At 41.3% G+C, this 112,322-nt stretch carries 112 protein-coding genes, 1 rRNA gene, 4 pseudogenes and 1 riboswitch; of the genes and pseudogenes, 30 read left to right on the plus strand and 87 right to left on the minus strand.

The window, feature by feature from the left end; translation table 11 throughout:
- Nucleotides 1-119: 119 nt before the first annotated feature.
- From LQE94_RS12815 to LQE94_RS12880, 14 genes and pseudogenes are all read right to left on the minus strand, one after another.
- A pseudogene (locus LQE94_RS12815) lies at nucleotides 120-1,475 on the minus strand (VirB4-like conjugal transfer ATPase, CD1110 family); the annotation flags it as partial.
- A complete protein-coding gene (locus tag LQE94_RS12820; protein ID WP_117547081.1) occupies nucleotides 1,453-1,827 on the minus strand; it encodes a PrgI family protein in 375 nt (124 codons plus the stop codon). The pseudogene LQE94_RS12815 and the gene LQE94_RS12820, both read right to left, overlap by 23 nt.
- Nucleotides 1,828-1,844: 17 nt before the next feature.
- Nucleotides 1,845-2,714 carry a VirB6/TrbL-like conjugal transfer protein, CD1112 family gene (locus LQE94_RS12825; protein WP_117944178.1) on the minus strand — a complete coding sequence of 290 codons (870 nt, stop codon included), beginning with the start codon at nucleotides 2,712-2,714 and terminating at the stop codon, nucleotides 1,845-1,847.
- A 23-nt stretch (nucleotides 2,715-2,737) separates the two neighbouring features.
- A pseudogene (locus tag LQE94_RS12830) lies at nucleotides 2,738-2,821 on the minus strand (Maff2 family mobile element protein); the annotation flags it as partial.
- Between the two features lie 90 nt (nucleotides 2,822-2,911).
- Nucleotides 2,912-4,582 carry a recombinase family protein gene (locus LQE94_RS12835; RefSeq protein ID WP_240577895.1) on the minus strand — a complete coding sequence of 557 codons (1,671 nt, stop codon included), beginning with the start codon at nucleotides 4,580-4,582 and terminating at the stop codon, nucleotides 2,912-2,914.
- A complete protein-coding gene (locus LQE94_RS12840; RefSeq protein WP_003020324.1) occupies nucleotides 4,583-4,780 on the minus strand; it encodes a hypothetical protein in 198 nt (65 codons plus the stop codon). It lies immediately after the preceding gene.
- 241 nt (nucleotides 4,781-5,021) lie between these two features.
- Nucleotides 5,022-6,359, minus strand: a complete 1,338-nt coding sequence (locus LQE94_RS12845; RefSeq protein WP_240577917.1) for a virulence-associated E family protein — start codon at nucleotides 6,357-6,359, stop codon at nucleotides 5,022-5,024.
- Entirely contained in the window at nucleotides 6,328-6,972 is a 645-nt protein-coding gene (locus LQE94_RS12850) for a CHC2 zinc finger domain-containing protein (RefSeq protein ID WP_117461919.1), read from the minus strand. Before LQE94_RS12850 ends, LQE94_RS12845 begins: the two co-directional genes overlap by 32 nt.
- A 64-nt stretch (nucleotides 6,973-7,036) precedes the next feature.
- Nucleotides 7,037-8,617, minus strand: a complete 1,581-nt coding sequence (gene mobQ / locus LQE94_RS12855; protein WP_240577896.1) for a MobQ family relaxase — start codon at nucleotides 8,615-8,617, stop codon at nucleotides 7,037-7,039.
- A gap of 139 nt (nucleotides 8,618-8,756) precedes the next feature.
- Nucleotides 8,757-9,173, minus strand: coding sequence for a hypothetical protein (locus tag LQE94_RS12860; protein ID WP_117594166.1), 417 nt, complete (start codon nucleotides 9,171-9,173; stop codon nucleotides 8,757-8,759).
- Nucleotides 9,174-9,175: 2 nt separating this feature from the next.
- Nucleotides 9,176-9,373: a helix-turn-helix transcriptional regulator gene (locus tag LQE94_RS12865; RefSeq protein WP_117888473.1), complete on the minus strand. Its 198-nt coding sequence runs from the start codon at nucleotides 9,371-9,373 to the stop codon at nucleotides 9,176-9,178.
- Nucleotides 9,374-9,691: 318 nt separating this feature from the next.
- Complete coding sequence (locus LQE94_RS12870) at nucleotides 9,692-9,988, minus strand: DUF3847 domain-containing protein (RefSeq protein WP_009296086.1); 297 nt, start codon at nucleotides 9,986-9,988, stop codon at nucleotides 9,692-9,694.
- Nucleotides 9,981-10,322, minus strand: a complete 342-nt coding sequence (locus LQE94_RS12875) for a DeoR family transcriptional regulator (RefSeq protein WP_054328106.1) — start codon at nucleotides 10,320-10,322, stop codon at nucleotides 9,981-9,983. Before LQE94_RS12875 ends, LQE94_RS12870 begins: the two co-directional genes overlap by 8 nt.
- On the minus strand, nucleotides 10,319-10,507 hold the full coding sequence (locus LQE94_RS12880; RefSeq protein WP_054328105.1) for a hypothetical protein: 189 nt from the start codon (nucleotides 10,505-10,507) through the stop codon (nucleotides 10,319-10,321). Before LQE94_RS12880 ends, LQE94_RS12875 begins: the two co-directional genes overlap by 4 nt.
- 483 nt (nucleotides 10,508-10,990) lie before the next feature.
- Between LQE94_RS12880 and LQE94_RS12885 the strand changes: the two genes are divergently transcribed.
- Entirely contained in the window at nucleotides 10,991-11,797 is an 807-nt protein-coding gene (locus tag LQE94_RS12885; RefSeq protein ID WP_117471349.1) for a helix-turn-helix domain-containing protein, read from the plus strand.
- A 61-nt stretch (nucleotides 11,798-11,858) separates the two neighbouring features.
- Here LQE94_RS12885 and LQE94_RS12890 read toward each other — a convergent pair whose 3' ends face one another.
- The 5 genes and pseudogenes from LQE94_RS12890 to LQE94_RS12910 form a co-directional block, all read right to left on the minus strand.
- The gene (locus LQE94_RS12890) at nucleotides 11,859-12,821 is read right to left on the minus strand and encodes a DUF3658 domain-containing protein (RefSeq protein ID WP_014078537.1); all 963 of its coding nucleotides are present in this window, start codon (nucleotides 12,819-12,821) and stop codon (nucleotides 11,859-11,861) included.
- 16 nt (nucleotides 12,822-12,837) lie between these two features.
- Nucleotides 12,838-13,227: a TnpV protein gene (locus tag LQE94_RS12895; RefSeq protein WP_009296082.1), complete on the minus strand. Its 390-nt coding sequence runs from the start codon at nucleotides 13,225-13,227 to the stop codon at nucleotides 12,838-12,840.
- A complete protein-coding gene (locus tag LQE94_RS12900) occupies nucleotides 13,187-13,459 on the minus strand; it encodes a helix-turn-helix domain-containing protein (protein WP_002593556.1) in 273 nt (90 codons plus the stop codon). The genes LQE94_RS12895 and LQE94_RS12900 overlap by 41 nt, the downstream gene beginning before the upstream one ends.
- A 154-nt stretch (nucleotides 13,460-13,613) precedes the next feature.
- Nucleotides 13,614-13,772, minus strand: coding sequence for a Maff2 family mobile element protein (locus LQE94_RS12905; protein ID WP_240577897.1), 159 nt, complete (start codon nucleotides 13,770-13,772; stop codon nucleotides 13,614-13,616).
- A 135-nt stretch (nucleotides 13,773-13,907) separates the two neighbouring features.
- Nucleotides 13,908-14,216 (minus strand): annotated as a pseudogene (locus LQE94_RS12910) (VirD4-like conjugal transfer protein, CD1115 family); the annotation flags it as partial.
- Between the two features lie 143 nt (nucleotides 14,217-14,359).
- On the opposite strand from LQE94_RS12910, the gene LQE94_RS12915 reads away from it, so the two are divergent.
- The 5 genes from LQE94_RS12915 to LQE94_RS12935 all read left to right on the plus strand — a co-directional run bounded on the left by LQE94_RS12915 (nucleotide 14,360) and on the right by LQE94_RS12935 (nucleotide 19,397).
- Nucleotides 14,360-14,548 carry a helix-turn-helix domain-containing protein gene (locus tag LQE94_RS12915; protein ID WP_013976939.1) on the plus strand — a complete coding sequence of 63 codons (189 nt, stop codon included), beginning with the start codon at nucleotides 14,360-14,362 and terminating at the stop codon, nucleotides 14,546-14,548.
- Entirely contained in the window at nucleotides 14,541-15,227 is a 687-nt protein-coding gene (locus tag LQE94_RS12920; RefSeq protein WP_013976938.1) for a response regulator transcription factor, read from the plus strand. The genes LQE94_RS12915 and LQE94_RS12920 overlap by 8 nt, the downstream gene beginning before the upstream one ends.
- A gap of 8 nt (nucleotides 15,228-15,235) precedes the next feature.
- The gene (locus LQE94_RS12925) at nucleotides 15,236-16,273 is read left to right on the plus strand and encodes a sensor histidine kinase (protein WP_041727635.1); all 1,038 of its coding nucleotides are present in this window, start codon (nucleotides 15,236-15,238) and stop codon (nucleotides 16,271-16,273) included.
- 110 nt (nucleotides 16,274-16,383) lie between these two features.
- Nucleotides 16,384-17,067: an ABC transporter ATP-binding protein gene (locus tag LQE94_RS12930; protein WP_013976936.1), complete on the plus strand. Its 684-nt coding sequence runs from the start codon at nucleotides 16,384-16,386 to the stop codon at nucleotides 17,065-17,067.
- Nucleotides 17,064-19,397, plus strand: a complete 2,334-nt coding sequence (locus LQE94_RS12935; RefSeq protein ID WP_117477254.1) for an ABC transporter permease — start codon at nucleotides 17,064-17,066, stop codon at nucleotides 19,395-19,397. Before LQE94_RS12930 ends, LQE94_RS12935 begins: the two co-directional genes overlap by 4 nt.
- 96 nt (nucleotides 19,398-19,493) lie before the next feature.
- Here the strand turns inward: LQE94_RS12935 and LQE94_RS12940 are convergent, their stop codons facing one another.
- From LQE94_RS12940 to LQE94_RS12970, 7 genes are all read right to left on the minus strand, one after another.
- Entirely contained in the window at nucleotides 19,494-21,146 is a 1,653-nt protein-coding gene (locus LQE94_RS12940) for a recombinase family protein (protein WP_013976934.1), read from the minus strand.
- A 71-nt stretch (nucleotides 21,147-21,217) separates the two neighbouring features.
- Complete coding sequence (locus tag LQE94_RS12945) at nucleotides 21,218-21,385, minus strand: hypothetical protein (protein WP_013976933.1); 168 nt, start codon at nucleotides 21,383-21,385, stop codon at nucleotides 21,218-21,220.
- Between the two features lie 267 nt (nucleotides 21,386-21,652).
- Complete coding sequence (locus LQE94_RS12950) at nucleotides 21,653-23,011, minus strand: virulence-associated E family protein (protein WP_117477255.1); 1,359 nt, start codon at nucleotides 23,009-23,011, stop codon at nucleotides 21,653-21,655.
- Entirely contained in the window at nucleotides 22,938-23,639 is a 702-nt protein-coding gene (locus tag LQE94_RS12955; RefSeq protein ID WP_276312753.1) for a CHC2 zinc finger domain-containing protein, read from the minus strand. The genes LQE94_RS12950 and LQE94_RS12955 overlap by 74 nt, the downstream gene beginning before the upstream one ends.
- Before the next feature lie 33 nt (nucleotides 23,640-23,672).
- Entirely contained in the window at nucleotides 23,673-24,917 is a 1,245-nt protein-coding gene (locus LQE94_RS12960) for a hypothetical protein (protein WP_013976930.1), read from the minus strand.
- Nucleotides 24,918-25,388: 471 nt separating this feature from the next.
- Nucleotides 25,389-25,694 (minus strand): hypothetical protein, encoded by a 306-nt coding sequence (locus LQE94_RS12965; protein ID WP_013976929.1) that lies wholly within the window; start codon nucleotides 25,692-25,694, stop codon nucleotides 25,389-25,391.
- Complete coding sequence (locus tag LQE94_RS12970; RefSeq protein WP_117477256.1) at nucleotides 25,678-25,971, minus strand: hypothetical protein; 294 nt, start codon at nucleotides 25,969-25,971, stop codon at nucleotides 25,678-25,680. The genes LQE94_RS12965 and LQE94_RS12970 overlap by 17 nt, the downstream gene beginning before the upstream one ends.
- A gap of 387 nt (nucleotides 25,972-26,358) precedes the next feature.
- Between LQE94_RS12970 and LQE94_RS12975 the strand changes: the two genes are divergently transcribed.
- Nucleotides 26,359-27,210, plus strand: coding sequence for a helix-turn-helix domain-containing protein (locus LQE94_RS12975; protein WP_117477257.1), 852 nt, complete (start codon nucleotides 26,359-26,361; stop codon nucleotides 27,208-27,210).
- A gap of 152 nt (nucleotides 27,211-27,362) precedes the next feature.
- Here LQE94_RS12975 and LQE94_RS12980 read toward each other — a convergent pair.
- From LQE94_RS12980 to LQE94_RS13050, 15 genes and pseudogenes are all read right to left on the minus strand, one after another.
- A pseudogene (locus LQE94_RS12980) lies at nucleotides 27,363-28,961 on the minus strand (VirD4-like conjugal transfer protein, CD1115 family); the annotation flags it as partial.
- Nucleotides 28,958-29,473, minus strand: a complete 516-nt coding sequence (locus LQE94_RS12985; protein WP_240577899.1) for a PcfB family protein — start codon at nucleotides 29,471-29,473, stop codon at nucleotides 28,958-28,960. The pseudogene LQE94_RS12980 and the gene LQE94_RS12985, both read right to left, overlap by 4 nt.
- 39 nt (nucleotides 29,474-29,512) lie before the next feature.
- The gene (locus tag LQE94_RS12990) at nucleotides 29,513-29,665 is read right to left on the minus strand and encodes a hypothetical protein (protein ID WP_004612794.1); all 153 of its coding nucleotides are present in this window, start codon (nucleotides 29,663-29,665) and stop codon (nucleotides 29,513-29,515) included.
- Nucleotides 29,666-29,765: 100 nt separating this feature from the next.
- On the minus strand, nucleotides 29,766-35,744 hold the full coding sequence (locus tag LQE94_RS12995; RefSeq protein WP_240577900.1) for a SpaA isopeptide-forming pilin-related protein: 5,979 nt from the start codon (nucleotides 35,742-35,744) through the stop codon (nucleotides 29,766-29,768).
- A 407-nt stretch (nucleotides 35,745-36,151) separates the two neighbouring features.
- Complete coding sequence (locus LQE94_RS13000) at nucleotides 36,152-36,574, minus strand: RNA polymerase sigma factor (RefSeq protein WP_015540938.1); 423 nt, start codon at nucleotides 36,572-36,574, stop codon at nucleotides 36,152-36,154.
- A gap of 3 nt (nucleotides 36,575-36,577) precedes the next feature.
- A complete protein-coding gene (locus tag LQE94_RS13005) occupies nucleotides 36,578-37,213 on the minus strand; it encodes a sigma-70 family RNA polymerase sigma factor (protein ID WP_004612797.1) in 636 nt (211 codons plus the stop codon).
- 169 nt (nucleotides 37,214-37,382) lie between these two features.
- Nucleotides 37,383-37,532, minus strand: a complete 150-nt coding sequence (locus tag LQE94_RS13010) for a hypothetical protein (RefSeq protein ID WP_004612798.1) — start codon at nucleotides 37,530-37,532, stop codon at nucleotides 37,383-37,385.
- A 126-nt stretch (nucleotides 37,533-37,658) separates the two neighbouring features.
- Nucleotides 37,659-38,015, minus strand: coding sequence for a helix-turn-helix domain-containing protein (locus LQE94_RS13015; protein WP_083864366.1), 357 nt, complete (start codon nucleotides 38,013-38,015; stop codon nucleotides 37,659-37,661).
- Between the two features lie 110 nt (nucleotides 38,016-38,125).
- Nucleotides 38,126-38,464, minus strand: coding sequence for a DUF6050 family protein (locus LQE94_RS13020; RefSeq protein WP_118040676.1), 339 nt, complete (start codon nucleotides 38,462-38,464; stop codon nucleotides 38,126-38,128).
- Nucleotides 38,465-38,470: 6 nt separating this feature from the next.
- Complete coding sequence (locus LQE94_RS13025) at nucleotides 38,471-39,607, minus strand: DUF6017 domain-containing protein (RefSeq protein WP_240577901.1); 1,137 nt, start codon at nucleotides 39,605-39,607, stop codon at nucleotides 38,471-38,473.
- A complete protein-coding gene (locus LQE94_RS13030) occupies nucleotides 39,588-40,493 on the minus strand; it encodes a ParB/RepB/Spo0J family partition protein (RefSeq protein WP_128867644.1) in 906 nt (301 codons plus the stop codon). The genes LQE94_RS13025 and LQE94_RS13030 overlap by 20 nt, the downstream gene beginning before the upstream one ends.
- Nucleotides 40,486-41,262 carry a ParA family protein gene (locus LQE94_RS13035; RefSeq protein WP_128867643.1) on the minus strand — a complete coding sequence of 259 codons (777 nt, stop codon included), beginning with the start codon at nucleotides 41,260-41,262 and terminating at the stop codon, nucleotides 40,486-40,488. The genes LQE94_RS13030 and LQE94_RS13035 overlap by 8 nt, the downstream gene beginning before the upstream one ends.
- A gap of 15 nt (nucleotides 41,263-41,277) precedes the next feature.
- Nucleotides 41,278-41,442 carry a hypothetical protein gene (locus LQE94_RS13040; RefSeq protein ID WP_182465586.1) on the minus strand — a complete coding sequence of 55 codons (165 nt, stop codon included), beginning with the start codon at nucleotides 41,440-41,442 and terminating at the stop codon, nucleotides 41,278-41,280.
- Nucleotides 41,429-41,896, minus strand: coding sequence for a DUF6075 family protein (locus LQE94_RS13045; RefSeq protein ID WP_002594293.1), 468 nt, complete (start codon nucleotides 41,894-41,896; stop codon nucleotides 41,429-41,431). The genes LQE94_RS13040 and LQE94_RS13045 overlap by 14 nt, the downstream gene beginning before the upstream one ends.
- Nucleotides 41,897-42,171: 275 nt before the next feature.
- A complete protein-coding gene (locus LQE94_RS13050; protein WP_240577902.1) occupies nucleotides 42,172-43,857 on the minus strand; it encodes a recombinase family protein in 1,686 nt (561 codons plus the stop codon).
- 294 nt (nucleotides 43,858-44,151) lie between these two features.
- Here LQE94_RS13050 and LQE94_RS13055 point away from each other — a divergent pair, with 294 nt between their 5' ends.
- Nucleotides 44,152-44,337, plus strand: a complete 186-nt coding sequence (locus tag LQE94_RS13055) for a hypothetical protein (protein WP_117636859.1) — start codon at nucleotides 44,152-44,154, stop codon at nucleotides 44,335-44,337.
- Entirely contained in the window at nucleotides 44,330-44,938 is a 609-nt protein-coding gene (locus LQE94_RS13060; protein ID WP_117636858.1) for a GNAT family acetyltransferase, read from the plus strand. Before LQE94_RS13055 ends, LQE94_RS13060 begins: the two co-directional genes overlap by 8 nt.
- 40 nt (nucleotides 44,939-44,978) lie before the next feature.
- Here the strand turns inward: LQE94_RS13060 and LQE94_RS16260 are convergent, their stop codons facing one another.
- Nucleotides 44,979-45,113, minus strand: a complete 135-nt coding sequence (locus LQE94_RS16260) for a hypothetical protein (RefSeq protein ID WP_255646893.1) — start codon at nucleotides 45,111-45,113, stop codon at nucleotides 44,979-44,981.
- Nucleotides 45,114-45,381: 268 nt separating this feature from the next.
- Here LQE94_RS16260 and LQE94_RS13065 point away from each other — a divergent pair, with 268 nt between their 5' ends.
- The gene (locus LQE94_RS13065; protein WP_117996915.1) at nucleotides 45,382-47,625 is read left to right on the plus strand and encodes a tetratricopeptide repeat protein; all 2,244 of its coding nucleotides are present in this window, start codon (nucleotides 45,382-45,384) and stop codon (nucleotides 47,623-47,625) included.
- Between the two features lie 336 nt (nucleotides 47,626-47,961).
- Here LQE94_RS13065 and LQE94_RS13070 read toward each other — a convergent pair whose 3' ends face one another.
- The 6 genes from LQE94_RS13070 to LQE94_RS13095 all read right to left on the minus strand — a co-directional run bounded on the left by LQE94_RS13070 (nucleotide 47,962) and on the right by LQE94_RS13095 (nucleotide 53,305).
- Nucleotides 47,962-48,921: an ATP-binding cassette domain-containing protein gene (locus LQE94_RS13070; RefSeq protein WP_226817998.1), complete on the minus strand. Its 960-nt coding sequence runs from the start codon at nucleotides 48,919-48,921 to the stop codon at nucleotides 47,962-47,964.
- A complete protein-coding gene (locus LQE94_RS13075; protein ID WP_240577903.1) occupies nucleotides 48,915-49,115 on the minus strand; it encodes a hypothetical protein in 201 nt (66 codons plus the stop codon). The genes LQE94_RS13070 and LQE94_RS13075 overlap by 7 nt, the downstream gene beginning before the upstream one ends.
- 300 nt (nucleotides 49,116-49,415) lie before the next feature.
- On the minus strand, nucleotides 49,416-50,936 hold the full coding sequence (locus LQE94_RS13080) for a DUF6034 family protein (protein ID WP_117636856.1): 1,521 nt from the start codon (nucleotides 50,934-50,936) through the stop codon (nucleotides 49,416-49,418).
- 73 nt (nucleotides 50,937-51,009) lie between these two features.
- Nucleotides 51,010-51,651, minus strand: a complete 642-nt coding sequence (locus tag LQE94_RS13085; protein WP_009245407.1) for an ABC transporter ATP-binding protein — start codon at nucleotides 51,649-51,651, stop codon at nucleotides 51,010-51,012.
- Between the two features lie 12 nt (nucleotides 51,652-51,663).
- Nucleotides 51,664-52,557 carry a hypothetical protein gene (locus tag LQE94_RS13090; RefSeq protein ID WP_005428264.1) on the minus strand — a complete coding sequence of 298 codons (894 nt, stop codon included), beginning with the start codon at nucleotides 52,555-52,557 and terminating at the stop codon, nucleotides 51,664-51,666.
- A complete protein-coding gene (locus tag LQE94_RS13095; RefSeq protein WP_005428267.1) occupies nucleotides 52,550-53,305 on the minus strand; it encodes a hypothetical protein in 756 nt (251 codons plus the stop codon). The genes LQE94_RS13090 and LQE94_RS13095 overlap by 8 nt, the downstream gene beginning before the upstream one ends.
- Nucleotides 53,306-53,842: 537 nt before the next feature.
- Between LQE94_RS13095 and LQE94_RS13100 the strand changes: the two genes are divergently transcribed.
- The 6 genes from LQE94_RS13100 to mobQ (LQE94_RS13125) all read left to right on the plus strand — a co-directional run bounded on the left by LQE94_RS13100 (nucleotide 53,843) and on the right by mobQ (LQE94_RS13125) (nucleotide 58,978).
- Complete coding sequence (locus tag LQE94_RS13100; protein ID WP_009245410.1) at nucleotides 53,843-54,760, plus strand: ParM/StbA family protein; 918 nt, start codon at nucleotides 53,843-53,845, stop codon at nucleotides 54,758-54,760.
- Between the two features lie 3 nt (nucleotides 54,761-54,763).
- Nucleotides 54,764-55,147 carry a hypothetical protein gene (locus LQE94_RS13105; protein ID WP_005428271.1) on the plus strand — a complete coding sequence of 128 codons (384 nt, stop codon included), beginning with the start codon at nucleotides 54,764-54,766 and terminating at the stop codon, nucleotides 55,145-55,147.
- A gap of 24 nt (nucleotides 55,148-55,171) precedes the next feature.
- Nucleotides 55,172-55,888: a replication initiator protein A gene (locus tag LQE94_RS13110; RefSeq protein WP_005428274.1), complete on the plus strand. Its 717-nt coding sequence runs from the start codon at nucleotides 55,172-55,174 to the stop codon at nucleotides 55,886-55,888.
- Complete coding sequence (locus LQE94_RS13115; protein WP_005428275.1) at nucleotides 55,885-56,742, plus strand: ATP-binding protein; 858 nt, start codon at nucleotides 55,885-55,887, stop codon at nucleotides 56,740-56,742. The genes LQE94_RS13110 and LQE94_RS13115 overlap by 4 nt, the downstream gene beginning before the upstream one ends.
- Nucleotides 56,743-56,911: 169 nt before the next feature.
- Nucleotides 56,912-57,133 (plus strand): hypothetical protein, encoded by a 222-nt coding sequence (locus LQE94_RS13120; RefSeq protein WP_005428277.1) that lies wholly within the window; start codon nucleotides 56,912-56,914, stop codon nucleotides 57,131-57,133.
- A 135-nt stretch (nucleotides 57,134-57,268) separates the two neighbouring features.
- Nucleotides 57,269-58,978 carry a MobQ family relaxase gene (mobQ, locus tag LQE94_RS13125; RefSeq protein WP_117996605.1) on the plus strand — a complete coding sequence of 570 codons (1,710 nt, stop codon included), beginning with the start codon at nucleotides 57,269-57,271 and terminating at the stop codon, nucleotides 58,976-58,978.
- Between the two features lie 79 nt (nucleotides 58,979-59,057).
- Here the strand turns inward: mobQ (LQE94_RS13125) and LQE94_RS13130 are convergent, their stop codons facing one another.
- Genes LQE94_RS13130 through LQE94_RS13145 form a run of 4 tightly spaced genes read right to left on the minus strand, consistent with a single transcriptional unit; the run spans nucleotide 59,058 to nucleotide 63,422 of the window.
- Nucleotides 59,058-59,429: a TnpV protein gene (locus LQE94_RS13130; RefSeq protein ID WP_117636582.1), complete on the minus strand. Its 372-nt coding sequence runs from the start codon at nucleotides 59,427-59,429 to the stop codon at nucleotides 59,058-59,060.
- 31 nt (nucleotides 59,430-59,460) lie between these two features.
- Nucleotides 59,461-61,125: a 23S rRNA (uracil(1939)-C(5))-methyltransferase RlmD gene (rlmD, locus tag LQE94_RS13135; RefSeq protein WP_240577918.1), complete on the minus strand. Its 1,665-nt coding sequence runs from the start codon at nucleotides 61,123-61,125 to the stop codon at nucleotides 59,461-59,463.
- Nucleotides 61,125-62,084 carry a 3'-5' exoribonuclease YhaM family protein gene (locus LQE94_RS13140; protein ID WP_022074932.1) on the minus strand — a complete coding sequence of 320 codons (960 nt, stop codon included), beginning with the start codon at nucleotides 62,082-62,084 and terminating at the stop codon, nucleotides 61,125-61,127. The genes rlmD and LQE94_RS13140 overlap by 1 nt, the downstream gene beginning before the upstream one ends.
- A gap of 21 nt (nucleotides 62,085-62,105) precedes the next feature.
- Nucleotides 62,106-63,422, minus strand: a complete 1,317-nt coding sequence (locus LQE94_RS13145; RefSeq protein WP_240577904.1) for a S1C family serine protease — start codon at nucleotides 63,420-63,422, stop codon at nucleotides 62,106-62,108.
- Nucleotides 63,423-63,565: 143 nt separating this feature from the next.
- Between LQE94_RS13145 and LQE94_RS13150 the strand changes: the two genes are divergently transcribed.
- The 3 genes from LQE94_RS13150 (at nucleotide 63,566) to LQE94_RS13160 (ending at nucleotide 68,136) form a co-directional block, all read left to right on the plus strand.
- Entirely contained in the window at nucleotides 63,566-65,941 is a 2,376-nt protein-coding gene (locus tag LQE94_RS13150) for an endonuclease MutS2 (RefSeq protein WP_240577905.1), read from the plus strand.
- Nucleotides 65,942-65,954: 13 nt separating this feature from the next.
- Complete coding sequence (locus tag LQE94_RS13155; protein ID WP_022074935.1) at nucleotides 65,955-66,656, plus strand: response regulator transcription factor; 702 nt, start codon at nucleotides 65,955-65,957, stop codon at nucleotides 66,654-66,656.
- A 76-nt stretch (nucleotides 66,657-66,732) separates the two neighbouring features.
- The gene (locus tag LQE94_RS13160) at nucleotides 66,733-68,136 is read left to right on the plus strand and encodes a sensor histidine kinase (protein WP_022074936.1); all 1,404 of its coding nucleotides are present in this window, start codon (nucleotides 66,733-66,735) and stop codon (nucleotides 68,134-68,136) included.
- A 112-nt stretch (nucleotides 68,137-68,248) separates the two neighbouring features.
- Here the strand turns inward: LQE94_RS13160 and LQE94_RS13165 are convergent, their stop codons facing one another.
- Nucleotides 68,249-69,415, minus strand: coding sequence for a substrate-binding domain-containing protein (locus LQE94_RS13165; RefSeq protein ID WP_240577906.1), 1,167 nt, complete (start codon nucleotides 69,413-69,415; stop codon nucleotides 68,249-68,251).
- A 218-nt stretch (nucleotides 69,416-69,633) separates the two neighbouring features.
- Here LQE94_RS13165 and LQE94_RS13170 point away from each other — a divergent pair, with 218 nt between their 5' ends.
- The gene (locus LQE94_RS13170; RefSeq protein WP_022074555.1) at nucleotides 69,634-69,804 is read left to right on the plus strand and encodes a DUF362 domain-containing protein; all 171 of its coding nucleotides are present in this window, start codon (nucleotides 69,634-69,636) and stop codon (nucleotides 69,802-69,804) included.
- Nucleotides 69,805-70,102: 298 nt separating this feature from the next.
- On the plus strand, nucleotides 70,103-70,702 hold the full coding sequence (locus tag LQE94_RS13175; RefSeq protein ID WP_118724924.1) for a helix-turn-helix domain-containing protein: 600 nt from the start codon (nucleotides 70,103-70,105) through the stop codon (nucleotides 70,700-70,702).
- A 95-nt stretch (nucleotides 70,703-70,797) separates the two neighbouring features.
- On the opposite strand, the gene dnaB is transcribed toward LQE94_RS13175, so the two are convergent.
- The 17 genes from dnaB to dcm form a co-directional block, all read right to left on the minus strand.
- A complete protein-coding gene (gene dnaB, locus LQE94_RS13180; protein ID WP_117992051.1) occupies nucleotides 70,798-72,144 on the minus strand; it encodes a replicative DNA helicase in 1,347 nt (448 codons plus the stop codon).
- Nucleotides 72,145-72,165: 21 nt separating this feature from the next.
- Complete coding sequence (gene rplI / locus LQE94_RS13185) at nucleotides 72,166-72,615, minus strand: 50S ribosomal protein L9 (RefSeq protein WP_022074685.1); 450 nt, start codon at nucleotides 72,613-72,615, stop codon at nucleotides 72,166-72,168.
- A 1-nt stretch (nucleotide 72,616) separates the two neighbouring features.
- Entirely contained in the window at nucleotides 72,617-74,662 is a 2,046-nt protein-coding gene (locus LQE94_RS13190; RefSeq protein WP_240577907.1) for a DHH family phosphoesterase, read from the minus strand.
- A gap of 225 nt (nucleotides 74,663-74,887) precedes the next feature.
- On the minus strand, nucleotides 74,888-75,154 hold the full coding sequence (gene rpsR / locus LQE94_RS13195; protein ID WP_022074687.1) for a 30S ribosomal protein S18: 267 nt from the start codon (nucleotides 75,152-75,154) through the stop codon (nucleotides 74,888-74,890).
- A gap of 39 nt (nucleotides 75,155-75,193) precedes the next feature.
- Nucleotides 75,194-75,646, minus strand: coding sequence for a single-stranded DNA-binding protein (locus LQE94_RS13200; RefSeq protein ID WP_022074688.1), 453 nt, complete (start codon nucleotides 75,644-75,646; stop codon nucleotides 75,194-75,196).
- Between the two features lie 15 nt (nucleotides 75,647-75,661).
- Nucleotides 75,662-75,949 carry a 30S ribosomal protein S6 gene (gene rpsF, locus LQE94_RS13205; RefSeq protein WP_022074689.1) on the minus strand — a complete coding sequence of 96 codons (288 nt, stop codon included), beginning with the start codon at nucleotides 75,947-75,949 and terminating at the stop codon, nucleotides 75,662-75,664.
- Between the two features lie 121 nt (nucleotides 75,950-76,070).
- Complete coding sequence (locus LQE94_RS13210; RefSeq protein ID WP_022074690.1) at nucleotides 76,071-76,259, minus strand: DUF951 domain-containing protein; 189 nt, start codon at nucleotides 76,257-76,259, stop codon at nucleotides 76,071-76,073.
- 10 nt (nucleotides 76,260-76,269) lie between these two features.
- Entirely contained in the window at nucleotides 76,270-77,088 is an 819-nt protein-coding gene (gene srtB / locus LQE94_RS13215) for a class B sortase (protein WP_118737977.1), read from the minus strand.
- Between the two features lie 231 nt (nucleotides 77,089-77,319).
- The gene (locus tag LQE94_RS13220) at nucleotides 77,320-78,333 is read right to left on the minus strand and encodes a DUF7309 domain-containing protein (protein ID WP_118737957.1); all 1,014 of its coding nucleotides are present in this window, start codon (nucleotides 78,331-78,333) and stop codon (nucleotides 77,320-77,322) included.
- An 8-nt stretch (nucleotides 78,334-78,341) separates the two neighbouring features.
- The gene (locus LQE94_RS13225; RefSeq protein ID WP_118737958.1) at nucleotides 78,342-78,848 is read right to left on the minus strand and encodes a YkgJ family cysteine cluster protein; all 507 of its coding nucleotides are present in this window, start codon (nucleotides 78,846-78,848) and stop codon (nucleotides 78,342-78,344) included.
- 10 nt (nucleotides 78,849-78,858) lie between these two features.
- A complete protein-coding gene (locus LQE94_RS13230; RefSeq protein ID WP_240577908.1) occupies nucleotides 78,859-79,011 on the minus strand; it encodes a hypothetical protein in 153 nt (50 codons plus the stop codon).
- A 5-nt stretch (nucleotides 79,012-79,016) separates the two neighbouring features.
- The gene (locus LQE94_RS13235; protein ID WP_240577909.1) at nucleotides 79,017-79,553 is read right to left on the minus strand and encodes an AlbA family DNA-binding domain-containing protein; all 537 of its coding nucleotides are present in this window, start codon (nucleotides 79,551-79,553) and stop codon (nucleotides 79,017-79,019) included.
- 43 nt (nucleotides 79,554-79,596) lie between these two features.
- Nucleotides 79,597-79,848, minus strand: a complete 252-nt coding sequence (locus LQE94_RS13240) for a hypothetical protein (RefSeq protein ID WP_118737959.1) — start codon at nucleotides 79,846-79,848, stop codon at nucleotides 79,597-79,599.
- A 252-nt stretch (nucleotides 79,849-80,100) separates the two neighbouring features.
- Nucleotides 80,101-81,435 (minus strand): hypothetical protein, encoded by a 1,335-nt coding sequence (locus LQE94_RS13245; RefSeq protein WP_240577910.1) that lies wholly within the window; start codon nucleotides 81,433-81,435, stop codon nucleotides 80,101-80,103.
- On the minus strand, nucleotides 81,380-84,547 hold the full coding sequence (locus tag LQE94_RS13250; RefSeq protein WP_118737960.1) for an AAA domain-containing protein: 3,168 nt from the start codon (nucleotides 84,545-84,547) through the stop codon (nucleotides 81,380-81,382). Before LQE94_RS13250 ends, LQE94_RS13245 begins: the two co-directional genes overlap by 56 nt.
- 22 nt (nucleotides 84,548-84,569) lie before the next feature.
- Entirely contained in the window at nucleotides 84,570-85,451 is an 882-nt protein-coding gene (locus LQE94_RS13255; protein WP_118737961.1) for an Eco47II family restriction endonuclease, read from the minus strand.
- Nucleotides 85,452-86,684 carry a DNA (cytosine-5-)-methyltransferase gene (gene dcm, locus LQE94_RS13260; protein WP_240577911.1) on the minus strand — a complete coding sequence of 411 codons (1,233 nt, stop codon included), beginning with the start codon at nucleotides 86,682-86,684 and terminating at the stop codon, nucleotides 85,452-85,454. It lies immediately after the preceding gene.
- A gap of 181 nt (nucleotides 86,685-86,865) precedes the next feature.
- Between dcm and LQE94_RS13265 the strand changes: the two genes are divergently transcribed.
- Nucleotides 86,866-87,324, plus strand: coding sequence for a very short patch repair endonuclease (locus tag LQE94_RS13265; protein ID WP_118737962.1), 459 nt, complete (start codon nucleotides 86,866-86,868; stop codon nucleotides 87,322-87,324).
- A 94-nt stretch (nucleotides 87,325-87,418) separates the two neighbouring features.
- Here LQE94_RS13265 and LQE94_RS13270 read toward each other — a convergent pair whose 3' ends face one another.
- The 4 genes from LQE94_RS13270 to LQE94_RS13285 form a co-directional block, all read right to left on the minus strand.
- A complete protein-coding gene (locus tag LQE94_RS13270) occupies nucleotides 87,419-88,054 on the minus strand; it encodes a lactate utilization protein (protein ID WP_118737963.1) in 636 nt (211 codons plus the stop codon).
- 16 nt (nucleotides 88,055-88,070) lie between these two features.
- Nucleotides 88,071-89,594 carry an ATP-binding protein gene (locus LQE94_RS13275; protein WP_118737964.1) on the minus strand — a complete coding sequence of 508 codons (1,524 nt, stop codon included), beginning with the start codon at nucleotides 89,592-89,594 and terminating at the stop codon, nucleotides 88,071-88,073.
- A 76-nt stretch (nucleotides 89,595-89,670) separates the two neighbouring features.
- Nucleotides 89,671-90,999, minus strand: a complete 1,329-nt coding sequence (locus tag LQE94_RS13280; RefSeq protein WP_330638954.1) for a vWA domain-containing protein — start codon at nucleotides 90,997-90,999, stop codon at nucleotides 89,671-89,673.
- Between the two features lie 17 nt (nucleotides 91,000-91,016).
- The gene (locus LQE94_RS13285) at nucleotides 91,017-91,979 is read right to left on the minus strand and encodes a leucine-rich repeat domain-containing protein (RefSeq protein ID WP_118737978.1); all 963 of its coding nucleotides are present in this window, start codon (nucleotides 91,977-91,979) and stop codon (nucleotides 91,017-91,019) included.
- A gap of 235 nt (nucleotides 91,980-92,214) precedes the next feature.
- On the opposite strand from LQE94_RS13285, the gene LQE94_RS13290 reads away from it, so the two are divergent.
- Nucleotides 92,215-93,060, plus strand: a complete 846-nt coding sequence (locus LQE94_RS13290) for a YitT family protein (protein ID WP_118737966.1) — start codon at nucleotides 92,215-92,217, stop codon at nucleotides 93,058-93,060.
- Here LQE94_RS13290 and LQE94_RS16550 read toward each other — a convergent pair.
- Complete coding sequence (locus LQE94_RS16550) at nucleotides 92,995-93,273, minus strand: MerR family transcriptional regulator (RefSeq protein WP_442920073.1); 279 nt, start codon at nucleotides 93,271-93,273, stop codon at nucleotides 92,995-92,997. The genes LQE94_RS13290 and LQE94_RS16550 overlap by 66 nt on opposite strands.
- Nucleotides 93,274-93,326: 53 nt before the next feature.
- On the minus strand, nucleotides 93,327-94,226 hold the full coding sequence (locus LQE94_RS13300; RefSeq protein ID WP_118737967.1) for a hypothetical protein: 900 nt from the start codon (nucleotides 94,224-94,226) through the stop codon (nucleotides 93,327-93,329).
- 177 nt (nucleotides 94,227-94,403) lie between these two features.
- A riboswitch (TPP riboswitch) is annotated at nucleotides 94,404-94,516 on the plus strand.
- A gap of 141 nt (nucleotides 94,517-94,657) precedes the next feature.
- On the opposite strand from LQE94_RS13300, the gene thiW reads away from it, so the two are divergent.
- The 3 genes from thiW (at nucleotide 94,658) to LQE94_RS13315 (ending at nucleotide 97,419) form a co-directional block, all read left to right on the plus strand.
- Nucleotides 94,658-95,164, plus strand: a complete 507-nt coding sequence (gene thiW / locus LQE94_RS13305; RefSeq protein ID WP_118724943.1) for an energy coupling factor transporter S component ThiW — start codon at nucleotides 94,658-94,660, stop codon at nucleotides 95,162-95,164.
- A 304-nt stretch (nucleotides 95,165-95,468) separates the two neighbouring features.
- Nucleotides 95,469-96,779, plus strand: coding sequence for a phosphomethylpyrimidine synthase ThiC (gene thiC / locus LQE94_RS13310; RefSeq protein WP_118737968.1), 1,311 nt, complete (start codon nucleotides 95,469-95,471; stop codon nucleotides 96,777-96,779).
- Between the two features lie 259 nt (nucleotides 96,780-97,038).
- Nucleotides 97,039-97,419, plus strand: coding sequence for a hypothetical protein (locus LQE94_RS13315; RefSeq protein WP_118737969.1), 381 nt, complete (start codon nucleotides 97,039-97,041; stop codon nucleotides 97,417-97,419).
- A 119-nt stretch (nucleotides 97,420-97,538) separates the two neighbouring features.
- Here the strand turns inward: LQE94_RS13315 and LQE94_RS13320 are convergent, their stop codons facing one another.
- Together LQE94_RS13320 and kduI are read right to left on the minus strand one after the other, a co-directional pair.
- Nucleotides 97,539-98,333 (minus strand): gluconate 5-dehydrogenase, encoded by a 795-nt coding sequence (locus LQE94_RS13320; protein ID WP_022074702.1) that lies wholly within the window; start codon nucleotides 98,331-98,333, stop codon nucleotides 97,539-97,541.
- 98 nt (nucleotides 98,334-98,431) lie between these two features.
- Nucleotides 98,432-99,295: a 5-dehydro-4-deoxy-D-glucuronate isomerase gene (gene kduI, locus LQE94_RS13325; protein ID WP_240577912.1), complete on the minus strand. Its 864-nt coding sequence runs from the start codon at nucleotides 99,293-99,295 to the stop codon at nucleotides 98,432-98,434.
- 274 nt (nucleotides 99,296-99,569) lie between these two features.
- Between kduI and LQE94_RS13330 the strand changes: the two genes are divergently transcribed.
- On the plus strand, nucleotides 99,570-100,439 hold the full coding sequence (locus tag LQE94_RS13330; RefSeq protein ID WP_022074704.1) for a helix-turn-helix transcriptional regulator: 870 nt from the start codon (nucleotides 99,570-99,572) through the stop codon (nucleotides 100,437-100,439).
- A gap of 34 nt (nucleotides 100,440-100,473) precedes the next feature.
- Here LQE94_RS13330 and LQE94_RS13335 read toward each other — a convergent pair whose 3' ends face one another.
- The 6 genes from LQE94_RS13335 to dctP form a co-directional block, all read right to left on the minus strand.
- Nucleotides 100,474-101,115: an L-rhamnose mutarotase gene (locus LQE94_RS13335; RefSeq protein ID WP_118737970.1), complete on the minus strand. Its 642-nt coding sequence runs from the start codon at nucleotides 101,113-101,115 to the stop codon at nucleotides 100,474-100,476.
- Between the two features lie 56 nt (nucleotides 101,116-101,171).
- Complete coding sequence (locus tag LQE94_RS13340) at nucleotides 101,172-102,041, minus strand: polysaccharide deacetylase family protein (protein WP_240577913.1); 870 nt, start codon at nucleotides 102,039-102,041, stop codon at nucleotides 101,172-101,174.
- 90 nt (nucleotides 102,042-102,131) lie between these two features.
- On the minus strand, nucleotides 102,132-103,250 hold the full coding sequence (locus tag LQE94_RS13345) for a glycoside hydrolase family 88/105 protein (RefSeq protein ID WP_022074707.1): 1,119 nt from the start codon (nucleotides 103,248-103,250) through the stop codon (nucleotides 102,132-102,134).
- A gap of 16 nt (nucleotides 103,251-103,266) precedes the next feature.
- Nucleotides 103,267-104,571 (minus strand): TRAP transporter large permease, encoded by a 1,305-nt coding sequence (locus LQE94_RS13350; protein ID WP_118737972.1) that lies wholly within the window; start codon nucleotides 104,569-104,571, stop codon nucleotides 103,267-103,269.
- Nucleotides 104,572-105,048 carry a TRAP transporter small permease gene (locus LQE94_RS13355; protein ID WP_118737973.1) on the minus strand — a complete coding sequence of 159 codons (477 nt, stop codon included), beginning with the start codon at nucleotides 105,046-105,048 and terminating at the stop codon, nucleotides 104,572-104,574.
- An 11-nt stretch (nucleotides 105,049-105,059) separates the two neighbouring features.
- Entirely contained in the window at nucleotides 105,060-106,082 is a 1,023-nt protein-coding gene (gene dctP, locus LQE94_RS13360; protein ID WP_022074710.1) for a TRAP transporter substrate-binding protein DctP, read from the minus strand.
- Between the two features lie 317 nt (nucleotides 106,083-106,399).
- On the opposite strand from dctP, the gene LQE94_RS13365 reads away from it, so the two are divergent.
- A complete protein-coding gene (locus LQE94_RS13365) occupies nucleotides 106,400-107,287 on the plus strand; it encodes an AraC family transcriptional regulator (protein ID WP_118737974.1) in 888 nt (295 codons plus the stop codon).
- Between the two features lie 30 nt (nucleotides 107,288-107,317).
- Here LQE94_RS13365 and LQE94_RS13370 read toward each other — a convergent pair whose 3' ends face one another.
- Entirely contained in the window at nucleotides 107,318-108,130 is an 813-nt protein-coding gene (locus LQE94_RS13370) for a sugar phosphate isomerase/epimerase family protein (protein WP_240577914.1), read from the minus strand.
- 226 nt (nucleotides 108,131-108,356) lie between these two features.
- Here LQE94_RS13370 and LQE94_RS13375 point away from each other — a divergent pair, with 226 nt between their 5' ends.
- Together LQE94_RS13375 and LQE94_RS13380 are read left to right on the plus strand one after the other, a co-directional pair.
- Entirely contained in the window at nucleotides 108,357-108,995 is a 639-nt protein-coding gene (locus tag LQE94_RS13375) for a bifunctional 4-hydroxy-2-oxoglutarate aldolase/2-dehydro-3-deoxy-phosphogluconate aldolase (RefSeq protein WP_240577915.1), read from the plus strand.
- A 41-nt stretch (nucleotides 108,996-109,036) separates the two neighbouring features.
- A complete protein-coding gene (locus LQE94_RS13380; protein WP_022074714.1) occupies nucleotides 109,037-110,059 on the plus strand; it encodes a sugar kinase in 1,023 nt (340 codons plus the stop codon).
- 276 nt (nucleotides 110,060-110,335) lie between these two features.
- On the opposite strand, the gene mgtE is transcribed toward LQE94_RS13380, so the two are convergent.
- Nucleotides 110,336-111,730: a magnesium transporter gene (gene mgtE, locus LQE94_RS13385; RefSeq protein WP_240577916.1), complete on the minus strand. Its 1,395-nt coding sequence runs from the start codon at nucleotides 111,728-111,730 to the stop codon at nucleotides 110,336-110,338.
- 487 nt (nucleotides 111,731-112,217) lie between these two features.
- Nucleotides 112,218-112,322 (minus strand): 23S ribosomal RNA (locus LQE94_RS13390); the annotation flags it as partial.

The following is a 112,322-nucleotide window of genomic DNA, read 5'->3' on the forward strand; positions in this document are numbered from 1 at the left end:
ACCCCATCATTCCACCTCTTGGATTGTTAGTTCTCCTAACATCTGAAATTTTCGTTCTTTTGTTAGTGCCTGATTTTGTCCTTCAACCACGAAGGCTTTGTTCAGGAACGAGTCGCACTAATGTCCATGTCATAGCCTGCCCGGACTGCTTTTTTCTGTTCCTCGATCTTCATACGGTTAATATCCGTCACCTTGCTTTTTACCAGTTTGATCGCCTTCATCTGGTCGATGGACTGGATATGGAAATTCACCATCAGGTTGCTGTCCATCTCCAGAAACTCTGCCAGCATCTTGTCGGTAAGTTCCGGTGCAAGGATCTGTAAATAGGAAACAGCTCCCATCGTGCCGCCCATCTCAAAATCTTTTCCATTCTTAAATACAAAACTGGTCGGTGCGACATAATCCTTGGTACTAAGCCCTGTCCGAAGTACATCGTCATAAGAGAAATGGAACGGAACTTTGCTGTCCTGGTTAAAGGTTTCATACATGATCTGTAACCGTTCCTCTCCGTTCAGCGGATAGGCAGATACCCCAAGGATCTTAAAGTTATTCAGAATATCCGACTCGATACGTTCCAGTTTTGGCCGTGCTTCCCGGATATTCTCCGCTTCAATCCCAAATGTGATATATTTGGTACGCATCAGCCCGTTATTTCCTTTTGCCAGCTGGTTATTGAGCATCTGGGCAAACTCCATACGTAGGTCATCAAATTCATCCTCCTGCGGATTGATATGGATGACCTTCTCATACTCTGCCATGTTGCTGTGCTGGTTGATAAAAGACAGCTGAAAATGAATTGTGCTGTCAAAGTAATTCAGGAAATCACACCAGTTTTCAAAGATGGCGTTCTTATCTTCATTCTGTGCCAGCTGATAGTTGATGTCATAAAAACGGATCGTCTTGGAATAAAACTTGTCCTGCACCCGGCAGATACCGTCCCTTCCCATCTCATGGTATGGAATCGACTGCTGTGCAGTGATCCTCTTATCTCTGGCACTATCCGGTGTTTTCTTTCCTGTCCCACTGCCTTTCGTTCCGGAAACCACTTTTCCTGCCGGACGCTGCCCCGACGGTGCTGCGACAGATCTGCTCTTTTTCTTTTTTGCGTTTTTCTTTGCGTCACGCACTGCCTGCTTTTCTGCTCTGGCTGCCAGCTTTGCTTCCCTTTTTGCATTTTTCTTATCCGCTTTTTCATGTTCCTTATGCAGTTTTTCTTCATATTTCTGTGCCCTTTTGAGGGCTTTCTTTTCCCTGCGTGTCAGTTTCCGGTTCGGTCTGCGGACACCTCTTCGCCGTTCCAGTGCTTCATACCCTGTCACCATAGGCTCATCATGCAATCTGCCGCTTACTGGTTTTCTTTTCATTGCGGGGTCTGGAAGTTCTTCTTCTCCATCCTCCTCATCCAGCCAGTAATCATCCGGATATAATTCGTCTAAGCTCTGTGGCGGCTGTCTATCGTTTTTTCTTTTTAACACCCTTCGTTCCCCCTTTCTTCTTTTTGACCACGGTATACTTTTTCTCGTACATATTTTCCATCTGGTACTTGCGTACCGGAGGACGGATAAATTTTACGGTGATCATATTTTTTAAGACCTTTTCTAACGGGAGTCCATCCTTCTCATACATGGCAAACAAAAATGCCGGAAGCATCAGAAGGCACATCCCGGTCGCTGCGTTACTGGAACCAATGATTCCCCTGCTTAAGAAATAAAACGGAAGCCCTACCGCCGCCGCAATCCCAAAGCAGATCAGCTGCCGTTTCGTCAGGTTGAAAATGATCTTATTCTTGACCTTGGTTAAGTCTTTAGGCACAGATACAAATGCCATTGCCAGTTCCTCCTTTCTTAATGGGCGTTAAAGATACTGCGGGCGAAGTTTCCTGTTTTCATCAGACTGAAACACAGGATCACCGTGTATGCCATCACGCCGAACAATGCAGAATGTATGTTATCTGACATCTGGATGTTTGCGACCAGGACCGCATAGATTCCCACACAGACCATCATAAAAAATCCCTGGAATGCCAGTGCAAACAATCCACGAAGATAGTTGTTCCCGATCTGCCCCCATTCCCGGTTGGACATGGTTGCGAACGGGATCGCTCCAACGGACGAATAGAGATAAATCTCAATCATACGTCCATACAAAATCACTGTAATAAAGACTGAGATAATCTTCATACACAGGCTTACAAGCATCGTTTCCAGTGCCAGTATGACAAGTTCACCGATCTCCATAGATTCCATCGCCGTCTCCATCGTGGAGATCATCGTATCTATATTGATCGTTGTATCAGAACTGATAACCCCAGCTGCCCGGCTGACTACGGACTGCCCGACATCAAATACCGCCATCGTGATCGTAAAGGTATGGCTGACGATCCAGACTGCCACCCACATCTTGAAAAAGTATTTAAAGAACATCCAGGTGTCGATGTCGTGCATGTTGTTCTTTTCCGTCAACATGGAGATCAGCTCATAACAAAGTACAAATGTGATAATCATACCGGCAATCGGTACAATGACCGACTCGGAAAGATTCTGTATCATGCTGTAAATGCTGCCATTCCAGCCCTGCGGTGTCTGCCCAACCTGAGCAGCAATCTGACCGGTCTTTTCATTGACATCGGTATACATTGTTGTCAGGTTGGAACTTACCATGCCTGTCAGAAGATTCCTCATCCATTCTTCAATCGCTTCAAATATCCGATCCATGAGTCATCTCCCTCCTGCTTCTCTCAGCTGAACAATCCGGACAGTAACGGTACCAGCTGGGTGCCGATCAGAACGACACCGCCTCCTGCCATCAGCTGTTTTATCCCCAATTAGGTGTAAAACTCTGCTCGATGGCGGGCGGCGGCGTACAAAAAATCTATATGGTGTTTTTAAGAGAATCGTCCCGGCGGGACAGGTCAGGCAGTGACCTGTTCCACCTCCGGGATGGGTTTGAGATTAAAATGAATTTCGATAGAAATGTGTCTTGTTTTATCTTCGTCAATGCGCTCATGCACGACGATTTCTTTGATTAAGCGGTTAAGGGTGGCTGCGTCCAGCTCTGTGATGTTGGCATATTCCTGAATGGCTTCCACCCATTGTTTTGCGTCATTGGCAAGCTGGGCTTCATCGGACAGCCGCTTCCTGCCCTCGGACACTTTTGCTTTAAGCTCCGTCTGCTCGGTCTGTGTCTTTTCCAGCATGGTGTTGAAATTCTGCTCACTGATACGCCCTGCAATCATATCCTCATAAAGCCGCATGACCATTTTATCCAGAACCTCAATCCGTTCCTCGTCCCTTGTAAGGGAGCGTTCCATTGCTTCCCGCTGTTCCCGCTGCTCGGCTTCACAGGTATTAGTCAGGCGGTCGGCAACCGCTTTCCCGTCCATCAGGGCAGCTCTGGCACATTCCCGGATTTTCCGCAGCACATGGCTGTAAAGGGTGTCATAGTCAATCCGGTGCTGGGTGCAGTGGTTCTTTCCAAAGGCATTGTAGGTCTTGCAGGAATAAATCTGCTGGGGATGTTTTGCGTTTGTGTAGCGTATCGTCAGCGACTTCCCACACTCGCCGCATTTTATCAGTCCGGCAAACAGGCTGATTTCATTGGTCTGCCCCGGACGCTGGCGGGATTTCAGCTTGTTCTGCACAATGTCAAAGCTCATGCGGTCAATCAGCGGTTCATGCTGTTCCTCCACTACAATCCAGTCCTCCGGCTTCTTTTCCCCAATCGTGCCGATTTTGAAACGGTAGTCCTTTTTCTGGGAAGCAATCGCCCCGGTGTAGACGAGATTCATCAAAAGGTCTTTGATAACTGAGAAGTCCCACATATACCGCCCGTTTTCCGGGTCTTTCTTTTCCCATTTGGTGCGGGTATTGCGAAGCCCCCGTTCCCGGTTCCACCATGTGGGGCAGGGGATTTTTTCTTCCTCCAGCCGTCTGCGGATATAGTTCGGACCATGACCGTTTAGGGCATATCCGAAAATCAGCCGCACAATCGGGGCGGTTTCCTCGTCAATGAGCAGATGGTTTTTGTCCTCCGGGTCTTTCCGATACCCAAACGGGGCAAGACACCCGGTAAACTGTCCTTTCTGCGCTTTCAGAAGATAAGAGGAATGGACTTTCTTGGAAATATCCTTGCTGTACATCTCGTTCAGGATATTCTTGAACGGGGCAATATCGTTGTTATCCCGCAGGGTGTCGATACCGTCATTCATGGCGATATAGCGGACACCGTTTCTTGGGAAAAAGTCCTCAATCAAATGCCCGGTTTGCAGATAGTTACGCCCCAGACGGCTGAGGTCTTTCGTGATGACAAGGTTGATCTGCCTGCGCTCAATGGCTCTCAACATTCTCTGTAAATCAGGACGCTCCATATTAAGACCTGTGAAACCATCGTCCTGATAGACTGCCACAACCTCCCATCCCTGCTTTTCGCAGTATTTTTCCAGCATATCACGCTGGTTTGCGATACTGGCACTTTCGCCTTGCAGGTCATCGTCCTTTGACAGCCTGCAATAGACCGCTGCACGATACCCTCCGGCAAGTGCCGAACCGATTGTTCTGTATTCCATTTCGTTCATCATAGCCATTTACCCACACAATCCAGACGGTATCTGGCTCTTTTGAACCTCATCTTCATTATAGCTCATATCTTTCCTTTTAGCAAGATATTCTTTCGTATTTGTCTTACCGTATTTCTGGGAAATCAGGCTGACGAACACATCGGTTGCGTCCAGTTCCCCGTCAAATACCGTTGTAACATGAATCTCTGTTTTGTTTTTTGCCATAGGCAGTTATCCTCCATACATGAAAATAGCCAGACAGAGGGTGTCGGCAACGAAGTTCGGCAATGGGCTTCAAAAGACCTTGCAAACAATCTCAATCTGGCGATGGTTACTATTTATACTTTTCTTTTATTTTTCTGTTGTTTTGGTTGTCATAGGGGAGAAAAGCCGATAGTTTCGGGATTTTCCCCGGCAACCGGCTCGGCAACGGGATAGCAACAGGGGGTGCAACGGGCTGCCATTTTCAGAACGGAAGCTCCATCTGTTCTGTGACCTCCACAAAACCGTCCATCGTTTTTTCAGACGGGTTGCCGGAGTCCGTTGCCGGGTTTTCACGCTCCCAGCCCTTTTGTCTGCCATATTCGGAAAACATTCTTGGGTTTGGGAAGTACCGCCAGCCGGAAATGCACTGGTTCATAATCTCGTTGATTTCCCGGATTTCCCATTGCTTCGGCTCGTCAAAGACATGGTTCAAGGCTTCCTTGTAGAGCTGCTTGGAGCAGACCATGCTCCCGGTGTACTTATCAAGATACGCCTGTATCATCCCGGCTTTGGTGTCCTCCGGCATAAAATCCCTCTGGTGTTCTTTGAGATACCGCTGCATGGCGGGGCTGAAAGCCAGCTTGAACCTGCCGCTTCGGTAAATCTCCATCGCTTCCGCCCACATCTGCTCGATATAGGCTCTGGAAGCAGCTTCGTCCTCTAAAATGTGAACCTCGGCTTGCTCCGGGTACACCATGACGGGGATAAAGCGGCGGTTGCCGGAACGGTCAAGGGGCAGGAAGTCAAGGGCATTGGAAGTGCCGCCAAACACGCACTGACGGGGGCGGTCTGCCGGGTGGGTTTCATAGGGTATCTTGTAAACCTCTTTCTGCCGGCTTAAAAATGACTTGATTTCCTCAATGCTCTTGGCGTTTGCGGTTGCCATCATTTCCGACATTTCGATAATCCAGTGACCTTGCAGCTTACGGTACACATTGTCATCGTCCAGCTTCCGCAAATCATCGGAGAACCACTCGTCCCGGACTGCCAGCAGACGGAAGAAGGTGGACTTTCCAGCCCCCTGACCGCCTACCAGACAGAGCATGATTTCAAACTTGCACCCCGGCTGAAAGGCTCGTGAGATTGCACCCAGCAGGAACAGCTTCAACGCTTCATAGGTGTAATCGTCTGCGTCAGCCCCCAGAAAGTGCCGCAGACAGAAACGGATTCGTTCTGTCCCGTCCCACACAAGGGCACTTAGGTAGTCCCGGATGGGATGGTACTTGTTTTCATTCGCCACAATCCCGATGGCATTATCAATCTTTTTCTCATTGGTAAGCCCATAGGTTTCTTCCAGATAGAGAAGCAGATACTTCATATCCGTATCGTTCAGGGCTGTGCTTTCTCTGTGAAAACCGATGGGCTTTATGATGTCCTTGCGGTCGGTCAGGATGTTGTATGCGATAGCCCCGGAAAGCAGAGGGTCACGCTGGAATACGGTCAGGCAGTTCCGTATGCTCTGGCGGACACCGCCTTTCTCGGTGGTTTCCAGCCCCGCCTTGATTTCCTCAATGCTCTGGGGCGGCTGCATGGCGTTCATGGTGTTTTTTAGTTCTTGCTGCGTCTGCGGCTGCAAGCTCTGCCATTCGCTGTTCAAGCTGTATCACATCCTTTCCGTAGTCCGCAATCAAAGCCGCTTTTTCCTCTGTCTCCCCGAACAGCAGCACATCCAGCAGATATTCCACATGGGCTTGCTTTTGTAAGGCTTCCACAAACCGGGGATGAAAGGCTTCCTCTGGGGAGTGCGGGGCATATTCCGTTCTCCATGCCCGAAGCAGGTGGAGATAATCGGCAAGGATACGGAAGCAGCGGTTCTTTGCTTCCTGAAACTGTTCCTCCGGGGATTTCTGCCGGGGCTTGGGCTTTTTTGCCTTTCCCGGCGGTTTCCAGTCCTCATAGGAAAGCCCAAAGTCATTTGCCAGTTGTACGGCGGCTTCTTTCTTTGCCAGCCCATACAGGGCGGCGGCAAAATCAATCACATCCCCATCCGCACCGCAGCCGAAGCAGTGGTAACGCCGATCCAGCTTCATGCTTGGGGTTTTATCATTATGGAACGGGCAGCAAGCCATCCCGTTCCGACCTACATGGATTCCATAATGCTCCGCAGCCTGTCTTGTTGTGACGGACTGCTTCACAGCTTCAAATACATTCAAATCTATCCCTCCTTGAAAAAAGAAAAGCACCTGACATTCTCTGATTGAAAATGGCAAGTGCCTGTTAAAGTTCCATATCCTGTTGTCTGTGTTTCGTCTGTTCCTGGGCAGTTCTTTGTGCTTTTTTCTCGTCTGCCTTATCCTGCAAGACTTCCTTGATGGGCTGCTTCTTGGGCGGCTCTTTGCTTTCCTCTGTGCCGGGGGTGGCTTTCTGTACCCAGTAGCGGATATCCCGCAGCTTCTTCAAATCCTCCTGCACCTCTGTCAGCGGTACTTTCAGCTCTGCGATTTCGCTGAGAAGTTTTTCCTGCTCCTGTTGCAGTTCCTTTTGGGTGCTGTCCTTATCGTCCGGGTGCTTGGCAAGGTAGGCGGCGGCTTTCGCATACCGGGCGACCTCCGGGTGTTCCTGTTTGAATTTCTCCTTTGTTTTCTTGAAAAATATCTTCTGGTACTTCTCATAGACAGGCTTACATTCCTTGCAGTCTGTCCGGCTGGCAAGAATCCCGTCAATCACTTTGCTGCGGGCTTCCTTTGGCTTCATCTGACTGCGGTAATCTGCGGCTGATTTCCCGGAAGATTCCAGAAATACTTCTAAGTCCTCCACAGTAGAAAGCCCCTTTTGACGGAGATAGGACAGGGCTTCGCTGACTGCCTTTAAGTCCTGTGAAGTCCCCCGGTTCTGTCCAGCCCTTGTCCAGTCCTTCCGTTCTTCCTTTCGTATCTCCATATACTTCATCAGCAGATTGGGAAGAAGTGTCGCTTCCTCCGCCGCCTTTTGTGCAAGCAGTTCTTTCCGTTTTTCTCCCAGCTCGGTAATCCAGCCTTTGAGGTTTTGGATGAGCTGCCGGATGGACTTCATCAGGCGGTTGGCGGCTCTGATGTCCCGGTTCAGGTTGCCGATGTTCGTCTGGATACCCCGCTTTTCCATCTGCCGGACAGCAGCTCCCTCATGGACAGTAGGGATAATATCAAGCCCCTGTCTGGCATAAGAACGCAAGTCCACACGCTCTGGGCGGTCATTGGCTTCCAGATAGCGGTTCTGGATGACCTCCCATTCATGCCGCCAGATTTCGCAATACTTCTGGTCGTTCCAATCCACCGTATCCTCCTTGTGGCTTTTCCATCTGCCGGACGGAAGTTTTATCCGTTCCCCGTTTTCGTCAAGGTCATAAACCTTGCGGCTCTTGGGAAGCCATTTTCCATGTTCGTCCATTGCCCTCATAGTGAGCATGACATGGGCGTGGGGATTGTGTCCCGGCGGATGGGGGTCATGGATTGCAAAATCAGCAATCATGCCTTTGGAAACAAACTGCTGCTCACAAAACTCCCGGACAAGGACAGCATACTGGTCGGGTGGTATCTCTCTTGGGATGGTAAGCACCCACCTCCTTGCAAGCTGGGAGTTCCATTGTTTTTCCACAGCTTCGGCGGCGTTCCATAAGGTATTACGGTCTGCATACTCCGGCGGGGCATTTGCTGGGAGCAGAATCTCATTGTGGACGATACCACGCTTTTCCGGGTAGTGCTTCACTTGCTGGTCGTATTCACAGAACAGCTTTTCGCCACTCTGGTAAGCAGCGGCGGCAACCGCAGACTGCCGCTGGCTGCGCTGAACAATCGTGATTTCGTTGTGTGGACAGGGCATTTCGTGTCCCTCCTTTCGGTAATTGGTGGACGGGGTGGCGTTTTACCACCTCATTTTGGGCAGAAAAAAAGCAGGAGAACTTTTTCAGATTTCCTGCTCGGTGTGCCGCTGTGTGGGCGGCGGGTATTTAGTAATACATTTACATAGTTTTGTGCAAGTACCAAAGTCGAACAATAAATACAACTTGTCCAATAGCATACGCCCCAATAATAGTGAAACATGGGACTACTGTCATATATCCAGTGAAAATCAAAACAAAAATAGAAACGGAAATCGTAACATTCATTACCTTGAAGCCACTTGCCATAGCAGCATTACTAAGCGAAATATTTCTCTCATCATTTTCCTCTATTTCCATTTCCTTGGTTTTCTTAACGAACAAATCGCACGCACCAGATGCAATCAGTAAAATTCCAATGAGAGATGTACCTACTACTATTAAGTCGGGGCGTGGAACAGGTATTATTTCATGTATTCCCAAACCGTACGTTAGCAATCCTCCCAGTAGAATAATCATTCCTGTAACTATCATTAAAATCAACAACCTTTTTTTCATAATCAATCCTCCTCGTAAATAAAAATTTCTTCGATACTCATGTCAAAATATCTGGCAATCTTAAACGCCAACTGAATAGATGGGTTGTAGCGTCCGTTTTCCAAAGAGCCGATGGTCTGTCGTGATACTTCCAATGCATTAGCTAAATCTTCTTGTTTTAATCCCCGTTGCTTTCGTAATTCTTCCAGCCGATTTTTCATGTCATCCTCCTTTCCAATGGAAAGTTTGCTTTCCGTGCTTTCATTATATCAAATAGCCTGTATATGTCAAGTGTACTTTCCATTTCTTTTTGAAATTTTATATACTTGTCGGCTGGGAACAGCTTGCAACGCAAGGTGTCCCCAGATGGCAAGTCCACAAAAGGGTAGCTGGCGGCAGCCAGCGCAGGGGAAGCGTAGCGTCCCCTGTTTGATTTGGCGAAGACCATGACTGCGGAAAATCACAGCCCTCCGGCGAGGAGCCTTCGGAGAACGCAATGCACCAACCTCTGGGTGGTGTATAATTGCGCCCTTAGTAAACTAAGGGGTTTCCGGCTTCTCCCGTTCCAGCATTTTTTTCAATAGTTCCTGCGTGTCCTGCCTGTGAAAAATGAGTTTCAACAACAGCATGACATCATCATCTGTTAGGCGTTCCGGCTCTTGCAGAAAACTTTCCAGCATACCGCCACGAGTGCAGAGCCGGTGCGTCCGTTCCTTTCGGGTAAGCTGCTTTAACTGGTGCTGCAATGCCTTTTCATCATTGATGGCTTTCCGCAGTTTCTTTTCGCTTTTCTCCAGCTCCCGGTTGAGCTTTTCCAGCTTCGAGGTATCAGGCAAGGGCAGCGTCCTCCTTTCCCGGTATCAGCACATAAATCCTATTCGGTTCTCCCACGCCCTGACGCACCCGCATGATAAGTCCGGCGTTTTCCAGTTCATTCAGAGAACGCTTGACCGTCATGGGACTGCGGGACAGGACTGCGGCAATGGCTGTGACAGGGAAGCAGACAAACAGGATTCCGTTCTCGTCCTCCTGCTCTTTGGATAGCATAGCGTCCAGCATCCGGCAGTACATGACCTTTGCGGTGCTGCTGACTGGAAATCCTGTCAACGCTCTGGGAAATGGCATACAGGGCGGCAATGGTGTGTCTATCGTCATAAATTCAAAATTCATTCGGTGTGTTCCTCCTTTTTCTTTGATCGTTTGGATAAATAACGGGGGCAGTCAATCACAACCGCCCGGAAGCTCTGCTTGCACCCATGCTGGCATTTCCGGCATAATTCGTTGTAAGTGACACGCCCCCGGTCATTGAGGTAAAAGGAAAGCTCATGCTTCCTCTTTTTGCTCATTCTCGGCATATTGTATTTCCTCCCGTTTTAGTGTATGGTTTCGGGGCGATTTTCGGCAAAATTACGGTCATAGAGCCGATTAAAATCTCCCGAAGTATCAGCGATAGGGTAGACTATCCCCCTATCAGATTGTCGTGTTTCGGTATCATTTCGGTGTCAGTTCGCCAGTTCTCCCCGGTGTCGTTCCTCCCCTGAATCTCACAGCGGCGTATCGCTCCCTTTGGTACGCTCGTTTCGGTCAGGGTTCCTCCACATCCCTGCCAAAAGTCATGGCGCTACATCGCCGGGGAAGCATATCCCACACAGGCTGGTCATTCGATTGGAATAATCCATCGATGAACTACCTGTATCATAGAACATTTTTGTGCCCTGTGCCGTATGTCCACAAAGTAGGAATTAGGGGTAAAAATCAGAAATTTCCACGATTGCGGAAAGTGTGATATAATCCAGATAAGCGGCAGCAATGAAACCATTGGAAAGGAGCGTGCGCCCATGAAAGGAGCAACAAGCATACAGGAACGCCTTTGGGAACTCCGCAAGGACAAAGGCTTAAATCTGGAAGAACTATCAAAGCTGACAGGCATTTCCAAATCAGCTCTTGGAAGTTATGAAAAAGAGGATTTTAAGGAAATCAATCATGGCAACCTTATCACGCTGGCAGACTTCTATGGGGTCTCTGTTGATTATCTACTGTGCCGGATAGAGAACAGGGAGCAGATCAACACACCATTGACGGAGTTGCATTTGAATGATGAGATGGTGGCACTGCTGAAAAGCGGTCGGATTAACAACCGTCTGCTCTGTGAGCTTGCTACACATAAAGATTTTATCAAGTTTCTTGCAGACATTGAGATTTATGTGGACGGGATTGCTACCATGCAGATTCAAAACCTCAATGCACTTGTCGATACCGTCCGGCATGAAATCATTGAGCGGTATCGCCCAGGCGAAGATGACCAGCATTTGAAAGTGCTGCAAGCCGCCCATATCAGTGATGATGAGTATTTCAGTCACATGGTTCTGGATGACCTCAACCTGATTATCCGGGATATTCGGGAAGCCCACAAAAAGGACAGTGAGAGTGCGCCCCAGACCACCGTTGCCGATGAATTGAAAGAAAATCTCGAAGCAGTCGAAAATTTCAAGGGCAGCCGGGATGAAAAGCTGGTTGTCCTTTACTGCAAGCAGCTCGGTATCAACTATAAAAATCTGTCAGACGAAGAATTTCGCTGGCTGATTCGGATTCTCAAAAAATCAAAGAAAATGGGAACGCCTATCAGCCAGAGGAAAAAACGGTAAAAAAAACCGCTGTTGCATGGTTGGGGTGCCTTCCATGTAGCAGCGGTTCTTGCTGTGGTTATTATTTCATTCGTTTTCTTAATATCCGGCGATAATTTGTTTCTCCCTTTGGTGCGTCCTGTATAATTTCCAACACACCATCTTCAAGCATTTTATCAATGCGATTAGAAATCCATACATCACTAATTCCAAGTTGATATTTTCCTAAAACATTACCTATAACAATAGCCATTTTGAATTGCTCTGGCTGTTCTGCAATTTCACGAAGAATGAAACTATCATATATATCTTCTGAAACACTTTGCAATTTACCATTTAGCATTGCACGCAAAGGTGCATTTTCATTTTGAAGTTGATTCCATTTCATAGCACAAGCTGAAAGAAATACAGGCTTAGCTTTTTCTTGTAGAGTTATATATTTTCCCCATTCGCCAGGAGAAACCTCACCCCATGCTATTTTGGATGTCATAGTATTTTCTTTTCCATATTCCCAGGCAGGTAACTTAACCAAATAAATTGTTGTCTGACAGTTTAATGGTCGAAGTTGTTTCATAAGCCAGTACATACCGCAAAGTTCATCCGGATTATAGCTATACCAAATACGAACTTCTTCCCCAGCTACATATCGTTCAATAACCGAAGACAATGTAGTTTTAATTTTCTGTATTTTTTCTTCAACCTGATAGTCTAAATCCTCTACAAACCAGACAGACAGCATTTTCTTGAGAACATTTTTCCGCTGTTCGCCAATTCCATTATCAGAAATATCTCCCACACTAAGAGCCATATCAAAACAATAAACATCACTGCTCTTGCCTCCCAATGGAATAGCATTCTCCCAAGCAATATGTTCTTGTTCCTGTGCTTGAATTTGTGCTTCTTTCATTTCATCTGAAGATGGAACACTCCCATCTTCGTGCCTCATAAAGACCGAAACTGCACTTCCTCTATACTTTCCCTTACCGTAAGTTTGGGCAATTTTCAAACTTCCACAGGCACTTTCACCAAATACAATTTCAATCATCTTATATACCTCCGATTTAATTACTCCCGTATGAATAAATTATATCATGCAAAACAATTTCTTCTGCCCGGTTGTGAATGTTATTACAACGCTGCACCCATTCCATTTGTTGAGTTCGCTTCAATTCCTCTGTCACGCCCTCGGTGGCTTTCATCTGCTCCATGATAGTGTCTAACCGTTCCTGTGCCTGTTCGTTCAGGTCTGCAAGATATGTCCACAATTCTCCGGTCAGTATCAATGTATTCAATCTGGCTGGGTGGACTTCCCTTAAATATTCCCGGTGCATCCGTCCGTACTTTCCGATAGGGCGGTGTTCCTCCGGCAGTTTCAAGTCCGGGATGTAGTAATCTCCGACAAGGATATAATCAATTCCGTTTTCCGTTATTCTTGGTTTCAATTCTCTCATGTTCCTTACCTCCTGTGGAAGCAGGCTCGTCTGGTACTAACTCAATCACATCGGTAATCTCACAATTCAGCGTTTCGCAGATACGGGCTAATGTGTCCATGCTGATGTGCTTTCCCTCTTTACTCATGTTGGCAATCATATTCGTTGTCATACCAGCGGCAAGCCTTAAATCTTCTTTTCGCATATCACGCTCTAACAGTGTGTGCCAGAGTGGTTTATAGCTGATGTGCATATTGTTTTCCTGCCTTTCTACCCATACCACCGGGGCGGCTGCCCCGGCAGGAGCTTTTCTCTTATTATAACACCAATCTTGTGAAATCACAATTTATTCTTGTAGCCTGCCGCTGATACCGTCTGGATTGGTTTTTCCTTTCTTTTTGTTCCCTTTAATTAGCCATGAACTGCTTGATTCCCTGGGACTTTGCACCTGGGTTGTCGTTTCCATATCCTTCTAACAGGTTAATAACACCCCATACTGCAAGTCCGGCTCCAATCGCCACCACAAGTGTCTGCAAAATATTGACTGCCTGATTAAAAAACGCCATATTCGTTGTCTCCTTTCAAATCTCTGTATTTCTCTGGTTTCTATCTTTAAGAAGTCTTTTCCGGCTCTGCCCTTACGGGTGGCCTTTCATGATCTCTCAAATCCATCACCTCCCAAAAGAGCAAAGAAAAAAGAGCTATGTGTCCGAATCTTTCACATGCTCTGCTTCCTTGTTTTCTGTATTTAATTCTCCTGCCAGACTCTCTTCCGAAAACTCATACAGGTCAAATTCCTGTGTCCTCGTCAGTTTCACTTCCATCCGATGCCGCATATACGCTTCCACATCAAACTCATTTTTCTTATCGTAGTCTGACAGCTCCTTATACCGTTTGTGTTTGGTAATATCGAACTTGTCACTGAAAAATGGTCTTACACCTCGAAGCTGCAAGATACATTTGCTGCCATCCATGACCGCAAGTTCGTCCCGGCTCATCAATTCTTTGCCACAATGTCAAGTGGTAAATTCAAAAAAGGACAAGCACTATCAAAGAAAGCAGTCTTTCATAGTGCTTGTCCTTTTCTTATTCATGTTTTCTGCCTTGCATTGTTCGAAACGCAGAACTATAATATACTCGATGGAGGTGCGAAATGGATTATATGACATTGAAAGAGGCCGCTGAGAAATGGAGCGTGTCACCTCGTAGGGTAAATTATTATTGCGCTGGTGGTCGTATCCCCAGCGCTGTAAAGATGGCCGGTGTTTGGCTGATTCCCAAAACTGCGGAAAAGCCGATTGATGGCCGGACGAAACAGGGAAAGGAACAGAAGCATGAGTAAGATATTACTTTTGGAAGATGATTTGAGCCTGATCAACGGGCTTTCCTTTGCGTTCAAGAAGCAGGGATTTGAATTGAATATTGCCAGAACGTTGAAAGAAGCGGATGCGCTGTGGGCGGATGGCAGGTATGATTTGTTGGTACTGGATGTATCCCTGCCGGACGGCACCGGCTTTGAATTTTGCAAACGGGTGCGGCAGGTTTCCAAGGTGCCGATCATCTTTCTGACCGCTTCGGACGAAGAAACGAGTATCATTATGGGGCTGGATATGGGCGGCGACGACTATATCACCAAGCCCTTCAAGCTTGGAGTCCTGGTTTCACGGGTCAATGCCCTGCTTCGCCGTGCAAAGGATTTCAGCGCAACGGACACAGAACTGCAATCGAACGGAATCAAGGTTCTTTTGCTGCAGGGTCAGGCTTTCAAAAATGGGGAGCTGTTGGATTTGACCGCTGCTGAATACAAGCTGCTGTGCCTGTTTATGCGAAACCCCAATACGGTGCTTACCAAGGAGCAGATATTAGATAAACTGTGGGACTGCGACGGAAATTATATCGACAGCAGCACCCTCACCGTGTATATGCGGCGGCTTCGCATGAAGATTGAGGATAACCCCAGTGACCCGCAGATGCTCCTGACCGTCCGTCGCATGGGCTATAAATGGAATGTAGTAGGGTGAGGCAGCCTATGAAAATACTTGCAAATAAGGATATCAGAAATCTGTTTCTTGCGGTATCGGTTATCTGGGCAGCATCCCTCCTGCTGGCACAGGGCTTTTTATGGCTGCGCTATCAAAGGCTTTCTTTGTGCCTGCTGTTTATTTTTTTGTTGGCAGCGGCGGCTATATGGGTGGTTTGCTGCTCCTATTTCAAAAAGCAGAATAAGATCATGGAACAGGCGGTATCCCAGATCAATGTGTATCTTGACGGGGATAGCAACGCACGTATTGAATGCGACAGTGAGGGGGAGCTATATCGGCTGTTCCATTCCGTCAATTCCCTGGCGGCGGTTTTGAACGCCCACGCAGATAACGAGCTTCGGGAAAAGGAATTTTTGAAAAATACGATCTCCGATATTTCCCACCAGCTGAAAACACCGCTGGCGGCACTGAATATTTATAATGGCCTGCTTCATGAGGAAGATATAGAAGCGTCCTCCGTGAAAGAATTTGCTGACCTGTCTGAGCAGGAGCTTGACCGCATGGAAACGCTGGTGCAGAGCCTGCTGAAGATCACAAGGCTGGACGCCGGTTCCGTCACGCTGGAAAAGGGGGCCGAGAATGTGGCGGATATGCTGCGGGATGTTGAGCTGCATTTCGCATACCGGGCCAAACAGGAGCATAAAGAACTTGTCCTGTCCGGCCCGGAGGAGGTCCTTCTTTTCTGCGACCGCGACTGGCTGACCGAGGCCATTGACAACATCGTGAAAAACGCCCTCGACCATACGGAGAGCGGCGACGCGGTTCATATTACATGGAAAGCTCTGCCCAATGCCGTTCAGATCGCCGTAAAGGACAACGGCTGCGGCATCCATCCGGAGGACCTGCACCATATTTTCAAGCGGTTCTACCGCAGCCGCTTTTCCCAGGACAAGCAGGGCATCGGGCTGGGCCTGCCGCTGGCAAAGACCATCGTGGAAGCCCATAGCGGCACGATTGAGGTGGACAGTGAACTTGGAAAAGGCACGACCTTCACCATGAATTTTTTAATTCCTACAAAATTGTAGGCTGAGTGTAGGGTTACAGTAATATTTCGGTGCTATCCTTTCCTCATAGGCAGGAAAAACAAAAGCAGCCCGCCTATTTCGCAAAACATGAAGAAAGAGGTATATGCACGATGAATTTATTAGAGGTCAAAAACATTTGTAAGACCTATGGCAGCGGAGAAACCGCAGTCAAGGCTTTGAAGGATGTCAGTTTTTCCGTTCCCAAGGGGGAATATGTGGCCGTCGTGGGGGAATCCGGTTCCGGCAAAAGTACGCTGCTGAACATGATCGGCGCGCTGGACACGCCCACGACCGGCAAGGTGCTGATCGACGGTAAGGACATTTTTGCCATGGACGAGCGCAAGCTGACGGTATTCCGCCGCAGGAACATTGGCTTTATCTTTCAGGCGTTTAACCTTGTGCCGGAGTTAACGGTGGAGCAGAACATCATCTTCCCGGTGCTGCTGGACTACCAGAAGCCGGATAAGAAATATCTGGAAGAACTTCTTGCGGTACTGAACCTGAAAGAGCGCCGGAACCATCTGCCCAGCCAGCTCTCCGGCGGACAGCAGCAGCGTGTGGCGATTGGCCGTGCGCTCATTACCCGGCCAGCCCTGATCCTGGCTGACGAGCCGACCGGCAATCTGGACACCCAGAACAGCAGCGAGGTCATTGCCCTGCTGAAAGAAGCATCCAAAAAGTATGAGCAGACGATTATTATGATTACCCACAACCGTAGTATCGCGCAAACGGCTGACCGGGTATTGCAGGTATCGGACGGTAACCTCACCGATTTTGGGAGGTGCCGGGAATGAAAAGCTATTTAAGCCTTGTGCCGATCTCTGCAAAGGTGCGGAAACGGCAGAATCGGATGACCATTCTGTGTGTCATTATTTCGATATTTCTGGTGACAGCAATTTTTAGCGTGGCGGATATGATGATTCGAACCCAAAGCGACCGAATGACCGGCAAAAACGGAAGTTGGCACATAGAGTTGGACGGCATTTCTCAAGAAACAGCCCTGAAAATTGCGGAGCGGGATGATGTGGTTTCGATTGGTGCAGTTACGATATTTAACCCGGACGGAGAACTGCCCTACCGCATGGACGGAAAAAGGGTTGTACTTTATGGTATTGATGAATCCTATCTGACAATGAATTCAACTGGTGCCGCCGAAGGACGCTTTCCGCAGGGAATGGGCGAAATCATGCTCAGCAGCAATGCAGCGCGTGTCCTTCAAGTTGCAGTTGGGGACACTGTTACACTACGTACGCCGTCCGGAGACTGGGATTTTACAGTGTCCGGTTTGGGCGGTGTGGAGGAAAGCTACTATTCCGGGCAATATTCTTTGATGGATGCCTACCTGCCGCGCACAGCATTTGCAGCGCTGATGGAGCAGAACAACGTCCATAATCTTCAAACGTCATATTATGTCCAGTTTACCAGCGCGTCTAAGGCAGCTAAAGCAATCCCGGAACTGACGGCACAGCATAACCTGCCGGAAAATGCTGTCTCAGAAAACACCGGTGTGATGGCTATCGCCGGACATAGCGATAGCAGCGCCGCAAAAAATGTTTACAGCCTTGCCGCAGTTCTGTTTGTGCTGGTTCTTCTGGCAGGTGTACTGATGATCTCCGGCAGCATGAACAGCAATCTGGCACAACGAATCCAGTTCTTCGGAATGATGCGCTGTATCGGCATGAGCAAATCTCAAATTATCCGATTTGTCCGTTTAGAAGCGCTTAACTGGTGCAAAACGGCTGTGCCCGTAGGCGTTCTGCTTGGCACACTTGCCAGCTGGAGCATTTGCGCGGCGCTGCATTATGGCATCGGTGGCGAGTTTTCCACAACACCGGTTTTTCAAATCAGTCCTGTAGGTTTAGTCAGTGGCATCGTGGTCGGTATCGTGACCGTCCTGCTGGCGGCAGAGTCACCGGCGCGACGGGCGGCACGGGTCTCACCTGTGGCGGCGGTCTCCGGCACGGGAGAGAATCTTTCCGCTTCGCGTCATGCTTCAAACTATAGCTTTGGAAAAATCGAGTTGTCGTTGGGAGCCCATCACGCCATTGCCGGTAAAAAGAACCTGTTTTTAATGACATCTTCTTTTGCACTCAGTATTGTTTTGGTGCTCTGCTTTTCTGTACTGCTTAAATTTGCCGGCTTGCTTTTGCCCGGTCAAGCTCCGTGGCAGCCGGATATTCTCTTGAACGGGTACGGAAACGAACAGGTATTGTCCCGCAGTATGGCAGAACAGCTGCGTGCGATTCCGGGTGTTGGGTATGTCTGGGGCGCAACCGGTCTTACCAACACTCCTGCCAGCAGTCCGCAGAAAGAGGTAGAGCATGTGGTGCTGGGTTCCTACGATGATTTTATGATGGAAAAAAGCAGGGATCTCGTTGTAGCAGGCAGGATGGCCGATCAGGCAGCCAGCAGCAACGAAGTCATGACGATCTATAATAAAAACAACCCGTTGAAGGTTGGAGATACCGTTTATATAAGCGGAAGAGACCTTACCATTGTGGGGGCTTTTTCGGAGGGAATGTTCCCGGATGATGTTACAGTCATCTGCCCACAGGCGCTATTTGACCGTCTGGTCGGAGCGCAGAACTATAATATGATCGGCGTTTTGCTGAACGATTCAGCAACAGAGCAGACTGTAATGCAAATTGCCCACCTTGCAACAGACGAGATCATTGTATCGGATGTGCGAGAGCGTAATTCGCAGGAAGCTGCTACCTATCTGGCTTCCAGAATTGTCGTATATGGTTTTCTGGCGATTATTGGACTGATTTCTCTTTTTAATATTGTCAACAGCATTTCGATGAGCGTTTCTGCCCGTACAAAGCAGTATGGCGTCATGCGTGCAATTGGAATGGATGGCAGTCAGCTTACTCGGATGGTTGCTGCGGAAGCCTTTACCTATGCTGTTTCCGGGCTGATTGTCGGCTGTATTGCCGGTCTGCTGCTGAGCCGTATGCTGTACGCTCGACTCATTACACGCTATTTTGGCATGACATGGCATCTGCCAGGAATGACGCTCTGCCTTATCATTCTATTCGTATTTGCTGCCGCAGCTCTTGCGGTTCATGCCCCAGCGAAGCGGATTCGAAACATGGCAATTACTGAAACAATCAATGAATTATAATTGCAATCCACTTTGGAAAATTTAATGTAACATCTGCCGGACGACGGCAAAGAAAAAATCCCCATCCCTCATTAATTGAGAGATGGGGATCACTGATTATTCTGTAATCTCCGGGATTTCTCCGACAAAGTTATAAATGATCCTGACTTCCTGCACTTTCTGTCCGTCAATCTTCTTGACTTCACCCACCAGAATCTTGCTGATGAGCCGGTTCAGCACCGCCTCGTCCAGTTCTTCAATGGCGGCGTAGCGCCGGATTTCCCGGATAAAGGTGCGGACTTCGCTTTCCTGTTCGTCAGAGTGTCGCATCATCAACATCAGGTCTTGCAGGCGCTTCTGGTTGGCTTCCTGCTCCTGTTCCAGCGCCGCCGTCAGCTTCATAAAACGCTGCTCGGTCAGTATCCCTTTAGCCTTATCGGTGTAAAGGCTCAGGAACATCCCGTCAATCTCCTGATTTCTGGCTTCCAGCCGCTGGCGTTCTTTCTGCGTCTGGGAAGCGTCTATCAGATACCGGCGCTCCATCCGGCTGCTCAGTCGCTGATAAAATGCGTCGGCATCTTTGAGAGCCTGTGCCGCCAGTTCCTGAATGTCCTTCAGAACAAGGTCATACAAATCCCTTGCCTCGATCTTATGGCTGGTGCAGGCGTTCTTGCCCAGCCGGTTGTAGGTCTGGCAGATATAATACGCCTTGTCAATCGGCTCCCGCATCTCGCCGGTAAAACGGTTTTTTCCGGTTCTGCCCACCTTTTCATACCGCACCTGCATGGACTTTCCGCAGGTAGCACAGTAAATGATACCGTGGAACAGGTTATAGAAGGGACAGGAGTTGCCTTTCATAATGGTAGGTCTGCGGTCAATGATTGACTGCACCTGCTCCCATTCTTCCGGGGAAACGATTGCTTCATGGCAATCCTCAATGATTTCCCAGTCCTCACGGGGGATAATGTCATAGGTGTTGGAACGAATCCCTTTCTGATGTGTCCGGCAGACCAGATGTGCGCCCTTATAGAATGGGTTTCGCAGGATATGACTGATCCTTGCACCGCCCCACGCATAATAGTTGACGTCACATTCCGTATTGCTCTTTACCCTCGTGATAGGAACCTTGTCATCCATGAGCTGCTTTGCGATCCGCATACAGCCCCAGCCGTCCAGCGCCATGTCATAGATTTTTCGGATCACCGGCGCCGTCTCCGGGTCAAGGATCAAATGCCCCCGGTCATCCGGGTCACGCATCAATCCGAGAGGCGGCTGCCCACCACAAAACTTTCCCTGCCGGGAACGGGTCATACGCCCCGCCAGCACCTTTTTGGAAATATCCCGGCTGTACATATCATTCAGGATATTCTTAAAGGGCGTGATGTCCATTTCCTGGCGGGTCAGGCTGTCAACTCCGTCTGTAATGGCGATATATCGTACATTGTGTTTGGGGAAAAAGATTTCGATATAGCTGCCGGCCTCGATATAATTTCTGCCCAGTCTGGACAGGTCTTTTGTGATGACACAGCCAATCTTTCCCGCCTCAATATCAGCAATCATACGCTGAAAGGAAGGACGGTTGAAGTTGCGGCCTGTATAACCGTCATCCACATAATACTCATACTGGAACATCCCGTTTTTTTCGGCAAAGTCCCGGAGCATAAGTTTCTGGTTGCTAATGCTCATGCTCTCATTATCGCTGCCATCGTCCAGAGAGATACGGCAGTAAAGCGCTGTGATTTTTTGATTGACTTGTTTTTTCCTGCTCATAGTGTTCTCCTTCTATGAACAGGGACACGATACCATTATAATACCATGTCCCCGTTCCTGATTCAACCGCTTTACGCCGCTTTTTGTGCCATTTCCCGATGTTCTAACCATTCCTCGAAGTGTTCGCAGGTCTGGCGCTCGATCAGCTGCTCAAAGGCTTCCCGCATGGTTTTGTCCCCGGAAAACTCCCGAACCACCACGAACCGGACTTTTTTATTCTGCTTCTTGTTTTTCTCCATAGGCTACCTCCATAGTGTGACAGTCCAGATAACCGTGTGCCGGCAACGAAGTCCGGCAACCAGCCTATAAAAACCTGTAAATGAATATCTGACTGTCAATCTTTGCTTGATAAGTTTTCTTGTAAAATCTCGTTGCTTTCGTTGCCGGACAGAAAATACTTGTGAAAAATCCTTTATTTATGGGCTTTTTCTATATCAAAACCATAGATTTGCCAGCAACGAACCCGGCAACCAACTGGCAACCATCCCGGCAACAGACCATCATTCTCAGGCAATCCACTCCTTCGGAAGTTCCAGCTGGCGGCATTCTTCCTCGCTCAGTTCCACAAATCCGCCTTCGTTGTCGGACAGTTTGTTGTCGAAATTGTCACATTCCCAACCCTTTTGCCTGCCGTACCCGGCGAACATCCTGGGATTGGAGAAAGGCTTCCAGCCGGTCACGACTGTGTTCATGATCTCGTTGATATTGTGCAGCTGCCACCGCTTCGGCTGGTCAAAGGTATGCCCCAGCGCCTCCTTGAACAGCTGCTTGGAACAGACCATGTTCCCAGTGTAGTGTTCCAGAAAGCCCTGTATCTGCCCGGCCTCCGTATCCTCCGGCATGAAGTCCTTCTGCACCTCCACCAGCTGACGCTGGATGCTCTTGCTGAATTTCATGGAATACTGTCCGCTGCGGTAAATGGTCATGGCTTCTGCCCACACCTGCAAAAGATAGGCTCTGGAAGCATCCTCGTCCTCCAAAATATGAACCTCCGCATTCTCCGAGTAAATCATGATTGGGAGAAAGCGCCGGTTCCCGGCCCGATCCAGCGGCAGGAAGTCCAATGTGTTGGAAGAACCGCCGAACACACACTGCCGCAGCCGGTCTTTGGGCTGGGATTCATAAGGCGTTCGGTAGGTTTCCTTCTGTCGGCTGATAAAGGAGCGAATTTCTTCAATGCTCTTTGCGCTGCTGGTGGCAAGCATTTCCGACATCTCGATGATCCAGTGGCCTTGCAGCTTCTGGAACACCCGGTCATCGTCCAGCTTTTTCAGGTCATCGGAAAACCACTCGTCCCGGATTGCCAGCAGGCGGAAGAAAGTGGACTTCCCGGCACCTTGGCCGCCTACCAGACAGAGCATTTCCTCATATTTGGAACCGGGACGGAATACCCGGCGGATAGCGCCCAGCAGGAAGTGTTTCAGCATTTCTTCCACATAGTCGCTTTCATCAGCGCCAAGAAAGTGGTGCAGGCAGGAACGGATGCGGGGTGTCCCGTCCCAGACAAGGCTGTTCAGCACATCCTGAATCGGGTGATAGCAATTTTCGTTTGCTACAATGGAAAGTGCAGCTGTGATCTTTTTCTCACTGGTCAGCTCGTAGTTCTGCTCAAAATAGAGGAGAAGATATTTCACATCGGTATCTGTTAAGGCGCTGGTGTTCCTGCGCCAGCCCAAATCCCGTACAATGTCCACCCGGTCGGTCAGGAGATTTAACCGGATAGCATCCCGCAGGAGCGGATCACAGCAGAACACGATCCGGCAGTTGTCGATGGTATTGGCGGTTTTTCCCTTATCGGTGACAGAAAGGCTCTCCCGCACATCTTGGGCGCTCTGTTCCGGCGCTATGGCCTCGGCTGCGCTCATCACAGCCTGCCGGGTGGCTGGCGGTAAATTCTGATATTCGCTGCTCAATTTTCTTCACCTCTTTTCCATACTCAGCAACCACGGAAGCACGTTCTTCTATGCTGTCAGACAGGAGAATATCCAGCAGATATTCGATATATGGCTGCCTGTGCAGAGCCTCCACAAACAGGGGATGCCAGTCATCCTCCGGCTGTTTGGGAGCATATTCTTCTTTCCAGCGTTCCAGCAGACGCAGGTAATCGCACAGCACCCGAAAACATTTCTGCTCTGCCTGCCGGTATCGCACTTCCTCGCTGATTTTTCTTTTGATGATTGCCTTTCGTGGCGGACCATGACCTTTGCTGTCAAGACTGACAGAGAAATCCTCTGCCAGCTTCAAGGCAGCTTCCTTACTGCCCAGTCCAAAGAGGCGGGAAGTGAAATCAATCACATCTCCGTCCCCCTGACAGGCAAAGCAATGGAACCGCCTGTCCACCTTCATGCTGGGATGTCTGTCATCGTGAAAAGGACAACAGGCCATCCCGTTCCGTCCTACTGGAATCCCATAAAATTCCGCAGCCTGTCTTGTCGTGACAGACTGCTTTACTGTTTCAAATACATTCGATTTCCCCACCTCCAAACAAAACAAAAGGCACCCGGTTTCCTCAGAAAATCAGATGCCTTACAACTCCATATCCTGTTTTTTTGTCGGGGCGATCCGCCCCTCACGTTCCCATCGCTCCCGGTTCTTCCGGTCAGCGTCCAATTTGCCTTTCGCCAGCTTCTCTTTGATGGATTCTCTGGCTTTTTTCTTAATCTGCTCTTTGCCAGCCTGCTTGACCTCCGGCTTCAGCAGCACAGCCTGCACCTTTTTGAGAATCTTTTCTGCGGACTGCTGTAATTTTTCCCGTGCCCTTCCCAGTAGGGTATTTGCAATCTTCACCACTTCCGGCGAATTTTTTGCATTGGGGGATACCACGCTCTTTCGGTATTTCTCGATCACTTCCAAATCCTCAAGCTGGGTCTGTTCCCGTACCTTGTCTGTCACGACCTCCACTGCCTTGTCATAGGCCACATCGGAAACATCCTCCAACAGCGTCTCCACATCCTCGATTTTGAGCGTCAGTTCTTCCAGCTTTTGCTCCTGCGCCGCCATCTGTTCTTTCTGCTTCATCAGGATATAATCCTGCTTTTCCAGATAGTCACGCCCACCATAGGACGGCTCCTGTTCCAGATGAAGTCCATGCCGTTTGGCAATGTCAAACAGGATTGTCCGGCAGACTGCATCGAAAGTCTGTTTCCGGTTATTGTGCTTTCCTTTGGGCTGCTCCGGTTTTGGGAGAGGGATACCCAGTTCCTCCAGCGCCTTTTCCTGCTGGGGACACAATTCTCCATACCGATTTTCACAGTCGAACACATGGCGCTCGTGAATATGCGGTGTTCCCTCATCCAGATGGAGCGCCCAGTCTAAAATGTGGATATGAGAACCGAAACGGCGCTCAAATTCTTCATAAAATTCACTGACGATGAGCGCCAGCGTTTCCGGTGAGACGGATTCCTCTATCGTGCCGATCTGGTAGATGCTTTCTTCCGGACAGGTCTTGTTATTTTTCAAGAGGTCATCCACAGTACGGTTGCGCTCAATATGCCGGGTTTTCTCATTCCGGGCGTTCTGGGCATTTACATGGTCGGCATAATGCTCGTAGTAATACATCCGCTCAATTTCCTCAAAGCTGAAATCCGGCTGCTCCGGGTTATCCCGAAAGTCGTGGGTGGTAAATCCCCGGTAGCAGTCCCAGTACACATTTTGTCTGGCACGCTCAGCGTCAATGTGTTCGCTGTTTTCTACATCGAACCGGCGGTCATTGTGACGGGGATTGTAAGTGCCATGCTTCCCGGAGCGCCCATTGTGCCTTGTTAATTTCAAACATTTTTCCTCCTTCCTGCAAAGCTGTTCCGGGCTGGGGAGGGCGGCGAAGCCGCCAAACCTGCGGAATTTTGCGTCAGGTAATACCCAGTACAAGTTGACGCAGGCATCAACTTTCCCTGGGCAAGGCGTTTCACCCTTGACCCGATGGGACTGCCGCCCTCAACCCGCCAAGGCACTTCGTCCTTGACCCGATAATGGCTGCCGCCCTTAACCTGCCAATGGGCGTTGCCCCTTGACCCCAGCAGTGCGCTGCCGCCCCTGCACCCAGCCACAAAGGGATTGCATCCCTCTGTACTCCTGCACCGGAAAAACCGGCATCCACCGCTGATACGGTGTCCGCCAGCTTTTCCGGCTCCGTATCCATACATCTGCACCAATCGCAGGAAGTGGATACGGAATACGCCTGCGGGGATTACCGTTCAAAATACTGGGTGCAGACCCGGTATTTTTTGGTAAATCGCCCTCATTTCAAGCAATTTTTTCTTCTGTCTGTATGACTTGAAAGCCATGTTCCTTTGCGTACTCCCTTGCAGCCGCCAGCCGTTCTTCACTGTACGGCGGCACCAGCCGGATAGAAAGGCGGGATTTGTCCAGCACATAGGTCGCGCTGCCTTCCGGTGTGCTGCGCTCCAACCTACACAATAGCGGATACTTCCTACTGAAATCTTCCAGCCTGCGTTTTAAGCTGGCGTTGAAGGTGTAAATACTGGCAATGTTCTCGCCCTCGTTCCAGTTGATGATGGTTTCTTTTTCATATTTAGACAGCTTCCTCATACAGTTCCTCCTCATAATCGGTGTTTGCTTTCAGCACACGCAGGCGGTGCTTGATCCGGTAATACTCATCCATCTCCATGCGTAGGCAGTGATAGAAGCTGTCGTACCAGCTTTCGTCTGTCTCTGACTCAATTTTCCTGGTCAGATGAAGCATCTGCCCTTTAGCCTCCGGGTCAACGGTCAGCGCTGTCAGCCATTTCAGCCTTGTCACTGTGTTGTGATGGCTGGGGCAGGCGTAAGCGTAAAGAATTTTCTTTTCCTTCATATTCAGTTTCATAATGATCTACCTCCATTCATTTGCTGCGGTGCGGTATGCCCCGCATGGTTTACTTTTCTATCTGCCGGTCTGTCTGCAAGCCGCTCCTGCCCGGATTTTCTCCCGGCGTATTGTCCTCTTTGGTGCGCTCCCGTCGTCACAAAATCCATGATTTTGCGGGAACCCTTTTATCGCGTCACTTCCCCGGAGGTCATACCCCTTGCAGCCGGTCATTCGATTTTCAAGGTTCTGTGTCTCCTGACAAGAACCAGTTTACCGAAAAAAGGGGGCTGCTCCCGTATGTCCAAGACGTTGGAATAGCGCACAAAAACCGCATATTTCCACGCTCTCGGAAACGTGCTATAATGAAAAAAATATTGAAAAATGTTGACGAGAGGGGGTGCTTTGATGTACACAAAACTGTCAATCCCGGAACGGCTCAAAGACCTGCGGGTGGTGGATAAGCACCTGACACTGGAACAGCTGGCAGAACAAACCGGCCTGTCCAAGTCGGCGCTGGGGAAATATGAGGGCGATGACTACAAGGACATCAGCCCATTTGCGATTGCAACGCTGGCAGAGTTTTACGGCGTGTCCACCGACTATCTGATGGGGCTGTCGGAAAATAAGACCATCCCTAATTCTGATCTCCAGTCGCTCCATTTGAGCGATGAAATGATTGAGCTATTAAGAAGCGGCAGGATCAACAACCGTCTGCTCTGCGAGCTTGCCACCCATGAAGGTTTTCCCCGGCTCATGACGGACATTACCGTTATCGCTGACCGTATCGCCGGTATGCGTGTCAGCCAGATGAATCTGGAACTGGAAGCTGCCCGGCAGAGCGTCATGGAAAGCTATGCGCCGGGAGACGATGACCTTTATATGCGAACCCTTGAAGTCGCACAGATAGACGGAGAGGATTATTTCAATCACATCGTCCATAAAGACATTGACAAGATCGTAAAAGACATCCAAACAGCACACACAAACGACGCTACCACCGCTGATGAACGGCAGGAAACCGTAGCCGAAGTCCGGCAAAAGTTTGAAAAGCTTGTGCAGACGGGAACCAGCGGAGAGGAAGCCTTTATTCAGGTTTTCTGCGACCAGATGGAAATTCCTTATGAGAAACTGACTTCTGCGGAATTTACTGCCTTTTTGGGAATCCTCAGAAAATCCAAAAAAGCAAAACGAACTAAAAGTATGCGGGGAAAGGGCAGCCCAATTCCTCCCAACCGGAATGGCAGACAGAAGCGTTAATAAAAGAACCACCCGCTGGGTAATCCAGTGAGTGGCTCAAAAAAGATATGCTGTTATTTCTGACAGACATCCTACCTTTTTCAGAATCCAGCTGATCGTGTCCCTGTTCATGTAAAATTCAAGGCAACTGAACTCTTCATCAACAAGTATGGCATATCCTTTCCTGTTTTTTGATAGTTCATCCCGTAAGAACGGCTCTGTCCACGGGTGTCCGAAGTGTTATATAAATCAATCGTTTCTTTTCCCAGCGTCTCGGAAATCTCCTTTAAGGTCGAACTTTCCTTACCGCCAAGGAATAACATCGTGTCGCAGTTGCCTAAGATTGTTTCAGCTGCATCTTTGTAGATTGTCTTTAACTGGGACTGCGACTGGAGGATAATGGATGCAGAGATTTCCCTGCTACGAATGGTGGCGATCAGCTTGTCAAACTTTGGAATCTGACCGATATTTGCGAACTCGTCACAGAGGATTCTGACATGATATGGCAATCTTCCATGATGTACATCGTCCGCTCTGTCACATAACAGGTTGAATAACTGGCTGTACATCATCGCCACAACAAAGTTAAAGGTATCATCCGTATCAGAAATGATAATAAACAGTGCTGTCCTCTGGTCACCTACCATATCCAGTTCCATCTCATCATAGCTCATGATCTCACGAAGCTCTGCAATGTCAAACGGTGCAAGCCTTGCACCACAGGAAATCAAAATACTCTTTGCTGTTTTTCCTGCCGCCAGTTTATATTTCTTATACTGACGCACTGCAAAATGCTCCGGTTCTTCCTTTTCCAGTTCCTCAAACAGCATATCTACTGCATTTTTAAATGTCTCATCATCTTCCCTTGTTTCCGAAGCGTTGATAAACTCAAGCAGGGTCGCAAAGTTCTGTTCTTCTTCCGGTGCTTCATACCAGATATAGCCGATCAGGGCACAGTACAGAAGCCTCTCTGCTTTCGTCCAGAAATCCTCACTGGACTTCTCGCCTTCCCCTTTCGTGTTCACCATGATCGTATTTACCAGTTTCAAAATATCCTTTTCTGAATGGATATAGTGGAAGGGGTTATAGTGCATACTCTTGGAAAAATTGATCGTATTCAATACTTTCACTTTATATCCATGCCGTACCAGCATCTTTCCGCACTCAATGATGATCGTCCCTTTCGGGTCCGTGACCACATAACTGATGTATTTTCCCATCTGCATCAAGTTGGGTTTTACATAAAAACGTGTCTTTCCTGAGCCAGATCCGCCAATCACGATCACGTTCTTGTTCCTCGCAAATTTCGGATTCTTTGGTCTGCCATTCATGGTCAGCCGTTCCGTCATGGTCAGCAGGATATTGTTCTCAAATACCGGGTCGATAAAGGGTGCAATGTCTTTTGCCGTCCCCCATCTTGCCGAACCATACTCCACTCCCTGCCGGAACTTTTTGGCATTTTTCCCTTTCATATAGACCAAGAGCTTCACCGCCACGGCTCCTGTAATCCCAACCAGCAATTCATTTTTATGCATACTTGGAAGAATCCTGCTGAATGCCATCTGGAAATTTAAGACCAGTACCATCAGTCTTTCTATCATGGAATCACCCACACAGTATTGATATAACCATGCCAGCTTATTTCCCACATAAAAGATCACGATATACGGAAGATTCATCAGAACAATCCGAAGCAGCTTATGTACATCCACCGGCGGTAACCTCTCCAGGTATCCTTTTCCTACACCAAGCAATTTCTGTAATCTGCTCATAATGACGGCTCCTTCTCCTTTCCTTTTGTTTTCTCCAGTTCTCTGTGCTTTGCAAGCGATTTGGTGATTGCCTGCTGTAACTTCTTCCTCACAGATGGTTTTTTGTCCTTATTCAACGTCTGTCCTGTATATTCCTTAAAAGCGGCAGTCATCACATCGGCATCTCTTGCCTTAAAGAACACATAATATCTTGGCGGGTCAGCAGTCACATCTTTTTTCAGACTGAAATCAATGCTGTACTTTTTTGCTACCCGTTCAAAAGACTTGATATTTCCATCTGTGATCTCAATGTTGGACAGCTGTACATTCTGCTTCATCAGCTTATCAAGACTCTGTTTTCCCTTATAGGTCTTATCCTCCTTTTCCTTCTTGGGCTGTTTCTGTCCCTGCTGTTTTTTCTCCTGCTCCATCTTTGCAAGAGCCTTTACCATGGCAGCTTTCAGCAGGTTGGCAGTGACCTTGCCGCAGCGGATACAAAGTGAGACTGTTTTCTCATTCACTTCATCCTGCAATCACACCACGCCCTTTCTTCTTTCACTGCTGTCTTATCCTCATTTATCACATTGCTGCTCCTTTCCTCTCTTTTCTGCCAGTTTCATATATTCTTTTTCTGATTCTGCCCCCACTTTGATACAGCACCAAAGGACAAATCCATATACCAGAAATACTGCAGCTGCAGCAACGATCAATACTGTTTTTGTCATCTTCTTTTCTCCCTAATTCTTTTGAAATTTTATAAAAGGGCATCTATGAATCCTGTGTCCATAAATGCCCTCATCCATTACTAAGAAATCTTATAATCTCTTATTTCTTCTTTTTGCGAAGAATCACTGTTCCACCAAGACCAGCCATTCCAGCCCCTGCAAGCAGAATCCAGAACAGAATCGGTGTATTATCTCCTGTCTTTGGTGAAGTCGATTTCTTTGTTTCTTCTGTGGTTTTTGTCTCCGGTGTTGGTGTGGTTTCTGGTGTTTCCGTCGGTGTCTCTGTTGGAGTTTCCTCTGGTTTCGCCTCATCCTTCATCACAACCTTCTGGATTTCTCCAGTATCTTTGACCGTAAACTTCACATCTTCTGCAACCAGATAACCATCCGGTGCAGTTTCTTCACGGAGGATATATTCCCCGATTGGAAGCATCTCAATATAGTGTGGTTTTTTCTCAGATGTCCAGCTTTCTACGGTCTTTCCATCTTTATCAAGGATCGTCAGTTTCGCTCCTGGCAGCTCCTTACCGGAAATATCGGTCTTGGAAATCTGCACTTTTGTCACATCATCCTTCATTTCCACCTTCTGTACTTCACCGGTATCTTCCACCGTAAAAGTGATGCTCTCTGCTGTCACATAACCGTCCGCAGGAAGTGTTTCTGTCATGGTGTACTTCTTGCCAGCGGTCAGTTCTTTGATGATATGTGGTTCTTTACCAGAAGTCCATTCATCCACAGTGTTTCCACTCTCATCTGTAACTTTCAGTTTTGCTCCCTCAATCTCCTTTCCGTCTGTCAGGGATGTTTTGGTAAACTCTACGGTTGTCGGCTCATCTTCAAAAGTAAACACATAAGACAGTGTTTCCTTATCTGCCCCACCATATTCAAAAGTAAATTCCTGTACCTGGTCTGTTGTCGCAAATCCCGGTGCCGGAGAAGTTTCTTTCACATAGTAGGTATAGCCAAGTGGCAGATCTGCCGTAAAGGTCAGTTTTCCTTCCTTATCCGTAGCCTGCTCCTCAATAACCGTATCCTCTTTCAAGATCACATCGCCCTTTGCATTGACAATATTTTCTTTATTGCACAGGGCAAATACAGCCCCTTCCAGTACACGGTCGGAATCTTTTTCTTTCTTTAACACGTTTACTTCTGCTCTCTGGCGTTTGTTCTGCCAGTCAGCAGAATAAGTAACAACTGCGGTATTCTGGTCACGGTAAGTCAGATCCACTTCACGAGCTTCTCCATCCAGGACATATCCATTTGCTGTCTCTTTCTCTTTGACACAGTATTTGCCAAGAGGAAGGTCTGTCAGTTTCGCCACTCCTGTTTCATCCGTCGTGATCGTTGCTACCAGTGCATCCTTTTTGTAGTAATCTTCACTCTCACCATCCGCCGCTTTTATATCTTCTAAGGCATAAACCTCAAAAGTAACGTCTTTCAGGGAACCGGAAAGATATTCAAACAGATGCTTCATCCATCCGCCAATGGAATCCAGTGCAGATATTTTCTCCAGGAACTCACCTTTTTTATTGATGATAAGTGTTCCGGTTGGCACTGCATCTTTCATCTCTACCTTCTGGATTTCAGCAGTATCGTCCACAGTAAAGGAAACTTCTTCCGCCATCAGATAGCCATAAGGAGCCATTTCTTCACGAAGAGTATATATCTCCCCGGCTGTGAGTCTTTCAATCAAGTGTTCCTCACCCTTTACAGACTTCCATGTATCTACCACATTTCCATCCTTATCAAGCACCGTAAGCGTTGCCCCGGAAAGTTCCACGCCTGTCGTAATATCGGACTTCGTAAAGGTTACTTTTGTCGGCTGGTTCTTAAATACAGATTCCAGCTCTACCACTTTCACATCCTGTCCCTGATATTTGGCAGTCACTTCCAAAGTCTCAAAAGAAGAGACATACCCTGCCGGAGCTGCAAGTTCTTTGATATAGTAAGTACTAAATGGAAGGTCAACGTCAAATACTGCCTTTCCATCTTCCCCACTGACTGCTTTTCCAAGTAAGGTATCTGCCTTCACAATCACTTCTTCATGTGCCAGAATATCTTCTTTTGCATAGATACCAAACTCTGCACCCGCCACAACCGTTTTTGTCTCTGCATCCTGTTTGACTACGGACACTTCCACTTTCTGGCGGTCATTCTCAAAGGTTGCTGTCTGCTCAATAACTGGTGTTTTCTGGTCTTTGTATTCAAATGTTACTGTCTGTGCTTCTTCATTTAACACAAAGCCCTCTGGTGCTGTCTTTTCAACAATCTTATAGGTTCCAAGTGGAAGGTCAGCGATCTGTGCCTTTCCATCCTTATCCGTGGTAACAGTTCCTACCAGTTCCCCAGAAGCATACTCCAGGATACGGTTTCCATTATCATCTTTCTGGAAATCTGCTGTATAAATATCTTCGGCAGCATATACCTCAAAGACTGCTCCCTCCAGAGTTTCTTTCTGATAAGTAAAGTCATCTTTATAACCATTTAAGACCTCACCCTGTTTTACGATGTTCAGTTCTCCCTTAACCGGATGATTCTCGTATGCGATCTCAATGATCACATCGCCGGAAGTTCCGTCCATCTGATATGCTGTATTGGAATCTACATCTACCTCATAGTAATTCTCATTGAGCGTATATCCATAAGGTGCGTTCACTTCCTCAATACGGTAATGTCCAATCTTCAGATTCTGTGGAAGGATTAAGTATCCCTGCTCATCTGTAAAATAAGATTTGTGTTTTACCGTCGTCGGATACGTTGTTACCTGCTCCACATACTTTTCTGTATCCAGGTTAAAAATCTTAAACTCCGTATTTTTCTGAAGGACTGCTTTCTTTGTCTCATCGTCCTGTTTGATGATCTTCAGCTTCGCTTCAAACTCTTTGTCAAGCAGCACCCTCCATACCTGCGGTGTAGTCGGATGATTCTCTGTAATCTGTACGATGAAATCATTGACCGGAGTGTAATTATGTGGTGTGGTTGTTTCACGGACGATGTAAGTTCCATACGGAATCGCAATACTGCGGGCATACCCTTTCTCATCTGTAAAGATCTCTGTTGCACCATTTTCCCCGATCACTACCGGCTTGGCAGAACCAAAGTCATAGCTGCCATCTTCTTTTACTGTCAGGGAAGATACCAGATAAGCGGTAAATCCTGCACCTTTCAGTAAATCGGCATCTGTCTTTCCGTTGTTCGCTGCCTTGATGATTTCAAATGGCTGCTTCATCACCTGTTCCAGAGACAGACAGTCACGCTTCACTTCCGCTACAAGATCACCCTCGTAGTTGCAGACCAGATCATGTTCTTCTTCATCTGCCAGGTAACCCGTTGGCGGAGTAATCTCTTTTACATAGTAATTACCAAGGTATAATCCATCTACGGAAGCCTGTCCATTCTTATCTGTTGTGAGAGTGGCAACCTGCTCGCCTGCTTTGTAGATCACACCAGTTGCTCCATCCGGATGGACAATATCCTCACGGGCATACAGTCCATAGACTGCCTTTTCTAAAGTAGCATCTCCCTGTGGAACTGCCTTCTTTGTTTCTTTGTCCTGTTTCTGTAAGGAAATCTTTGCTGTCACACGCTCATTTTTGAAGGTATGCTTAAATGTCAATTTTGCTTCCTTATCGTTTGTATAAGAAAAAGCAAACGTATACACATCATCCGCATTTCTCAGATAGCCTTCCGGAGCCTGTACTTCCTTTACATCATAGGAAAATCCCAGCGGCAGGTCTGCGGTGAACTTCGCCGTTCCATCATTGCCAGTTGTCACTTTCTCAATCAGAGTGCCTTTCTTTACGACAACCATTCCATCTGCATTTTTAATGTCACTGGCTGCATAGAGTCCAAAAATTCCTCCATCCAGAGGATTTTCTGTATCCTTATCCTGTTTTGTCACAATCACTTCTGCTTTTTGTCTGTCATTCGTAAAGGTTGTCTCAGAAAAAACAACATCTACATTCTGTCCTGCATAAGAAAGCGTAACCGAATTTTCTTCCCCGGCATTATAAAATCCTGTCGGAGCCTGTTTTTCTTTGACAATGTATGTACCAAGATGCAGGTTTTTCAGAATGACTGCCCCATTCGAGTCTGTTGTCAGATTCTCTTTGACCAGATCACCCTTGCTGTAAACCTTGGCACCATAAGCAGTTTTAATATCTGCCCCGGCATACACATCATAAATCGCACCTTTCTGTCTGCGTTTCTCATACTTAAATGTTGTTCCATTCTCGGTGACATCTGCACCTGTCAGAACCTGACCTTCTTTATAAACAGTCAGCTGCCCCATCTGTTCCTCATCCGGAACAGTTACAGTTGTTGTTTTGCTGACTTCCAGTTTTACATTGTAAGCAGTTGCATTGATACGATATCCTGTCGGAGCTGTAATCTCTTTCAGATATACAGTGTCCTGTGTCTTAATGATCTGCACGGACGCTTCCCCATTTGCATCGGTTGCCGGTAACTTTGTGATCAGTTTTGTACAGTTTGCATCACTGTATAAACCAAACACGGCACCTGCCAGCTTTGCGTCTGCTTTTGCATCTTTTTTAATCACCTTAACACTTGCGTACTGTACCCATGTTACTTTGAAGTCCACATATTTTTCATCATCGACACCTTCACCAAATACCAGTGCCAGATCCTGTGAACCGGAGCCGGTACTGATCTTATATGCAGAATAATCTTTCGTTACACTGCCCTTCATGGTTGCAGACCAGCTTCCTGCGACATCCTGTACCTGTGTAAGAGGTGCAGATAAGTAAAACTTGGTTCCACCATTGATTTCCACTGCTTCACCAGCTTTGCTTGTTTTTCCGGTTGTCACGTTATGGAGTTTCACACCACTTGGAAGTTTCATCGTGATACTCTGAAGTTCATCTGCTTTAAAAGTGATTTCCTTTGTTCTCTGGCTGTTGCCATCTACATAGGCTGTCACATCTGCATCTGAAAAACTCATATCTACATCTGGAATCTCCGGCTGTGAAATACAGTAATTATACAGTTTCATTGCAAGTGTCTTCGCCTTGCTGCTTGCACCGGAGAAAGCAGAATCTCCACCATTGGCATAAGATGCTGCCAGATGTACTAAGATAAATCTGGCACCTGCACTCAGGTTTCCATAGCCATTTTCCTCTGTGAAAAATCCTTCATCACCGGAAGCCTTTGTGCCATAGTAACAAACCTTTGCCAGCTTCTTACCATCACTGAGCTTTGTAATGTCATAAGTACCACTTCCCGGACTGGATTTAGAAGGCTCTACACAATATGCTGTGGCAGAAACATTACCAAACTGAACCGTATATTTATAAGTCAGATAACTTCCATACCCGTAATCCGAATACTGATAGCAGGTTCCTCTTGTCACTGTAACTTTCTTGGTACTCTGTGTTGCAATATCTGTTGCCATAAAAGTAACCGCTTCTCCTTCTTCCATAGAATAAAGGTCAATACCGTTCTCCGCTACCTGATCCATTACTTCTGAAACAGTCAGACCGGATTCTTCATCTGTCGTCACTTCCTGCTCTTCTGTAAGATCTGTTACAATCTCTTTTGACCCATCCGAATCAGCATCCTCCGCATTTCCGGAATCTTCTGTTTCACCGGCATTTCCTTCACCAGCTGTATTTTCAGAAGAACTCTTTGTCTGTGCTTCTGTTTCCGGCTCTTTTATCGTAATGTTTCTGCTTACTCTGTAAGCTGGGTGACCGCTGACTGGCTCTACTGCATAGACAGCTTTGTAGGTATCCGGTGTATGTACGTCAAAATCTGTACCAGCTTCACTTTTTGCTTCATGGAATAAAACTTTCACCTTTTTTTCATTCACGCCCTCTATACCGGACAGATCGACTTCCACCTCAAATTCTTCTCCATAGGGAATCTCAATATCCTTTGCTTCCACAATTTCATCTTTGTCAAGAGTATCCTGCACATCCTGCAGTTCCGGATATTGCTGTTCAAATGAAGTTGGCTCTGGTTCTAATTCAGAAGCAGAAACCATGACTGGTTGAACGATAACAGACGCCAAAGTTGCAACTGCCATAAATCCCGACAAGAATCTTTTAAATCGCATTTTCATTTTGACTGAGTCCTCTCTTTCTTCGATAATTTACTCCACTTTCGTTCAGGCTTACACCTGCATGAATCAATCATAGGAACCACCTCCCTTATGTCTTGGATTGACTTTTAAATAAAAACAGGATTGAGCTATTTAAGCCGCAAGAGGTAATTCGTAATCATTCCTGCCAAGGGTGCCTCTCATCCATTGCCCTTCACGTTGTCACCGAACACCCGCCGCCAGATGCGTAGCTGGGAAATTCAGGTATCCTCTTGCTGCTGATATGAAATTGTCAAGGTTCACTTTTAGAGGGAATTTATTATTTTGAATTAAGATAGACATTTGCCCCTCCACTAACCGCATGTGTGAAAGGGCAAAAATTAACCTGTTTGAAATTTTTTTAGAAAATTTTTTGAAACAGCAAAAACTTACAAAGTTTCCAGCCTGTCTTTTAGTTTCTGCAATACTTTGTTTTTCCTGTTTCTGATTGTCTTTGTACAACACCCGAAATATTGTGCTGTTTTTTTTACTGTGTACTCTTCAAAAAATAATAGTCTTATCAATTCCATTTCTTCTTCAGACAAATATTTCAGAGCTTCCTGCAGCTCTTGTATTTCTGACAGCCTGATGACTATTTCTTCTGGTGATAATATATGCAAATAACTGTTGTAACTCGTTTCCTCTACTTTTTCTATTCCGCATACACCATTTTTCTGCATTTTTTCAAGCTGGTATCTTTCTTTTCTTCTTGACTGGTACCATGCCAGATATACGTCTCTGGTAACTTCTACGAGAGTTTCATTTACACGCAGCACATACCGTTGTCTTTCCTTTGGTTTTTTACCACGCATCTTTTATTCTCCCTTCTGAAGCACTCCGATCAGTCTGCCTGCATTTCTTCTCATTTTCTGCTTTGCCTGTGAAATACATTTTGATACTGCTGGTTCTGTAATTCCAAACACCCGTGACACTTCTCTTTGTGTCCGCTGCTGAAAATAAATTTGATGGATCACCTGTCTCTGCCGGTCAGTCAGCAGATCCATGAATTCTCCAATAGCTTCTTCTATAATCAGTTTTTCAAGTACATTCTGCCTTTTGTCCACCAATTCGCACCAGCCTTCTGAAATATGGCTATATGAAATGCAATTATTATGTTCTCGTACCTCCCTGTTCCTGCACAGCCGATCTTCACCTTCTAATATCAACCGCACATACCAGGGCTGATTATCAAAAAAATCTTCCTTAACAACTGTTATTTTTCTTCCTGCTTCATATACATAATCTCGACAGGTAAATAAAGGAAAAACCGTTCCATAATCACCTGCACAATAGAAAACATATCCTGTCTGATACGCAATAATTTCCGCACCATCTATCAGTCTCTGCTTTACAACTGCCACATCGTTTTCTCTTAAATACCTGGCGGATGGAACCTTTCTTCTTTCTTCCCTGTTACCTACAACCTGTTTCAATTCCTGCAATGTCAGCATAATTACCACCCTTCTGCCTGCTGGCAACAGGTGCCCATCAGCAGAAAGGATAGGATTATTACTGATCTACTGGCAAAAGGGCAGTAAAAAACAGCTTCCGGCACACCCGTTTTTTTTAACGAGAGCCTGAAACTTCCTTACTGCCCTTTCTGCTAATTTACAGCAGCCTCTATTTTATTTTCCGTCTGATGTCCCGGTCAGACTTCTTTGCATTTCTTTCTGTTTTTATGTTCTTTTCATTTTCCATCAAAACAGAATAGTCTCCCATTGCATCATAGGGACACTGCTTCCGATAGATTAAATTTTCTTGTCTGGTCATCAATCCTGTCTCCCTTCCTTGTTTCTGTCTCTTTCTCTCTGTTTGCTATTTTAACAGCACAAAAAACTATTATCCTTAGCATATATGGGGAGTTTTTTTGTTTTACACCCCATATATGGTGAAATTTCACCTGTACTCATTAAAACTTTCTATCAGTGAATCTATTGTCTGCATGATAATTTTCTGCTCTTTCCATTCCATCTTCTGAATACGATAAAATACTTCCTCAAACTGCTTTCTTTTTTCTGCATCGTCCCTCTCTTTTCCCATCAGGATATTGGCATCTGTTTCCAGGATCTCAATCATCTTCCTGAAAATCTCAACAGACATTGCCGTTTGCCCTCCTTCTATCCTGCTGACCGTATTGACACTGATACCTGCTTTTTCCGCAAAAGATTCCTGTGACAACTTCATTTCCTGCCTGCGTTTTCTGATCCGTTCTCCCAATTCAATAAGTTCTGTGGAAATTGCACGATTGCTCAATACGGTGTCTCCTTTCCTGCAATTTGTCCCAGCTTTACGACATTGTGTCGCAAAGTTCCCCGAAAAAAAGCAGCTAATTTTTGTCTTAGCTGCTTTTCAAAAAATCTATTTCATTTTATTCTCGGTATTTTATGTATCCCTGTAAGAACTGTAATCAGAAAAACGCAGAGATAAATGATCGCCTGTCCAATCATTGCCAGAAGAACGATGCTTCCGATCAATCCTCCGATCAGAAGATTCATTGTCCAGACTGCCAGCGTTCCTCCGAGGTCAAAACCTTTTGGAACCATCCAGACACACATTTTTCCGATTCCAAACGGTATCCCCATCAGAAGTAACAGCAAGAAATAATTGCACTTCCCATCCTGGATACAAAACGGTCTTAATACTGCAAACAATACTGTAATCACCAGCACTGGTGCTATCACTTTTTTAATCATCTTCTTCATGTTCCTTTATCCTCCATACATATCGTGATTAACTTCTGCCTGATAATAACTGTTTATCGTTGCCGGAGCATTATACAGGGCGGTCAGAAGATACGCTTTAATATTCCCAATCTTGGTCGTATTCCGATTCAGACAGAACAGCACATATTCGATATGCGAATAGTTCAATTTCATAAACCTGGTTTTTACCAAAGCAACTGGTTTTTCTACTCCCGCAATGCGAATCATACTGTCCTCCGGCATCATCATAACTTCGATCATCAACTCCACCAGTTCATCTACATCTTCCTTGGCATGATATTGATAATCTATGTTTTCATGAATCACCTCACGATATGCTCTCATCTTCTCCATCACATCTTTTTTCTTTTGGGGATTACCTGATATGATTGGATAAGATTGATTTATCTCAGTTTCACTAATATCAGTCTTGTTAATATCAGTATTATTAGATTGTGATTTCGGGTATTCTGGATTTGTGATTTCCACTATTCTAGAATGATGATTTTCACTATTTTGGAATTGTGATTCTGGAAATTCTGGATTTGTGGTTTCCACCATTCTTGAATTGTGATTTTCACTATTCTGGAATTGTGATTCCCCATAATCCTGAATTGTGGTTTTCACTACTCCTGAATGATGATTTTCACAATTCAGAGAAATGCCTGTTTTCCCCTTGTTTTCTGCTTCTTGTTGCAAATCTGCACATTCCTCATATCTTTCCTGTTTCGATTGCAAATCTGCACAATTACCTGTCGGCTTTTGATCTGGAACCTCTCTGATCATAAAATTTTTCACATAAATAACATTCGGTTTTCCCAGTCCCAGGCGTTTCTTCTCGATCAGCCCGATTCCATTACTGCTGTCCAGCTCTTTTACCAGTTTCACTGCTTTTTGGGTTCCGCAGTTCATCAGCTCTGCAATTTCTTCCACAGTGAAGATAATGTATACTCTGTCCTCTGAATCCAGCCATCTATTTTTAATGCTCAGGCTCATACGGTCCAGCATCAGACCGTATAATATCTTTGCTTCGCAAGAAAGAGTTTTAAAGCATGGTTCTGTAAACAGCACTTTAGGGACACGATAGAAGCTGTATTGTTCCGCTTCCATCCCTGTAAAATAATCAAACTGTATCTTCTGCATCTGCTACTCCTTCTTTGTTTTCTTTCCATTTATCCAAAAGCATAAAAATGACTTCTTCTATCTGTTCTTTAGAATATGTCTCCGGAAAATAATTGCCGATTTTCTTTGCCGGAAGCGTCACATTGATCTTACTGCTTTCCTTTTTTAATAAAACAGCATAGATATAACTCTGGTTTAATTTTCCATTTGCACTGCATTCTTTTAGCTGTTCTGCCTGTTGCTTTGTCGGAAAGATACTGCTGTTGGCAATCACTTCCAGAAGCCACTCCTGCTCCTCTGGTTTCAGATAAGACAGCTTTTCTCCCACAATCATAGGAATTTTATTATTGTCCACATATTCCAACAGAGCATCGGATAATGCCGCCAGACGGATATACCTCTGCACAGTTCTTCCACTGTCCCCTGCAGCTTCACCAACCATATCTGCTGTATATTTCTCACCCTTGCTTCCCTGATGCTTCATTGCATCGTATTTCATCTTATAGGCATGAGCTTTCTCACTTGGCAGTAGATTTTCACGCTGAATGTTGGAATCTACCATAATAATGACCGCTTCATCATCCGTATAATTTCGGACAAGAGCTGGCAATGTAGTTTTTCCACACAGTTCACAGCCTCTTTTTCTTCTATGCCCGGAAATCATCTCATATCCACCCTCTGGTCGAGGTCTTACCAGTGCAGGAGTCAAAACACCGTATGTTTTAATACTCTCTACGGTTTCATCCATTTTTTCATCATCATTTACATGGAACGGATGATTTTTAAAGGGATAGAGCTTTGCCAGATCTATTTCCACAACCTGGTTCATACTCTTTTCCGGTGTTTCCTCTAATCCCAGTAATTCATCATAAGAGGTAAGCTGAATATCTTTTTTCGGTCTACGCATGTTTCAACACCTCCTGAACCAGTTCCAGATAGCTGTCTGCCCCCTTGCTTTTTCCATCATAGGCAAAGATACTTACACCCTCCGATGCTGTTTCTGCAAGGCTTTCTGTTCTCGGAATCGTCTGCTCAAAAATCCTAATGTCACTTCCGTATGTAGTTTTGATTACCTGTTTGTTTCTCTTTGCATTATTGTAACGGCAATTATCCATTGTGAATAAAATGCCTTCTATCTGTAAATCCGGATTGAACCTCTGATGGATTCCCTTAACTACTTTCAGTAATTCCATGAGTCCATCTGCCGCATAATATTGTGGCTGCACTGGAATCAGAACACTGTCCGCTGCACTCAAAGCATTGAGCGTCAGCATTCCCAGGGATGGCATACAGTCAATCAGAATATAATCATACTCATCCTTCAGCAGTTCCAGATACTCTTTCAGCACCTTTTCTCTGTCCTCTACTGTAAATAAAGACATATCCATTCCGGCAAGCAATTTATTGGACGGAATTAGGTCAACACCTTCCTCATGGTGCAGAATTGCTTCTTTCGGATCAAATTCCAGTCCCATGATAATGTTCTCCATCATGCTTTTTAATGTTACCTTGAGATTTTTAGGGAATCCCAATCCCATTGTCAAGTGCCCCTGTGGATCAGCATCTACCAGGACTACTTTTTTCCCTGACTTCACCAGTCCGGCTCCCAGATTGATTGTTGTCGTTGTTTTGGCTACTCCGCCTTTCTGATTTGCAATAGCAATTACTTTACACATATACTTTCCTCCGATTTACTCTTTTTCTTCTACTTCAACATAAACACGAAAATATTTGCTTGTTCCTTTGTTCGTATACGCATCCGATACTTCCAGAACATCCAATTCTTTATGCTTTTCCAAAATACGACGGAACCATTGAATATCCTTTAAAGTACCCTGTAATCTAATTTTCAGCATACATATCCTCCCAGTCTTTGTAAAAACAATACTCTGGATAACGGATTTTAATGGCTTCCCAAAAATACCGGGCATATCCGCAGCAAAACAGATCTTCTACGGTATAATACTGACACTCTTTTAACTGATCTTCCTCTGCTTCATAATCTCCGACACTTGGTGTCCCATTGCAGTAAAGATTAAATGCCATGCGGACGATCCGTAAACTTCCACTGGTCTGCCAACCTTCCTGCAGGGATTCCGTTTTTACACATCCAGTTTTAAAATTATAGATTTTATTCACATTTTCTCTTGTGTCTCTGTCGATACCCAGGCAATAAACCAGAGCCTGATGATAAACATCCTGATATCTGCATTTTTTCAGATATTCCATATAAAATTTTTCGTGTTCCTTGCTCTTGAAAGTAATTGTACGAGAATTGCTATTCTCTGCTCTTAACGCTGTGTTTGTCATTTCTGTTTTCCTCCTAAATTTTAATAAAAAAGACACCCCATTTCTGGAATGCCCTATAAAAAATAGGGACACCCGCTTTTAACAAGTATCCCTATAATCTATCAATTATTTGATAGCTCTCTATTCATTTTCATATTCAGAATTCTTTGTGTTCCCCGTACCGAGGTCTAATGCAACAACAACGGTTACTTTCTTCACAAGGCTCTTTTCTTTGTGATTTTCGCCTATTCTTTTGAAACTGAAAAACTCCACAAAGTGCGTAAATTCAAGGATTTCTACATATTCTTCCTTTGTAGCAACACCACAGTCTCAACGGTACTTTCGTTGTCCCAACAAAGTTCCTGTGTTTCCCTGTCTCCAAAATACACCGGAAAACGGAACTTTATGTGCTTCAGGAATCTGCCATCCGGCTGCTCCTGATCGTAAATGTCCACACGTTCTACAAAGCTGTTGAGAAATTCTTTCTTCTCCAAGTCGGTGAACTTATCATATAGTTTATCAAAATATAAAAGGAATTGATAGACGTTTTCTTCTGATATTTTCTGCTGCTGGATATTCAGCAAACGCTTTTTAACTTCTTCTATGCTATTTTCCACGCCTTCAATTTCATCATACAGCCGATATAACCTTGTCTCCATATCCTGATATTTCTTTTCATAAAATTTGTCCATGATATCCAGGTTATCCATCTGTTGGCCTAGCCTTGCCTTTGCTCCTGTCAACTGCCTATGCTGTTTTTCCAAATTTTCGATTTCTCTTTCAATTTCATCTGTGTCAATCCTTGAACCGATTTTTTTTCGGATCGCTTCTTCAAATTTGGGATTCTGTACCAGTTTCCGGATAACCTCTTCAACTGCATTATTGACCTTATCCTCGCTCCATTGCTTATGGTAATCACATCTGTGACCATTCATTAAACGACGGTGTTTGCAGGCATAATAAAAATAATCCTTATACAAAGTTCCATCTTTCTTTTTCTTTCGGTTCACATTTCCATACATTCCACTTCCACATAGCGGACATTTCAAGATTCCGGATAAAATATGTTCATGATCTAAGCTATGGATTTTCTCATATTTCACTCCATTTTTTACCCTTTTCTGATGTGCCAGTTCCCAATCTGTCTCTGAGATAATCCCTTCATGAATACCATCATATAACATATAATTCTCCTGTTTTACAATACGGTATTCATTTCGTGTTCCAGCAACCTTTTCATTCTTTCTTCGTCCGTAAGCCAGTTTTCCACAGTAAACCGGATTGTCCAAAACACCTTTTATAAAAGAAGCGGCAAATGCATCCAGTGTATTATTCTGTCTCTTTTTCTTTTTATATCCATGCTGATTCAGCCATATGGCGATCGCAGCAATTCCCATATTCGTATGAATAAATTTATCATAAATCAGACGTATGACCTCTGCTTCATCCTCTGCAATCTGTAATTCTCCATTTACCAGTTCATAGCCATATGGAGCAAATCCACCGTTCCATTTCCCTTCTCTGGCTTTCTGTTTACGTCCCTCCATTGTCTGGACAAGGATATTTTCCCTTTCAATCTCTGCCACCGCAGACAGAACGGAAATCATCAGCTTTCCACTATCTTTGGAGCTGTCAATCCCATCCTCAACACAAATCAGATTCACTCCAAAATCCTGCATTCTTTGCAGAGAGTTTAACACATCTGCCGCATTACGGCCAAATCTGGAAAGTTTGAATACCAGTACAAACTGTATCTCATCTGTGCCATTCTCTATATTATCCAGCATTCTCTGAAATTCAGGTCTTCCCTCCACGCTTTTTCCAGATTTACCTTCATCTGAATACTCATTTACGATTTCCATATTTTGAAATTCTGCATAACGCCTTAATTTTTCTTTCTGAGCATCCAGACTGTATCCATCTACCTGCATGGTTGTGGATACTCTGGTATAGATATTACATTTAATTTTTATATTCTTCATAGTCTTTTCCTCTATATAGTAACTCCGCTTTATTGTCCCAACTTTATTTTAGTACTTATTCCAATTCTTTTCAATACTTATTTTCCATGTTGACGCATTTCTCTGTCACTTGTATAATTAAATTAGATATAGAGAATATCTGTTATCAAAATATCGTCCACTTACCGGAAGCATCTAATAAATATCCGGCTTGAAAATTATTTAGAAATTATTTCAGTTTTTGATATTGTGTTTTCATCACACATTGCATATACTATAAATACACAAAAAGCCAGAAATAGAGGAGGTGTTAGTATGGCTACTTCAAGTATTACTCATAATTTTGTCGTATCCAATCCAAATAGTGTAAAGCGTTTTGTCGCAGCGATTGACGAAGCCGATCGTGACCGCACACCAAAGCAGGCACTTCCCGGACGTCAGTTAACAAACCCACAGGAAATCTTAGCTTTAATGTCAAAAAGGAAGAAAAAACATGTCTGATAAATATTTTACCGTTAATATTCGGGCATATTTGGATAAAGACGAACCGACATATATCGGAGAGGAAAGTCTTTACGACTTGCTCTCCGATTTTTCTTGTCCCCAAAATCCCGATGTGGAATACTTTTTATTACATAATGCGGTTGAGTTTACCAAAAAAGATCAATCTATCACTTATCTGGTATTCGATGCCGAAGATGCTTCACTGGTCGGCTATTTTTCTCTTACAGTAAAGCCAATATCTGTCCGGGCTTCAAATATCAGTAAGACGATGGCAAAGAAGCTGTCCCGTGTCAGTATTCTGGATGAAGAAACACAGTCTTACAACACAGCAGCTTACCTGATTGCACAGTTAGGAAAGAACTATTCTCTACCAAAGGAAAAACGAATCCCTGGAAACATCCTGCTGGGATTTGCACTGGAAACCATATCCGGTCTCAAATATTCCGTAGGCGGCGTTATGGAATTTCTTGAATGCGAAGATAATGAATTTCTTCTGAGCTTTTATACACAAAATCATTTCAAGCCATTTGATACCCGTATTACCGCTTCCCAGAACAATGAACCTCACACTCTATATCAGCTTTTGAAATTCATCTGAAAACACATAAAAAGCGGCAGTCTGATTTACATTTAGTATTTCAGGAAACTGCCGCTTCTTTTTCTTCTTTATTCTGTTTTTCTTCCTCCAACTCCCGGAGGACTTCATCGCCGTACTTATCAATCATCCGTACCAGAAAATCAATGCACCGCTCAAATTCAATATTCTGTTGCATAAGCTCCTCCTGTCATTGTTTTAATCTGAGCTTATTTTACAGAATTTCTTCATAAACAACATTGAACCGGAATTGACCGTAAATTGAGAAAATCATGTAACGAAAATCTCTATTTATCTTGAACCGAATATATGTTCGTGGTATGATATACTTATTCAAACCTGTTCACTTAATTTAATCTATAGAAAAGAGGAAATGCCTATTGGATCGTTGTGATTTTAGTTCGATAATGACATATTTAAAAAACCAAATCAGTGAAAGCAATCAGATGAGCCAGCCTGAATTTTTATATGAAATATTTGAAGATTTTTTAGACAGTCCTGAAAACAAAGAATTTACTTTGGATAATGGTCTGGTTTGCCGCTGGATGACAGGCCAGGCGAAAATCAGTCCCAAAATATCTTCTTTTTATGCAAGACCAAGCAATCAGGAAAAACTGGTGAAAACTATACACCAAAATATTGTCCCCTTAATGGCTGACTGCGACAAAGCACTTCAGGATATTTATACCTTATTTATCCATGATTCTTCAATTTCTGAGGCCAAAAAAGCAGAGCTTACCTCTCTATACAAACCTGCCAATTTACGTCTGCTGTTTCTGGCAAAGCTAATTTCTTTTGGTATGGAACGCCCGTTTATTAAACGTGATACCAAAAACCAGAAATTGATCGCAGGTGGTTCCCTCTCACCAATGGTACTGGATTATATTATGGATAGTGAAGTCCCAAGACCATGCCGCCATTTTGTAGGGAGAGAAGATGAAACAACAGAATTACATTCCCTTCTGGAAGATAATAGCAAAGTATTTCTTTACGGAATTGCCGGAATCGGGAAAAGCGAACTGGCAAAATCCTATGCAAAGTACTATAAAAAGCATTACACAAACATCCTGTATTTTGAATATGCCGGAGATTTACATCAATCTGTTACGGATATGGATTTTGCTGATGATTTACCTGAAGATGCCGAAGAAGAACGTTTCCGAAAACACAACCGTTTCCTTCGTTCTTTGAAAGATGATACTTTAATCATCATAGACAACTTCAATGCAACCGCAACACAGGACTCCTTTTTGTCCGTAATGTTAAAATACCGCTGCCGGATTCTTTTTACAACAAGAAGCAAATTCGATAGTTACTGTACCCTGCACTTAAAAGAGATTAAAGAATCATCCAGCCTGTTTCAACTGGTATCTTCCTTTTATTCGGAAGCCGAAGAACATCGGTCACTTGTAGATGAAATCATCGCAACCGTTCATCGTCATACTTTCGCCGTAGAATTAGCAGCAAAGCTTCTGGAAAACGGAATTTTAGCTCCGCAGCAATTACTAGAAAAGCTTCAAAGAGAAAAGGCTTCTCTCGAAAATGAGGACAAAATCAAAGCCTTCAAAGACGGACAGAGCAGTAATGCAACCTACTATTACCATATTCACACCCTATTTTCCCTCTATTCTCTCTCCCAGGAACAAAGGGGAATCATGCGTAATCTGTGCTTTCTTCCTTCTGGTGGTATCTCTGCACGGCTTTGGGCTGAATGGCTTCAATTAAGAAATTTAAATGATATCAACGATCTGATTGAGACAGGTTTTGTACAGTCAAGTCTCCGGCATACTATTTCTCTACATCCACTGATTCAGGAAATTGCCGTTTCCGAGACCGCACCTTCTATTACAAGCTGCCACACGTTATTGGATTCTCTGCGAAAAATATGTTTAATGCATGGCATTGAAGTTAGCTATTATAAAAAATTATTTCAGACAGCAGAAAATATCATCCAATTCATTGAAAAGGATGATATTCCCCAATACCTGTTATTTTTAGAAGATGTTTTTCCATATATGGAGAAGTACCGCTATCAAAAGGGCATGAAAAAAATTGTCCAAGAACTACAGCATTTTGTAAAAGCAAGTACTTACGGGACTGCCTCTGACCGTGCCTTACTATTGGATTATCAGGCAACTCTGGAACCCCAAACAGAAAAAGCGATAAAATTAGAAAAAGAAGCACTTGCTCAAATAAAAGAAATCACAAAAGAAAATGCCCACCTTGTTTCCAACCTCTATTCCAATCTTGGAGGACTTTACCGAACAAACGGACAGCTTGATCTGGCTAAAAAACACATGAAAATGGGTATCTCTCTTTTAGAACAATACCAGCTTCTTTATACTAATGACAGCATTCCCCAGATTAATAATTATGCTGTCCTCTTAATTGAAATACAAGAACCTGACCTTGCCCTGTCTGCTCTTCAGAAATTAGCACAGATTATCAAAGAATATAATTCAAACCACTGTTTGGATTATGCCCAGGTACAGGAATCCCTTGGAAGTATCTGCCTGATCACTGCAAATATTTCGCAAGCGAAAACCCATTTTAAAAAAGCCTTGAAAATTTATGAGGATATATGGGCAGACGAACCCGAATTGATTGAAGAAAAATATCAAGCAATTCAAGAATTGTATCCACAAGCTGGAATTGCTCTGGCAAAAAGTATTCTTCTCACCAAGCACTAACGGTTCCTACAAACACTTGTAAAATATATTGCCTCAATAATGTAAACGCCTAGTTTTGAGATACACTCCAAGACTAGGCGCTTGTCCATTTCCATTTTTTCTTAGACATGGAGCGTTTACATAAGGATCACTTTTCTTTTTTTGACACTTTTCGCTCCTCCTATCTCAAATTTTTTATAGTCTAGGTATATTGCCTTCATCAATGCCTGAGAACTTGTAAATATGCTCCTCTGCTTGTTCAATCTGCGATACATTACAATCATCTCGTCATCAACCTACTGTTTGATACAATATGTCAAATGCATAGTGGCTCAGTTCTATTAGAAATTTATATCTCTAACTCCGCACCAATTCTAAAATTCCTTTTGAAAGGCGATATACTTTATCAACACTTTCCAGTTCTTTATACTTATGCGTAATAAAAACGATAGTCTTATTTTTTAATTCACTATGTAATAACTCACGTAAAGCTTCATTTGATTCAACATCAAATCCTTCTGTAGCCTCATCCATAAGTAAAATGTCTGCATTTTTCAGCAGAGCCCTAGCTACAGCTATCTTTTGTCTTTCTCCTCCAGAAAGTTTTGCACCATCTTGTCCAATTTTTTGTCCAAATCCATGATCCAATTTTTCAATAAAACCTAAAGCACCACTTTTTCTACATGCTTCAACAACTGCATCTCTTGACGCCTTTCCATCGATATTAACATTCTCCTCTATAGTCCCTTGGAATAGATATGGCCTTTGGCTTATAACCGCAATTCTATTTCTCATATCTTGTATATCCATCAATTCCACAGGAGCTCCATACAATTTTATTATTCCTTTTTGTGGCCGGTAGAATCCCGCCAAAAGGTTCAAAAGTGTTGATTTGCCACTTCCATTTTCTCCTACGATCGCAATTCGTTCCCCTTTTTTTACACATAGTGAAATACCATTTAAAATAGGGTGTCCTGGTTCATAACCAAAGACAAGATTTTTTACTTCAAAAACCATATCCCTATCTTGATAAATTTTCTCAGGTTTCATTTCACATAATTTCATTTCCAATTCTTCCGGTTGTCCCCATAACTCAAAAAGACGTTTTGCCGATGGCTCAATTTGCGCAAAATAATATTTAATGTTTATCAATGCTGAAATTGGATTTACAACATATGCACTATATGTAATAAAAGCAAATGCTCCGCCTATAGTGAATTCTCCTTTTATTATAAAAAGCCCACTTAATATATATAATAACGCATTTACAACCGTGTCTATTACTACAACACTGACAGTACTATATTCATCTAGCATGCCTTACTACTTTCAAATATTTCTTCCTCTTGATTCAAAAGAATAATATCAGGTTCATAAGCTATATATACTGTATAAAGGATATCGTTCAATGACTCATTGGAATCGTCATAATATTCTAAAGGAATTACATTTTCATCTAAAGGATTTTTCTGCAGATTTATTGCGTAATAACCGTTCTGACTAAGTCCCATAATTCTATATCACTACATATGCTTGTGATAATTCCGACGCATACAGCGCCATGGAATGATTTATCGTCTTTATACTCACTTGGATCGCATTTAGAAGCCAAAAAAGATTTATGAACAATCCTTTGATTCCTGTTATTTCTCATATGATAAGGTATACCGTTATCAATCAATGCGAGCTTAATCATTTGCACTATTCCTATTCTTACCTGTTATATATCCAAGCCAAATATCGCATATTTATTATTCTCATGATAAACCTTGTAATTCTATGGTCAATAAAAATTCAAGTGTCGCTGAACCCTAATATGCTTCTCCAATCACACTGCCATCATAAGCATTGATCACATAAGAAAGCTCCTGTAGAGAATTTCCACCAATACTTTCCCTGACAGTAAAAATCCATGCTGGAACCAACCATGCGTGTTTCGGCTCCTGATAGGCTGTGGTATAAGTATACTGCAATTTTGCGTTTACCACATCATACTCCAGTGCGGTAGTGTCGTTGGCAGACTGGCCTTTTCCGGAATACCAATAAAAAATCTGATCTGTCAGCTTTGCCTGTATTTTTTCAAAAGGCAGAAGCTTTGTATTTTCCGTCACCGTACAGACTTCTTCCGATATCCCATCCCATTTAAAATATTTAATTCCTTCCTCTGTTATCAGAATAGAGATTGTTTCTACCTGGAACGGAGGCACATAACTATCCACTGTTTCTTCCGCAACCACGCCATCAGGAACTGAAGTAATACCCTCTACACTTTTCGAAAAACAATACAGATATCCCGGTAATCCTCTATCCAGATCTCCCTGCCACAAAGCATCACTACCAAGTCCCAGACCATTGCGCTCTGAACATGCGCCATTCGGGAACCACACGGTACGATCAGAATCTACAAGGCCCATTCCATCGATACCTAAATCCTCTAAAACTTGTTCTGCCTGTTCCTTTCCATCTTCCTCTGTAAAGGTGATCTTGTCCATGCACTTTCGATACGCATCTGCCAGTTCATGAAATTTCTCTGTATAGCCGTTGGTATCCATGCCAAAGCTACTGTAATACTCACTCTGCATTTCCTCAGTTTCTATTGTTTCTTCTTCTATAAAATTAGAACCCTCCATCCAGAGAAAACTACTGTCATTGTCAATTTCCTGATTATACCGCTCTGCTTCTATATATGCCTTCCTGTCCTCGCCCACATCTGCAGTAAAATAATCCTCTGTATCTGTGTTTTCCAATTCAGTACTCATCCAACTCCGTGCCGCTTCCACACCGTGATCCTCTGTTTTTTTTTGAAATTTTATCTCCATCTTTTCCGGTGCAGACGCTTCATCCGGTGCAAGCTCCATCCCCTCTCGGGTTGCGTTTTGAATCCCTGCAATCGATGTAGAATATGCTGATTGCAAGTAACTTCCTTCCTTGCTGGAAATCCTGTCTAACACTTCCTGATACGCATCCTTTGTCACCATCTGTGGCATATATAGTTCCTCACCGTCCGTAAAATAATCAATCAATCCATTCAGTTCTTCCTGCGTTAACTCGTGATTTTGCATCTCTATGACTGGAAGATTGCCAATGCTTTGTTCGGCCAACTTAATATCTGCCTGGATAACCACACGGTCGTTGCTTTTCTTTTCTTCAAATTTCCAATGCGTTGGAACATTTGTCTCTCTCTTTTCTCCTTTTTTAAGAGGTTCACAGACAGCCGCCTCGCTAATCCCATCCACTTTGCTGACTACCGAACTCTCCTCTGGTGTTTCCTGACAGCTGGAAAGAATAATACACAACGCACCTACCATAATTGCTAAAACACTTTTTTTCATTTTTCCTCCATATATCTTATAGAATTGTCGCTTTTTCACGAAACTTCAATTATAAACTCTTTCCCCCGTATTTTTATTTTATCTGCGTCAGGACACCTGCATCCATCTCACAGATCGTATCGCAGAGCCATTCGATCTCCAGCATGTTATGTGCTGCGATAAGAATAGTCTTCCCTCGTTCCTTTAATCCCCGCAAAAGCTCGCAGACCTCTCCTGCCCCCTGCTTGTCCAGACCATTAAAAGGCTCGTCCAATATCAAAAGCTCCGGATCTTCCATGATTGCCTGTGCGATACCAAGACGTTCACGCATTCCAAGAGAATACTGTCCTACCTTCTTTTTAGACAGAGGATCAAGCCCTAGGGCACGCATCGTCGCCCTCACATCGTCATCGGAAATACGGTGTTTCAGAGACGCCAGTCTCTTTAAATTCGCAAAACCGCTGAGATCCAGAAAGAAGCCAGGGTTTTCAATGATAATGCCTACGGAATCTGGAAAGTCCAGCTCCTTCCCGATCTGTTTTCCCCCTACGAGCACTGTGCCGCTCTCAGGTTGTAAAAATCCACAGATGCATTTAAACATTACGGTTTTCCCTGAACCGTTAAACCCCATAATCCCATGAATCTTCCCTTTTTCAAAATCATGGGTAATGTTCTTTAATACTTTTTCTTTTTGAAAGGATTTTGTCAGTCCCTTCAACCTGATTGCATATTCCATTTTGCCCTCCATTTATTCGTTTGTCTGCGTAAAAGAGAAATTATAGCCCTTAATTCGGACGGCTGACAAGCCGATCAGCGCTATGATTAATATTGCAAATATGAACATGCTCATCCCGATCCCTGGCAGGTAATCATAACCAAAGCTGTGCATGGGAAAGGTAGCTTGGTTCAACGGAGACAGCCAGCCGCAGAACACGTTCGCCCTATATTCCTGACTTTCTGTAAAATGAAACAGTTTCCGGAAAACATCTGGGTTCAGCAGGAGCCCATACAGACTGACTGCAAAAGCACCGATCACCCCTGCCATATTTCCCGCAGCCAGATTTAAAAACAACATGAGAACTGCGATAAAAAGAGTATATAAAAGTACAAGTCCAAACACTATTGCTGCGCACATATAAGGAGTTGAGCTTTCCATTGTTTTTATGGAAACAGGAACGGTTATGCTCTCCCCACCGCCATAGCCCAACATTGCCGCTGTTTCGCTCCACACATTTCCCGTAAAGGAAAAGGGAGCTCCCATAATTCCAAGCATCACAGCCAAAAAAATATTATAGATCACAGTCGCCAGGATCACATAGATAATCTGACCCGCAAGCCATATCTTCCGTTTTGTGCGTACAAGCCAATACGGAGTTGCCTGACTGATAAATGGCATGTCCGCAAAGAGCAGGATTAAAAGCAGGGAGGACAGCATAACAGAGGATGCATCCCCATATGTCCAAATAAACGGCTCGAATACCTGAAGGATTGTCTCATATTTTATCGCATGGGAAATAATCTGATCCGACAGCATCAGACATAATATAGCTGCCAAAATAAAGGTCATCCAGATCCTCGGACTTTTTTTCCATCCATAGAAATTCTGGCCTGCAATCCAAAAAGCCTGTTTAATATCACGCATACCGCAACCTTCTTTCTATTGCGCACATAAAGATCAGTGCCGTTAAAAAACTTCCAACCGCTAATATAGCAATGCAGAAGATATCATTGTAGTAAATAGACGCCGCCCAATAGCGGGGACTCAGAAAGAATGCTTTTTGATAGTAACGCTCCTGAAATACGGTCAGGACATAATAAAGAATAAAAGGAACGGCATAGGACATATAGCGATTTTTTGTTATGACAGCCGACGTACCGCCAATTAGCGCCCAAAAAGCGCCATTTAAAAACAATCTCAGAAAGCTTACCGCCGTTCTGCCCACAAGCACTGCCATCTCATAATTTCCGTCAATCAGAGAAGGATACTGACCGAACCTCAGTATACAGATTACAAGAAGGAACACCATGGCTAAAAAAGCTGTCAAACCTCCGGAGACCAACAATCCTGCTGCTTTTCCTACGAGATACTGTTTTCTCCCTGAACGGATATAACTGAACAGAAAAAAACGACTGTGCAGCTCAGCCTCCGTATTCTCTCCACCCGCAAAAGCAACGGCAATGGGAACAAACAGAAGCATATTAACGCTGTTCATACAATAGGTGTATGCTACGAACCAGCCTGGTCCTTCTGCAGATCCGCCTGCATTTATGATCTTCTGCAACATCTCATGCTCAGACATCAGGGTAGCCGAAACGATTAGAAAAATCCCCAAAATAAAGCGAATGCTTCGAATATTGTTTTTTATGTCCGTTGCCAACACATTTCTCATACGCTTTTCTCCTCACTTCAAACAGCTATAGACTTGATTTTTTTATTTTTATAAAATCCTAGTTTTTTGCAATAATATCACTATTTGTATAAAACTACACTCCTTATCAAACAACAGTTAAGGACTTGCAAAAACTGTTGTTCCTACTGAAAGCATTGCAACAGCTGTAAAAATTGATAATATTTTAAATTTTCTATTATTCTAAGTTCTACAAATACATAAGCCGCCAGTTAAGTACGATTAGTTTTATTATAATTCAATAAATTCCATCCAACTTTCCACATTTTATTGTACAATTTTACCATTTATATAATAACATGTCAACATTTAATGAACGTTTATAACAAAAAAATGCAGGGCTATAAAAAACTAAAGAAATTGCTCTATTTTACAAAATTATATCCTATTTTTCAATTCCAACTCAATTTTCCCTCAATGTCTTTTTCCTCCAACTTTCGTATGCTTATCTCACAGCAAAGCAGTACCACACCGGTACAGCCTGCTGAATTAATCAATACGAAAATGGAGGTGTTTTTTATGCGAGAACTCAGAAACACAAAAATCATTGCTGTAGATCACGGCTACGGCAACATGAAAACAGCAAATACCGTCACACCAACCGGAATCAAAGCCTATGAAACAGAACCCATCTTCACCGGGAATATTCTGGAATATAACGGCATTTACTACCGGATTGGCGAAGGACACAAAGAATTTATCCCAGATAAAGCTATGGACGAAGAATATTATCTTCTAACTCTCATGGCGATTGCAAGGGAACTGAATGTCTTTTCCATCCGTGAAGCAGACGTTCATCTGGCTGCCGGGCTTCCTCTGACATGGATCAGAAACCAGAGAGAAGATTTCCGTTCCTATCTGCTCCAGAATCCAGAAGTCCATTACCGATTTAACAGCAAAGAGTATCATCTCCGTTTTGTGGGATGCAGCCTTTACCCGCAGGGATATCCGGCTATCGTAAACCGACTTGGAGATTTCAAGGGGACAAATCTTCTTGCAGATATCGGCAACGGAACCATGAACATTCTGTATATCAATAATAAGAAAGCACAGGAAAGCCGGTGCTGGACAGAAAAGTTTGGCGTAAACCAATGCATGATTGCCGCTAAAAACGCTGTTCTGGACAACTTCGGAGTAAAGATTGAAGAATCTACCGTAGAGCAGATTCTGCGGTTTGGAACCGCTGACATTTCAGCGTCTTATCTGGATTGTATTACTGCTGTTGCCAGACAGTATGTCACAGATATTTTTGCCACGCTCCGCAAATATGAATACAATCCTGGCCTGATGCGCCTGTATGTGGTCGGAGGCGGTGGATGCCTGATCCGTAACTTTGGAGCGTATGACAAATCACGAGTTACCATCCTTGATGATATCTGTGCCACTGCCAAAGGTTATGAATCTCTGGCTTATATGAGCCTGAAAAGGAGGGGATAAGCCATGCAGAACCATATCCGCAACACAAACCTGCGATTTAATCTGGACAAAGACCAGCAGCGGAGAGCCTGGGAATATTTACAGACGATGGACAGACAGAATTTTAAATCTTACAGCCAGGTAATCTCCCTTGCACTGGTCGATTATTTTGACCGCTACTACCGCACTCAGGCTGATCCCTATCTGGAAACAAGGGAACGGGAAGAACTTTTTGTGAAACAGATTGTAGAAGCAGTAGAACACAGCCTGAAACAGTCATTGCCGATTTTTCTGTCCGGGCTGACTGCAGGCATGTTGGAAAGGGAATCCCCCATCAGGATGCCCTTTCCAGCTCCTGAAAAAGAACAGCCGGATCGTGATATAGACTGGGATTTTCTTGGAGAATAAACCATTGTGATTGGAGGTGAACACATGACGGACTTTCTGACAGCAGACACAAGCCTGCCATCTTATATGATGTTTCCCCGTTTTCTTCTGGACATGGAAATAAACGAAACTGCCAAAATGCTTTATATGATCCTGCTCGACCGTGCAAGGCTTTCCCAGAAAAATGAGGGCTGGTCAGATACAAATGGTCATGTGTTCCTCTACTTTACGATTGAAGCACTGGCAGAAGTTCTCCACAAAAGCCAGATGACGGTGAAAACTGCTCTGGCAGTACTGGAAAAACAAGAGCTTATCTTCCGAAAACGGCAGGGACCCGGACACCCTAATCGGATCTATGTAAAAATCCCGAAAGAAACCCTCAGCAATACAGACAGAATTCTTTCCTCAAGACAGACAGAAAACTGTCCTATTGACAGACAGGATTCTTTCCCTGATACAGACAGAAAACTGTCCAGTAATAAGAAAGAGATAAAAAAGAACCATTTAACAATAAGAGGGAGTAAAGAGCCACGCTCACCCTATGGAACATTTCAAAATGTTTTTCTGTCAGAGACGGAGCTGGAAAATATCCGGCAGACAATCCCTGACTGGCAGGACTATATGGAACGCTTATCCGGTTATATGGCTTCTACCGGAAAGCAATACCAAAACCATGCAGCTACCATCATCCGTTGGGCAAGACAGGATCATCCTGTTTCCCGGCAACGAAATTATGAAAGTGAGGAATACGAAACATTATGACAACATTTACAGAAAAACCAACAGCTATCACACCAAACAGAGAGCTTCAGTCTGATGAATATTTTAACGAAACAAATCACCTGATCTACTGTTCCAAATGCAATACGCCAAGACAGTGCAGGCATGAATTACAGGGAAAGGTTCTTATTCCTTCCATCCGCTGTAAGTGCCAGCAGGAGATCTTTGAACAGGAGGAAGCCCAGAGAAAACTTCATGAAAAGCAAATGGAAATAGAGCATCTCAAAACCAGCGGCTTACAGGACAAATCACTTTATGACTACACCTTTGCCAAAGATAACGGCAGCAATCCGGAAATGAAACTTGCACACAATTATGTAAGTAACTGGGAAGAGATGAAAGCAAACGCTTCCGGACTTCTCATCTGGGGCGATGTCGGTACTGGAAAATCTTTCTTTGCAGGCTGCATTGCCAATGCCCTTCTGGAAAAAGGCGTCCCGGTACTGATGACCAACTTTTCCCGGATTCTGAATACCCTTACCGGAATGCATTTTGAAGACAGGAATCAGTTCATCCACAGCTTAAACCGCTACAGCCTTCTGATCATTGATGACCTCGGAATTGAACGGAACTCTGACTTTGCACTGGAACAGGTATTCAATGTGATTGACAGCCGTTACCGCAGTAAAAAGCCCCTGATCATAACAACCAATCTCACTTTATCAGAGCTGAATAACGCCGCTGATATCGCACACAAGCGAATTTATGACCGGATTCTGGAGAGATGTGTTCCCATCCGTATCAATAACCGGAATATCCGTCAGGACAATGCAACAGCTAATTTAAAAAAAACGAAAAAAATTCTGTTAGATAATCACACTTCAAACCAGAGTTGAAACAAAGCAGCATCGCACAATAACTATTTTTCACTGACAGTAGTACTACTTTCTTTTCTTATTTATCACCAGAGACATGCCACTGTCAGTTATCTAAAACTATAGTACTAAACCACAAGATTTTAAAACTAAATCGCCCGGATACGGGCATAAAAAGGAGGTGCCAGATATGGCAAATAAAAGAATTATGACACCAGAAGAAAAAGTGCTTTTACAGGCAAAACACAGACTGGAAGAAATCGAAGCAAGAAACCGTAAAAAGGAACGTAATGCCAGAACACGCAGATTGATTCAAGAAGGAGCGATTCTGGAAAGCATTGCTCCACATATTAAAGAAATGGATTTAGATACCCTAAAGCGGGAGCTGATGCTCCGGCTAAGAGGAATGTAAATACACAAGTTCTACTCCCGAAGGGCGCACTTACTCACCACCCGATAAATCGGGCGGTGGTATCCCCTACGGGGCTCGTGCGCTCTGCCGAGGGCTATCCGCTGTTGCAGGCAACATCGAAAGGAGGTGCCAGATATGGCAATTTATCATATGCAAGCCAAGGTCGTCAGCCGTGGTTCCGGGCGGTCTGCTGTCGCTGCATCTGCTTATATGAGCTGTAGCCGCATATACAATGATTACGATGGCATCCAGCATGACTACACCCGAAAACATGGACTGATCTATCAGGAAGTAATGCTTCCCCCTATGGCTCCGCCTAAATGGAAAAACCGGGAGCAACTCTGGAATGCTGTAGAAGCTGCTGAAAAAACAAAAGACAGCCGACTGGCAAGAGAATTTGTTGTCGCACTCCCTATTGAGTTGGATAAAGACAGCAATATTTCTCTTCTTCAGAATTTTATTCAAAAGAATTTTGTAGATATGGGAATGTGTGCCGATTTCGCCATTCACGATACAGATGGTCACAATCCCCATGCACACATTCTACTTACTGTCCGTCCATTAAACGAAAACGGAACATGGCAGTATAAAACCGAAAAAGAATATCTATGCATCAAAGATGGAGAGGAAAAGGGATTTACTGCTTCTGAATTTAAGGATGCTCAGAAAGAGGGCTGGGAAAAACAGTATCGTTATAAAGCTGGGAAAAAGAAAGTATATCTGACTCCCTCGGCAGCACAGGAGAAAGGTTATGAACGTATCGACAAACATCCAAAAAGCACCCGGTATGGCAGACAAAACCCGATTTCCGAACAATGGAACAGTGAGGAACAGCTCTGCCTCTGGAGAGCAAACTGGGCAGATGCCGTAAATAAAATGCTTGCCCTTAATCAGATAAATGCCGCCATTGATCACCGCAGTTTTGCAGCTCAGGGAATCACAGAACAGCCAACCATCCATGAGGGCTACATTGCCCAGAATATGGAAAAGAAAGGCATGATAGCAGACCGGTGTGAAATCAACCGTCAGATTCGTGCAGATAACAAAATGCTTCGGGAATTAAAAGCACAGGTGAAAAAATTTGCCCAAGCTGTCGAAAAATCTATTCCGGTAATTGCAGAAACATTAGAAGCAATCCGAAATCATATGATTTTTACACAATATCATTTACTTCATAATGAAATGCAAAAAGAAGTGATCCATGACTGGATGCAGCATTTTCGTCCTATCCTGAATCAATATGATACCATTAAGAAAAAGCTCAAAGCGAAAGTTACTGAAAAGAAAGAACTAAATGTGCAAAAAAGTAAAACCAGTATTCTAAATCCATTCCAGCATATAAAGTTAAATCAGCAGCTTACAACCGTAACAGAAGAAATCGAGGAACTGAAATCTGTCAAAGAACAGCTGCTGTTTCAGGCTGAATGCTCCACAGAGAAAGATATGGCGAGCCTTTCCAGAAAATACGACCAGATGGATAAGAATCTGGATATTCTCGATTCTCAAGATATGTCTCTCAAAGGGCAGCTTAAAAAAGATGCTGTCGCTTTCCAAGAGGAAAAATTCCGTCCTGACCCGGAGCAATACACTGAATTACTGGATGCCAGAATCCAGATACGACCTACTTTCCGAGATAAACTGATTGAGCAGCTCAAAGGTACTTTTGGTGAATATTATGACTATCACCGTCGTGATATTGCAGCTAATGAAGTAGATTATCTCAATGTTGAAGATCCTGATGTTTTCTCCCATCGTGCCTGGGAACTTGAATATCAGAGAAAACAAGAGATGCGACGAAATCAGCCTGTCCGAACTAAGAAAAAATCACATGATATAGAATTGTAATTTGATTCTTCTTTGAACCCGTACAAACACAAAGAGCTGAACAAATAGGATTTTTCGTCCTACCTGTTCAGCTCTTTGTCTACCTGTAAATCAATTCTTTCAACACAATCTCTTCCGCCGCATTTCGGATATTATTTACCGTTCCTACCCAAGCCATCTGGTCACAGGCTTTCGTTTCTTCTGTAATACCTTGCCTCTTCATCATCTGACACACCAGAATATCCATCCTCTCCTGTGCTTCATCGTCCACAGCATTCAGATGTTCCACCAGTCTGTCCTCCAATATATACAGTGAATATATTGCCGGACGATGCTCTTTCAAATACGTTTTTCGTATCATTCCATATTTTCCATAATACGGTTCTTCATCTGTACTGACAAGATTCGGATAGTAAATTCCGTCTGCGCCAAGTGTGTAGGTTCCACCCATTTTTTCAAATGTGCTTTTCATGTGTTATTCCTCCTTGAAATCAGCGATGCCCTTAGATCATCGCAAAATATTCCAGGGCAGCCTTGATAGCTTCTTCCTTCTCTTTCGGGCATTGTGGAACTCTTGCATTTTCTGATTTTGGAAGATTATAGTTTTCTCCCACTTCAATTCCACATTTGCGTTTTACCTGAGAAATATATAAACTTGAAACCTTCAAGCCAAATTCTTTCAGCACATAATCTTTGATTTCCTGATAGGTTGCTTTCAACTCGGCACTGGTGGCATCCAGCTCGTCCAGGTCTAAGTCGATCTCTATCGTGTCATCTGGTTTTTGTTGGGACAAAAGAACAACTGTCTCCACATGCACCGACATTGGAAATTGATCTACCGCCCTGACTCTCTCCAGGCAATATCCTCTCTCGCACAATATCTTCAAATCTCTTGCCAATGTCGCCGAATCACAGCTTACATAGACAATTTTATCTGGCTGCATCTCTGTCATCGTATGCAGCAATGTCTCATCACATCCTTTACGTGGCGGATCTACCACAATAACATCTGCATGAGCTCTTTCTCCGTCATGTGTTTTTGCATATTCTTCATAGTATTTTGGCAAAATTTCTTCTGCTTTTCCAACATAAAATTCTGCATTTTCAAATCCGTTGATCGCTGCATTTCTCTTAGCATCTTCAATGGCCTGTAGAATAATTTCAACTCCGTAAACCTGTTTTGCTTTCTGTGCTAAAAATAATGAAATCGTTCCAATTCCACAGTACAGATCCCAAACTGTCTCATGCCCTTTTAAATCCGCATATTCCAATGCAAGCCCATACAATTTATCTGTCTGTACAGGATTAACCTGGTAAAATGACAATGGAGAAATCTGATATTTTACATCCCCGATGTAGTCTGTAATATATCCTTGTCCCCAAATTATTTCATAAGAATCACCCATGATCACATTTGTTCTTTTTGTATTGGAACTAAATGTAATACTTGTCATTCCTTCCAGTTCTCGCAATGTCTCTACAAGCTCTTCAACATGTGGAATGTGTTTTCCATTGATTACATAACAAACCATGATTTCTTTTGTTGTAAATCCATACCGGATAAGAGCATGACGAATCAGACCTTTTCCTGTATTCTCATCGTATGACGGAATCTGATATTTTTTCATAAACGAAAGGGTCTTCTCCAATATTTCTTTGTTGACTGCCACTCCAAGTGCACAGTCAGTATTTGCTATAATATCATGTGTTCTACCCGCATAGAATCCTGTAATGGGATTCCCCTCTTTATCTGTTCCAAATGGAAATTGGGCTTTGTTTCGATAGTGAAACGGCTCTTCCATTCCGACAACCGGCTCCATGATTTTTTCTAAAAGTTCTGGAGAAAATCCACCGATTCTCTCCAGATTACCACGTACTTTATTATGTTTAAATTGAAGCTGCTGCTCATACGACATTTCCTGAATCTGACATCCGCCACATTTTCTGGCAAATGTACAGACTGGTGTCACACGATCTTTCGATGGTGTGATGATCTTCATCAGTCTTGCGTAACCATAATTTTTTTTAGCTTTCATAACCTTCGCTTCTACTACATCGCCAATTACAGCATCTTTAATAAATAATGTATATCCGTCTACTTTTCCGATTCCTTCACCATTGACACCAATGTCTTCAATGGTTACAATCGCAGTTTCATTTTTCTGCATCATGATTTGCTTTCCTCACTCAATGATGTTTTTCTAAGATTTGATTCAAACAGACGATTATATCCCAACCAGTCTGTTCCTGATTTATCTTTGAAAATCTCCTTTAATGTCTGCATCTTTGCATCTGCATTATCTGCCAGATTCAGTGCCACAGCTTCTGCCAGTGCCGGTTTCTTTGGTGAACCATATTCTAATTCTCCATGGTGTGCTACGATGCAGTGTTTCCATTCATTTGCCAGTTTTTCCGGAAAATCTGGAATTGTACGGATTGCCTCTCCTATCATCTCAACTCCTATCACAATATGTCCAACGAGCTGTCCAATGTCTGTATAATCATTGTCTGGGAAATTTGACAGTTCTTTCGTCTTTCCAATATCATGACAAACTGCTGATGCATACAATAAGTCTGCATTTAAAATATCATATGCATTTGCAAAGTATTCGCACATCTTAGTCACGCTCAAAGTATGCTCCAAAAGCCCTCCTGCAAATCCATGATGAACTGTCTTTGCTGCTGAATGTCCTTTAAAGGATTTGATAAATGCTTCGTCTTTTACAAAATAGTATTCTACAGCCTGTCGTAAATATGGATTGGAAATTTTGCGAATATACCCCAGTAATTCCTCATACATACCATCTACACTTTTTTCTGAAGTCGGCATGTAGTCTCCCGGATTATATTCATCTTCACTTGCAATACGAAGCTGTTTAATATTTAACTGTAAATTATTGTTATATGTAATTACATCTCCGACAACTTCAACAAAGTCCTTCTCGTCGTAATCTGCAATCCCCTGAGAGTTCGGATCCCATATCTTTCCGTCCAACGTACCTGTCTTATCCTGTAAGATAAGGTTATCATATGGTTTTCCGTTTCTTGTCTCGGCTGAGCGTTTTCCTTTACACAGATAAATACTTCTGATCGTTTCACCCTCATGCAGCTCTTTAATATATTTCATTATTATTTCCTCTTTCTATCTCTATTCTTTACTTCCTATCGTGACATTATATGTCACTTCTACATATCCATTACTTCCACGGCGTTGTCCACAGACTTTTATTGTTTCACCCACGGTACACTTTTCAATCGCTTTTGTATATGATGCTGTTCCTGTCACGGTCATTCCTTTAATTTCCTGAATAATATCTCCATGCTGGATTCCCGCATCCATCGCCGGAGAATCTGACTGTACATTCGTAATATATACTCCGATTGGTATGTGCTGCTGTTCTGAAATTTCTTCTGTCACAGCATTTCCATACGCTCCCAGATATGGTACACTTTCTCCGTTTAACATCATCTCAAGCACTTCCTTCAAATCTGAAATCGCAAGTGCATTTGCTGTCCTGCTTCCTGTGTCCTTCAATACATCACTTCGGATCAGCCCTAATACTTCTCCTTTTAGATTCACAAGAATCCCTGTACCGCCTTCGGCTAAAGAAATATTTGTACTGAGCACCTGACACTGGCTGTCATCAAATACCGCCTCCTGTGATTTGGAACTGATCACACCATAGCTTAAGCCATCATCATAGCCAAATATGTATCCGAGTGCAATAACAACCTGTCCTCTTTTGCAAGTATTTGAATTGCCAAATGTGGCTACTTCGATTCTCTTTTGTGTCGCATCGGAAACATTTTTCTTATCTATGCTAAACACTGCAATATTTCTATTCTTGTCTTGTTTTTTTAATGCCGCATCAGATTCTTCCTTCCCGTTAAATGTCACTTTCCAATGCGTTGCTTCTTTACAGATCAAAGCGTCTGTTAAAACAAGTATTTCCCTCGAATTTTCACCTACGATCACTCCTGAAGATTGTCTCAGATTCATAGTCTCTGTTGTCCAGTCCCCTTTTTCGGTCGCTTGAACTATTACAACACTTTTTTCTGCTTTCTCTGCTATAGAATACATGCTGTCCAACATTTCTTCATAGTGTTCTGCCGCAGTCTCGGTACTAAGCTGTGAATCATCTGCATCGTCTTGTGAATCATCGTCTTGTGCTGTATCTCCATCCTCAACAGGTATCGTTACCTTTGTCTCATCGTGATAAAATATCTCTTCTGCCCATGGTTTGAGCGCAAAAAAACTACAGCAGGCAAAAATCCCGAAAATTGTACCATACAATATATTCCGTATATATTGCATAACTCGGCTTTTCCCGCTCTTCTTTTTTGTCTTTACAGTCTCTTGAAGAAAAGAAAAGTTTTCTCCTGCTTCTTTTTGACTTTTCCTTGTATCTTTTTTCTCATCAGCACTTGAATTGTCACTGTTTTTTTCTTTCTGTTCCTTCGACATACGCTGCAGTCTCCTTTACCAAATCAGTATAACGTATTCCCGCGGATTGTTCAATATTATCCTTTCCAATGGATTGTAAATAAGCTATAATGAGGATTGGTAAAATAGTATTTTAATTAATATTTTTATAAAAAGGATAGATTATGAATCAGAAAACATTAACCAAATTAGAATATCATAAAATTATTGCCATGTTGGAAGAACAGGCATCTTCCTTCCGTGGCAGACAGCTTTGTCGTAAACTGAAGCCGATGACTAATCTGGATAAGATTAATACGTCTCAGGAACAGACTGCTGCCGCATTTACCAGACTGATTAAAAAAGGGCGTATTTCTTTCAGCGATGCCGCTCCTGTGGAAGAGTCCATGAAACGTCTGGAGGTTGGCGCAGCTCTCGGAAGCGGCGAATTACTCCGCATTCTCAAGCTTCTTCAAGCAGCCGGACGTGTCAAAGCATATGGCCGTCATGACACACAAGATGAACTTACTGATTGTCTGGATGCCTATTTTGAACAACTAGAGCCTCTGACTCTTTTGGCAAATGAGATTGAGCGCTGTATCATCAGCGAAGATGAAATCAGCGATGATGCCAGCAGCACACTGAAGCACATCCGACGTAATATCAATAATATGAATGACAAAGTACATGCTACCTTAACAAATCTTGTAAATGGTTCTCTTAGAACTTATTTGCAGGATCCGATTATCACAATGCGCGGAGACCGTTATTGTCTGCCGGTCAAAGCAGAATGCCGTGGAAATGTACAGGGTATGATCCACGATCAGTCTTCTACGGGTTCTACTTTATTTATCGAACCTATGGCTGTTGTGAAATTAAATAATGATCTGAAGGAATTATATGCGAAAGAACAGGAAGAAATCCAGGTGATCCTGGCTCGTCTAAGCGAGGATGCTGCAGAATATATCGAAGAGATCCGAACAGACTATCGCTCTTTAACTGACTTAGACTTCATTTTTGCAAGAGGACGTCTTGCATTGGAAATGAACGGAAGCCGCCCGCTTTTTAACACCGAAGGACGTATTTATATCCGTGAGGGACGTCATCCGCTACTGGATGCACGTAAAGTTGTTCCAATTACAATTTCTCTCGGAAAGGATTTTACACTATTAATTGTAACCGGACCAAACACCGGCGGTAAGACGGTGTCTCTTAAAACTGTTGGATTACTGACATTGATGGGACAGGCAGGACTTCATATTCCAGCCGGCGACCATTCCGAACTGGCTGTATTTCATCAGGTTTATGCTGATATCGGAGACGAACAGAGTATCGAACAAAGTTTAAGTACATTTTCTTCTCATATGACGAATATCGTTTCCTTTTTGCAAGATGTAGATGAGAATTCTCTTGTACTTTTCGATGAGTTAGGTGCCGGAACTGACCCGACAGAGGGAGCTGCCCTCGCCACTGCCATTCTCTCATATTTACACAAGCGTGGAATCCGGGCAATGGCTACTACACATTACAGTGAATTAAAAGTGTATGCATTATCTACTCCGGGTGTTGAAAATGCCTGTTGTGAATTTGACGTAGAAAGTCTGAAGCCAACCTATCGTTTATTAATCGGTATCCCTGGTAAGAGTAATGCTTTCGCAATTTCCAGCAAGCTTGGAATTCCGGATTATATTATTGAAGATGCGAAAAAACGACTGACTGAACAGGACGTCTCTTTTGAAGACATGATGACTGATCTTGAGACAAGCAAACGCACGATTGAAAAAGAACGTGAGGAAATTGCTGCATATAAACGTGAGATTGAAGCTTTAAAGATGCAGACTCGCCAAAAACAAGACAAACTGGATGAACAAAGGGAACGTATCTTACGAGAAGCAAATGAAAAAGCAAACGCTATTTTGCGTGATGCCAAAGATGTCGCCGACGAAACAATTAAGAATTTCCGTAAATTTGGAAAGGAAAACATTTCCGCAGCTGATATGGAAAAGGAACGTGAACGACTTCGCAAAAAAATCAAAGACACTTCTGCTGCATCTACAATCAAAGCACAGAAGCCGAAAAAAGCTTATAAGCCGTCCGATTTTAAACTTGGCGAATCTGTTAAGGTTCTCAGTATGAATCTGACAGGAACGATTAGTTCTAAACCAGATTCTCGTGGAAATGTAACTGTACAGATGGGTATCTTACGTTCTCAGGTAAATATTTCTGACCTGGAAATTATCGAGGATGTGAATCCATACAGTCCAAAAGCAATGAAGCGAACTTCGAAGGGTAAAATCAAAATGAGCAAATCACTTTCTGTAAGTCCAGAGATTAATTTACTTGGAAAAACTGTCGATGAAGCCGTTTCTGAATTGGATAAATATCTGGATGATGCACTTCTTTCTCATCTGAACAGTGTCCGTGTCGTACATGGAAAAGGAACCGGTGCTTTGAGAAAGGGAATTCATGAATACTTACGCCGTCAGAAACACGTCAAGTCTTATCGACTTGCTGAATACGGCGAAGGTGATGCCGGTGTTACTATTGTAGAATTGAAATAAGGAGGAATTTGAAATGGTCACAAAACAGAAAATTTTAATCGTAGATGATGATGAAAATATTGCCGAGCTTATTTCTCTTTATCTGACAAAGGAATGTTTCGATACTAAAATGGTCTATAACGGAGAAGATGCACTCAACGCATTTGACACTTATCAGCCAAATCTTGTGCTTCTGGATCTTATGCTTCCAGGCATTGACGGTTATCAGGTGTGCCGCGAAATTCGTGCCAAATCTGCTACGCCTATCATCATGCTTTCCGCCAAGGGAGAAGTTTTTGACAAGGTGCTCGGGCTGGAGCTTGGTGCAGATGACTATATTTTAAAACCATTTGACTCTAAAGAAATGGTTGCCCGTGTACGTGCCGTTCTCCGCCGTTATCAGCCAGTCCGTCCGGAACCGGCTGCTGCCGAGAAGATTAAATGTGTAGAATATGACGGACTTATTATTAATTTGACCAATTACTCTGTCGTTTGTGATGGACAACAGGTCGACATGCCACCAAAGGAACTGGAACTGCTTTATTTTCTTGCATCATCACCAAACCAGGTATTTACAAGGGAACAATTATTAGATCAGATCTGGGGATATGAATATATTGGAGACACCCGCACTGTTGATGTTCATATTAAACGCCTTCGTGCAAAAATCAAAAATCATGATTCCTGGGGGCTTAGCACTGTCTGGGGTATCGGATATAAATTTGAGACAAAATAACTATGTTCTTATGCCGTACGGTCCTTTAGCTGTACGGCAATGATTATATAAAAAAATAAGAAAGGCTTATCTATCTATGAAAAGTACACTTAATTTAAAGTTTATTATTTTATATATTATTTTTGGATTTTTGAGCTTTTTCACTGCCGCCACTCTTGGAAATCAGCTTTTAATTGAGACTCTTAAAGTCAACACCGCACAAAACATGTACAAAGAGGCCAATATCCTTACAACCAATTATCTGCCTTCTTATTTTTCCGGCGAAACTACTGCCTGGTCTGTACATACTCAATTAAGTGCAATGAAGATCTACATGAATTCTTCTCTCTGGTTTGTATCAGAAGACGGAACAATCATTACTGCCAGCAATTGGAATAATACAAGTGCGCCTTCTTCTATTGCTGATTTCGATCCGGCTGAAACCGCTGGGAATCAATATTTAATAGGTGATTATCATGGATATTTCAAAGAAAATATGATTACAGTCATCGCACCTGTTATACAAGGATTTGATACCAAGGGATATCTTTTAATCCACACCCCTGTATCTTATATTGACAACATTTGTGTTCAGCTGATGAAACCTTTCTATATTACTATTTTCGTAATTTATATTATGGCATTTATTTTTCTGATTGGTTTTCAATATTTTATACTTCTCCCTCTCCGACAGATTACAGATGCTGCAAAACAATATGCGCTTGGAAATCTTGAGTATGAAACTCCTGTACACACACAGGATGAGATGGGATATCTGTCAGCATCTCTCAATTATATGGCTGCGCAGTTAAAGGATATGGAAGACTATCAAAAGAAAATCGTTGCAAATGTTTCTCATGATTTCCGTTCTCCTCTTACTTCTATGAAAGGGTATGTTCAGGCTATGTCTGATGGAACAATCCCGCCGGAATTATATGAGAAGTATCTCGGAATCATTTTATTTGAAACAGAACGTTTGACTGATTTGACCAATGACCTGCTCACCTTAAATGAATTTGATACAAAAGAACTTTTGCTTGATAAAACCGATTTTGACTTGCAGGAAATGATCAAGCATACCGCTGCATCCTTTGAAGGAGTCTGCACTCCAAAACATGTTTCAATTAAATTAGTACTGGTAGACGAAACAGTTCTGGTCCATGCCGACCGACGAAAAATCCAGCAGGTACTATATAACTTAATCGATAACGCTATCAAATTCAGCGACAATGATTCTACTGTCACCGTCGAAGTCACACTGAAAAACGACAAGATTTTTACTTCTGTCAAAGATACCGGTATCGGTATTCCTAAAAATGACCAGGGAAAAATCTGGGAACGTTTTTACAAATCAGACCTCTCTCGTGGAAAAGACAAAAAAGGAACCGGACTTGGGCTCTCTATTGTAAAAGAAATCATACAAGCTCACGATGAACATATTAATGTCATCAGTACAGAAGGTGTCGGAACAGAATTTATTTTTTCGCTTACTCGAAGCTAAGGCAGGGAGAGCCAAAGGGGATGGGAGAGCCAAGGGGACGGAGTTAGTGGCTTTTTGCGTAGCAAAAAGCCACTAACTCCGTCCCCATTTGGCTCTCCCATCCCCTTTGGCTCTATTTATACAACATATTCTGAATTGATTCATCTTCCAGATTATCTTTTGTAACCCAGATATATCCTGTATCTACAACTGCTTCATTTCCACTCTGCAATATGGTTCTCGCTGCTGCAACAACGGAAGCATATCCCATACCAAATGGATTCTGCACTACAAGTCCTGAGATTTCTCCATTCTTCATTGCAGCGATTTGTTCCTCACTGATATCAAATCCTACAAGTGCCACTTTGCCTGCAAGCTCTGTTTTTTGCAATGCTTCCAGAGCAAAAATTGTTGAGGATTCATTTGTTCCAAACACACCTTTTAAATCAGGATATTTTTCCAAATAATACTGCATTACTTCATCATCTGTCATCTTCTCTACTGCTGCCTTTTGAAGGTCTTCTGACATATTTGGATCCTTTTCTACTGCAATCTTCTTTTTCAAATCATCCAGCTTATCACAATATATCGTTTCTACGATTGATACAGACGGATAATTATTTTTTATCTCCTCTTCAAAACTTTTTGCTCTTTCTTTTGCTGTCTCAGAATTGGAATCATGTACAACAAGGATAACCTGTCCTTCATCTCCTATTTCGTTGGCCAATTTATATGCTCCTGTGCGGGCTGCATCTTCATTATCAGTCTTTACGATACACTGGATTCCTTTATACTCATTTCCTGAGTCCAGTGAAATGACCGGAATTCCATTTGCTGTTGCCAAGTCAAACTGTACACTGCATGCAGCACTGTCAATACTTGCTATTCCAACCGCATCCGGATAGCGCGACAGCTCTTCATCCAGAATATTCACCTGCTCATCGATGTCCTCTGACTTTGCCGGTGCATTATATGTAACTTTAATCTTATCGCTGCCTTTATAGCCAAGCTCTTTATTTAAATCGTCCGCAGCCTGCATAACACCTTTTTTAACATTCGTCCAATAAGATGATGAATCATCTTTTCCGATAATTGAAATATATGTACCCGGCTCAAGATTCAAGCCTTCCACATTATTATATGCCGCAGGCGATATCGCATTAAGATTCCCCTGGTATTCTGGCTTTTCCGTTTCTTTTCCGGTAAATGTTGTTGTCTGCTCCTGCTGTTTTCCACATGCACATATCATGAATGTCGTTGCCATTACAACTGCTGTAATAGTCATCCATCTTTTCTTCATTCATTATCTCCCCTTTTTATAACAAATTATTGTATTTGCTTTACTGTACCTTACTTATTGTACACGATTATTGTGAAAATAAAAGGAATTTTTTCTTAAATCTTTCTTTTTTGCAACTTATACTGTAATAATTTTCTGCTTGTATATTCTACACATTTGTATTAGAATAGAGAATAACAACAGAAAAATGTTGTAATTTTTCGAAGGAGGTACATACTATGGCACGCGTAATTAGTGATGAATGTGTAAGCTGTGGTACTTGCGAAGGCGAATGTCCAGTAGGCGCTATTTCTGAAGGAGATGGCAAATACGTTGTAGATGCAGACGCTTGTGTTGACTGTGGAGCTTGTGAAGCTGCATGTCCTACAGGAGCTATTTCTGAAGCTTAAGAATCATATTATAAAGCAAAGTGATCACAAAAAAGAAAGCCTTACTCATCTGATATCAGATGGCGTAGGGCTTTCTTTTTTATTGCTTTACTTGTTTTTTCTCAATATTTCTTTATAACCTCGTTTTTATCGTTACTGTTCCCAGTAACTTTTTGTCTTCTCTGCGCAGAATTTGACGAACGATTTTCCCTCGCAATAAGTATACTCTATGCTATACTTGTTTAAGGAACATGATTCATATTTATATCATTTCTATTAGACTTGTTATCCGAATATCTTAAGGAGGTATCTATATTTTATGGGTGAAGTCAGATTTATGATTTCTGAGGCCGCTAAACAAGTTCATGTTGAAGCTCATGTACTTCGTTACTGGGAAGATGAACTGGATTTGAAAATCGGCCGTACAGAAATGGGACACCGATACTATACTGAAGATGATATACAACTATTCCGATGTATCCAAAAACTAAAAGATGAAGGCGTTATGCTAAAAGATTTGAAACCTATGATTCATGAATTAACAATCGCAAAAGAAAAATTAACCGAGCCAAAAGAAACCGCTAAACTTCCGGCAAATGTAACATCCACTGATATCACTAAAAAAGAAGTGGACTCTGCTGATGTAATTCCTATCACTCAATTGGAACAGGTTCGTAATCTCATTGGGGATGTATTGACAGAAGTTGTAACTGAAAATAATAAAACGCTGGAAACAAACATTAGCAAAAAAGTAACTCAGGATGTTCTGCGAGAGGTAGATTTTCTTTTTCAGGCAAATGAACGTCAGGAAGAAGAACATTATCGTAAACTTGACACCTTGATCCGACAGCAACAGACAATTCGAAAAGAGGCCGTGAAAGATACTCCTCTCACCCGCCTTCGAAAAATTCTTACATAGGAGAGAACCGGGGAGAGCCAAGGGGACGGAGTTAGTGGCTTTTTGCGTAGCAAAAAGCCACTAACTCCGTCCCCTTGGCTCTCCGGTTCTCCCAACTATTGATCCTGCTGTCGCAGTTCGTTTCCAAATCTTGTATACTGAGGCATCCATGCCAGTCGCACTGTACCAATCGGGCCGTTACGCTGTTTTGCAATAATAATCTCAGCAATGTTTTTATCTTCCGTATCTGGAATATAATAATCTTCTCGATAAATAAACATACATACATCGGCATCCTGCTCAATGGCTCCGGACTCACGCAAGTCAGACAACATAGGACGCTTATCTGTTCTGGATTCTACTGCACGGCTCAACTGCGAAAGTGCAATAACCGGAACATTTAGCTCTCTTGCCAGCCCTTTAAGCGAACGTGAAATCTCTGAAATTTCCTGCTGACGGCTCTCATTACTTCTTCCACCGCTTCCACTCATCAACTGTAAGTAGTCAATAATGATAAGATCCAGTCCCATCTCCATCTTATACTTACGACATTTCGAACGCATCTCTGCAATTGAAATACCGGATGTATCATCGATGATCATTTTCGATTTTCCAATTCGTCCTGCTCCTTCTATCAGCTTCTCCCAATCTGTATCTTTTAAATTACCGGTTCGAAGCACCTGTGCATCTACATGAGATTCCAGCGAGAACAGTCGGTTAACCAGCTGTTCCTTCGACATCTCAAGACTGAATATTGCAACTGCCAGATTTTCGCGAAATGCAACATGCTGTGCGATATTTAACACAAACGCTGTTTTTCCCATAGAAGGACGGGCAGCGATCAAAACTAAGTCCGAACGCTGTAATCCGGATAATTTATAATCCAGGTCTATAAAGCCGGTTGGAATACCGGTTACTGTTCCCTTCGTCTTGGATGCTTTTTCGATTACATCCAACGCATTTAACACAACCTGCTTAATAGGAACATATTCTTGTACATTTCCCCGTTCAACTAACTCAAATACCTTTTTTTCTGTCGTTTCCAAAATCTCCTCAAGCGGACGATTTTCCATATAACAGGTATTGGCGATTTCTTCATTAATCTTGATCAGTTTTCTTAATGTCGATTTCTCCTGGACAATCTGCGCATAATACTTTACATTTGCAGAAGTGTCAACATTCATCAACAAATCACGGACATACTCCATACTGACAATTTCCGGCGGAGCATTTTTTTCTTTTAAATGTTCCTGCAATGTAATCAGATCAACCGGTTTGCCAGAATGAAACATCTCCACCATCGCATCAAACAAAATTCCATAAGCAGTCTGGTAAAAATCCTCACCATGCAAAATCTCAGATGTCTCCATAATTGCATCTTTATTCATCAGCATGGCTCCTATGACAGCCTGCTCTGCCTCTGTACTGTGCGGCATAATTCTTTTAATTACTGCTTCTTCCATACATTCCCCTTAAGAACGTCTTTATTTTTCTTCTTTTACTTCTACTGTCACTTCAGCTGTTACCTCAGGATGAAGCTTTACAGGCACTTTATGTGTACCAAGTGTTTTTAATGCATCCTTCAGCTGTACTTTCTTCTTATCGATCTCCAGTCCTAACTGCTTCTTTACCTCTGCTGCAATCTCTTTATTTGAGACAGAACCGAATACTTTTCCGCCCTCTCCAACTTTAATTGCAACTTCAACTTTACCTGCTTCCAACTGTTTTGCAAGCTCTTTTGCAGCTTCAAGATGCTCTTTTGCAACTTTTGCTTCATTATTCTTCTGAAGCTTAAGATCATTCATATTTTTTCCATTTGCCTCAAGACCAAGCTTCTTTGGCAAAATAAAATTTCTTGCATATCCATCGTTTACATTTACGATTTCACCTTTTTTTCCAAGGGATTTTACATCCTGTAATAAAATAACTTTCATGTTAAATATCTCCTTCTTCTATCATTTTATCAATCGTCTGTTTTAACGCCTTGATTGCTTCTTCCATATCGGTATGATCAAACTGAGCACCGGCAGCATTGATATGGCCGCCTCCACCAAGTTTTTCCGCAACAATCTGAACATTTACCTCATCAATAGAACGGGCACTCATATAAATCTTGCCCTCATAAATAGTCAAGACAAATGATGCCTTGATTCCACTAATATCCAACAGCTCATTTGCAGCCTGCGCAGCAAGAACAGTCGGGCTTTCAACATCACTCGGACACTCTGCAATTGCAAATTCCTTGCGATATACCTCTGCCATACGGACAGCCTCTGCCTTCGCTCTATATGAATCCATGTCATCTCTGAACATCTTACGGACTCTTGTAATGTCCGCACCGCATCTTCGCAAAAATGCAGCGGCTTCAAATGTTCTGACACCCGTTCTGTTCATAAAGTTTCTCGTGTCGATCATGATTCCTGCATACAGACAATCTGCCTCAACACTTGGAATCTTAATATCATCTACAATATACTGAAGTACTTCTGCTACCATCTCACAGGCAGATGACGCATACGACTCTACATAAGACAAAACTGCATTCTCAATTATATTACTGCTCTGTCTATGATGATCCAATACAGCAATTGTCTTCGACTTCTTAAGCAGCTCCGGACACTCTGTCATCTGTGGCTTATTTGTATCAACCACGACAATCATCGTATTATCATTGATATAATCCATTGCTCTCTCTGATGTTAGGAAAATATCATCCTCATATGCAGTACTGTCCACAATCTCATCATATAATGGACGAACAGAACTTGGCACACTGTTCATGACAATATGCGCTTTCTTCTTCAATTCCTTTGCAGCTCGATAAATTCCCATGCAAGCTCCAAGACAGTCTGCATCCGCAATCTTATGTCCCATAACAATAACCTGATCCTTGGCAACAATAAATTCACGCAACGCTTCTGCTTTGACACGCGCTTTCACACGTGTATTTTTTGAAGTCATCTCTTTCTTACCGCCAAAGTATGTGATGCCATTGCAATCTTTAATTACTGCCTGGTCTCCCCCTCTTGCAAGTGCAAGATCGATTGCTATACGGGCATAGTTATAACTCTGAGCATATGTTGCTGTATTTAATCCTAATCCAATACTTAATGTCGCTGAGCGGGCATTACCAATATTGACTTGTTTTACCTCTTCCAACAGCGAAAATTTATCTGCTTCGAATTTCTTATAGCTTTCTTTTCGGATTACAATGAAATACTTGTCCTTTTCCAGTTTCTTAACAATTCCATCTACATCTCCGATATACTTGTTAATCTTTCGGTCAATCAATGCGATTAATAAGGACTGTCGCACTTCCTCAACACTTTCCATGACTTCGTCAAAGTTATCAATATAAATGAGTCCTGCAATCATACGCTGGTCTTCATTCTCTTTGATATACTCATTCAATTCTGTAACATCTGTCATGTAAACTGCAATAAAATACTCCTGTTCTTTCGGAATCTGGAGCACTTCTTCTTTCTCACTGAATCCTTCCATCGACACCTTTCTAAGTGTCACTTGATAATCGCGTTCCTTGTACTGTACTTGTAATTCCACTTGTTCCATATTCTGCTTTGGAAATACACCGCGATTCAGCTTCGGAATCAGTTTGTTCATATACTTTTCCCACTTCTGATCTACAAACAGTTCTTCAAAACTATCATTCTTCCACAATATCCTTCCATCTGCCATCAATATTGCATACGGAATTGCAAGTTCTTTCAAAAGTGTATTTTGGATTCCCTTGTACTGTGTGGAAAATTGGATCATGTCCGCAAGAATTAATGAGCGATTGTAGAAATACAGCACGCCTACAATTACCATATAGATGATGACAAATACCGACATCATTAAGCCGGCTTTCCGGTCTACCTTATACATCCATATATTCATAGCGACCAGAAGAATTGTCATAATGACCGGCCACTGCATATACATTCGCAGCTGCCCTTTTAAACGCACATTTCTATTATCCATGAAACTTTCCCTTTCAGGCTATACTCGACTCTCCCCTTGAGTATGCACGTAAATATGTAATTATTCTGTATCCGTTCACGAATGAACAATCTTATTACCCCATTATTGAGTTCTAGTATATCACTTTTTACACATTTAATCCACTGGGATTTTTTCGCATCAGACTTCTCATAAAATATAAAAAAAGAGCTGCCACACAAAAGTATGACAACTCTATCATTTCAATTAGTCCTGAACGTATGGCATCAAAGAAATGTGTCTTGCTCTCTTGATTGCTACTGTAAGAGCTCTCTGATGTTTTGCACAGTTTCCTGTGATTCTTCTTGGAAGAATTTTTCCTCTTTCAGAAACATATTTCTTTAATTTTGCAACGTCTTTGTAATCGATTTCGTTATTTTCTTTACCACAGAATACGCAAACTTTTTTTCTTCTGCGTGCTGGGCCTCTTCTCTTGAAGCCGCCTTCTGGTTTGCTACCTTTTTCGTAAGCCATTTCGTTTACCTCCATAATTATTCATTTGGAAGTCAGACTTTAGTTAAACGGTAACTCCTCATCGATTCCATCTGGAATATTCATGAAGCCATCTCCGGCATCAACGCTTGGTGATGGTGCTGCCTGGCTAGGAGCTGACTGGTGGAACGCACCTCTGTTCGCTTCACTCTCTGCTCTGCTTTCAGCAAATTCCTGTTCTTCTACGATTACCTCAGTAGTGTAGACTCTTACGCCATCCTTATTTGTATAGCTTCCTGTCTGGATACGACCGGAAACGGAAACGCGCATTCCCTGACGGAAATATTTTTCTGCAAATTCACCTGAACGGCCGAACACAACACACGGAATAAAATCTGCGCTTGGCTCATTATCTCTTTTGAATCTGCGGTCTACTGCTAATGTATATCTGGCAACTGCTGTTGAGCTGTCACCCTGAGAATATCTAACTTCCGGGTCTCTGGTTAATCTTCCTACCAAAACTACCTTGTTCATATATACCTCTTTCTATTATGCATCCTGTCTAACGCATAAATATCTGAGAACGTGATCCATGATACGGATACGCTGTTCCAACTCTGCAGGAACAGTACTCTCAGCCTCGAAGTGGATGAAGTAGTAGAATCCTTCTTTCATCTTCTGAATTTCGTAAGCAAATCTTCTCTTACCCCATTCATCGACGTCTGTTACATTACCACCTACACGAGTGATCAGATCTTTCACTTTTTCAATGACTTCTGCTCTAGCGTCGTCTTCGATTTTAGCGCTGACAACAACAGCTAATTCATACTTGTTCATGTGTTTTTACCTCCTTTTGGTCTCTGGCCCTCGACTTTGCACGAGAGCAAGGAAATGTTTTCAACCGTTTATTTAAACGGCATGTCACAATTTGCTATTTTATCATAGTGTTCTATTTCTTTCAAGCCTTTTTTCGTATTTCTTTTGTATTTTTTTCAACCAATTTTCTAGACACCATGACCTGATGCCCACATCCTTCACATTTCAAACGAAAATCCGCTCCCACACGAAGAATCTCCCATTCATGACTTCCACATGGGTGTGGCTTCTTCATCCGGATAATGTCTCCTACCGCAAAACGATCTTCCATGCCTCTCCTCCTATTTCTCTTCTATTAATACACCCTGCAACAAAAATCTTTCATCCTCATTTACATTCGTACATGTAGACAAACTTACGATCTTGGATTGTACATTTACCTCTACATCCACAGCATAATTAGATGTACTCCTGCACAGTTCAATATATTTCATAAAATCCTCATCTGTCGCATAGGACAGTATATAATTGTCTGCTGTATCTTTGACCACACCTGCACTGAACACCTGATATGTTCTTGTTTTTCCATCTGGTGTGTAAATATAGAAATATGGATGTGCCTTGCAAAAGCTCTCATCCGCATATTCATTTAATCTCGAAAACATCTCCCCGCCATAATTCAAATGATGTCCGTAGATTAACGTATTTCTTCCTGAAAAATCTGATGCACAGTCTTTATCAACAAAGATTGCTCCCAATTTATTGTCATTTGCTGTAAATGTCTTTGTCAAATATTCATTGTTATCCTGGCTTTTTACTACCGGATAACTGATGATCGACGGCTCATCAAATCGAATCCACGCTACCGTATCTGGATTCATTTCTAATAATGTTGCAAAATCTACTTTGAATCCTGAAGCTGCTTCCCCTACTTGTTCTTCACCTGAAGTGTCCTGTTCTGTTGGAGTTTCATTTTCAATTACCAGTTTCTTTATTTCATCATAATCTTTTCCTCCTTGATAATAAGGAAGGATATTTTTGATCAACTGATAACCTGAAAATACAAAGACACACAATGCTATAATCAATATAATTTTGGAAATGATATTACCTGCCTTATTTTTCTTTTTTCTATTTGGTTTTCTATTTCTTTTACTCATGCATTTTATTTCCTTACAATTCCAGACAATAAATATTTTTTCAATAAATTCAACTTCGTTCTGGTATCTGTATACACAACTGTGTTGAAAATGGATGTAGAAACCTTTCCACTTTGATACCGGCGTTGAATACTCATCTGCTAGATATTCCTGCTCAAGCTCATCTATTATATCAAACGGAAAACATAATGTACAGCTATCCGATATTTCTTTCAACCTGACAAACTGCTACTATCTAAATCTTTGCATACTATATTTGAAATCTTCCAATCCTTTTAATCTTTTTACTCTACGAAGTTTAATACCACATACATTACATATCTGGTCAAGTCCGGCTTCCACAATTACATTTGACACCCTTATTTCCTTCGGTGCTCCAAATTGAAAAATGAAACCTATCAGAATTTCTGCCAACATTACAATCGCATCATCCTCCGGTTCAAGCATTTCAAATTTAATGATAGTTCCTGTATTTGCATCTCCTAATAACGACAATGCCGGATTTGCAGGGCGATCATATTTTTTATCCGTAACTGATGCTCCTAACACAGATACATCCGCCTCTAAAACAGCATTGCATTTCGGGGCTTTTCCCAGGTCTGAGAGCAAAACTTCATCTGTAATCAGTAGATTCCCAAATTGAAAAGCTGTAAAAGGAAGTGGCTCTTCACCAAAATTCCATATTTTCTTATCTTTTCCAAAAGAAAGCAGAAACATATTTCCCGATTCAAAATCAACCTGCATTTCTGTATCAACATAGTAACGCAAAGCTAGTTCCAAATCCTGTAAATACTCGCTCATACGCAATACTTCTTCCTCATCCATATTATATGGATAATATCCCGGCTCGAAAGACAGGAAATACAGCCACTGATTTTTTCCGCGATATGTATATCCTAATTCCTTAATAAGCTTTCTTTGCCTATTAGATAGTTCGTCACGATTACCCCAATAGCAGGTAAGATTTCTTTGGTTAAACATCGCATATCCAGGAGCCAGATTCATGCTCTCCTGCATGGTAAGCATGAGAAAACTATTTAATCCCTCGTATCCTTCATAGACGGCTATTCCATAACAATCACCGTCTCGCCCCAGTATACTGAAGAAAATCGTTTCCTCTTCAGTACCATATCTGATGCCAATTAAATCCATATCCCAGAACTTTTCCCATGGTTTCAGTTCCTTAATGCGTGTTCCTGCCTCATACAACGTTTTCCATTGTTCTATAGATGCCTCTTTTCTCATATGTCCCCTTAGCTTCTCTTGAATCCGTATTCTTTCTTCAAACGCTCAAATATTTCAAATACAACCGGGCAGATGGAAATAGTATCTAACATCCCCAACAAACTACACAACCTTTCCGGCTGGTCTGTATAAGGATATTTCTTACAACTATCCGGTTTACAATCCCCAAGTTTACAGTTTCCATCTTCCTGCAAAAAATCACACGGCTTATGTTTCGTATGATACCCGAGTCCCAATTCCTCTTTTTCCAAAAAGAAATCAATAAACTGTTCTACTGTAATCCCCAAATATTCCGCATCCTTTTCTAAATTCTCTTCAGGTATACTTCCCTTGTACATCTTGCAACAATTTCTGCACATACTACAATCGTAATCAGCGAATAGTTCTTTATGCAGTCGCAGAAACTGCTCATCTAATTCTTCCTCATCTGCATGTCCTTTCAAAAACCTACGAAATTTGAAATTTTCATCTTCTTTCTTCTTGGCTTCTACTCCAACTTTATCCGGGTGTAGCATATGATGCCTCCTATCCCGATTTATATCGTCGGTCTTTATTCTTTCCAATAACAGAAATTTTTCCCTCAGATATAAGTGGTTTCAAAATCTCTTTTGTTCGAGTCTCTTTCAGACCTAACAAATCACAAAAATCCTGCAAACGATACTCTTTATTCTCTTCCATATGATTTAAAATCTTTTCTTGCTGTTTATCTGTTTTTTACCCATTCTGACATAGCCCGGATTTGCCAAAATCAGCTTGTCCGGTTCTTTACGGATTACAACACCTCGTAAACCATGATAATCTGCATTAATAAGACAGTTTGCCAAGGCTTCATGTAGTGCCTTGTGCACTAGAGTATCGTCAATACGCTCACCACCAGACATTTTAAACGGTATCTTAACATCTTTATCGTCACCAACTTCATACATCTCTACGTCATCTTCCGACAGGAGATTAATATTCACTTTCTTAGAATTGTTGATGGTATCCCAGAATTCTTTTCGAATCTTAGACACATTCTGAAGACCGGTAGTTCTCCAACTGCCATCTTTATTTTCTTTGACACCAAGAATAATGACTCCACCATAGCAATTTGCAAAGGAAGAGTAGATATCCCACAAAGGAACTGGCAGACCACCTTCTGCTTTTTTCACTTCTCTTCTGTTGTCTTCTCTGTATTCATCAAATTTTGAAAGGTCAAAAGTATTATTCAAATTGCTCATCTCACTTTCTATTTTGCAAAATATAGATTCTTATTATTGACTGCTAAATTCCCAATTTTTCAAATAAAACTTTATTTCGTTTTTCGGCATCCACAATAAGTTTATCGTATGAAATAAGTTCTATATATGCGTGCTTCTTTTCATGATATTTATCCATCCCTAACTTATCCGGAGTTTCGATAAAATCCCTATCTTCTGCCACTTTTATCATTTTTGTAGCCAAATCACATACAGCATATAAATAAAACTGAGTATTACTACCACCCCTAATAAGTCTTCCATTTTTATCCGTCACTTTATTCGTACATATTTTATCTACATATCCTAATAGTTGTTGTATTTAAATCTCTATGATATTAAATCAAAGATTACTCGATGATTGTAGCAACACGTCCTGATCCTACAGTACATCCACCTTCACGATATCAGACCGGTGTATTGCGGTGTGCAAATGGTGATTTTTCGTATGATTTGTGAGGGAAAATCCGGATTTTCCATTGTGTCCGTGTAGTTTTTTGGGATTTTGTTATCATGGTGTTATCACACATTATTCAATTCTCAAATTTCGCAAATAATAATCCATCTTTATACAGGTTGTATGACTATTTATAACAGTTCGTTCATTAGGTACTCCATAAACCTCATAATTATCATCATATTTCAAGCAAAAAAAATACCCATGATTACATTTTTTATATTCGGCAACATTATGCCCTCTTTTTATCCTTTCAATTGCCTTTCCAATATTATTACTACCTTGATATTTGATTTTCAAAGTTGCTTTACCAATATAATATGATAATTTCCCCACAAAATTTTTATCATATGCCCAATCATCAACATTATCTACACTTAACTCAACTTGTTGTGCATTCTCGGCAAGATAATCCAATAAAATCTTCGCCTCTCCATTTAACAATTTCCTTGATGAAAATATTTTCATTTGAAGTTCATCTATTTCTTTTTGTTTCTTTTTTCTTCTATAATCAGCAGACCTTATTGTCTCTACTAATCCTTCAACTTCCTTTAGATATTCTCCATTATATGGCTCTTGTATCGTCTTCTTTTTCCAATGAGCCCGTAATACTTTCTTGTTATTTATTTGCCTAATAATTTCATCTTTATATTCTAACAATAACTCATTGTATTTCTTTTTTGCTGCTACAATGTCTATATCCCAACCATTTGTGCTTACAAAAACCTGCAATGGAATCTTTATAAATACTACATATACGCTTTCAATTCCATCTATTGTCAAAAGTTCCTGTGTTTCAGTTCTTATCCCATCGGCAATTCGTATTGCAGAATATTCATCTTGAAAAATTTCTTGAATATCCTCAAATCTACTAACTATAACCTTCATATCTTCTGCCTGAACAAGTGGTTCTAGTTTGTTATCATCAATTATCCCCTTTTCAACAACTTGATATCTAGTAATATCATCTAATATTTTTCCTTTAAAAGAATCCATATAGATATCTTTCATAATATCTTGCTGTTTCTCAACTCTTTCTAAATTGCTTAGGGCTTGCTCACCTTTTTTTAATAACGAGCAAATATCAGATGATATAGATATTAAATCTTTTACGTGCAAATCTGCGAGAGTAACATCCAATAACGGCCTAGTAATTCCTAAAATTTTCGCAATCTCATCCACTTGGTGAACGCCTATTGAAACAATCTGTAAAACTTTTTCCTCTACCAGATTTAGCTTTACAGTTTTTCTTTTTGTAATTTTTAGTGCATATTTATAAACTGGTAAATATACTTCATCATCAAACAAAAATTCATATCCATCATTTTGCCTAACAATGTTTGTTACCCATTTATGAATTAGATTCTCTTTCAAATAACTTTCCTCCATCGCATTGTATAATTTCACATTCTTCTCCTTCAGAGATATAATCTATTATTTCAACAAATTTATTATCCTGATCGTCAAAATTGTAAAAGAAATTTTTATCTCCACACACAATTAATAATTTTTTTGCTCTAGAAAAAGCTACATTAACTCGTTCCTTCTCCTTTTGAAATCCAATAGAATCTCTTGTTCTTACAGTGCTATAAATTATAATATCATTTTCTCTTCCCTGAAATGCATCTAAAGTATTAATATCAATTTTTGATGCTATTTTGTCAAGTCCTGTAGCTTTAATAGATTTTCGCAATAATTCTTTCTGACCGCTATACCCTGTAATAATCCCTATATCTAGCCCCTTCAATTCTCCAGTACTTTTTAAATCATCTAATATTTCTAAGATAATTCTTTTTTCTTCTTCATTTATATATGAACCACCTTTTGTTCCTTTCTGTGATTTTTTCTTATTTGCAGAAGTATCAAACCACACTATTGATTTTCCAACATACCTGCTCAATCCATGTCGTTTTTCATCGTCATTACATCCTGTATCAATAATTCCTCTGTAAAATACTTTGCTTATCAGATTTCCTATATTTTCAATCATTCTATACTGAGTGGTCAAAATTTGTTTATGTGTATCTGGCAACGAATTGTATAAAATATCAAATAATCTATAGTCTGGATTTTTAGTCAATTTAGCCAATGTTGGTGATACCTCTGCATCTGCATATGCCGGCAACTGATTTTGATCGCCTACTAATATAATCTTTTTTGCTTTAATAATCGATACCAGTAATTCTGGTGTTGTTGCTTTAGCAGCCTCATCAATAATTACATAATCAAATGACATATCTTTTATTACTTCATTAGACAAAAATCCAACACATGTTCCCGCAATAACCACTGCACTTCGGATCATTTGATAATCTAAACTGTTCTGATCTACTAATCTATTTATCCAATCTTCCTGTATTTTCTTAACTTCTTCCCATTTTTTCGCCTCGTTTTTATCGGTTATAGTATTCATCAAATCATTTTTTTGCTTTACATATTGCTGAACATTATTTTTTATTTCGGAAACCAATTGCTCTCTATGTGCAGCAATTGTGTATTTTGTCGCAATTTCTTCAGAAATATTCTTTTCCGCACCAATTCTTATTATCTCCAATGGATTATCAATAACTTTCCCCAATCCTTCTAAAATATTATCAACTGCCGTATGCGACTGCGAAACAATAAGTATTTTAGGACTGTCCGTCATCTTTATATCCCTTTTTATAATTTGCCCAACTATTTCCTTTATAACAGATGTCTTACCTGTCCCAGGCGGTCCTTGGATTAAACATATATTTTCCGTATTTAGAGCCTTCATCACAGCTTGTTTCTGTGATTGATTTAATACTTTTGAAATAAAACTAGGCTGTGAGATTGTCTTTATTTCCTCTGGTTCATCCAAACATAAGATAATGTCTTTTAAACTTCTAGCAGAATATTCATCTTTGTTCAAATCAAAAATTGCTCTAAATTGTCGTTTATAAGCCATAGTTTTCGCACGAAAATCTTCAAGAAGTGGTGTATTTTTATTCAATAATTGTCTTACTGTTGGTTTCAATCTCCCTTTTGTTAACGATAAGACAATTTTTACCGAATCATCATCACATACAACTTCTTCAAAATTTCCTACCTCTGTATAAATAACTCCTTTTGATCCTTGGCTTTCTACAACAAATCTAGTTGGTGGCATCAATTCATCAATTGATTTTTTCTCGCAATCAATCAGATTGAAAATCAGTTGACTACCATTAATCTCATATTTATCATATTTTATAATCGCAGATTTTCCTTTTTCTGTTTCAACAGCCTCTGTAAGACCAATTTCCCAACCACCAAACAAATTTTCAAACTTTTCTTCTTGCAATTGATATTGTTTATTATCATCTTGATGGTTTTTAAACATAACAACCAGTTGGTGATTGTCTTGTGGATCATACCCATTATCTCTGCTATTTAATACAAAGGACATTTGTCCAACAATTCTAAAGCTTCTTTTAATATTTATATTTCTTCTATCAGCAGTAATTTTTCCAACATATGTTACATACATTTTCTGCTCATTTTCATCATATCCACACTTCATAATCATTCTTTCACCAGTAATTACATACTGCTGATCTTTTACATCATAATAACCATAGGATTGTTTAAATTCATTTTTGAGAAATGAATTAGTAAACTGTACCATTGTCATACTTTCCTCAACAATAGAATTCCTTTTTAATTGAACCAGCTTTCTAGAATCAATTGCAATACTATAGCTACAACTTGATGTATTAAGATTTCCTATTAACTGCTCCAAAACCACAATTACATTTTCCAGTGACTCTGGTCTATTTTCAGGTTTTTCTTGAACTAATGATAATAGAATATCTTTTATCTCTTTTCTTCCAGTCCACTCCTCAATTCTACTATTAATATCACTTCCATTTTTTTGTGATAATAAAACTTCACTCATTATTATTCCTATTGAATAGTAATCACATTTTTCTGTGATATTTTTACCCAATATAAGTTCTGGTGCAGAATAACCTTCTGAATATAATGGCATAGTAGTTTCGGAATCCATAACTGTTTTTATTTTACTTGTTCCAAAATCAATTAACGTAACCTTATCTGCATATTTATCATAAATTATATTTGAAGGTTTCAAATCTCTATGAATCACATTATTCGAATGAGCGTTATTTACTGCTCTTAAAATCTGAAGACATATTTCATACTTTTTTAGTTGCGTATATTTATTCCAATTTATATGGTCTAAAGTTTCACCCGGAACATAATCCATAAGAATGCCACCATAGCATTCATTCTCCTTAAAAGGATATAACTCTGTACTGCTATCTCTTAACTTTACTATTCCTTCACAAACATTCAATGTTCGTAAGGCTTCAATCTCTCTTTTAAAAATTAGTTTTTGCAAACCATTTTCAATCTTCGGAAAACACTTAAGCACATACAACTTTTCTTTATTTTGCGGTTTTACTTTAAATACGATATTTCCCCATGAAGAAGATTTGTGTAATAGTTCCACCACTTCATAGTTCATAATAATTTTTTCATTCATTACCTTCTCCATCTTTCACCTCCGAGATATGCTTTTATTTCTGCATTTTTCTCACATATTCATAAATCCGTTTCAGCATTCCGTCTTTATCTTCTCCTAATTCTCCACGGATTCCATCTCCAAATCCCATATACGTATTGAACCCTAGCATATATACAGCCATTGCCATAGACAGCTCGTCGTTTTCATTACCATATAATGATGCCACTTTTCTCAATTCATCAATAACCGTATCGTGTGGTACTTCAACACCGCCTTCTTCATTTACAACAGAATTGATTACCTCCGGCAATGCCATACACATCTTATAAAATGCATCTTCTTCACCAGTGAGAATTGCATAAAACTGATCCATACTCACACGTCGAATCAATCTATGTTGTACATTTTTCCCATCAACTTTTGTTGACCATTTTATATTTTGTGACTTCTTAGCAATTGCTTCTACTAACAAGCAAGCACAATCATCATCTTCCAGAATCTGTCCCTGCATCTTTATATATGTTTTTGCAGAAGATGCAGAATTCATAGTATTGTGTTTGTTTTTCATTTCCACATATATTGTATGTACAATATCTCCATCTGGCATTTGTATTCCATCTGGATTTTTGTAAATAACATCCCACCCTGCCTGTGGGACTTCGCAACCTTTGAAATACGAAAATATATTCTGGTGAAAATATCCTATATCATTATTATTAGACTTATCTCTCTGTCGAAAAATTTCATTATTTACAATTTCTTCCCAGCTTGTACGATACACCGATTTATCAAAAATCAGCTTGATCGGATCAATCAGGTTACTATTGAACCGCTTCAAATCATACGATTCCAGTTTTTCTCCATATTTCATAATCGTTGCACGCACATGCTTCTTAAAATCTTCTTCTGATATGAAATCTAAATTCCACGCCATTTATTTTACCCCCTCTAATGATTTATGTATCTCTAACCCAATTTCATATGCTAAATTGACAGGAACAGCATTTCCAACCTGTTTATACTGAGATTGAACACTTCCACAAAATTGCCATTCATCTGGAAATGTTTGACATCTTGCATTCTCACGTACCGTAAACGGTCTTGCTTCCAATGGATGACATCTTTCTGTTTGCTTCTGAGACGGTGAAGTCAATACCGTCAATGACGGTTCATCCAGGCTCATTCTCCTAAGAATTCCTGTTCTTCCACCTTCCATATCCCAGCAACTTTTCATATACGCTTTTGCAATCTCCGGATCAATATCTCTCCAATATCCTCCAGGTGGAACTAATTCAAATATTTTCCTTTTATTTTCTCCGTATGGTACTCCTGGTCCTTCTGGGCAATCCAATAAAACATCTCTCAAAACAGGCTTATAATCATGTTCTTTTGGAAATGAGAATGAAACTTTTCCCACTAAATCATTTCTAATTCCAACAGTGATTAGTCTCTCTCTTTTCTGCGGTACACCAAAATCCCACGCATTTAAAACTTTTTTCTGAATGGTATATCCCGCCTGTTCAAAAATATTTGTTATCGTTGCATATGTTCTTCCCTTATCATGAGTCAACAATCCTCGTACATTTTCAAATAAAAACATCTTTGGCTGTAATTTCTGTAAAAAAGTTGCATAGTGGTAAAAAAGCGTTCCTCTTGCATCTTCAAGTCCTAATCTTTTTCCAGCATAAGAAAAAGCCTGACATGGTGCCCCTCCTGATAATAAATCCAGTTCTCCCTTTTTTATACCAAAATAATCTTCCAAATCTAAACAAGATATATTAGCTATATCATCATGAATAACTCTCCAGTTCTGCCTATTGGTTTTCAAAGATTCTGCAGCATCTTTATCAAACTCTATTAGTCCCAATGGTTCAAATCCAGCTTTTTCTATCCCTAAAGCCAAACCGCCAGCTCCAGCAAACAGTTCTATGGTTGTAAATGCATCACTATCGATTTGTAGTGGTTCTTCTTTTTGTATCTCTACAACATCCTCTATCTTGCAATTTAATGTAAAACATATTTTTTCTATTGATTCAAATGAAACTGGCTCATTCTTTCCTAATCGAGCTAATACATTAAAACTTATTCCTGACGCTTCCTTCAATTCTGTGCGGTTCATTTTTTTATCTATCAGTAATTTCCATAATTTGTCATAACAAATCGCCATTAAAATTCCTCCAAAATCAAAAATAGTACAACTCATATTTTATCATATCCCACAATTAGCAACAAGCCGTTTTCTCACCATATCGTTAGATTTCCTCTTGTATGTTTCTTAACCCGTTTGCTATTTCTCCTGTTTTTTGATAATATATCCTCATCAGTTCAGGCAGAAAGAAGGTACCTATATGTCGCGTGATTCCGCTACTATTTCAAACAATATGCGTAAGATTCACAGTAAAGATACTTCCATAGAACTATTGCTCCGAAAAGCTCTATGGCACAAAGGTTATCGCTATCGCAAAAATTATAAAGCTCTCCCTGGTTCTCCTGACATTGTTCTTACCAAATATAAAATTGCTATTTTTTGCGATAGTGAATTTTTTCACGGAAAGGATTGGGAAATTCTCAAGCTTCGTCTTGAAAAGGGTAAGAATTCAGACTTTTGGATCAAAAAAATTGAGCGAAATCGTAATCGTGATTATGAAAACGATAAAAAACTTCTATTTCTAGGCTATACTGTCCTTCACTTCTGGGGGCAAGACATTTCCAAACATACAGATGAATGTTTACAGGCCATTGAAGAAGCCATTTGGGATACAAAATTTTCTGATACAGCCACTGACTATGATATATCTGAAGAATAAATGCAACTTATGCAAATGACTGTCGGTATTAAGAAGCCAAAACGCTATATTTTGTTATCTTTCTATTATCACAAATGCCTTGCCGTTCCACCATTTAAAACCCAAGGTTCTCGTCCACCAGAATCACCTTGATTCTCTTCGCCGCTCTGGAATATCTCGTGATCAAAATCTGACAGCAAATGCAATCCGGTGATTTGCAATCATAGCACATTCCATTTTTAGAACATGGCGTATCAAGTCCGAATCTCTGTGCATTGATTGGTGCCGCCTCATTTCTAGCTCTGCCCATAGCATCTTCTTCAGATTTTACAACCTTATTCATACCTACGATCAAAAGTACATTTTTAGGGCCAAAAGCAAACGCTGCCACACGGTTTGCATTTCCATCTATATTAACCATCACGCCATTTTCTGCCAATGCATTTGTACTTCCTATAAAAAAGTCACAGTCCAGAGCTTTATGAGCAATTTCATTTTTCAGCTCCGGTGTCTGGGCTTCTTCCCTGTCATATACTTCATAATTTCCTTCATGTACAGCATCTAACAAGCCAATCTCCTTAGCTGAAACGGTTCCTCCCCAGCTGATTGAGCTTCCCTCTGGAATCAGCTCCAATGCTTTTTTTAATGCTTCTTCTTTTGTTTTCACGAAATATGCTTCCATATTACGGGATTCCAAATTTTTCACTACCCGGTTAGCTAATACTTCATTTCTCATTTCTCTTACATTCATCTTCGATTGCTCCTTCCTAGCTGATTGCCCCTTGCTTGTTTAATAATGTCTCTACTGCATCCATATCTTGCACAATTGCCTGCTGACGCTCATCAAACAGCAGCCCTTTATTATACCGATAATACTGGTCACAGCCATTTTCTTTAATAAACCACACCGCATAACTGTTGGCATTCAATTCCGTGATCAGTACAACCATTTCCTGACTCTCTCCAAATGCAGCCTCCATAAAATCAAAAATATGCGTCAGCATCTCTGAAGTCAATTCTATCAGATTTTCACGGTTCTGTACAAGCTCTCCGAACATTTCTTTTACTTGTTCAAATTGTTCTTCGCTATTATTTTCCAAAATATTATTCTGGCTTTGTTTTGCAAATTTTTCCAGTGCCGAAACCGCCTTTTTCATTACAATTTCTTCTGTATGGCTCAATAATTCTTTTCGTATCTGTTCCTGATAATCGCGTTCTGCCTGATGCCAGATATCTTCTGGGCGCATAGATTCCAGATTTTCTTTATAAATCAATAAATATTCGTATACTTTTGAAACATATGCATCCTCCAGGAAACTTTTCTGGAACATTTCACTTGCTTTACCATTTAACAGACTCACTACACTCAAATGCTCATCAAACGGAGCCGCCTTGATTTTCTGTAACGTTGCAGTATTCCATTTTCCTTCCAGAATATCTTCCACTCCATAATCTTTCCTATATTTATAGAAGAGTTCCAGGTAATTTGCAAAATCTTTTGCAATCATTTTATGCTGGATATACTGGGCAATGACATCCCTGTCTATTGTTTTTCCAAGCACTTCGTAAGTCTGTATAAGCTGTGACAAATCTTCCCAGCCTCTCGCCGTAGCAAATGCTTTGCCGTCTACTGTTGTCTCAATCCGGTAAAAATTCTGTTTACGCAGCTCCAGATATGATATCACTGCCGGATGAATACCCTGTTTATACGCATATTCTTTCCATACATCCAAATTTGCCTCTACATTAATTTTTTTAATTCGGTCTAATGTAACGATGTCAAATTCTCTAACTGACTTGTTGTACTCCGGTGGATTTCCTGCTGCCACAATAATCCAGCCTTGCGGAATTTTCTGATTTCCAAACGTTTTTCCTTGTAAAAATTGAAGCATTGTCGGTGCCAGTGTTTCTGACACACAGTTAATCTCATCAATAAACAGAATTCCTTCTTTGATTCCCGTCTGTTCGATTTTCTCATACACTGACGCAATAATCTCGCTCATCGTATATTCTGTTACCGAATAAGTCTGTCCGCCATATATTTTTTCTTTGATAAATGGTAATCCGACTGCACTTTGTCTTGTATGGTGCGTAATTGTATATGCAACCAAACCAATTTTACATTCCTTTGCAATTTGTTCCATAATCTGTGTTTTACCAATCCCAGGAGGTCCCATCAGAAGTACCGGTCTTTGACGGATAGCCGGAATCCGATATGCTCCAAACTCATCCTTCGTCAAATACGCCTCTATAGAATCTTTGATTTCCTGTTTCGCACGCTTTATATCCATTTTATGTTCCCTTCTATACTTCCTCTTACTTTATTTCTATCAAATCAGCCAATGTAACTGCCGATACGATAGAAATTTATCCTAATTCATCCTCACTTAATATTAGTTTGATTGCCCACACAGGAACATCTACATCTGTATAATCTTCCTGCATAAAAACAAATGCTGTTTTAAATGGCGGCATTCTATTTGGATAAATGCCGTACCCATCTGTAAAATATATCAATCCACGCAAGTCATGAAACTCCTTTTCCCTGACCAGCTGCTCCACATATTCAAATGCCGGACGAAAGTCTGTCCCTCCCTGACCATACAATTCCATATGTTCCATGTATTCTTTTAATTTCTCTTCGCTTGTAATCTTACAGTCAGAATGCACCTGCTCATCACACTGAATAATATGCACATTTATTTTCTTAAAAAAACTTTCATTTTCCTTCAGAACACTATAAGTCTCCTCCAGAAATTTTTGTACCAGTTCACCGGAGCACGACATGGAAGTATCTATAACAATCGCAAACTCTTCTATTTTCTTTACTTCTTTTGTTTCCTGCGGTTCTATCAAAGGCATGTTTCCATATAATGATAATCCATAACTATAAAAATTATAATCAAAAGAATCCGGGTCGATTCCCATTTCTTCCCTAAACACAGAAAACTTTCTAAGAAATGATTTGTAGTCATGCCGTTCTCTATTCTCTATTTTTATCTGTCCAATGAAATCACCATTTTCTTGTGATGCTTCTTTAGAAAATGTCTCCAAATCTGTTTCCATTTGTTCATTGATGTCCTGCCACTTCTGATTCAATATTGGATCTGGCTGTCGGTTTGGTTTCTGACTCTCCCAATATCGATGATCGTCCACATAAAATTCCTGTTCTAATTTCTCCCATTCCTTTTCTCCGAGATTCCAGCTTTGCAGAATCTTGAAAATACGTTCCGCATTCAGCACTTTTCCATTTGCTTCCTGCTCCAACCGCCTATATGTTTCACGCCGCAGCAAACTCTTAGACGCCCTCACCGATCTGTGATAATTGGCATCCACCAGATGTTCTACCGCAATATCACAGCTTAGCTCCCACACATTTCCATTTACAGGTTTTACGATATGACGAAAAATGCAATGATATACCATATGCAAATATCCCCGATTAACCTGAATTCGATTTCTTCGGTACATTCCACCCAATAATTGCGGATGATAAAAGATACTTCTTCCGTCCGTTCCAAATGGTGCAACCTCCGTATTCATCTGATAATCAAAACTGCTTAAAGCCACATCCAAAAAACGCATACCGAAATATAATTCTGCACGGGATGCATTCAAAATTTGTGTCCCGATTCGCTCTAATTGTTCAGCAAGTTCACCGGTCGCATCCAGTGTTCCTAATCCTTGATTGTCCATCTGCATCCCCTCCTCTTTTATAATTCAAACGTTTTCTTCTTCCGCTCCGGATACAAGCTCTGTTTTTCGTTCATAAGAAAGCTTAATGTTTCTCCCCTCTTTTTTTCAGAGGCTTCCATAATAGCTATGTCCAACATCTCCCGGCTCCAAAGATTTTGTTTACTCAAAAATTGCAATCGTTCAATCGCATCTTGCTCCACTAAAATCTCTGACCACTTTGCAAAATGTTCCAACATATAATCTTTATACTCATCTTTGTTTTTATCTGTCAAATCATACGGATATTCTAACCTGTTAAACACCATATCGACCAATACTTCTTGTTTATCCTGTGCTTTTGCCAAAACAAACAACTCATCATATTTTCGATAATCCATTTCCTTATTATAGAAACACTGTCGATAATTATTGCCCGTTCCATGATGTTGTGTAAACAAAATTCTTGCCGGTGTATTTTCCACCGCTTCCTCATAATGTTCCGGGAATACTAATCTTGCCTCTTTCCCTGCTTCTTCATATATAAAAGTAACATCTATCCGCTGCCACAAATCTCCAAGAATCTCTTTTACACAAGATTTCTCCCCCCGCTTCATATGCACTTTCAATCCACTCAATTTGCCACATCCGGTAAATGCTCCACTGCCTATACTCATTAATGTATTGGAAAATTCCAGATATCGCAATTCCTTACAGCCATAAAAGATATAATTACCGATTTCTTCAACAGTCTCTGGAAAGATAACTTTCTCCACATCTACTCCCGCAAGCAATTTATTATTTTCTTCCAGCAGAAGACCGTCTTCACTTTCATATGTAAGCACATCCGCATCTTCCTGTGATTTTCTCGCCGAAAATGTGTATGCAGCTACTTTTTTTACCGGATATCCGTCAATTTGTGCCGGAAGCGTTACGCAGGAATCCACTCCATAGCAACGGACAATTTCTATATAATCTTTTTGAATTCGATACTCTATTTTCATACTTTTACACCCTCGAAATTTTTCACTTTTCTTATTATAGCATAAAATTTTTTTCTTTTTCTGCACTTTTATCTGTACGATTTTATTTTGCGTTGACAAATAAATATCCTCGCGTTACAATTCGGTTGGTATATGGAAAAAAATTACTGTTCACATGGCATTTTATAAACAGTAATTAAAAGAATTTTCTTTTGAATTCTTATAGGTAACATAAGCAAATTTCAGGAGGATTCATATGAATATAAGTAAGCTAAAACACTTTACTTTACTGACTGTCAGCACACTCATTATGGCAGTTGGAACTTATTTTTTCAAATTTACAAACAATTTTACTTTTGGTGGTATCACCGGTCTTGCCGTACTGGTTGCCAAAACCGGGAAAATATCCGCCAGTGATTTTTCATTTATCATGAATATGCTGTTGCTGTTACTTGGATTTTTTGTACTGGGTAAAAAATTTGCAGCAAAAACTGCCTACTGCAGTATTCTGCTTTCTGTTGCACTTTCTGTCTTAGAACGTGTCTGTCCAATGACCCATCCTCTGACAGACCAGACGATGTTAGAACTTTGCTTTGCAATCGCACTCCCTGCACTTGGCTCTGCCATTCTTTTTAATATCGGCTCATCAAGTGGCGGGACGGATATCATTGCTATGATTATTAAAAAATACAGCAGTTTCGATATCGGAAAAGCATTGCTCGTATCCGACATTCTGATCACAATTGCCGGATGCTTTGTATTTGACATCAAAACCGGACTGTACTCCTTCCTCGGACTTGCCGTTCGTTCTTTCATGATCGACAACTTTATTGAAAGCTTTAATCTTTCGAAATATTTTAATGTTGTATGCGATGATCCACAACCTATTTGTGATTTCATTGTAAATGAGCTAAACCGCAGCGCAACTGTTGTAGATGCCCAGGGTGCATTTACCGGAAATGAAAAATATATTATCTTCACTGCACTCAACCGCCCTCAGGCAATTAAACTTCGTAACTATATCAAGGAGAATCAGTCAACAGCATTTATCTTGATATCGAATACAAGTGAGATTATCGGTAAGGGATTTCATAGTGTGTAAAGTAAAAAGAGAACCAGCCCGACTCAACTTAAATTTTGAGTCGGACTGGTTCTCTTTTAAGATAGGCGTTCTCTCTGCCTGCTCAAAAGGCAGCATACCTTCCTCCGTATAGAACTTCAAAGTACTGTAGCGTACTGCCGTAAGCCGCACAAGTTCTCCGATTGTCACATATTCCGCCTGTTCTATTACTTCCATACTTCTCTGTCTTGACATCTGCTCACCTTTTCCACTATTCACATACTTGTTATGTCAATACCCTTTTCTTACTACCAGTATGCCGGTACCAGATTAACTCCCTGAATCGGTACTTTATACGCCGTTTTTGTCATCGGGAATATACGATAATATATATTTCCTATTTTCAGCAATGTCTCACTGCCTATTCTTATTTCTTCTACTGTAAATCCTTTTTTACTCAGATATTCTACTGCCGCAGCCCTTCTGTCTGCTACATTTGTCCCCCAAATAACCATATCTATAAATACAGATTTCCTTCTGTCAAGATAAGGGAACGCAAGATTTACACCTTCTAAATATGGATTCTTGAACAACTTACTCTTTGTCTTTATAAAACGATTCATAACTCCTTCGAAAATACTGTGGAACTCTGCTTCCCATAGTGTACGATACTGCTCATCCTGCGTGGCAGCCTCTGTCATACGCTCTTCTACACGACTCTGCTCTGATACAGAAAACAAATCATGAATACAACCACTCTCACGAAGAAGCCATAATAAGACTGCATATTCCAAACTAATTGGACCATCCTCTAAAATCTCTGCACGAAGGCCTTCTTTTATTCTAACATAACTTATCTCATCACTAAGATATGCCTTCAGTTCAACACCTGATGTATCATAATCCATATCACATCCCAGAAGATCCGGAACTTCCTTTAAAAGTTCTTCTGCTTTCAGAGCATTTACCACTTCTTGCTCAATCTGAGATGTTTCTTTTTTCTTCAAAGTCTTTGCTATCTGCACTGCTTTCTGTAATGCTGCAGAAAATTCTGAAAATGAATTTATATCTCTCCCCAACTCTGTTTCCAACACCTGTGCCGCAGCAACCGCACGCAGCACCGCATTTTTTGCCACGCTTGGATGAAGGCTCTCCTGTCCGTTTAACGCAAGTAACGCATATTGCTGAGATAATATAAGCTCTTTCATAACATTCTTCCTCTCTTTCAATTTATCTGCGAAATCTATATTCCACTTACTACTTAGAATATATAATATAATATATTAATTTTCAAATTGTTACTGTTCACTCAAAGTTTCCATTTTTTAAGATTCCCCTTGCAATTTCATACATATAGATGCATAATATCACTAGACAACAATTTTATATTGTCACTGGGGAGCTGGCGAAAGCCGGCTGAGAGGAAACGTAATTCCGTTTCGACCCACTTAAACCTGATTTGGATAATGCCAACGGAGGGAATGTATACCATGTAATTGATTGAGATGCCCTCGCATCTCATTTCTTTTATTTCGGACAGCTGGTAGGATCTTCACTTCAGGTGAGGATCCTTTTTTCATCTCAATTTTTTCAAAATGACAAACGCATTTCCGAAGAAAAAGAAAAGGAGACTCAGATTATGAATGAAACAAATAAAACAAAAAAATTAGCACTTGCCGGAGTTCTTACTGCTCTTGCAGTTGTAGGAAGTTTTTTGAGCGTTCCCGTTGCCGGAAGTAAATGTGCTCCGGTTCAGCATATGGTCAATATTCTTGCAGCTGTTACACTTGGCCCTGGTTGGGGAGTTGGCATTGCTTTCTGTGCAAGCCTGCTTCGTAATATACTTGGTCTTGGAAGCCTTATGGCATTCCCTGGAAGTATGGTCGGTGCATTGTGCTGTGGACTGGTTTACAAAAAATGTAAAGTCTTAAGCCTGACTTGTCTTGCTGAAGCTATCGGTACTGGTATTCTTGGTGGTATCGCAGCTTATCCGGTTGCCCGTTTCCTTATGGGTGCTGCACCTGCAGGACTGTTCGTTTATGTAATACCATTCCTTATTTCTACTGTGGCTGGAAGTATTCTTGCATTTATCCTGATTTCAATCCTTCAGAAAAGTGGAGTGATGTCACAGCTCACTACAGCATAATTTTTTTGTTTGACCCAAAAGCGATACATTGGGGACACCACCTTGTACCGCTATAAAAAAGCAAATCGCTTTATGATTTTGTATATCATCAGATTGCTCTGATGTAGGCGTTAGCAAAAATATTTCATATCCATAGAGAAATATTTTTTCTTATTTCTTCTATGCTCATTCACTGGACGTGTTGGTTTTTCGATGAACGGTCTGTATCACTACAGACTTTCATCTTTCATGTACGCTGTCCGTATTTTGCTGACGTCATAAATATAATTTATTTTTTTATTAAAATGATTGGAGGCAAAATAACATGAGAAACTACACAACCCAGATGGATGCAGCCCGCAAAGGAATTGTCACTCCTGAAATCAAACTTGTTGCTGAAAAAGAACATATGGATGTTGATAAACTTATGACACTTGTTGCTGAGGGTAAGGTTGCCATTTGTGCAAATAAAAACCATACTTGCTTAAGTGCTGAGGGTGTCGGAAGTATGCTCCGCACAAAAATCAATGTCAATCTTGGTGTATCACGTGACTGTAAAGATTATGATGTAGAAATGCAAAAAGTAATGAGCGCGGTAAATTTAGGTGCCGAAGCAATCATGGATCTTTCAAGCCATGGAAATACTCAGCCTTTCCGCCGCAAACTGACAAGCGAATGTCCTGTTATGATTGGAACTGTTCCTGTTTATGACAGTGTTATCCACTATCAGCGTGACCTTGCAACACTTACAGCTCATGATTTTATCGATGTTATCCGTATGCATGCAGAAGATGGTGTTGATTTCGTCACACTTCACTGTGGAATTACAAGAAAAACAATCGAGCAGATTAAAAAACATAAAAGAAAAATGAATATCGTAAGCCGTGGCGGAAGCCTTGTATTTGCATGGATGAGTATGACAGGTAAGGAGAACCCATTCTATGAATACTATGATGAAATTCTTGATATCTGCGAAGAATATGATGTAACAATTTCTCTTGGCGACGCCTGCCGTCCTGGATGTCTTGCAGATGCAACAGATGTATGCCAGATTGAAGAACTTGTTCGTTTGGGAGAACTTACAAAACGTGCCTGGGATCACAATGTACAGGTTATGGTAGAAGGTCCTGGACATGTGCCGCTTGATCAGGTTGCAGCCAATATGAAAGTACAGCAGAGCATCTGTATGGGAGCTCCTTTCTATGTACTTGGACCTCTTGTAACAGACATTGCTCCTGGTTATGACCATATCACAGCTGCCATCGGTGGTGCCGTAGCTGCTATGAGTGGTGCTGCATTCCTCTGCTATGTAACTCCTGCTGAGCACCTTGCTCTTCCAAATGTAGAAGATACAAAACAGGGAATCATTGCTTCTAAGATTGCAGCTCATGCAGCCGATATTGCAAAAGGAATTCCAGGTGCACGTGATATTGATGACAAGATGGCCGATGCCCGTCGCGTTCTCGACTGGGATGCTCAGTACGCATGTGCTTTAGATCCTGAAACTGCCAAAGCGATCCGCGACAGCAGAAAACCGGAAGATGATCACAGTGACACTTGCAGCATGTGTGGAAAATTCTGCGCTGTCAGAAGTATGAACAAAGCACTTGCCGGAGAATATATTGATATACTGTAAAACCAAACATGTCGTAAATAAGTAGCCTGTTGGCTACTTATTTACGACATAGTTTTTATTTCTGGAAATTTACTTTACCACATTGTACGCAAAACATCACCCTTTAAATATAGATTTCCCCTTGCTTCTTCTTTTACAGACTTTAGCTTCTGTTGATTTACCATATAAGATATATTTTGCCGAGAACACTCTAATAAATTACAGCTTTCTGTTGTATCAAGAATATTTTTTTGTACAAACTTCAAACACTGGAGCAAAAATGAATTTACTACAAAAATATATCTTCGTGCCACTTGACATTTTTAAGCAGATTCAGCACAATGAAAACAGAACAATAAAGATAGAAACAAGGCTGGAAGCATGGCTTGCGTTTCTGTGCATGGATGAACCGGAAGCAATCATTGAGATTATTGAACGATATCCGGATTTCAGGGAAATGTACACACAAGTCTATGAGATTTGCCGGAATGTCGAAGAGGTGATGAATATGTTTTCGAAAGAGTTGATAGAATTAGACCGGAATACAACGAAGTTGATGATTGACGAAATGCAGAAAGATATAGAACAGAAAGAAAAAGAACTTAAGAAAAAGGATGAAGAAATCCAAAAATTAAAAGAAGAATTACAGAAACAAAAGTAATATACTACTGTATAAAAGGGCGCTGTCACATAGCACCCTAAAAACAGCCCATTTTGTACATAACAAAACAAAATGAGCTGTTTTTCTATATTATCAATTTATGATATTTTAAAAGATTCTTATTGTGGCTGTTTGCCGATATAAGCAAGGATTCCGCCATCTACATACAAGATATGTCCGTTTACGAAGTCAGATGCATCAGATGCCAGGAATACTGCCGGTCCCTGAAGGTCTTCCGGTGTTCCCCAACGAGCAGCCGGTGTTTTAGCAACGATGAACTGGTCAAATGGATGTCTGCTTCCGTCTGCCTGTCTCTCACGCAGTGGTGCTGTCTGTGGTGTTGCAATATATCCAGGTCCGATACCATTACACTGAATATTGTACTCACCATACTCAGAACAGATATTTCTTGTAAGCATTTTCAATCCACCCTTTGCTGCTGCATAAGCAGATACAGTCTCACGTCCAAGCTCACTCATCATAGAACAGATGTTGATAATTTTTCCGTGTCCTTTTTCTTTCATTCCCGGAATAACTGCTTTAGAAACGATGAATGGAGCATTCAAATCTACATCGATTACTTTTCTGAACTCATCAGCTTCCATTTCAAGCATTGGTTTTCTCATGATGATACCTGCATTATTTACAAGAATATCGATGATTCCAACTTCTTCATTGATTTTAGCAACCATTGCCTGAACCTGTGCTTCATCTGTTACATCACATACATATCCGTGTGCATCTACACCGATTTCTTTGTATGCAGCAATTCCTTTATCTACTTTTTCCTGACTAAGATCATTAAAGCAGATTGTTGCTCCTGCTTCTGCATAAGCAGATGCGATTCCAAATCCGATTCCATAAGATGCTCCTGTTACGAGTGCAATTTTACCTTCCAGTGAAAAATTAACCATGTTAAATTCCTCTCTTTCTTCTTATTTATAATTGGGTTTATATGTTAAGGATTATTATTTGTATATTAAATGCGTGAGCTTTTAAAGCCCTTCTATTATTATCTCAAATCTTTATTCTCGATATTGTCCATATCGCCGTAGTCCTGATTTTCTCCGCACATTCCCCAGATAAATGTGTATGCTCTTGATCCACATCCTGAGTGAATTGACCAGCTTGGAGAGATAACAGCTTCTTCATTATGCATAATGATGTGTCTTGTCTCCTGTGGCTCTCCCATGTAGTGCATTACAAATGCATCATCTTCCATATCAAAGTACAAATAAACTTCCATACGTCTGTCATGTGTATGTGCTGGCATTGTGTTCCATACGCTTCCTGGAAGAAGTTTTGTCATACCCATAGCAAGCTGGCAGCTATCTACCTGACCTGTCACGATATATTTGTTGATCACTCTGTGGTTAGAATCTTCAAGTGTTCCCATTTCCACTTTGTTCTCATCTTTTACAATCACAACACCCTCTTCAGGTTCTCCCTCAAGTTTGATATGTACTGTTGGGTAATCAACGTGTGCCGGAGCACTGTTCAAATAAAATTTAGCCGGACATGAGGCATCTTTGCTTTCAAATGTAATATCTTTTGATCCACGTCCGATATACATTCCATCTCTTGCATTCACTTCATAAACACGTCCATCAACTGTCACAATTCCGTCTCCACCGATATTGATCAGTCCCATTTCTCTTCTCTGAAGGAAATATTCTGCTCTTAATTCATCCCCTGCTGTCAGTGCAAGTTTCTCCTGAACCGGTACTGCTGCTCCTGTGATGATACGGTCAATGTGGCTGTAAACCAGATTGATCTTGTCTGCCTGGAACAGATTCTGAATTAAAAATTCCTCTCTCAATCTGTCTGTTGTGTAGTGTTTTACATCTCTTGGTGATGCTGCTGTTCTTACTTCCATGATAATCCTCCTGTTATTTTTTGTAATAGCTATTTGATTTGTCTAAACAATGAAGTTCTGCTTTTTTAATGAGTTTTTTCTCATCTCTTGACTATACTATACCATTCGCTTTATTCCTTTTCTTGTGAAATGTTGATGTAAATGTTGAATATTTTGAACATACCTCGTATAATCAAAATAAGAGTTCAAGATTTGCATGTTTTATAGACTCAATTTGTTCAAACATTGCAATATTATTCGTATATTTATTCAAAAGAAAAGGAGGTTTAACCCAATGAAAGCTTGTTCTACATGCAAAGAATCTATGAAAAATTGTATCGATACACATTCCTTTGCATTTGCTCATTTATATAGTGATGAAAAAATCATGGATATGCATATTCACAATTGTTATGAAATCTATTATTCGATCTCCGGTGGCAAACAATTTCTGATTGATAATTGTCTGTATGACATCCATCCCGGTGATATTTTTTTGATCAATCAATTTGAAAGCCATCATTTAACTCAGATTGATCAGGAAACTCATGAAAGAATTATTTTATCTATTGACCCAGATTACCTGACACAACTTTCTACCCCAAACACCGACCTGAACCATTGCTTCAGTTTTCGAGATACCCATATGCCTCACTGTGTCCATTTAACACCGGAAGAACAAAATCGATTCATTTATTTTATTCATAAATTTCAATCAAACGAAGGAATTGGTGAAGATTTATTAGATAAAGCAGTTTTTCTTGAATTGATGGTATTTTTAAATCAGACATTCCAAAACAGAGGTGCCGCTACTATAAAAAATGATGCTGAAAAATCAACATCCAAATATCATACGCAAGTGGATGAAATTCTTTCTTATATTAATTCTCATATAAAAGAACCTCTGACTTTAGAAGATTTGTCGGCACATTTTTATATGAGCAGTTCCTATATCTGTCGTATTTTTAAAGCAGCTACCGGAACAACGATCAATAAATACATCACTGCAAAACGACTGACCCTTTCAAAATCTCTGCTTAGTCAGGGATACAGTGTGACTGAAGCATGTGAGATGTGCGGATTTAATGACTATAGCAATTACTTAAAGGCATTTACAAAAGCAGTGGGCATATCTCCGAAGAAATATGCCCAGTTTAATTCATAATATTATGGGTGACTGGATAGTTACCCATAATTTTTTAATTATGCCACGCCAACCTCACGCTACTCACATGATGCTCCCCTGTCAGCCAGTCCACATCATTTGTGATCCAGTCCATAATCTCAAGCTGGCGTGTCTCCCATGCAACTGTATTTGCATGAGCCTCGCTTGTTTCCTCTTCTTCCATCGTAATATCGATCTCATCATATCCAAAAATATATCCGCCGGCACTCCAGATACTAAAATTACTGTCCGGTCCCGAATCAATCGTATCCCCTCGCTGTGCAATCAGTGCATCGTGACGACGTTTATATTCTTCCTCACAGCCATCATGAAGTTTTGTCATAAATACTCTGTGACGGATAAGTTCTTTCTTCTCACGAACGATTCCAAAATTGTGATACATTAATCGCATGTCTTCCCCCGGTGTTGATATCCATGTAAATGTGTCACTGAGTTTCGATATAATATCCCTAATCTCATCATCGACACAATACGCTGCACCATCCTGCCACTCTCCATACACAAACATAAGATTCTCTGCATTCCAGATACTAAAGTTCCCCACTTTATTCTTATCTAGCCACGCCGTCAAATCAGGCCAGATTTCTCCTAGTTTCTTCTTGAACTCATTCATTTTTCCTTCATTTATTGCTATTGCTGCCGCATGACGTTCCATATTCTACTCCTTCCCTATTGCGATTGAATTCTCTCTCGTAAAAATCAACCTACTTCTTATCGATGTTCGTATTCAATTTCTATTGTTTCTCCTGCTTTAATCTCATATGCTTTTCCATCCACCTGCATCCATACGTCCACACAAGTCGGATTGTAAATATAGTCGCCTGTCGCAGAATATACTAATGATTTCACGGCATTGATATATTCACAGATTTCTCCATTTGTCGCATACCAGATTTCCTCACGGTTTCCCACTGTCTTTAAAAATCTCTCAATTTCATTCCATTGATTATAGGAATCAAATTCATACGCATGCCCCCATAGATAATATAACCATGGCTCCATATATCTCTCTTGATTAATTGCTTCTAAGAACTTATCTAATAACTCAAACATTTTTTCATCGGTATGATGACAAGTCGGATGCCACGTCAGAAAATCTTGTGGCAAGGAAAATGCGTATGTTGGTTTTGTTGTTCTCGCATATGTGATTCCACAAAGTTCTGCCACCTGCTCTACCTCGGTACTCCAGGTTCCGAACGGATATGCCATACCGGTCACCGGATGTTTCACCAGTTCTTCCAGTTCTTTTCTACACTCTGTAATCTCGTAGGATACCATTCCAACAGGAACTTTCGTCAAATCCGGATGTGTCATGCTGTGTACTGCAATCTCCTGATTTTTGTATATTTCCGCAATTTTGTCTTTAGAAAATTTATTATGATTTACTCCGGTGCCTCCCTGAACAAGCCAGTCATTATCTCCCATAAGTCCTGGATTCAAGTTAAATGTTCCTCGGATTCCATATCGTTCCATTAATGTAATCAGCTGTTCATCCTGCGTAACTCCATCATCGTAACTCATCGTGAATGCCTTTTGCTTTCCTCCCGGAAATAACATGACATCTCTTCTTAATCTCAGCATATCTCCACTCCTCCTGTCTGATTTTGAATCTCTACAATGCACTTCAGCCATACAGACAAAATGCTGTATGGCTGAAAATCTTTTCTATTTTTATAAGTGTAACAATGCTTCTGCAAGTGCAAGGATTGTCAAAGACTGACCGTATGCCATTGGTGCAATAAGAATATTTTTATAATGCTCTGCATTCATTCCCATTCCTGTTCCACCGGATACATTCAAAACTGTTCCGTCTTTGTCTATATTTTTCATAATTCCCTTAATTGCTTTCTCTGCACATGGAAGATAAGAATCATCCAGAATTCCCATACGGATTCCTTTTAAAATACCGCATGCAATCGCTGCTGAACCGGATACTTCCTCGTAACTGCTTGCATCTGTCAGGACTGTATGCCACAGTCCACTCGGAGCCTGCAATTTCTTAAGTGCTTTTACCTGTGCTTTATATGTATCAACAATAATTGTCTTTACTCCAGGATTCAATGTTCCTTTAAACATATCAATGTAATCCAAGATTCCTAATGTAAACCAACTGTTTCCACGGCACCAGAAAATCCCACCGAAATTATTATTTCCATTGAATGTCCATCCATGATAGAATAATCCGCTCTTTTTATCATACAGATATTTAATGTGCATCAATACCTGATGGATTCCTTCGTTGATCCACTCTTCGTTCTGATATTTCTGTCCCATTTTATTTAAGAAAAGAACTGTCATAAATAATGTATCTATCCACATTTCATTTTCATTGAGACGCACGCCCTGACGATCTCCGTTTGCACTTGTCACATGCTGGAATCCGCCTTCTTTTGTTCTTGGAATACAGTTCATCAGCCAGTCAGCCCAATCGAGACAAAGTTTCTCAAACTTCGCATCATGACAATATTCGTTGAGCTCTGCCAAAGTCAAAAGCGGTGTTGTTGTGTTGATGTTTCTGGATGGAAGTCCCTGCTCCATATTCTCCACAAACCAATCCTGAAGAAATTCTTTATATTTCTCATTCTTATCATATTCCATGATTTTTAATAATCCGTACAGTCCAACTCCCTGCGGCCAGTCCCACTCACGGATTCCAAAGTCTCGTTTGAAAAATCCGATTGCTTCACCTCCATCTGAAAGTTCCTTCTCATTATCCGGGCCTTCCAGATTTAAAAGCTTCTCAATCACAAGATCTAATTTTTTTCTCAACTCTGTTTCTTTAATATTCATATTTTATAAAACTCCTTTACATGAGTCCCAGAACTGTTGGCAGCCATGTGCTGATTGCCGGTACAAATGTAACAAATAATAATGCGACTACAATTGCACCAAAGAATGGGATTAATTTTCCGATAACATCTTCTACTTTTAATTTTGCCACACTACATCCAACGAACAATACACTACCAACAGGAGGTGTGATTGTACCGATTGAAAGGTTCATTACCATCATTACACCAAACTGGATTGGATCCATACCGATTGCTGTGATAACCGGAAGGAAAATTGGTGTGAAGATCAAAAGTGCAGGTGCCATATCCATGAATGTTCCTACAATCAAGAGAATTATATTGATCATAAGAAGAATCACGATCTTGTTATCTGAAACTCCAAGCATCAGGTTACTAATTGCCTGTGGAAGTCCTGTAAAGGACAGTACAAATGACAATACAGAAGATGCACCGATGATTAACATAACAATTGTTGTTGTCACTGCCGCATTTACCAGAATGTCTTTAATCTCTGATAATTTAATGCTCTTATAAACAAATACTGATAAAATAAACGCATAAATTACAGCTACTCCTGAAGCCTCTGTTGGTGTAAAGTATCCTGATAAAATACCTCCGATAATAATTACGATCAACAATAAACTTGGGATAGAATCTAAAATTGTTTTGCCGACAACAGCTGCTGTCATTTTTTCTCTCTTAACTACATAACCATGTTTTTTACCATAAATGAATGCTACGATCATGCAAAGGAATGCCCATAATAATCCTGGAATCCATCCTGCCATAAATAATGTAGCTACTGCTGCTCCGCCACTTGCTGCTGAATATACGATAAATGCATTTGTTGGAGGAATCAACTGTCCAACAGGTGCTGTTGCAATGTTACATGCTGCTGAGAATTTTTCATCATAACCTTCTTCTTTTTCAAGAGGTCCCATAACTCCACCTACTGCTGTTGCAGCGGCGATACCTGATCCTGACAGAGAACCAAACATTGCATTTGCAGCAACATTTGTCAGAGCCAGCGAACCCGGAACTCTTCCAAGAATCAACATTGCTAAGTTAATCAAACGTTTCGCAATACCACCACTACTCATCAACTGACCTGCAAGGATAAAAAACGGTACTGCAAGTAATGTAAAACTATCAATTCCACTTGCCAGCTTCTGTGCGGAAATAAACATTCCAAACTGTGGATTCAGGAACATAACAATAGTAACAAGTGCTGCTGAAATAATACTGAACGATACCGGAACGCTCATTGCCAGCAGGAAAAAGAATACGATAACCAGTACGATTGCTGCTTCTATCTGCATTTATTTCTCCTCCTTTGTCTCTTTTAACTCTTTCACAAAACGGATCAGACGCTCTCCGGAATAAATAATCATCAATACTCCGCAGATTGGTACTCCGACATAGTAAAACTGCATTGGAATTCCCATAGCCGGTGACAACTGTCCGACTGCATTTATTGTTACCATGATTCCACCTGCGATTAACACGAATGCGCTGAGGAAGAGAACCAGAATCTCAATAAAAATCTTATTTCTTAAACTTCCTTTTTTTGTAAATGTACTTGTAATAAATCCGATTGAAATGTGCTGTTCTTTTCCGTATGCGTATGGAACTCCCAGCATTGTCAGCCAGATTAGTGCATATCTCAAAAGTTCTTCTGTCCATGAACTTGCATTATTTAAAACAAATCTTGTAAAAATCTGCCAGAAACATCCGACAACCATTACTACAACAAGGAATGCCAGAATGTATTCCAAAACTTTATTTAATTTCTTCATTGTTCATCCCCCTATTCTGCGTAACTCTGAATGTCATCATAAAGTGCCTGGTAATCCTTGCCTTTTCCACAGAACTCCTCGTGGATTGGCTGTACTGCTTCAATGAAAGCACTCTTGTCAATGTCTCGATAAACATGAACACCATGTTCTTCTGCTTCTTCCATAGCCTCATCCATCATTCCATTGTACAGCTTCTTAAAGTTTTCATTTGTCTTCTCAAGACACTCAACCAGATAATCCTGCTGCTCTTTTGTCAGGCTATTCCATTTCTTTGTACTGATAATATAAATATCCGGTGAATACTGATGCTCTGTATATGTATAAGATGAAACCAAATCTTCATGTGCATCTACTGTCAATGCCAGCTCTGTATTTTCAGCTCCGTCTACGATTCCCTGCTGAAGTGCTGTATATGTTTCACTTCCTGCCATTGGCACCGGAGAACCACCCATAGCCTGAATCATTTCCATAGATGTTGAACTTGGCATAGAACGGATTTTTTTACCTTTTAATACAGATGGGTTATCGCAAACTGCATCTTCTTTCAAATAAAAGTTTCTTGCACCGTTTGCATAGTATCCAATTGCAATATAGCCCTGATCCTCTGTTGACATAAACAGGTCTTTTACTGCCTGACTTTTTTCCATTGCTGTGTAGTAATGATCCTGATCCACAAACAAATATGGTACTGCAAAAATAGAATAACGATCTTCAAACTGTCCCAATGTATTTGAACTTACTTTCGCCATATCCAGGATTCCTGCCTGAACCATCTCAATTTCTTCTTTTTCTGAACCAAGCACACCACTTGCGTAAATATTTACGTCCAGATTCATCGAATCATCTTCTGCTACAAACTCAGAAAACTTTGCAATAGAATCTGCAATTTCTGAACCTGCTGCCTGGTTATGAGCCAGTCTGATTTCAACCTTATCTGTGCTGTTAGCACTTACAACCGACACAAATGTTGCTGCAACTATACACAATCCGACTGCGGATACTGCGATCCCAATCTTTTTCTTTATGCTTCCCATGTTACTCTCCTTTTCTCTAAAGCCTTCCCAACTTTGCCCTCATTCTTTTTAACCGGTCATAAGAATGAATGGTTTTATTTTTATCTTGTGCACGTTTTCATGGCTTGTATTTTAGCACATACATAGGTGCATTTTTACTCAAATATTGCTATAATCCCTGTTTTTTCAATATATATTGCACTCATTTTTGTCTAGAATTTATCAGTCTTTTGTTGTAAGATGATTCTAGACAGAGTTTTTTATCACTGTTTATATACAGCATATTAACAATTTTGAAGCTATTATAGAATCTTTTTTTTAGAAAGCAGGTACATTTTTTGGAAAAAATAACATCTTATTGTTCGATTGATGGAATTTCTCTGGAACACATGATTCGATATGGAAAATTTGATATGAGAGTAAAACATTTTCACGACGAATATGAAATCTTTTACATTTTAGAAGGCGAACGACTTTTCTTCTTTAATAACAGAAGCTTCGTTGCCAAGAAGGGGGATTTAATCCTGGTAGACAGTAATCTAATCCATATGACCAAGTCTTTTTCCAACGATACTTCCGGTCATAATCGAATTATTTTATATGTGACGAGTGAAAAAATGCAGGAGATTGACAATACTTATCCATCCCTAAAACTTGTGAAATTTTTTCATAAACATACCGGAGTCTTTCATTTAACTCCGGCACAACAAGATAATTTTATGAAGTTGTATTACTATTTTAAGCAGGAATGTGCAAAGCGCCAACACGCATACAAACATGCTGTGGAACTTGCAGTCATCAACTATTTACTTTCCCTTACTCGTGACTTGGGAAATAGCCATGGCGAAGAACCACAGGTTCCGACTGATGGGAAATACAAGCATGTTTATGAAATTGCCGATTATCTTTCCCAGAATTGTGAACAGCAATTGTCATTGGAAGAAATTGCTCAGCGATTCTACTTAAGTAAATATTATGTCTGCCGATTATTTAAAGAAGTCACCGGCTATTCTATCAATGAATATATAAATATCCATCGTGTTCAGAAAGCTCAGTGGTATCTTACAGAGACCGACTTGAGCATCTCTGAAATTGCCGGCCGGATAGGTTTTGGAAGTATGACACATTTTGAAAAAATATTTAAAACCTATACAACTATGACTCCTTTAAAATATCGTAAATCCGGTCATATTTTTGCACCTTCCGAATTACCGATAAATCCGTAAACGGATACTGTATACCATAAACAACTCTGTTTATAGATTTTTAAGGTATTCGATATCTTTTTTATCTGTCTGTGGATTCATCTCTTCTCTTAACAGATACATATCTGGTCTGTGCTTATGCAGCCATTCGGATATTGCCTGATACTGGATCACACCTTCTCCAAGAAGTGTCGGGCAATACTGTCCGTTTTCATCTAATCTGAAATCTTTGATGTGCATTGCTTCAATATATTTTCCAGCCTCATTAAGCCATTCACTCCAATATGTATACTGATTTGTAGTATCTGGAAATTCCAACAAATTAGATGCATCGAAAATCATTCGCAAATGTTTTTCATCCTGAATCTGATTCATTACATCTAAAATTGCCTCCAGATTTTCAAGTGGATGCCAGTACACCGGCTCTATTGCAGCTTTTACATCTAATCTTGCAGCTTCATCCACAATTCTTTTTACACTATCCATCATATGCGGATACCAGATTTTTTTCTCTTCTTTACTCAGATGTGGATATGCTGTCTCTGTTCCTACAACTGTTGCTCCAAGTTCCTTGTTGTATGCCAGGCATTTTTTAAATGTCTCTACTGCCTTTTCTCTGACCATATCATTTGGATTTCCCAGATCCATATAACATCCAAACACCGGTATCTCAATCTCATGCTTTTCAAACTCTGTACGTATTTTTTCAAGATGTGCCAATGTAATATCATCATAGCTGTCAATTTCTGCAAATGCTTTTGGTAATGCCAACTGTGCACAGTTATATCCTCGTTCATGTAATGTATGTGCGAGTTCTTCAATTTTCATTTTTCCATAATCATGGGCTCTTACTCCGATTTTCATTGTCTCTTCTCCTCGTTAATAGTTAGTCTTTCCAATGTAATCGTATTTTACCACCTCTCTTCTTCTGGCTTCTTGTTTTTTCTTATAGAAAATCTTGAATATTTTGACCTTATCATGCAATATCATGAACATTTCTTCAAATCATGTTGTTTTTTCAAATTGAAATCAGTAAGATGAACTCATAATAAGAAAATCAGAATAAATGATTTTGGAGGATTTTAAGAATATGAATGATATTTTAAATCAGCTTGAAAAATGTATGATCGTACCTGTCGTTGTTTTAGAAAATTCTAAAGATGCAAAGCCTCTGGGCGAAGCTCTTTGTAACGGTGGTCTTCCATGTGCTGAAGTAACTTTCCGTACAGAAGCAGCAGAAGAATCTATTCGCATTATGAGCGAAAGCTTTCCTGAAATGCTTGTCGGAGCGGGAACAGTTCTCACTACAGAGCAGGTAGACCGAGCTGTTAATGCAGGAGCAAAGTTTATTGTAAGTCCTGGATTTGATGAAGAAATCGTAGATTACTGCCTGGAAAAAGGAATCACAGTTCTTCCTGGATGTGCTACTCCATCTGAAGTTGCCAAAGCTGTAAAACGCGGGCTTGAAGTTGTGAAATTTTTCCCTGCAGAACAAGCCGGCGGGCTTCCAATGATCAAAGCTATGGCTGCGCCTTACACTATGGTTAAATTTATGCCAACCGGCGGTATTAATCCGGAAAATGTAAAAGACTATCTTGCATTTAATAAAATTTTTGCATGTGGTGGAAGCTGGATGGTAAAAAATACATTAGTAGAAAATCAAGAATTTGATAAGATCTGCGAGCTTTCTAAAGAAGCAGTCACAATTGCAAAATCTATCCGCGGATAAGTTATAACATACAGGTAATTATTTTAAGAGAGGTTAACACAATGTCTAAAAAATATGATTTGCTCACACTTGGAGAACTTCTTCTTCGTCTTTCTCCACAGGCAAACGAAAGAATGTCAAGAACAAAGATTTTTGAACAAAATATTGGTGGTGCAGAATTTAATGTTGCTGCCGGAGCTGCACAGCTTGGACTGAAAACAGGTTTGGTAGGAAAAATTCCGGCTCATGCAATCGGTCAGCTTGCAAGAAATGAAGTACATTTTCAAAACGTATCTGATGAATATCTGTCTCATGATAACAGCGCTGATGCCCGTCTCGGTGTATATTATTACGAAACTGGTGCCGCACCTCGTAAACCAGGGATTGTCTATGATCGAAAACATAGTTCTATGACAACCCTTTCTATTGATGATTTTCCGGAGGAAATGTACTCATCTACCCGTTGTTTCCATACTTGTGGAATCACACTTGCTTTAAATGAACAAGTACGCAAAACTGCTATTGAAATGATGAAGCGTTTCAAAAAAGCCGGTGCTTTAATTTCATTTGATGTAAACTTTCGTGGAAATCTTTGGAGCGGTGCCGAAGCCAAAGCTTGTATAGAAGAAATTCTTCCTATCGTAGATATTTTCTTCTGCTCTGACAGCACTGCACGCCTGACTTTCTTAAAAGAAGGCACTCCTGAAGAGGTTATGAAAAGTTTCGCCGATGAATATCCGATTTCCGTTGTCGCAGCCACACAACGAATCGTTCACAGTCCAAAAAGACATTCCTTTGGCTCTGTTATTTATGATGCAAAAAAACAGACTTTTGTTGAGGAAGAAATGTACAAAGACATCGAAGTGGTCGACCGTATTGGAAGCGGAGACGCTTATATTTCCGGTGCTCTTTACGGATTGCTTACTTCTGAAAATGATACACGAAAAGCGCTGCAATATGGTAACGCTGTCAGTGCTTTAAAAAATACTGTTCCGGGAGACCTTCCTTCTATGACACTTTGCGAAGTGGAAGAAATGATTAAAACTCATCAGGAAGGTGACGATGGACTGGAAATGAAACGATAATATCCTATCCCTTTCAAATACACTCTTTTCATATCATATTACTAAAAAAGTAAGCAGTGGAAATTTTTTAAATTCGACTGCTTACTTTTTTCAAGAATGCCTCTGCATTCTTGCTGCGAGATGCGCGTCATGCAATGCATGACATACTTCTTCTGCGCATCTCTGCAATCCTGCCGGAGGCTATATCAGATGGGGGATTGACTCCCACCACTGATACTGATTTGTTACTCGCCACCTACAGAGGTGGGAGTCATCTCACATCTGATATATTATCTACTATGCTATATGCATAATCTCTATTAATAAAATCCATGCAAGACCATAATAAGTAACTACTGCCACTAAATCATTTACTGTAGTAATAAGCGGACCTGATGCAACTGCCGGGTCAATCTTAATTTTGTTGAAAAATAATGGTATTAATGTTCCAACTAAACTTGATATTATCATTGCTAAAAACAACGATGCCCCTACACAGCTGGATATTAAGAATGCGTGTCTCAATGAATATCCTTTAAATAAGTATATATATACACCTAGAAATACAAGTGCAAGCATTCCCAATAACAATCCACTGCTAAATCCTACTTTTGCTTCTTTAAATGTCAAATGCAGCTTATCTTTCGCACTTAAATTTTCATCCATAAGCACACGGATTGTAACAGCAAGTGACTGTGTACCGACATTTCCGGCCATATCAAGAACTAATGACTGAAAACATATAACGATTGGTAATATTGCTACAACATCTTCAAATACACCCACCACAGAAGATACAAGCATTCCGAGGAAAAGTAATATAATAAGCCACGGTAAACGCTTTTTCATACTGTCTTTTGTACTTTCCTGAAGATCTTCCTCTGCTGACAATCCGGCTAATTTTGCATAATCTTCACCCAATTCATCATCAACTGCCTCGATAACATCTTGAGCTGTCAAAATACCGATTATCTTGTTTTCACTATTAAGCACAGGAAGAGAATCCTCAGCATAATCTTTTATCTTTTCAATACTTTCAGAAATTTTTTCATGGTCACGAAGATAAGGATAAGAATAACTTATCAGCGACTCCAATGCCATTCCTGCTCGTGCGATAATCAAATCTTTAAGATCAATCGCTCCACAAAAACGATCCTCTTCATCGACTACATATATCGTTGCAATATTGTCATTCTCTCCTGCTTGCTGTATGAGTTCATGCATTGCCTGACGTATTGTAAGATTATCTTTGATACATATAAAATTAGTTGTAATCAGACTACCTATTTCATCATCATCATAAGAATTGATCAATCTAATATCTGCCTGTACATCCTCATCAAGTATTGATCTCAATTTAACCTTTACGTTTTCATCAATATCTTCCAGAAGATCTACCGCATCGTCGGCATCCATTTCATTAATAATCTCTGCCAGCTTGTAGATTCCTAATTCTTTAATATAATCATCGGGATCTTCAACATATGAAATAATCTCCGACATCCATTCAGAACCAAGTATATTGTAAAGATGAAGTCTTTCTGACTTATTAAGCAACTCTAAACTCTGTGCAATGTCATTGTCATGATAATCATTAAGTTTTTCTTTTATCTCTTCATTCGATAATCCTGACCTGATAATATCGACAATTTCTTCTACATATATCGGTTCTTTTAATACTTCTTTTTTCACCTTAAGCCTCCTTCTCCCCAAAAAAGGGCATAAAAAATCCACCGTTAAATGCAATACAACGCTTCGGTTGTGACACTCTAGTAACGATGGAAAAGACTTAGATTATAATTATTATAATTGGCGCACCTATAGACACTTGAAAGATATTCCAAGTGTTCTTCCATCGTTAGATGTACTTCGACTTCGACTATCACAACTGTCCATATAATTCGCCTCCTTCTTATTCCTTATTTTATAGTTCATCTATTTATAACATAATGCAAGAATTTTGTAAACGCAATTCAAGTAAAAAAATGTTAAAGAAAAGTATTCTGGTTACTGTTCACAGTACCTGTGACCAGCAACGCATTCTGTACAAATATAATTAATATTAAAACGCGCTTAAGAAATCTTCTTAAGCGCGTCTCTCATTCCATATCCGTATATCATGTACCTTCAAAACTGCATACAAAGTTTTTTCATCCATCTTGTTCTCCTATCACCTGTTCTGGTTATGCCCTCGACCTATTAGTAACAGTCAGCTCCATGTGTTACCACACTTCCACCTCTGCCCTATCTACCTCGTCGTCTTCAAGGGGTCTTACTAACTTGA

Source organism: Mediterraneibacter sp. NSJ-151, from assembly GCF_022487435.1.
GTDB classification, from domain to species: Bacteria; Bacillota; Clostridia; order Lachnospirales; family Lachnospiraceae; genus Schaedlerella; species Schaedlerella hominis.

What these genes read in the sequence shown, in the direction of transcription:
- LQE94_RS12820 (WP_117547081.1), bottom strand. Translation starts at nt 1,827, where the DNA reads ATGGCATTTGTATCTGTGCCTAAAGACTTAACCAAGGTCAAGAATAAG.
- LQE94_RS12825 (WP_117944178.1), bottom strand. Translation starts at nt 2,714, where the DNA reads ATGGATCGGATATTTGAAGCGATTGAAGAATGGATGAGGAATCTTCTG.
- LQE94_RS12835 (WP_240577895.1), bottom strand. Translation starts at nt 4,582, where the DNA reads ATGGCTATGATGAACGAAATGGAATACAGAACAATCGGTTCGGCACTT.
- LQE94_RS12840 (WP_003020324.1), bottom strand. Translation starts at nt 4,780, where the DNA reads ATGGCAAAAAACAAAACAGAGATTCATGTTACAACGGTATTTGACGGG.
- LQE94_RS12845 (WP_240577917.1), bottom strand. Translation starts at nt 6,359, where the DNA reads ATGAACGCCATGCAGCCGCCCCAGAGCATTGAGGAAATCAAGGCGGGG.
- mobQ (WP_240577896.1), bottom strand. Translation starts at nt 8,617, where the DNA reads ATGCCCTGTCCACACAACGAAATCACGATTGTTCAGCGCAGCCAGCGG.
- LQE94_RS12860 (WP_117594166.1), bottom strand. Translation starts at nt 9,173, where the DNA reads ATGAAAAAAAGGTTGTTGATTTTAATGATAGTTACAGGAATGATTATT.
- LQE94_RS12865 (WP_117888473.1), bottom strand. Translation starts at nt 9,373, where the DNA reads ATGAAAAATCGGCTGGAAGAATTACGAAAGCAACGGGGATTAAAACAA.
- LQE94_RS12875 (WP_054328106.1), bottom strand. Translation starts at nt 10,322, where the DNA reads ATGAATTTTGAATTTATGACGATAGACACACCATTGCCGCCCTGTATG.
- LQE94_RS12880 (WP_054328105.1), bottom strand. Translation starts at nt 10,507, where the DNA reads ATGCCGAGAATGAGCAAAAAGAGGAAGCATGAGCTTTCCTTTTACCTC.
- LQE94_RS12885 (WP_117471349.1), top strand. Translation starts at nt 10,991, where the DNA reads ATGAAAGGAGCAACAAGCATACAGGAACGCCTTTGGGAACTCCGCAAG.
- LQE94_RS12890 (WP_014078537.1), bottom strand. Translation starts at nt 12,821, where the DNA reads ATGATTGAAATTGTATTTGGTGAAAGTGCCTGTGGAAGTTTGAAAATT.
- LQE94_RS12895 (WP_009296082.1), bottom strand. Translation starts at nt 13,227, where the DNA reads ATGAGAGAATTGAAACCAAGAATAACGGAAAACGGAATTGATTATATC.
- LQE94_RS12900 (WP_002593556.1), bottom strand. Translation starts at nt 13,459, where the DNA reads ATGCACATCAGCTATAAACCACTCTGGCACACACTGTTAGAGCGTGAT.
- LQE94_RS12905 (WP_240577897.1), bottom strand. Translation starts at nt 13,772, where the DNA reads ATGGCGTTTTTTAATCAGGCAGTCAATATTTTGCAGACACTTGTGGTG.
- LQE94_RS12915 (WP_013976939.1), top strand. Translation starts at nt 14,360, where the DNA reads ATGGATTATATGACATTGAAAGAGGCCGCTGAGAAATGGAGCGTGTCA.
- LQE94_RS12920 (WP_013976938.1), top strand. Translation starts at nt 14,541, where the DNA reads ATGAGTAAGATATTACTTTTGGAAGATGATTTGAGCCTGATCAACGGG.
- LQE94_RS12925 (WP_041727635.1), top strand. Translation starts at nt 15,236, where the DNA reads ATGAAAATACTTGCAAATAAGGATATCAGAAATCTGTTTCTTGCGGTA.
- LQE94_RS12930 (WP_013976936.1), top strand. Translation starts at nt 16,384, where the DNA reads ATGAATTTATTAGAGGTCAAAAACATTTGTAAGACCTATGGCAGCGGA.
- LQE94_RS12935 (WP_117477254.1), top strand. Translation starts at nt 17,064, where the DNA reads ATGAAAAGCTATTTAAGCCTTGTGCCGATCTCTGCAAAGGTGCGGAAA.
- LQE94_RS12940 (WP_013976934.1), bottom strand. Translation starts at nt 21,146, where the DNA reads ATGAGCAGGAAAAAACAAGTCAATCAAAAAATCACAGCGCTTTACTGC.
- LQE94_RS12945 (WP_013976933.1), bottom strand. Translation starts at nt 21,385, where the DNA reads ATGGAGAAAAACAAGAAGCAGAATAAAAAAGTCCGGTTCGTGGTGGTT.
- LQE94_RS12950 (WP_117477255.1), bottom strand. Translation starts at nt 23,011, where the DNA reads ATGAGCGCAGCCGAGGCCATAGCGCCGGAACAGAGCGCCCAAGATGTG.
- LQE94_RS12965 (WP_013976929.1), bottom strand. Translation starts at nt 25,694, where the DNA reads ATGAGGAAGCTGTCTAAATATGAAAAAGAAACCATCATCAACTGGAAC.
- LQE94_RS12970 (WP_117477256.1), bottom strand. Translation starts at nt 25,971, where the DNA reads ATGAAACTGAATATGAAGGAAAAGAAAATTCTTTACGCTTACGCCTGC.
- LQE94_RS12975 (WP_117477257.1), top strand. Translation starts at nt 26,359, where the DNA reads ATGTACACAAAACTGTCAATCCCGGAACGGCTCAAAGACCTGCGGGTG.
- LQE94_RS12990 (WP_004612794.1), bottom strand. Translation starts at nt 29,665, where the DNA reads ATGACAAAAACAGTATTGATCGTTGCTGCAGCTGCAGTATTTCTGGTA.
- LQE94_RS12995 (WP_240577900.1), bottom strand. Translation starts at nt 35,744, where the DNA reads ATGAAAATGCGATTTAAAAGATTCTTGTCGGGATTTATGGCAGTTGCA.
- LQE94_RS13000 (WP_015540938.1), bottom strand. Translation starts at nt 36,574, where the DNA reads ATGCGTGGTAAAAAACCAAAGGAAAGACAACGGTATGTGCTGCGTGTA.
- LQE94_RS13005 (WP_004612797.1), bottom strand. Translation starts at nt 37,213, where the DNA reads ATGCTGACATTGCAGGAATTGAAACAGGTTGTAGGTAACAGGGAAGAA.
- LQE94_RS13010 (WP_004612798.1), bottom strand. Translation starts at nt 37,532, where the DNA reads ATGACCAGACAAGAAAATTTAATCTATCGGAAGCAGTGTCCCTATGAT.
- LQE94_RS13020 (WP_118040676.1), bottom strand. Translation starts at nt 38,464, where the DNA reads ATGAAGAAGATGATTAAAAAAGTGATAGCACCAGTGCTGGTGATTACA.
- LQE94_RS13025 (WP_240577901.1), bottom strand. Translation starts at nt 39,607, where the DNA reads ATGCAGAAGATACAGTTTGATTATTTTACAGGGATGGAAGCGGAACAA.
- LQE94_RS13030 (WP_128867644.1), bottom strand. Translation starts at nt 40,493, where the DNA reads ATGCGTAGACCGAAAAAAGATATTCAGCTTACCTCTTATGATGAATTA.
- LQE94_RS13035 (WP_128867643.1), bottom strand. Translation starts at nt 41,262, where the DNA reads ATGTGTAAAGTAATTGCTATTGCAAATCAGAAAGGCGGAGTAGCCAAA.
- LQE94_RS13040 (WP_182465586.1), bottom strand. Translation starts at nt 41,442, where the DNA reads ATGCTGAAAATTAGATTACAGGGTACTTTAAAGGATATTCAATGGTTC.
- LQE94_RS13045 (WP_002594293.1), bottom strand. Translation starts at nt 41,896, where the DNA reads ATGACAAACACAGCGTTAAGAGCAGAGAATAGCAATTCTCGTACAATT.
- LQE94_RS13050 (WP_240577902.1), bottom strand. Translation starts at nt 43,857, where the DNA reads ATGAAGAATATAAAAATTAAATGTAATATCTATACCAGAGTATCCACA.
- LQE94_RS13055 (WP_117636859.1), top strand. Translation starts at nt 44,152, where the DNA reads ATGGCTACTTCAAGTATTACTCATAATTTTGTCGTATCCAATCCAAAT.
- LQE94_RS13060 (WP_117636858.1), top strand. Translation starts at nt 44,330, where the DNA reads ATGTCTGATAAATATTTTACCGTTAATATTCGGGCATATTTGGATAAA.
- LQE94_RS16260 (WP_255646893.1), bottom strand. Translation starts at nt 45,113, where the DNA reads ATGCAACAGAATATTGAATTTGAGCGGTGCATTGATTTTCTGGTACGG.
- LQE94_RS13065 (WP_117996915.1), top strand. Translation starts at nt 45,382, where the DNA reads ATGAGCCAGCCTGAATTTTTATATGAAATATTTGAAGATTTTTTAGAC.
- LQE94_RS13070 (WP_226817998.1), bottom strand. Translation starts at nt 48,921, where the DNA reads ATGCTAGATGAATATAGTACTGTCAGTGTTGTAGTAATAGACACGGTT.
- LQE94_RS13075 (WP_240577903.1), bottom strand. Translation starts at nt 49,115, where the DNA reads ATGGGACTTAGTCAGAACGGTTATTACGCAATAAATCTGCAGAAAAAT.
- LQE94_RS13080 (WP_117636856.1), bottom strand. Translation starts at nt 50,936, where the DNA reads ATGAAAAAAAGTGTTTTAGCAATTATGGTAGGTGCGTTGTGTATTATT.
- LQE94_RS13085 (WP_009245407.1), bottom strand. Translation starts at nt 51,651, where the DNA reads ATGGAATATGCAATCAGGTTGAAGGGACTGACAAAATCCTTTCAAAAA.
- LQE94_RS13090 (WP_005428264.1), bottom strand. Translation starts at nt 52,557, where the DNA reads ATGCGTGATATTAAACAGGCTTTTTGGATTGCAGGCCAGAATTTCTAT.
- LQE94_RS13095 (WP_005428267.1), bottom strand. Translation starts at nt 53,305, where the DNA reads ATGAGAAATGTGTTGGCAACGGACATAAAAAACAATATTCGAAGCATT.
- LQE94_RS13100 (WP_009245410.1), top strand. Translation starts at nt 53,843, where the DNA reads ATGCGAGAACTCAGAAACACAAAAATCATTGCTGTAGATCACGGCTAC.
- LQE94_RS13105 (WP_005428271.1), top strand. Translation starts at nt 54,764, where the DNA reads ATGCAGAACCATATCCGCAACACAAACCTGCGATTTAATCTGGACAAA.
- LQE94_RS13110 (WP_005428274.1), top strand. Translation starts at nt 55,172, where the DNA reads ATGACGGACTTTCTGACAGCAGACACAAGCCTGCCATCTTATATGATG.
- LQE94_RS13115 (WP_005428275.1), top strand. Translation starts at nt 55,885, where the DNA reads ATGACAACATTTACAGAAAAACCAACAGCTATCACACCAAACAGAGAG.
- LQE94_RS13120 (WP_005428277.1), top strand. Translation starts at nt 56,912, where the DNA reads ATGGCAAATAAAAGAATTATGACACCAGAAGAAAAAGTGCTTTTACAG.
- mobQ (WP_117996605.1), top strand. Translation starts at nt 57,269, where the DNA reads ATGGCAATTTATCATATGCAAGCCAAGGTCGTCAGCCGTGGTTCCGGG.
- LQE94_RS13130 (WP_117636582.1), bottom strand. Translation starts at nt 59,429, where the DNA reads ATGAAAAGCACATTTGAAAAAATGGGTGGAACCTACACACTTGGCGCA.
- rlmD (WP_240577918.1), bottom strand. Translation starts at nt 61,125, where the DNA reads ATGCAGAAAAATGAAACTGCGATTGTAACCATTGAAGACATTGGTGTC.
- LQE94_RS13140 (WP_022074932.1), bottom strand. Translation starts at nt 62,084, where the DNA reads ATGAAATATATTAAAGAGCTGCATGAGGGTGAAACGATCAGAAGTATT.
- LQE94_RS13145 (WP_240577904.1), bottom strand. Translation starts at nt 63,422, where the DNA reads ATGTCGAAGGAACAGAAAGAAAAAAACAGTGACAATTCAAGTGCTGAT.
- LQE94_RS13150 (WP_240577905.1), top strand. Translation starts at nt 63,566, where the DNA reads ATGAATCAGAAAACATTAACCAAATTAGAATATCATAAAATTATTGCC.
- LQE94_RS13155 (WP_022074935.1), top strand. Translation starts at nt 65,955, where the DNA reads ATGGTCACAAAACAGAAAATTTTAATCGTAGATGATGATGAAAATATT.
- LQE94_RS13160 (WP_022074936.1), top strand. Translation starts at nt 66,733, where the DNA reads ATGAAAAGTACACTTAATTTAAAGTTTATTATTTTATATATTATTTTT.
- LQE94_RS13165 (WP_240577906.1), bottom strand. Translation starts at nt 69,415, where the DNA reads ATGAAGAAAAGATGGATGACTATTACAGCAGTTGTAATGGCAACGACA.
- LQE94_RS13170 (WP_022074555.1), top strand. Translation starts at nt 69,634, where the DNA reads ATGGCACGCGTAATTAGTGATGAATGTGTAAGCTGTGGTACTTGCGAA.
- LQE94_RS13175 (WP_118724924.1), top strand. Translation starts at nt 70,103, where the DNA reads ATGGGTGAAGTCAGATTTATGATTTCTGAGGCCGCTAAACAAGTTCAT.
- dnaB (WP_117992051.1), bottom strand. Translation starts at nt 72,144, where the DNA reads ATGGAAGAAGCAGTAATTAAAAGAATTATGCCGCACAGTACAGAGGCA.
- rplI (WP_022074685.1), bottom strand. Translation starts at nt 72,615, where the DNA reads ATGAAAGTTATTTTATTACAGGATGTAAAATCCCTTGGAAAAAAAGGT.
- LQE94_RS13190 (WP_240577907.1), bottom strand. Translation starts at nt 74,662, where the DNA reads ATGGATAATAGAAATGTGCGTTTAAAAGGGCAGCTGCGAATGTATATG.
- rpsR (WP_022074687.1), bottom strand. Translation starts at nt 75,154, where the DNA reads ATGGCTTACGAAAAAGGTAGCAAACCAGAAGGCGGCTTCAAGAGAAGA.
- LQE94_RS13200 (WP_022074688.1), bottom strand. Translation starts at nt 75,646, where the DNA reads ATGAACAAGGTAGTTTTGGTAGGAAGATTAACCAGAGACCCGGAAGTT.
- rpsF (WP_022074689.1), bottom strand. Translation starts at nt 75,949, where the DNA reads ATGAACAAGTATGAATTAGCTGTTGTTGTCAGCGCTAAAATCGAAGAC.
- LQE94_RS13210 (WP_022074690.1), bottom strand. Translation starts at nt 76,259, where the DNA reads ATGGAAGATCGTTTTGCGGTAGGAGACATTATCCGGATGAAGAAGCCA.
- srtB (WP_118737977.1), bottom strand. Translation starts at nt 77,088, where the DNA reads ATGAGTAAAAGAAATAGAAAACCAAATAGAAAAAAGAAAAATAAGGCA.
- LQE94_RS13220 (WP_118737957.1), bottom strand. Translation starts at nt 78,333, where the DNA reads ATGAGAAAAGAGGCATCTATAGAACAATGGAAAACGTTGTATGAGGCA.
- LQE94_RS13225 (WP_118737958.1), bottom strand. Translation starts at nt 78,848, where the DNA reads ATGCTACACCCGGATAAAGTTGGAGTAGAAGCCAAGAAGAAAGAAGAT.
- LQE94_RS13230 (WP_240577908.1), bottom strand. Translation starts at nt 79,011, where the DNA reads ATGGAAGAGAATAAAGAGTATCGTTTGCAGGATTTTTGTGATTTGTTA.
- LQE94_RS13235 (WP_240577909.1), bottom strand. Translation starts at nt 79,553, where the DNA reads ATGAGCAATTTGAATAATACTTTTGACCTTTCAAAATTTGATGAATAC.
- LQE94_RS13250 (WP_118737960.1), bottom strand. Translation starts at nt 84,547, where the DNA reads ATGGAGAAGGTAATGAATGAAAAAATTATTATGAACTATGAAGTGGTG.
- LQE94_RS13255 (WP_118737961.1), bottom strand. Translation starts at nt 85,451, where the DNA reads ATGGCGTGGAATTTAGATTTCATATCAGAAGAAGATTTTAAGAAGCAT.
- dcm (WP_240577911.1), bottom strand. Translation starts at nt 86,684, where the DNA reads ATGGCGATTTGTTATGACAAATTATGGAAATTACTGATAGATAAAAAA.
- LQE94_RS13265 (WP_118737962.1), top strand. Translation starts at nt 86,866, where the DNA reads ATGTCGCGTGATTCCGCTACTATTTCAAACAATATGCGTAAGATTCAC.
- LQE94_RS13270 (WP_118737963.1), bottom strand. Translation starts at nt 88,054, where the DNA reads ATGAATGTAAGAGAAATGAGAAATGAAGTATTAGCTAACCGGGTAGTG.
- LQE94_RS13275 (WP_118737964.1), bottom strand. Translation starts at nt 89,594, where the DNA reads ATGGATATAAAGCGTGCGAAACAGGAAATCAAAGATTCTATAGAGGCG.
- LQE94_RS13280 (WP_330638954.1), bottom strand. Translation starts at nt 90,999, where the DNA reads ATGGACAATCAAGGATTAGGAACACTGGATGCGACCGGTGAACTTGCT.
- LQE94_RS13285 (WP_118737978.1), bottom strand. Translation starts at nt 91,979, where the DNA reads ATGAAAATAGAGTATCGAATTCAAAAAGATTATATAGAAATTGTCCGT.
- LQE94_RS13290 (WP_118737966.1), top strand. Translation starts at nt 92,215, where the DNA reads ATGAATATAAGTAAGCTAAAACACTTTACTTTACTGACTGTCAGCACA.
- LQE94_RS16550 (WP_442920073.1), bottom strand. Translation starts at nt 93,273, where the DNA reads ATGTCAAGACAGAGAAGTATGGAAGTAATAGAACAGGCGGAATATGTG.
- LQE94_RS13300 (WP_118737967.1), bottom strand. Translation starts at nt 94,226, where the DNA reads ATGAAAGAGCTTATATTATCTCAGCAATATGCGTTACTTGCGTTAAAC.
- thiW (WP_118724943.1), top strand. Translation starts at nt 94,658, where the DNA reads ATGAATGAAACAAATAAAACAAAAAAATTAGCACTTGCCGGAGTTCTT.
- thiC (WP_118737968.1), top strand. Translation starts at nt 95,469, where the DNA reads ATGAGAAACTACACAACCCAGATGGATGCAGCCCGCAAAGGAATTGTC.
- LQE94_RS13315 (WP_118737969.1), top strand. Translation starts at nt 97,039, where the DNA reads ATGAATTTACTACAAAAATATATCTTCGTGCCACTTGACATTTTTAAG.
- LQE94_RS13320 (WP_022074702.1), bottom strand. Translation starts at nt 98,333, where the DNA reads ATGGTTAATTTTTCACTGGAAGGTAAAATTGCACTCGTAACAGGAGCA.
- kduI (WP_240577912.1), bottom strand. Translation starts at nt 99,295, where the DNA reads ATGGAAGTAAGAACAGCAGCATCACCAAGAGATGTAAAACACTACACA.
- LQE94_RS13330 (WP_022074704.1), top strand. Translation starts at nt 99,570, where the DNA reads ATGAAAGCTTGTTCTACATGCAAAGAATCTATGAAAAATTGTATCGAT.
- LQE94_RS13335 (WP_118737970.1), bottom strand. Translation starts at nt 101,115, where the DNA reads ATGGAACGTCATGCGGCAGCAATAGCAATAAATGAAGGAAAAATGAAT.
- LQE94_RS13340 (WP_240577913.1), bottom strand. Translation starts at nt 102,041, where the DNA reads ATGCTGAGATTAAGAAGAGATGTCATGTTATTTCCGGGAGGAAAGCAA.
- LQE94_RS13345 (WP_022074707.1), bottom strand. Translation starts at nt 103,250, where the DNA reads ATGAATATTAAAGAAACAGAGTTGAGAAAAAAATTAGATCTTGTGATT.
- LQE94_RS13350 (WP_118737972.1), bottom strand. Translation starts at nt 104,571, where the DNA reads ATGCAGATAGAAGCAGCAATCGTACTGGTTATCGTATTCTTTTTCCTG.
- LQE94_RS13355 (WP_118737973.1), bottom strand. Translation starts at nt 105,048, where the DNA reads ATGAAGAAATTAAATAAAGTTTTGGAATACATTCTGGCATTCCTTGTT.
- dctP (WP_022074710.1), bottom strand. Translation starts at nt 106,082, where the DNA reads ATGGGAAGCATAAAGAAAAAGATTGGGATCGCAGTATCCGCAGTCGGA.
- LQE94_RS13370 (WP_240577914.1), bottom strand. Translation starts at nt 108,130, where the DNA reads ATGAAAATCGGAGTAAGAGCCCATGATTATGGAAAAATGAAAATTGAA.
- LQE94_RS13375 (WP_240577915.1), top strand. Translation starts at nt 108,357, where the DNA reads ATGAATGATATTTTAAATCAGCTTGAAAAATGTATGATCGTACCTGTC.
- LQE94_RS13380 (WP_022074714.1), top strand. Translation starts at nt 109,037, where the DNA reads ATGTCTAAAAAATATGATTTGCTCACACTTGGAGAACTTCTTCTTCGT.